The following is an 84692-nucleotide window of genomic DNA, read 5'->3' on the forward strand; positions in this document are numbered from 1 at the left end:
CAACAGACCCGAAGGCGGCCGCATGCTCAATGCGCTTGCTGGCCTCGTGAAGCGCTATTCGTCGCCGGAATTCTCCGTCGTGCACGGTGGCCATGTCCAGACGATCGCCGCCGGCAACTATACGGTGAGCGGCCTGTCGCGCCATGTACGGCTCGGCGAATTCGTGGCGCATCGCAGCCCCACCGGCATCCATCTCGGCGAGGTGGTGCGTGTCGAGCCGGATTCAGTCGTGGTCTGCCCGATCGAGCCGGGCGAGCCGATCAGCATCCATGACACGGTCATCCGCAAGGGCGCCTTCCGTGTCGCGCCGACAGCCTCCTGGTGCGGCCGCACGATCAATGCGCTTGGCGAGCCGATCGACGGGCTCGGACCCCTAGTACAGGGGGACGATCGCCGCTCCATCCACAATTCCGCGCCGCCGTCGATGACGCGCAAGCGTGTCGAAAAGGGTTTCAGCACGGGCGTTCGGGCGATCGATATCTTTGCACCGCTCTGCCTCGGCCAGCGTCTCGGCATCTTCGCCGGTTCGGGTGTCGGCAAATCGACGCTGCTGTCGATGCTGGCGCGCGCCGATGCCTTTGACAAGGTCGTCATCGCGCTTGTCGGCGAACGCGGCCGTGAAGTGCGAGAATTCATCGAAGATACGCTCGGCGACAATCTTTCCAAGTCGGTCGCGGTTGTCGCGACCAGCGACGAAAGTCCGATGCTACGCAAGATGGCGCCGCTGACCGCCGTCACCATCGCCGAACATTACCGCGACCAGGGCGACAATGTGCTGCTCATCATCGACAGCGTGACGCGCTTTGCCCATGCGATCCGCGAGGTGGCGACGGCTTCCGGCGAGCCGCCGATCGCGCGCGGTTATCCGGCCTCGGTTTTCACCGAACTGCCCCGCCTGCTCGAACGTGCCGGTCCCGGCGCGGAAGGATCCGGCTCGATCACCGCGATCATCTCGATCCTCGTCGACGGCGACAACCACAACGACCCGATCGCCGACTCGACGCGCGGCATTCTGGACGGGCACATCGTGATGGAGCGCAGCCTTGCGGAGGAGGGGCGCTACCCGCCGATCAATCCACTTGCCTCGATCTCGCGCCTCGCTCGCAAGGCCTGGACGCCGGACCAGGAAAAGCTGGTCTCGCGCCTGAAGGCGCTGATCCATCGCTTCGAGGAAACGCGGGACCTGCGCCTCATCGGCGGCTATCGCCCGGGCGGCGATCCCGATCTCGACATGGCGATCAAGCAGGTGCCGATCATCTATGAGGTTCTGAAACAGACGCCGAGCGAACGGCCTGCGGCCGATTCGTTTTCCGATCTTGCCACGGCGCTGAAGAATGCAGCCGGGCAGGGCGGTGCACCGGCACGAGGAAGGGGATGACAGTGACGGATTTCGACGCGGACGAGAGGGTTCAGCCGATCAAGCGGTCGGAAGGCGGGCGCTACAGTACCGGCGACAAGGTGCTTGCCGGCGTCGGCGTGCTGCTTGCTGCCGGGGCCGCCTTCTTCCCCTGGTATGTCTTCCTCAATCCGGGGAAGTTCTCCGTGCCGGCGCTGTGGGAGGGCAAGACCCGGGACCTGCCGGAGACGGCGGCCAGGGAGGTGATGAGCGTTTCGCCCGCCGCCATGATCGACAACGACGACACCCCGCCGCTCGAGAGCGTCGACCCCGTCGCGACCGCCACCACCGCTGGCGGCAGCACGGAAAAGACGCTGGGTGCGCCGCTGGATACCGGCCTCGACCAGCCGCTGCCAGCAAATTCCGGCTTCCGCCTCATGCATGTGGCGAACGGCCGGGCGCTGATCGAAGACGCGCGCGGCATGTATATCGTGCGCGTCGGCTCCATCCTGCCGGACAACAGTCGCCTGGCGACCCTCGAACAGCGCGACGGCGCCTGGGTCATCGTCACTTCGAACGGCGAGATCGTCAAACGCAACTGAGGCAAACGGGCCTCAGTTCACCTCTGATTCGGCCGGTCCGCCATGTCGCGACCGGTCGTCCGCTCGCGGTCGAAAAGGTCGCTGGAGCACTTTATTTTACCGGAAATTCAGGCACTTGCAGACGCCCCGCCACGGGAGCAAGTCCCACGCAAGATTGGCTCCGTAGGTTCATCTCGAACAAGGATGGAGCTTGTCATGCAACCGATACAACTGTTTGAACTGGCATCGAAGCAAGCCGATTGGCTCTCAGTCCGCCAGAGTGTGGTTGCAGGCAACATCGCCAACGCCAACACCCCCGGGTTCAAGGCGAAGGACGTCACCCCCTTTCAGGCGGTGCTCGAAACCACGGGCATCCGCATGGCGGCAACGCAGCCGGGCCATTTCACCGAAAGCGAAATGGCAAGCCGCGTGATCGAAACCAAACCCACCGAAGAGATCGGCGTGCAGGAGTCCGGCAACACTGTCGGTATTGCCGAGGAACTCATGAAAGAGGGCCAGGTCAAGCGTGATTTCGAGTTGAATGCCGGCCTCGTAAAGGCCTTTCATCGCATGATGCTGATGACAGTCAGAAGGTAAAAAATGGATCCGCTCGTAGCTTCAATGAAAGTCGCGGCCTCGGGAATTGAGGCGCAATCTACCCGCATTCGCATCGTTTCGGAAAACCTGGCAAATGCCCGTTCCACCGGCGACACGCCTGGCGCGGACCCGTTCCGCCGCAAGACCGTGACCTTCGCCTCCGAGCTCGACCGGGCGACCGGTGCCTCGCTGGTTCAGGTCGAGCGTCTCGGCGTCGACGAGGGCGAGTTCTCGACCGAATACGACCCCGGCAACCCGGCGGCAAACGAACAGGGCGTCGTCAAGATGCCGAATGTCAACATGCTGATCGAAATGGCCGACATGCGGGAAGCCAACCGCTCCTATGAAGCCAACCTGCAGAGCATCAAACAGTCACGCGATCTGATCAGCGCGACCATCGACCTCCTGAGGGCATCGCAATGATCGAGAGCATCAAGGGCGTCAATTCGCTCTTCTCCACCGGCGCCCTTTCGAGCGTCACCAACGACACGTCCAGCACCGTATCCTCTGCCGCCGCGCAGGGCACCGGTACGGGCATGAGCTTCGCCCAGGTGATGGGCGACATGGCGACGGAAGCGACCAATTCGCTCAGACTGAGCGAAACCAAGTCCTTCGAAGCCATCCAGGGCAAGGCGACGACCCGCGAAGTGGTCGACGCCGTCATGAACGCCGAGCAGACGCTGCAGACCGCCATCGCCATCCGCGACAAGGTCGTCACCGCCTATCTCGAAATAGCCAGAATGCAGATCTGAGGACCGGACATGAAAGCCCTTGCCATCGCCGCCACCGGCATGAACGCCCAGCAGACCAACCTTGAAGTCATCGCGAACAACATCGCGAACATCAACACGACCGGCTTCAAGCGCGCCCGCGCCGAGTTTTCCGACCTGCTCTACCAGACGGAGCGCGCCGCAGGCGTGCCGAACCGTGCCAACCAGTCCGTCGTGCCGGAAGGTGCGATCATCGGTCTTGGCGTGAAGACCGCCGCCATTCGCAACCTGCACCTCCAGGGCGGCCTGACGAGCACCGGCAACTCCTTCGACCTCGCCCTGATCGGCCGCGGCTGGTTCCAGATCGAGGCGGCGGACGGCACCACGCTATATACGCGCGCCGGCGCCTTCAACACCAATGCCGATGGCCAGCTCGTCACCCTCGACGGCTATACGGTCGTGCCCGGCATCACCGTGCCGCAGGATGCGACGGAAGTGACCGTCAGCAAGTCCGGCCAGGTCTTCGCGACGGTCGGCGGCGATCAGCAGGACCTCGGCCAGATCACGCTGGCAAACTTCGTCAACGAAGCCGGCCTCGAGCCGCTCGGCGAAAACCTGTTCCGCGAAACTGCCGCTTCCGGTGCAGCCAATGTCGGCGCTCCGGATGAAGCGGGCTTCGCCTACATCCAGCAGAATTACCTCGAAGCCTCCAACGTTGATCCGGTCAAGGAAATCACCGATCTCATCTCGGCACAGCGTGCCTATGAGATGAACTCGAAGATCATCCAGGCAGCGGACGAAATGGCGGCCGTGGTCAGCAAGAACCTGAGATAACAACGGACATACGGGGAACATGATGTTTCGCCTGACAGCAGCTCTTCGCAGAGGAAAGATCGTCTCGGCCCACGGCCGTGCAGCCTTGCTCGCGCTCCTCGGCCTATTCGTGGCCGATGCCGCGCTTGCGGACATGCGCACCGCCGTCGTGCCGAAGCGCATCATCTATCCCGGCGAGGAGATCCAGGCGGGACAGCTCGAGGAGGTCGAGGTCACCAACCCGAACCTCGTCAACGGTTATGCCGAAAACATCAATGCCGTCAGTGGCTTGATTTCCAAGCGCACGCTGTTGCCGGGGCGGGTCATCCTCACCTCGGCGCTGCGCGAGCCTTTCGCGGTTTCCCGCGGCACCACCGTCCAGCTCGTCTTCGACAACGGTTCGCTGATTCTGCGCGCCTCCGGCACGCCGCTACAGGACGCCGCGGTCGGTGAACTCATCAAGGTTCGCAACAAGGATTCCGGTGTGATCGTTTCCGGCACGGTCATGGGCGATGGAACCGTGCACGTGGTGGCGAAATGATGCGTTCCCTCTTCCTCCGCGCTCTCGCCGTCGTTACCTGCCTCGCCCTTGCGGTCGGTCCGGCCCTGTCGGCCGCCCGCATCAAGGACATCGCCTCGCTTCAATCCGGGCGCGAAAACCAGCTCATCGGCTACGGCCTCGTCGTCGGCCTCCAGGGCACGGGCGACAGCATGCGTTCGTCGCCGTTTACCGAACAATCCATGCGCGCGATGTTGCAAAACCTCGGCATCTCGATGGTCGGTACGCAGAGCCGCGCGAAGAATATCGCGGCCGTGCTCGTCACCGCCAATCTGCCGCCCTTCTCCAGCCCCGGCAGCCGTATCGACGTGACCGTCGGTTCGCTCGGTGATTCGACGTCGCTGCGCGGCGGCACGCTCGTCATGACGTCGCTGACCGGCGCTGACGGTCAGATCTATGCGGTCGCGCAGGGCTCGATCGTCGTCACGGGCGTCAGCGCCTCGGGCGACGCCGCGTCCGTCCAGCAGGGTGTTACGACCGCCGGCCGCGTACCGAACGGCGCGATCATCGAACGCGAGCTGCCCTCGCGCTTCAAGGATTCGTCCGACCTCGTCCTGCAGCTTCGCAATCCGGACTTCTCGACGGCGGTCGGCATGGCGGATGCGATCAATCGTTATGCAGCCGCCCAATACGGTTCGCCGATCGCCGAATCGCGCGATTCACAGTCCGTCCACGTCGCCAAGCCGAAGATGGCCGACCTTGCCCGTCTAATGGCGGATATCGAAAACCTTGTCGTCGAAACGGATGTGCCGGCGCGTGTCGTCATCAACGAACGCACGGGAACGATCGTCATCGGCCAGGACGTGCGAATTTCGCCGGTCGCCGTCAGCTACGGCACGCTCACCGTGCAGGTCAACGAGATGCCGCAGGTCGTGCAACCCGAACCCTTTTCCGACGGCGTGACGGCAGTCGAGCCGAACACCGACATTCTCGTCCAGCAGGACGGCGGCCAGGTCGCCCTGCTCGACGGCTCCAGCCTGCGCTCGCTCGTCTCCGGGTTGAACAGCATTGGCGTCAAACCCGACGGCATCATCTCGATCCTGCAGAGCATCAAGACTGCAGGCGCCCTCCAGGCAGAACTGGTGCTGCAATGAAGACCGAGCCCACCCTTTCCGCGGCGGCAAAGACCCTGGCCCGCAAGCTTGCCTTGCCGGTCGCCGGCTTTGTCCTGATGGCCATTCCCGGCGCCTTTGCCGAAGAGCGCCCCGTCATCTCCACCACCAGTGCGAGTGCCGACGAAATCCGTGCGTTCTGCACCAATATTGCGGATGCCGCGCGCGACCAGCGCTACCTCATTCAGAAGCAGGAACTCGAAACCCTCCAGAAGGATGTCGACGAACGCATCAAAGTGCTGGAAACCCGACGTGCCGAATACGAGGACTGGCTCAAGCGCCGCAACGATTTCCTGAAGATGGCCGAAGGGGGCTTGGTCGAAATCTACCGGAAGATGAAACCGGATGCCGCCGCCGCACAGCTTGCGGAGATCAATCCGGAGATCGCTTCGGCGATCGTGATGAAGCTGCCGCCGCGCCAGTCGAGCACCATTCTCGGTGAAATGCCGGCCGACAAGGCAGCCCTCCTCACCCGCATTATCGCCATTGCCGGCAATGCGAACACGCCAAAGGATCCGTCATGAAGAAGACCGCCTCTGCTCTGGCCGTCGTGCTGGCTTTGACGAGCTGCTCCAGCCAGGCTCTGAACGAGATCGGCAAAGCGCCGGCGATGAGCCCTATCGGGAGCGGCCTCAACTATGCCGAAACGCCGCAATTGGCGGCCTATCCGAAGCAGCCGCGCACGGCCGCCGCCGGGTATTCTATCTGGAGCGACCAGCAGTCGGCGCTCTTCAAGGATTCGCGCGCCTTCAAGGTGGGCGACATCCTGACCGTCAATATCCGCGTCAACGACCGCGCGACCTTCGACAACAAGACCGACCGCTCGCGCACCAACAAGAGCGGCATGAACATTGGCATCGGCGCCAGCGGCGATCTCCCCGATGTCGAGGGGAAAGGCGACCTGACCTACGGCTCGTCGACCAGCACCAAGGGCGACGGCACGACGGAACGCTCCGAGCGGCTGAACCTGCTCGTCGCGGCCGTCGTGACCGGCGTCATCGAGAACGGCAACCTTCTGATCAGCGGCTCGCAGGAAGTGCGAGTCAACCATGAGTTGCGCATCCTCAACGTGGCCGGCATCGTGCGGCCTCAGGATGTCGATTCCGACAACATGATCGCCTACGAGCGTGTCGCGGAAGCCCGCATCTCCTACGGTGGCCGCGGCCGCCTGACCGAAGTGCAGCAGCCGCCGTGGGGCCAGCAGGCCGTCGATCTGTTCTCGCCGCTCTGACGCGGACGAGCCCAACAACCCGGGAAGAAGCACATGGCGGAAGAAGAACAGGGCGACGGCCCGGCGAAGAAGAAGCCGACGCTGATCATCACCATCGCGGCCATCGCCGTGCTGACGCTGCTTGCCGGCGGCGGCGGCTGGCTCGTCGGCAACATGCTGGCACCGCCTCCCGCCGAAAAGCCGGCGGAAGAGGTGGCGAAGGCTGAACCCGAGGGCGGTGCTGCAGAAGGCGAGGCGGGGCAGGAAGTGCCCCACATCTCCACCGAAGCGAACGGCATCGTGCTGCTCGATCCGATCACCAGCAACCTTGCCTACCCGTCCGACAACCGCGTCCGTCTCGAAGTCGCGCTCATGTTCAAGGGCGCGCCGAACGTCGCGCTTGCCGAGGAAATCCACCAGGATATCCTGGCCTACATGCGCACGGTCTCGCTTCAGCAGGTGCAGGGACCGCGCGGTTTCCAATATCTCAGGGAAGACCTGCAGGAGCGGGTTGACCTCAGGTCGGAAGGGCGCGTAACCAACGTCATGTTCCGAACCTTTGTGATCGAATGATTCGTGCCCTTCTGACCTTCGTCGCCATGATGGCGATGACCGGTATGGCCTACGCCCAGCAGCAGTTGCAGCTGCCGGAGGGGCTTCTCAACGGGCAAATCGACGGCTCGGCCGCCTCCTGGATCATCCGCACCTTCGGACTGCTGACCATCCTTTCGGTCGCGCCCGGCATCCTCATCATGGTGACGAGCTTTCCGCGCTTCGTCATCGCGTTCTCGATCCTGCGCTCCGGCATGGGGCTTGCCACCACGCCGTCCAACATGATTCTCGTGTCGCTCGCGCTGTTCATGACCTTCTACGTCATGGCGCCGACCTTCGACCGCGCCTGGCAGAACGGCGTCGAGCCGCTGATCGCCAACCAGATCGACGAAACGGAAGCCGCCAAGCGTATCGCCGAGCCGTTCCGCGAATTCATGGTGGCCAATACCCGCGACAAGGATATCGAGCTCTTCATCTCGCTTGCCGAAGAGCGCGGCCAGACGGTCGTGCAGGACAACGTTGCGGACCTGCGCGTCGTCATCCCGGCCTTCATGATTTCTGAAATCCGCCGCGGCTTCGAAATCGGCTTCCTGGTCGTTTTGCCCTTCCTCGTCATCGACATGATCGTCGCCACCATCACCATGGCCATGGGCATGATGATGCTGCCGCCCACATCGATTTCGCTGCCCTTCAAGATCCTGTTCTTCGTGCTCATCGATGGCTGGAATCTGCTCGTCGGCAGCCTCGTGCGGTCCTTCAGTTAGACCCTCTTAACCATACAGATTTACCCGTCGTTCACCCTGTTTCCCAGTGGTTTGCGCCCCCTTGCCCGATTTAAGAAGTTGGCAAGGATTGGCTGCGAGGTTTGGGCTCACACGACGGGTTTGGTATCCCTTCAGGTCTCTGGAGAAACCGAGTTGGCATGACGCCGAACCGCCGTAACCGGTAAGTCTTTTAGTCCGGTATGTCCCCCATCAGTATTTAGTTCAAAGGGACAACTAGAATGTCGAGCATTCTCACCAACACCTCTGCCATGGCAGCTCTCCAGACGCTGCGCACGATCAACAACGACATGGAAACGACGCAGGGCCGCATTTCGTCCGGCCAGCGCGTTGGCGCGGCCAAGGACAACGCTGCCTACTGGTCGATCGCGACCACCATGCGTTCCGACAATGCAGCCCTTTCCGCTGTTCAGGACGCTCTCGGCCTCGGCGCCGCCAAGGTTGACGTCGCTTACGGCGGTGTCGAAGCTGCCATCGACGTCGTCAAGACGCTGAAGCAGAAGCTCGTCACCGCAACCGAGCAGGGCGTTGACAAGGTCAAGGTCCAGGAAGAAATCACCCAGCTTCAGGACCAGCTCAAGAGCATCGGCGCATCCGCCACGTTCAACGGCGAAAACTGGCTGGCCGGCGGCTCCGCCGAAACCACGGTTGTCACCGGCTTCGTGCGCGGCGACGACGGTACGGTCAAGGTCACGACGGCAACCTACGACTCGGCTGCAAACGCCCTGTTCGGTGCCTATGACCCGTCCACCGGCGAAGTCGACGACAGCACGGGCTACCTGGCCGACACGCTCGCTATCGAGCTGACCGACGCCACGACCGACGCTGAAGTTGCAGGCCACCTCGACACGATCGAAACGGCTCTGACCAACCTCGCCAAGGCTGGTTCGAACCTCGGCTCGCTCTCCATGCGTATCGGCCTGCAGGAAGACTTCGCTTCGAAGCTGACTTCGGCCCTCGACAAGGGTATCGGCCGCCTGGTCGACGCCGACATGAACGAGGAATCGACCCGCCTGAAGGCTCTGCAGACCCAGCAGCAGCTCGCCATCCAGTCGCTGTCGATCGCGAACTCCAACTCGCAGAACATCCTCTCGCTCTTCCGTTAATAAACGGACGGGAAACGGCGCGGAGGCTGACCCGCGCCAGACCCCAAAAAAAAGGCCGCACCCGGCGACGGGTGCGGCCTTTTTTTATTTTTATTCGGCGAGAAAGAATTCCTTAACTTTATTGCGGTCTTCTTGGGTCATCGAAACGGTGGGTTAACCAAACAACTTAACCGGTTGGCAGGCATGATGCTGACCACCGTTCCCCGGTAACATCCGGAATGCCCTTCCTCAGTCAGCCATTCAAGGGGCACTTTTAACATGACCAGCATTCTGACCAACGTCGCGGCAATGTCCGCGCTCAATACCCTGCGCTCTATCGGCAGCGCCATGGAAACCACGCAGGGCCGCGTATCGTCCGGCATGCGCGTCGGTGAAGCCGCCGACAACGCCGCCTATTGGTCGATCGCTACCACCATGCGCTCCGATAACATGGCGCTTTCCGCCGTTCAGGACGCCCTCGGCCTCGGTGCTGCCAAGGTAGATACCGCCTATGCCGGTATGGAAGCCGCCATCGACGTCGTGAAGGAAATGAAGAAGAAGGTTACGGCGGCGACCGAACAGGGCGTCGACAAGGCCAAGGTTCAGGAAGAAATCACGCAGCTTCAGCAGCAGCTGGTTTCCATCGCCTCCGGCGCAGCTTTCAACGGCCAGAACTGGCTCGTCTTCGACAGCACCGCTGCCGACGTCGTTGCCGACAAGACGATCGTTTCGGGCTTCGTTCGTGATGCTTCCGGTACGGTCAAGGTCAACACCACGGTCTACACGCTGGACGAACTGACCGCCGATGGCCAGAACGTCCTGTTCGGCACGGTCGACACGGCCGATCACCTCCAGAGCGCCGGCGGTATCCTCGGCACGTCTGGTGACGACATCGACCCGACCGCCAACACCTACTCCATCACCGACACCGTCGTGACGCTCGACATCACCGACTTCACCGACGCTGAGATGGCCGAAGCCCTCAACCTGACGGAAGCCGCCATCCAGCTGATGACCAAGGCTGCTTCGCAGCTCGGCTCGATATCCATGCGCATCGACCTGCAGGAAGACTTCGCTTCCAAGCTCATCGACGCCATCGACAGCGGTATCGGCCGCCTCGTCGACGCCGACATGAACGAAGAATCGACCCGCCTCAAGGCCCTGCAGACCCAGCAGCAGCTCGGCATCCAGGCCCTGTCGATCGCCAACTCCTCGGCCGAAGGCATCCTCACGCTCTTCCGTTAATCGGAAGACGAGGCCTAAACCCTTCGCATTATTCAGGAGGCCCCGGTTTTGCCGGGGCCTTCGTCGTTCATCGGCAGACGCCTTAAAGCGGCGCGTGCAGGAAGGTCGACATTCTAGCATTCTCTGCCTTCCGGGCGAGATAGAGCCTGGCCGTATCGAGTGCCTCGCGGATGGTCACGTCCATGTCGAGATAGCGATATGTGCCGAGCCGCCCGACGAAGGTGACGCCGCTTTCCTGTTCGGCGCGGGCGACATACTCGGTGAGCTGCGCCTTCTCCTCGACCAGTCGGATCGGGTAGTAGGGAATGTCCTGCGGTTCGCAGGCGCGTGAGAACTCGCGGTAACAGACGGAACCGGCATGTTCTTCCCACGGCGAGAAATGCTTATGCTCGGTAATCCGGGTGTACGGCACCGAGACGTCGCCGTAGTTCATCACCGCACAGCCCTGATAGTCGCCGTCATAGGTGAAGCGCTCGAAATCGAGCGTGCGATAGCCGAGCCGGCCGAGCTCGTAGTCGAAATAGCCGTCGAGCGGTCCGGAATAGAAGACGTGGGCGAAGCTCTCCACGTCGTCCCGGTTGAACACGGTGTCCAGCGTCACCTTGATGTTGGGATGATCGAGGATACGCTCGATCATGTCCGTATAGCCGTTTTCCGGCATGCCCTGGTATTTATGGAAGAAGTAGTTGTCGTCGTAGTTGAAGCGCACCGGCAGCCGCTTGAGGATCGAGGCCGGAAGTGCCGTCGGCGAGCAGCCCCATTGCTTCTGGGTATAGCCCTTGAAGAAGGCCTCGTAGAGGTCGTTTCCGACGAAGCGCAACGCCTGCTCCTCGAAGGTCTGCGGATCCGTGATCGTCCTGTCCGCCTGATCTTCGAGGAAGGTGCGGGCCTCGTCCGGTCGGAAGGTCTTACCGAAGAACTGGTTGATCGTGTGCAGGTTGACCGGCAGAGAATAGACCTGACCACCGCTCGTCGTCTTCACGCGGTTCTTGTAGGGCATGAAGGTCGTAAAGCCGTTCACATAGTCCCAGACCTCGGTGTCGTCGGTATGGAAGATGTGCGGGCCGTAGATGTGCACCATCACGCCGGTCGCTTCGTCCCGCTCGGTGTGGCAGTTGCCGGCGATGTGGCTGCGCGAATCGATGATCTCGACCTTGTAGCCCTCCTGTGCGAGCTCGCGGCCGATGACGGCGCCGGAAAGCCCGGCGCCCACGATGAGGATTTTCTCTTTCACACCCATGCCAATCTGTCCTGAATTGAACCTGTCGCGTCAGCCTGCAGCCCGCAGCCGTGGTGCATCCGCCGGAAACAGCCGGTCGCGCATCAAAACCTCATAGGCTTCGATCAGTGCGGTCGGTTCCCAGCCGCGCTCCTGCGGGCCAAAGCTCAGATGGCTCACCATGAAGTCGGAATAGATCGCGGACGGCCGGTCCAGGAAGGTCGGCACGCCGATGGTGAGGGCGTGCTCGTCGTCGCCCTGCGGCAGCGCCATGTGACGCAGGTCGCGCCCGAGCCAGGCGATGAAGTTGATCGACTGCCGTTCGGTCCAGTCGACGACGGGTTCGGGGAGGGGAAGGGCCGCGCCGCCGGTGCCGAGGAAGAAAGCGTGCAGCTGGGTGGCGCGTTCCGCACTCTCCCAGAGGGTTCCGCCAAAACCGCCCGGCGGGCGCTCGAAATCGCCGACGCTTGCCGGAAGGGAGCCCGCCTGCTGCTGGAAGTAGGCGCAGACGCCATTGTTCACGACGTTTGCCGAGACGATGAAATAGTGCGGGTTGGCGCGGCGGAACTGGATGAAGCCGTCCAGCTTGTCGATGTCGAGATAGACGATGTCATCATCGCACTTCAGGAAGACCGCGTCGGAGAAGGCGTCGATTCGCGTTGCGTAATATTCGTAGGCCTGGAAGTACGGCAACTGCTCCCGCGGATTGCCGATATAGCGCCGGGTCCGGGCGTTGACGTCGCAGAGTTCGAGATCGGCGCCCCAGCCGCCGCGAATGAGAACCGAGGCGCCGGCGCCGAGGTTCAGCTCCGGCCAGGTGCCGATCGTCGCACCGTTGATTCGCAGCGTCGGCACGCCGGCCGAATCGATCATCAGCGCGACCTCATTGGGTTGTCCCGGGGAGAGCGCGCCCGGCGTCGGCTTGGTCCAGAGATTGGCCTGGTTGTCCCGGTCGAAATTCTGGAGTTGGTCGCGCGTGATCTTGCGAAGCGCGGAATGGGTGTTCTTCCAGCCGCCGACCACGATTTCGTAGCACTCCTGCGACCGATCGTTCGGAACGATCGCGATGTGCAGATCGTGACGAATCCGTGCGCTCGTGCGGAAGGAGGCCTGGGGTGTCACGGTCCCGGCCGCCTGATACGGCACCTTCGAGCCCATGTAGCGGGCGGGGCCGAACTCCCGGGTCACCCAGGCGTGGTCTTCGTCCGCGCGGGTGAAATCCCAGATGTGCCACTCGTCGATGATCCCGAGATCCAACGCCCGCCGGACGTACTGGGTCAGGATTTCCATCCGTTTCTGCCGTCCGGCAAAGGTCACCAGGATAACTGGGGTCATGCTGTCCTCGTCATTCAGAATTGTCGATCGCTGCAAGGCTGTCGTCTGCCGGGTGATTATCCGGCGGAGGTCCAGAGGCGGGCATCGGGTGAAAGCGGTGCGAAGTCGTTCAGGATGGCAAGCTGCGCGCGATAGCGCTGCCGGTAGGCCTGGTCGTCTTCGAAGTCGATGTTCGCGGCTGCAAGTTCAGCGCCCACGTCGTAGTAGAGGTCAAGGTTGCGTAGGTCAGGAACGGGCGTCTCGCCACGCTCCGCCTCGCCCTGCATCTGCCAGAACAGCTCCTCGAGCCGGCGGGCAAGGGCGGGCATGTCGCGCAGCGCGCAGGTTTCCCGCTGCTGCTGGAGGGATTCCTTGACGGCGGCAAGACGGGTCGGATCCTTGGCGAAAGCGACGGCCTGGCGCACATAATCGTCCGGGCTCTTGCAGACGAGTTCGGGAATGCCCGCCGCCACGACGATGCTGGCGCAGAAACGCGAGGCGAAACTCTTGCCGGCGACGGTCAGTACCGGCAGGCCCTGCGTGATGGCGTCGGCCGCGGTGGAATGCGCGCCGTAGGGGAACGTATCGAGGAACAGGTCGGCAAGGCCGATGCGGGCGAGGTGATCCGGGTTCTGGGTCTTGCCGGCGAAGATCAGTCGCTCCGGCGCGACGCCAGCCTGTTCGGCCATCTGCTTGACGCGCTCGTTGACGCTGTCATCGCCAACCAGCAGCCACAGCACGCTGCCTGGCGTCGCGGTGAGGATGGCCATCCAGCGGGCAAAGCAGTTGGCGGTGATCTTCTGCATGCCGTTGAAGCTTGCGAAGACGAAGGCATCTTCCGGCAGGCCGACCGCCGCTCGCGTCGGGCGCGGATTGACGGTGCGCTTGCGGTCCACCGGCTGGTTGCAGGGGATGCGAAGCACCTTCTCGGTATAATACAGCTCGTTTTCCGGCGGCACGATCTGTTCGTCGGCGATCATGTACTGGTGATACGGGCTCGCCATCGTGCCGGGATAACCGCAGAAATTTACGATGACCGGTGCCGGCCGATAGGCGAAAATTTTCGTGCGGGCGTGCTTGGTATACCCGTTGACGTCGATCAGTACGTCGATCTCGTCGGCGACGATCTGGCGGGCCGCGTCGACGTCGCTCAACTTGGTGATGTCGCACCAATTGTCGACCGCCAGCTTGATTCGCGCCTGCGTCTGGTCGATGAGAACCGGCTCGCCGCAATAGTAGGCGAAGATCTCGACATTGGACTTGTCGTGCAGTTCGAGCAGTTCGCTCAGTGCAAAACCGACGGCGTGCTGGCGCAGGTCCGAGGAGACGTAGCCGACGCGCAGACGCTGCCCGGTTCCGCTCTTGTGGCGCACCGGCTTGCGCACGAAGCCCTTGAAATCGGCCGGCCGGCCGACGGTCGCCTGGCAGTAGCGGTGCGCCTTTGCCATGTGGAAGAGGGGATCGTCGGTGTAGCAGGCGATCGTCATGGACGACATCGCGTCCATGAACTGGCGCGACGTGATGTGGGTCGACGGTGCGACGACCGGCCACTTGCACTGGCGCATGCGGAGCGAAATCCAGTGCTGGGCCGCTTCAGTGCGCGTGGGTTGCAGTTCCATCGCCTGCCAGAGGGCGGCTTCCGCCTCTTCGAGCTTGCCGGTCGCTTCCAGAACGCGGCCGATATGCTGGAGGCTCAGCAGGCGGTTGTTGATCTTGTCGGGTGTTACGTCCGCTGTCGCATCCGCAAAGGTGCGCCATTGCTGGACGGCTTGTCCCGTCAGGCCGCAATCCTCCAGCGTCCGCCCGAGATTGATATGGGCCTGGCCGAATTGCGGGCTGATCCGGATCGCTGCGCGCAAGGCGTGGATCGTGGCTGCCGTGTCACCGGCCTTCGAAAGCGAAACCGCGAAGTTGAAATAGGCAAGGTGCAGCAGCGGATTGGTGTCGTTGAAGGCGATCCAGGTCTTGTAGAGCTCGATCGCCGGCAGGGTGGCGCCGCCAGCAGCCAGCGCTTCCGCGGTCTGGAACAGCTCGGCAAGCGAGAGCTGCTGGTTGCGGGCGCGTCCGAGCAGGTTGAGGAGCGGTGCGTTCGGATCGGGAACGATGGGGGTGCTGACAGTCATGGACATCCTGCGGCAAGAGGCCTGCTGGCCGGGCTGTTGAACGACTCGAAAAGGAGCTCGTTTGCCTTGCTATCGGAGTTGTCTTGCGTCGGGCTGATCGTTTTTCGCGGCAGGATGGCGTGTGGCGCGGGTTTGCAAGCCCCATCCCCAAAGAAAAAGCGGCGCGGTGTGAACCGCGCCGCCTGTTTTCGGGATCGACCGTCTGGATCAGACGTCGTTGTAGGCTGCGATGATCGCTTCGACCTGCGCGCTGTTCAGGGCGCCGATCTGCTGGCTCGTGAAGGCGCGAGCCTGTTCCGAGCTCAGGGCGCCGATGTCCTCGGTGGAGAGGCCCGGCAGTGCCTTGACGTTGATCGCGGCGATCTCGTCCGACGTGAAGGTCGCGATCTCATCCGAAGCCAGCGCGTCGAGTGCAGCGGAGCTGAGGGCTGCGATCTGCGTGCTCGTCAGGGCGTCGACCTGGTCGGAAGTGAGCGTCGTGATCTGAGCCGTGCTGAGGGCTGCGATCTGGGTGCTCGTCAGGGCTGCCATCTGGTCGCTGTCGAGCGACGAGATTGCGTCGGTCGTGAGCGCTTCGATCTGCTTGGCCGTCAGGGCGACGATGTTGTCGCTCGACAGACCGTCAACCTGGTCGGAGGAGAGAACGCCGATCTGTGCCGTTGTCAGGGAGGCAAGCTGAGCGGTGTTCAGTGCACCGATCTGCTCGCTGCTGAGGAAGGACACGATGTCGGTCGACAGGCCGGCCAGAACCTTGGTGCTGATGGCGGCGATTTCGTCGGACGAGAAGGTACCGATCTCGTCAGAGCTCATCGTGCCGAGCGCTGCGGCGCTGAGGGCTGCGATCTGCGTGCTCGTCAGGGCGTCGACCTGGTCTGAAGTCAGGGTTGCGACCTGTGCGGTGGTCAGGGCGGCAACCTGCTTGGAGGTCAGGGCTGCGACCTGGTCACTTTCCAGCGATGCGATCGCATCGGTGGTCAGAACTGCGACCTGGTTGGCCGTGAGGGCCTTGACCTGGTCGGAGCTGAGGCCGTCGAGCTGATCGGAGGTCAGGGTAGCGACCTGTGCGGTGGTGAGCGCGGCTACCTGGGCAGAGCTCAGGGCTGCGATCTGATCGCTTGCGAAGTTCCCGATGGCAGCGGTGGACAGGGCAGCCAGGACCTTGGTGCTGATGGCGGCGATTTCATCCGATGTGAACTTACCCAGTTCTTCGGAGGTCATCGTGCCCAGTGCCGAGGCGCTGAGGGCTGCGATCTGTGCGCTGTCGAGGGCTTCGACCTGGTCGGAAGTCAGCGAGTCGATCTGAGCAGAGGTGAAGGATGCGACCTGCTTGGACGAGAGGGCGGCGATCTGGTCACTGTCGAGCGATGAGATGGCATCGGTCGTAAGCGCTTCGATCTGCTTGGCCGTCAGGGCGACGATGTTGGTGCTGGTCAGACCATCGACCTGATCGGACGTCAGGACGCCGATCTGGGCTGCGGTCAGGGCTGCTACCTGCTTGCTGCTGAGAGCGGCAATCTTGTCGCTGTCGAGGTTGGCGATGGCAGCGGTCGAGAGGGCAGACAGAACCTTGGTGGAGATGGCTGCGACTTCATCGGACGTGAACGTCGTGATCTCGTCGGAGGACATCGTGTTCAGCGCGGCGGCGCTGAGGGCTGCGATCTGCGTGCTCGTCAGAGCCTGGACCTGGTCAGAGGTCAGGGCGTCGACCTGGGCAGTGGTGAGGGCTGCGACCTGCTTGGACGTCAGGGCGGCAACCTGGTCGCTTTCGAGCGATGCGACGGCATCGGTCGTGAGCGCCGTGATCTGCTTGGCGGTCAGGGCAACGATGTTGTCGGTCGACAGGCCGTCCAGCTGATCGGAGGTCAGAACACCGAGCTGAGCGTTGGTAAGGGCAGCAACCTGCTTGGAGGTCAGGGCTGCGATCTTGTCGCTGTCGAAGTTGGCGATCGTGTCCGTGGAGAGGCTGGACAGAACCTTGGTGGAGATAGCGGCGACTTCGTCAGACGTGAACGTTGCGATCTCGTCGGAGGACATCGTGTCGAGCGCCACGGCACCGAGGGCCGCGATCTGCGTGCTGGTCAGAGCCTGGACCTGATCCGAAGTCAGGGCGTCGACCTGGCCGGTCGTCATTGCAGCAACCTGCTTGGCCGACAGGGCAGCAACCTGGTCGCTTTCGAGCGAAGCGACAGCCTCGGTCGTCAGCGCCGTGATCTGCTTGGCAGTCAGGGCAGTGATGTTGTCGGAGGACAGGCCGTCCAGCTGGTCGGAGGTCAGAACGCCGATCTGGGCGGTGGTGAGCGCTGCGAGCTGCTTGCTGTTCAGGGCACCGATCTGTGCGCTGTCGAAGTTTGCGATCGTTGCGGTGGACAGGCTCGACAGAACCTTGGTGGAGATTGCGGCAACTTCGTCAGACGTGAAGGTTGCGATCTCGTCGGAGGACATCGTGCCGAGCGCTGCTGCGCTGAGGGCTGCGATCTGGACGCTGTCGAGGGCGTCGATCTGGTCGGAGGTCAGGACGTCGACCTGGGCAGAGGAGAGGGCGGCGACCTGCTTGGCCGTCAGAGCAGCGATCTGGTCGCTGTCGAACGAGGTAAGCGCGTCGGTCGTGAGTGCCGTGATCTGCTTGGCGGTCAGGGCGGCGACGTTGTCGGAGGACAGGCCGTCGATCTGGTCGGACGTCAGGACACCGATCTGGGCGTTGGTGAGAGCAGCAACCTGCTTGGAGGTCAGGGCAGCAATCTTGTCGCTGTCGAGGTTGGCAATGGTTGCCGTCGAGAGGCTCGAGAGAACCTTGGTGGAGATGGCGGCAATTTCATCGGAGGAGAAGGTTGCGATCTCTTCCGAGGTCATCGTGCCGAGTGCGTCGGCGCTCAGTGCTGCGATCTGGGTGCTGCTCAGAGCGGCAACCTGATCGGAGTCGAGGATGGCGACCTGCGCGGTCGAGAAGGCTGCGATCTGCTTGGCGTTCAGGGCGCCGATCTGGTCGCTGTCGAGTGATGCGATGGCATCGGTCGTGAGCGCCGTGATCTGCTTGGCGGTGAGGGCAGCAACCTGGTCGCTCTTGAGGCCATCGACCTGGTCGGAGGTCAGAACGGCGATCTGGGCGTTGGTCAGCGAAGAAACCTGCTTGGCGCTGAGGGCACCGATCTGGTCGCTGTTGAAGTTTGCGATGGCGGCGGTGGAGAGGCTTGCCAGAACCTTGGAAGAGATGGCAGCGACTTCATCCGAGGTGAAGGTCCCGATTTCGTCCGAGGTCATCGTGCCGAGTGCGGCAGCGCTGAGGGCTGCGATCTGCGTGCTCGACAGAGCCTCGACCTGATCGGAATTCAGCTGGCTGATCTGCGCCGTGCTGAGCGCGTTCATCTGCGACGAGGTGAGGCCGGCGATGTTAGTGGAGCCCAGCGCATCCATCTGCGAAAGGGTGAGGCCGGTGATGGCGGCGGCCGTGACGGCGCTGATCTGGGTCGAGGAGAAGGCCGCAAGGTCTTCGGTCTCGAAAGCAGAGATCTGCGTGGAGCTCAGCGCCTTGATCTGCGTGCTAGTGAGAGCTGCGACGTCGGTTGTGGTGAGGTTTGCGATCGCGGTCGACGAGAGCGCCCGGATCTGGTTGATCGAAAGAGATGTGACGATTGAAGTCATGAACGCGCCCTTGATGGTTGGCTGACCACAAACGTCATTGCCCTGCGAGTCGCAGCGCAAAGGGCCGGTTCGGCGCCTCTACGGCATACTCAGCATGTCCTGCGCTTGCTGCAGCGTTGGACGTCCCCCGGACCCCTCATTGACTTCGCAATTCGGGTGTCCTTGCGGACGATAACTTGTTTTCATGGAACATGACTCGAACGAGCCAGCGTATCGGAAGGGCATCATGCTTACAGAGCCAGAAGGCGGCTCCGATCCCCACGCCAGTGGTTGCAAGCTCTACACATGTAGAATTCTTACAACTAAGCAAAGTTCTAAGCAGGAACTTCTAATAATGAGTTAATGAGATGCAACACATCCTTGCAATTCCAAATTCGGCCTGACTCGAAACGGAACGCTTGTTTTCCAAAATCGCACGGTATCGTGCCACTTGCAGGCAGTGCTCGTCGCATTTTTGGCGCGGAAAGGTTGAAAACCGTAAAAACCTGCCATCGCCCGTTTACGCTTTTTTCATTTTCCTTTCCAAATCCTTAACGGCGTTAACCATTTGTTAACCATTGGCCGTTAACCAATCATTAAGAACGATGGACTGACGCCCAGGGCAAACGAGCGGCGTCGGTTGCATGAAGCCTCCCATCGTTACCGGTCCCCCGCCTTTACTCCGGCATGTCCCCGACAATCACTTATTCAGGGCAAATGCCAATGACCAGCATCTTGACCAACTCCGCCGCTATGGCCGCGTTGCAGACTCTCCGTTCGATCGACAACAGCCTCGAGACGACGCAGGCGCGCGTCTCCTCCGGCATGCGCGTCGAAACTGCCGCCGACAACGCAGCCTACTGGTCGATCGCGACCACCATGCGCTCCGACAACCGCGCCATCTCCACCGTCGCCGACGCACTTGGCCTCGGTGCCGCCAAGGTCGATACCGCCTATACCTCCTTGGAAAGCGTCATCGACGTGATGAGCGAGATCAAGGCGAAGCTGGTCGCCGCGCGTGAGCCGGGCGTCGACAAGACCAAGATCAATGATGAAATCAAGGAGCTGAAGAACCAGCTCATCTCGGCTGCCCAGTCGGCCTCGTTCTCCGGCGAGAACTGGCTTTACAATACGGGCGACGAAGCACTCGGCATAAAATCCGTCGTCGCCTCCTTCGTGCGCAGCGCCGACGGCAACGTCAAGGTGACCACGCTCGACTTCAATACAGAGAACTCCGTCTTGATCGACATTGAGACGCCGGAGCAGGGTTACCTCACCAAGCCTATCGATCTTGCCGACGTCATGCCGGATCCGCCGGCCTTTGGTCCGTACTCCATCATCGACATGGACGATCCCGAAGCCGATGGCGTCGTCCAGCTCAAGGCGGATACGACCTACGAAGAAATCGACGGCATGATCAGCGTCACGGATTTCATCCTCAAGGACCTGACGAACGCCGCCTCCACGCTCGGCGCCATCACCAAGCGCATCGAGATGCAGGAGAGCTTCGTCGCATCGCTTGGCGACGTGATCGACAAGGGCATCGGGCGTCTCGTCGATGCCGACATGAACGAGGAATCGACGCGGTTGAAGGCGCTGCAGACCCAGCAGCAACTGGGCATCCAGTCGCTCTCGATCGCCAATTCGAGCGCAGAAAACATCCTCCAGCTCTTCCGTCAGTAAGGGCAGGACGATCTTGCTTCCGCCCGGCCGGGGTCATCGGCCGAGGCGGGCGGTTGGGCCGCGCGATTTGCCCTGGCGCGGCCCAACACCCTTCATCTTCATCCTCGCACAAGTTTGAACCCCTAGGCTCAATGGCACGATCAGGAAGATTGTGTGCCTTTCGCCTTCCGGAAGGCTCGGTGTCGAGGAGACAGGTCAGCGGTGTTGTCAGCTTCCAGTGTTTACGAGAGCGAGCGTCGAAACGGTCCGCGGGGTTCCCGACGGGCGCTGTTTGCGTTTGTCGGGCACGCGGCAGGGCTGGAGGGCATGGCATGAGCGTGCAACTCGCCCGCTACCTCAAGGATTTCGGCGCGCCGCCGCGCGCGAAGACGCCGACCTTCGCCTCCCCGTCGTTCATGCAGAATGACGGCGGCGCCAAGGCCGAACCCTTCGCAATGCCGCTCGCAGAGCCGCAAGTCGATGTTGCGGCGGAGCGGGCCGAGGCGTTTGCCGATGGCCGCGCCGAAGCCGAGGCGGAGCTTGCCGCAAAACACGAAGCGGACATGGCCGCTTTGAAGGAAGCGCATCAGGCCGAGCTTGACGGGCTCAAGGCGCGATACGAGCAGGACTACGCGGACGCACTGGCCAAACGGTTCTCCGGGCTGACCGCCGAGGTTGCCGATCTCGTCGCAGCCCAGGCCGCGCAGGTGCTGGCGCCCATCATGAGCCTTGTGCTCACCAAGGGCGCAGTTGCCGATCTCGCGCGCATGATCACGGAAGGTCTTGCGGGTGGCGAAGGTATTACGGTTACGGTGAAGGGGCCGGCAAACCTCTTCGAACAGTTAAAATCGCATTTCGAGGATAACATGCCGGTCTTCAAGCATGTCGAAATGCAGGATGTCGATTTGACGGTGGAGTTCAGCGAAACCGTCCTGGTAACGCGGATGGCGGCCTGGGCTGACACCGTACGCAAGGTGCTTGCATGAGCGAAGGCGAAAATCATCACCACGGCAAGAACGAGATCATCATCGTCAAGCGACATGCCGATCATGAGGGGGACCATCATTCGGCCGCCTGGAAGATCGCCTATGCCGACTTCATGACAGCCATGATGGCGTTCTTCCTCGTGATGTGGCTTGTCAATGCCGCCAACGAGAAGACGCAGGCTTCCGTCGCGTCCTACTTCAACCCGATCAAGCTGACCGACGACAAGCCGGCCGACAAATCGGTGAAGAAGCCGGCCAACAGTGCCGAAGGTGAGGCGACGCAGGACAAATCCAAGGAACAGGGCCAGCAGCAGGCGAGCGGCAACGGCGCGGAAAGCGGCAAGGACGAGAAGACCACGGCCGGCGAGGAAACCCAGTATTCCGAGGCCAATTTCTTCGAGAACCCCTATTCCGTGCTTTCTGAAATTGCGCAGGAAGTCGGCCAGCAGGCGAATGTGAGCGCCAAGGGCGAGGGCGGTGCTGCCAATTCCGGCCCGTCCACCGGTGCCAGCGGCGGCGAAGCCTATCGCGATCCGTTCGACCCCGACTTCTGGACGCAGCAGGTTGATATCTCGCAGGCGACGAGCGCCGGCAGCGAGGGCAAGACCGTTCAAGAGGCGCTTGCCAAGGACGAGGCGGAAAAGGCCGAAGCCGCAAAGGCCGAAGCGGAGCAGGCTGCGACCGAGGACGCCAAGGCCAAGGAAGACAAGGAAGCCGACGAGCTGAAGAAGCAGATTAACAAGGAAATCGGTACCCTCGGCAAGCTCGCGGAAGGCCTGACGGTCACGCCGGCCGAAGGCGGCTTGCTCGTCAGCCTGACCGACCAGCTCGATACGCCCATGTTCAACATCGGTTCGGCTGTGCCCCAGCGCGACATGGTGCTGGCGATGGAGAAGATCGGCAAGATCCTCGGAAGCCGTCCGGGCGCCATCGCGATCCGTGGCCATACGGACGCCCGTCCATTCGCCGGTGGCAAGAACGACAACTGGCGGCTCTCGATGGACCGTGCGCAGAGCGCCTATTACATGCTGGTGCGCGGCGGCCTTGAAGAAAAGCGCGTGAGCCAGGTAACGGGCTTTGCTGACCGGCGCCTCAAGGTCCAGGACGATCCGATGGCCGACGCCAACCGTCGCATCGAAATCCTCATTCAGACGGAAGGTGGCTGACGCCATGGGTCTGTTGCGGCGCCTGCTTATGATGGGTACGGTCTTTTGCGGCATCGCGTCTGCCGTGGTGCCCGCCTGCGCGGAGAATCTCGACGATCTCGCGCCCTACAAGATGATCCGTTCGCTGCAATATGTGCAGGACACGGTGGCGCTCGGCGACCATTCCGCAATGGAGATGCAGCGCTTTCTGCTGTCCACCATCGACGAGCGGTTTCGTACAGCGGACGCCGCGATTTTCGATGACCCGCGCAATGTCGATGCAGCACTCATCTATGCCATGAGCGGCGGCAATCCGGAGACGCTGGAACTCCTCATAAAAAGGGATGTCGGCGGCCATTTCGATTCCCGCATCACCGACGCCCTGCGCAGCTATCTGGGTGGCCGCGGCAGCCAGAGCGTGAAGTCGCTGGCCGAAATCTTTCCGGAATACAAGCGTGCGCGCGTTGGTCCCTACCTGGCGCTGGTTTCCGCCAATTCGGTCATCCGCAAGGATCCCGCCTTGGCGCTGACCTATTTCGACTGGGCGCGGCTGGTGGCGCCCGGCACGATCGTCGAAGAGGCGGCGCTGCGCCGCTCCGTCTATGTGACGAGTGAGGCCGGCTGGATCGACAAGAGCATGGTCTATGCGAACCGCTACGCGCGGCGCTACCTGCGCTCGCCCTATGCCAGCCAGTTCGCCGACCTCTTCGTCAAGCTCGCCGTCGATCATTTCGAGGCGATCAAGGAAGAGGATATTCTCGAGGTCCTGTCCTTCATGGATGTGCCGCGGCAGCGGGAAGTCTATCTGCGCATGGCGCGGCTCGCCGCGATCTCGGGCAAGAACAAGCTCGCTTCGCTTGCCGCCGAACGCGCCCAGATGCTGTCCGAGGACGGCGAAAGCGTGCCGCGGGTGCTGGCCGATCTCTATTCCGGACTGGCCTCGGTTCCTTCAGGCGATGTCTCGTCTGCGATGGAATCCATCATCGCCATTCCGGATGACAAGCTTTCGGAGAAGGATCGCGCCTTGAAGGCTGCGGCCAAGGCGGTGGCTGAGGAAGTCCTGCGCGCACCACAGGCGTCGCTGGCCGAAACGGAGGCCGTTGCCGTACCGGAACAGCCCGAGGATGCGTCCTATGCAGGCCTGAATGAGGCGGAAACGACGGAGCGGTCGATGGATCCGCAGGCAGGCGCGGAGGAGACCCCGGTCGCTACCGCCGCCGAGCCGGACAAGAAGAAGAAAGAGCAGGCGGCAGAAGCGGGCATCGATCCGACGTTCGATACATTCGTATCGAGTGGTCGGTCCAAGCTCGACGAGATCGACGCGCTCTTGAAAGGAGAAGGCAGTTGAGCAACACCGCGAACGGAATTTTGGGCGCCGCGCCGCACCTGGCGTCGGCAAAGAACAAGGCAGGACACGCGAAGACCGCGGAAACCGCCCCCAAAAGTGGCGATTTCGCCAGCACCGTGGCAAACCTTGCCGGACGGGGAGGCGAGGGCGGCCGCAAGGGCGCAAACCTCTCGATCCCCGTCAGTGCCACTGCGGCGCGCTCCATATCGACCGAGCAGGCCGGCGACACGCGGATCAGGACGTCGAATTCGAGCCTGCCGGCTATTGCCGAAGTGCTGCGCCGGGCCGGCGCCGAAAAGGCTGCCGATAAGGCTGCTGCCACGTCCGATGAGCTGGCCGGCTTAAAGGCCGAACCCGGTGAGACCGTGCGTGGGAATGCTGTACCCGGCGAAAAGGCTGTGGCCGAAAACGGCGGGAAAGCAACCGGTGGTCAAGCGGATGCAGACAGCGGGACGAAGACCGCCGCGCAGGTTTCCGCGAGACCTGATGCCGACCCAATCGCGAAAACGGACAGGGCCTTTGACGAGAAGCCTGTCGCATTCCACGATCTTGCGGACAAGCCGGGTGAGAAACCGCGTACCGAGACACAGGGCAGGACCAAGGCCGAGTCCACTGACCTCAAATCCGACAAGGTACCCGATGCCGATGCCGAAGCCGGCGCTGTACCAAGCACCGGCAGCACGGCCGACGTCGGCAATCTGTTGGCACTTCTAACCGCTCCGAATGCCGTCGCGCAGGTCATGGCCAACGGCCAGGCGGCCGCGGCAGCGGTTGCGGCAGGTGAGCAGAATGGCGACGAGCAGCCGGATGGCGACGTGAAGGGCGGGATCAATGCCCACGCCGATGCCTCCTCGGCATTGGCGGATGGAGCGCATGCCGATGCTGCCGCCGTCGAGACGGCCGCAGCCAAGTCAGAATCCGATACCGATCAGCTCTTCCGGCTTATCCGGGCCGACGGCAAGGGCCGCGACGTCGACATGAGCATTTCCGCCGATGGTGAACGCGCGGCCGTTCGTGACGCCAATCCGACCGGCGCGAAGGGCGAGACGGTCACGGTGGTCGATGCACGCCGGTATATCGGCCTTGCGTCGACGGGCAACTCGGCGGCCGTGACGACGGCGCTCACGCAGGATCCGTCCTGGGCGGCGTCGCTCAGCTCGACCGGCAGCCTCCTCCAACCGCATGAGGCCATGACCGGCAAGGTCGTCAACACGCTGAAGATCCAGATGCACCCGATCGAGCTTGGCCTCGTCACGGCGACGCTGAGACTGCATGGCGACGAACTGACCGTCTCGCTGCAGGTGCAAACGGCTGAGGCCTACCGCCAGCTCAGCGACGATCAGGATGCCATGGTCAAGGCGCTGCGCGACCAGGGCTTCGCCGTCGACCAGGTCAGCGTTCAGTTTACCCCGGCCGACAGAAACTCAGGCACGCAGCAGGGCGACGGGCAGAGCCAGCAACAGCAACAACAGCCGCAGTTCTCTAGCCAGCCGCAGGCTCGCGAAGGCGGCAATGGCCGCCAGAGCGCCGAGGGGCAGGCAGCACGCAGTTTCGCACGCGAGGAAGCATCCCATGAAGGCACCACGTCCGACAACGCTGCTGGCCTCGCTGGCGGCCAGTCTCTGCGTTCTGGCGGCGTCTACCTCTGACGCGAAAGCCGCCGTCGGCAGCTGCGAGCGGGAGATTCTCGCTGCCGCGGCCAAATACGATATCCCCGCCGGGATCCTCTATTCGGTCGGTCTCACCGAGACCGGCCGCAAGGGCTCGTTGCAGCCCTATGCCATGAATATCGAGGGCAAGGCCTTCTTCGGCCAGGACCGGCAGGATGCCCTGCAGGCCTTCGAGGCGGCGCGTGCCCGCGGTGCCAAGCTGATCGATCTCGGCTGCATGCAGATCAATCACCACTTCCACGGCGACCAGTTCACCTCGCCGGCGGAGATGTTCGACCCCCGCAAGAACGTCGAATATGCGGCGGCGTTCCTGGCGCGCCTTCATGCCCGGCACGAGACCTGGACGATGGCTGTTGCAAGGTATCATGCCGGGCCAAATAACGATCCGGCGCAAAAGCGATATGTCTGCCGGGTGATCGCCAACCTGGTCGCAACCGGCTATGGAAGCTGGACTCAGAACGCGAAGCAGTTCTGTCAATAATTCGACTAAAAGTTGAATTTTTTCCTTCCGGAATCTGTGCCGCAATGTGGCAAAAATGCGCCATGTTTCGGAACGGCAAGGCGGGTCGTTAACCTTTGTTAACTTTTCCACCATAAAATTGTGGCCGAAGTCGATAAGTCCTACTATATGTAGACCAAATCGGCACGCAATTCTTAATCAATTATTAAATTCCCCCAGTCACTTCCTCTAGTTGCCCGGGAATCGCCCGATTCGTACCACTGCCCGAACGAAGCACCACACTGATTCGGAGGCGGACGAATGATCGTAGTGGTTGATGAGCGCGAGCTCGTGAAAGACGGCTATACTTCTCTTTTTGGTCGCGAGGGCGTGCCCTCGACGGGGTTCGATCCCCGTGAATTCGGCGAGTGGGTCAACACCGCTGCCGATTCGGACATCGATGCGGTCGAGGCGTTCCTGATCGGTCAGGGCCAGCTCGGCATGGAGCTGCCCCGGGCCATCCGGGATCGCTCCCAGGCCCCGGTGATCGCGGTCAGCGATACACATTCTCTCGAAAACACCCTTGCGCTGTTTGACAGCGGCGTCGATGACGTCGTGCGCAAGCCGGTGCATCCCCGGGAAATTCTGGCCCGTGCGGCGGCCATCCGGCGGCGCCTGAAAGCGCTCACCAATTTCACCGAAATCGGCCCGATCCGCGTCTTCTCGGATGGTCGTGATCCGGAAATCAACGACGACGTCTTCCCGCTGCCGCGCCGCGAGCGACGCATCCTGGAATACTTGGTCGCCAACCGCGGCCGCCGGCTTTCCAAGACCCAGATCTTCAACGCGATCTACGGAATCTTCGACGAGGACGTCGAGGAAAACGTCGTCGAAAGCCACATCAGCAAGCTGCGCAAGAAACTGCGCAAGAAGCTCGGTTTCGATCCGATCGATTCCAAGCGTTTCCTTGGCTACTGCATCGACTGGCAGAACTGAGATCAGGATCGCCGGCTGGCGGGGAAGGCGGACCCCGGCAGCCAGCTTCACGCAAGGCCCGTCCCATAGGGTCGAAGTACGAGACGAACGGGGATATGACATGAGTCTTTACGGCACGATGAGAACGGGTGTTTCCGGCATGAACGCACAGGCAAATCGCCTGAGCACCGTTGCCGACAACATCGCCAACGCGAATACGACGGGCTACAAGAAGGCCTCGACCCAGTTCTCCTCCCTGATTCTGCCTTCGACGGGCGGCGCCTACAATTCGGGTGGCGTCACCACGGATGTGCGTTACTCCATCTCGGCGCAGGGCACCTTCACCTACACGACCTCTTCGACCGATCTTGCCATCAACGGCAAGGGCTTCTTCATTGTCGAAGGCACGGACGGCCAGGAATACATGACCCGCGCCGGCGCCTTCACCATGATGGATGACGGCTCGCTGCAGAACTCCGCCGGCTACACGCTGATGGGCTACGAATATTCCTCGACCGAGGACCCGACGATCGTCGTCAACGGCTTCGACGGCCTGCAGCAGATCAACCTGTCGTCCAGCGCGCTGAACGCCAAGGGTTCGACCGCCGGTGCGCTCGACGTCAACCTGCCGTCCAACGAACCGGATGGCTACGAGAAGAAGACCTCGCTCGTCGCCTATGACAGCCAAGGCAACAAGCGCCTGATCGAATTCACCTACACGAAAACCGGCGACAATGCCTGGTCGGTCGACGCGACCTATGACGGCACCTCGGTGTTGGCAGGTGGCACCCCCATTGCAATGACCTTCGATTCGCAGGGCAAGCTTCTGACGCCGTCACCGGCGACGATCACCACGACGGCGCAAACCCTCGATGGGGCAAACCTCAATGCACTCTCCATCAGCATTGGTGGTTCGAGCCAGCTCGCCTCCGCCTTCGACGTGTCCAACGGTAAGATCGACGGCAACGGCGCCAGCAAGGTAACCGGCTACGAAATCAGCGACGACGGCGTCGTCTCGCTGAAGTACAGCAACGGTGAACTGACGCCGAAGTACCGCATCGCCATGGCTTCGGTACAGAGCCCCGACAACCTGAAGCCGCTGCCCGGCAACGTCTATTCGCAGAGCAACGAATCCGGCGTCGTCGTCATGGGTTATGCCGGCACCAACGGTTACGGCAGCATCATCTCCGGCGCGCTGGAAGACTCCAATGTCGACATCGCCGAAGAGCTGACAAGCATGATCGAGTCGCAGCGTAACTACACGGCGAACTCGAAGGTCTTCCAGACCGGCTCGGAACTCATGGAAGTCCTCGTCAACCTCAAGAGATAAGGCGGTTTAAACCCGCGCGCATTCCAGAGTTAGGTAGCAACGATGTCGCTTTCAGCAGCAATGAAGACTGCTCAGTCCAGTTTCTCCAACGTCGGCTTGCAATCCGCCGTCGCGTCGAAGAACATTGCCAATGCAAGCGACACGGCCTACGCCCGCCGCTCGGCGATCCTCGCCACGGCGGCGACCGGCGCCTCGGTTGTCGAAACGCAGCGTGCCCAGAACGAGGCGTTGCTGAAGCAGAATCTGCTCAGCATCTCCAAGTCCGCCGGGCAGGATACGCTGCTTTCCGGCCTGACGCGAATGAAGACGATGCTCGGCGGCGAGGATTACGAACTCGCCCCGTCCACCTATCTCGCTAAGCTGCGCGACAATCTCCAGACCTTCGCCGACAAGCCGAACGAAGTCTCGCTCGCCGAGACGGTGGTGGCGGATGCGATCGACGTCGCCAATGCGCTGAACACCACGTCTCAGGCGTTGCAGAAGCTGCGCGCCGAGGCGGATTCGGACATCGCGACTTCGGTCACGGAGCTCAACCGCCTGCTCGGGGAATTCAAGACCTACAACGATCAGGTCAAGCAGGGCACCGCTGCCGGTACGGACGTCAACGATGCGCTCGACCAGCGCGACAAGCTGCTGACCCAGATCTCATCGATCGTCGGCGTCAGCACCATGAGGCGGTCGAACAACGATCTCGCGCTCTACACGAGCGACGGCACCGTGCTCTTCGAAACCGTTGCACGCACGGTGACCTTCGCACCGACGCCGACTTATACGGCGGCCGTGACGGGCAACCAGGTCTATATCGACGGCGTCGCCGTCCAGGCGGGTACTGGCGGCAACACAAGCGCCCAGGGCTCGATAGCGGCACTCCTGCAGATCCGCGACCACGCAGCACCGACCTTCCAGAAGCAGCTCGATGAAATCGCCCGCGGCGTCATCACGATGTTCTCCGAGGGCACTGACGAAGGCCTGTTCATCAGCAACGGCCTGCCGGCGCTGACGGATCCGGGCCTCTCGACCGTCATCCGCGTGAACCCCGATGTCATTTCGAACGAGGGCGGCAATCCGATGCTGCTCCGCGACGGCATCAACACCAACTACAACGTCGACAACAATGCGAGCTTTTCGGAGCTGCTGAACGGGTATGCCTCCGCCTTCGAGGCGCCGATGACCTTCGATCCGGCGGCCGCGATCGACGCGTCGGCAACCATCCTCGCCTTCGGCACGTCGTCGGTCGGCTGGGTGGAGCAGCTTCGCAGTGCGGCGACGACGGCGGGCGACGACAAGTCGGCGCTTCTCGGCCGCACCCAGGAAGCCCTCCTCAATGTGACCGCCGTCAGCCTCGACGAGGAGCTGGCGCTGCTTCTCGACCTCGAGCAGTCCTACAAAGCGTCAGCGAAACTCGTGGCAGCGGTCGATGAGATGATCGCGGCGCTTCTCCAAGCGGCGGGCTAAGGTATGAAGGCTTCTTTCGTTTCGAACATGTCCCTTCAGAATGCGATGCGGCTCACCGTGGCCACAGCGCAGAAGGAGATGCTGAAAGTCCAGGAGGAAAGCGTCACCGGGCGTCATTCGGACGTCGGTGCTGTCCTCGGCGCCAAGACCGCACGCACGCTCAACCTGCACCGCGATCTCCAGCGCATGGAATCGCTGAAAAGCACGAACGCGCTTACCACGCAGCGCCTCTCCGCCTCGCAGGAATCCCTGGGCACGATGTCGACGGCGGCGAACGACGCCATGGGCGTGTTGATCGCGCTCTCCGGCATCACCTCCGCCGATCAGCTGCAGTTGGCGCAGAAGAACCTCGGCAGCGCCCTCCAGACGTTCACTGCTGCTGCAAACACCTCCTTCAGCGGCGAATATCTCTTCGCCGGCATCAATTCCGACGTGATGCCGCTCAACGACTATTTCCAGGAATCGCCGGTTTCCGACGCCAAGGCTGAATTCGACGCGGCCTTCCTCGCGCATTTCGGCTTCGACCAGGATGACAACGCCGTCGCCACCATCGATCCGGCGGACATGCAGTCCTTCATCGACACCCTCGAAGCGAGCTTCACGAGCGTGGATTGGCAGAACGACTGGTCGAACGCTTCCAGCGAGAACATGGAAAGCCGCGTCAGCACATCGGAGACCGTGCAGAGTTCGACCAACACCAACGCGGACGGCATGCGCTACATGGCACTCGGCCTCGTGCTGGGGCAGGAACTGCTGGCGCTCAACATCAGCGAAAGCGCGCGCAAGGTCGTCAGCGACGCGTCGATCGATTACATGGGCCGGGCGATTTCCGGCATTGACGGCGAGCGCAGCAAGCTCGGCATCTCCGAAGCGCGCGTTGCGCAGGCCAACACCTCGCTCAGTGCTCAGATCACCATTCTGAGCAACAGCATCAAGGACATGGAAGGTATCGATACCTACGAGGCGGCCACGCGTGTCACCACGCTCGAATCGCAGCTTTCGCTCGCCTACACGCTGACGTCGAGGATCCAGAACCTGAGCCTGCTGAATTACCTCTGATGAACCAGAGGGTACGGACACACATGAAGGATGTCTGAATGTACCAGTTTTCATATGCCGAGATCATGGAGGAGGGCGTCGCCGTCTCGAAAGATCGGGAACGACAGGTTCTCGACCGTTCGATCGCGCTCCTCAAGACGGCAATGGCGTCCGATGGCGGCAACTACGGCAAGGAGGCGGTGGAGGCCATTTACTTCACACGCCGCGTCTGGATCCGCTTCATCGAAGACCTCGGAAACCCGGAGAACCAGCTCGAAGACGAGCTGAGGGCCAATCTTATCTCCATTGCAATCTGGATTCTCAAGGAAATCGAAAAGATCCGCAAACGCGAATCGACGAACTTCCAGGGCATCATCGACATCACCACCATCATCAAGGATGGCATCAAATGAAAAGTACCCTGCGTATATCCCTGAAGTCCGGTGAGCGCATTTTCGTCAACGGCGCTGTTTTGAGGGTCGACCGCAAGGTAGCGGTCGAGTTCCTGAACGATGTCACATTCCTCCTGGAGAACCACGTTCTCCAGCCGGAACAGGCGACGACGCCGCTTCGCCAGCTCTACTTCATCGCGCAGATGGCATTGATCAACCCGGAGGGCGCCGAACAGTCGATCGCCATGTTCCGCAAGTCGGTCATCATGCTGCTCTCCTGCTTCAAGAACGAAGAGGTTCTGGCCGAACTGAAGCGCGTCGATGCGCTCGTCACCCAGGACCGCGTCTTCGAAGCGCTGAAGGCTATCCGCGGGCTCTACCCGCTCGAGGATCGCATCCTTAACAACCACGAAATGGCGCCGGCCACGATCGAGCAGATCCGCAGGGAGATCGCACCATGGTAACGCCCGTCGGCGCCGCATCGAGCGCCAACACGCCCTATACGCCCTCGGTCTCCGGCGCCGATTCCGGCACGGACGAGAAGACCGCGACGCTGAACTACGAGAGCTTCCTGAAGCTGCTCGTCGCGCAGATGAAGAACCAGGATCCGACGGAGCCGATGGACGCGACCCAGCAGATGGCGCAGCTTGCGACCTTCTCGCAGGTCGAGCAGACCATCAAGACGAACAAGAACCTGGAAAGCCTGCTCCAGCGCACGTCGCTGCAGGAAGCCAACTCCGTGATCGGCCGCACCGTGACCAGCGAAGACGGCAAGATCACTGGTGTGGTGAAGGAAGTCACACTATACAATGACGGCATTGTCGCGAAGCTTGATTCGGGCAAGACGCTCGTCATCGGGCCGGGCGTGAAGATCAGCGACGGAAAAAGCGATACCAAGACGTGAATGAGGCAGACGCCCTCGATATAGCGCAGGCAGCCATCTGGACGGTCATCGCGGCCTCCGGCCCGGCCGTGCTCGCCGCCATGATCGTGGGCGTCGCCATTGCCTTTGTGCAGGCGCTGACCCAGGTGCAGGAAATGACCCTCACCTTCGTGCCGAAAATCCTCGCGATCTTCGTGACGATCGCCATCTCGGCCCCCTTCATCGGCGCCCAGATCTCCATTTTTACCGATCTCGTCTTTTCCCGGATAGAAAGCGGCTTCTAGCCGGTTTTCCCAACCTTCGCGCAAGCTTCGGCCTGTAGGTCATGGGGTGAAATGGGCGGTGCGTGTGACGCGCCGCAGCCTCTCATGACGAGACGGGAAGCATTCAGATGGCGCAAGTACCGGCAATCAATATTCCGAAGGTCAGCCCAAATGGCCGCGATATCGCGTTCGCCATCGGCATCCTGACGATCCTGTCGATCCTCTTCCTGCCGATTCCGCCCTTCCTGATCGATATCGGCCTGGCGTTTTCCATTGCTTTCTCCGTGCTGATCCTGATGGTTTCGCTGTGGATCCAGCGACCGCTCGAATTCTCGTCCTTCCCGACCGTGTTGCTGATCGCGACCATGATACGCCTCGCGCTCAACATCGCGACGACGCGCGTCATCCTTTCGCACGGCAACGAGGGGCATGACGCGGCGGGTGGCGTGATCGCCGGTTTTGCCAGCCTCGTCATGTCCGGTGACTTCGTCATCGGTATCATCGTCTTCATGATCCTCATCGTGGTGAACTTCATCGTCATCACCAAGGGTGCGACGCGTATCGCGGAAGTCGGCGCGCGTTTCACCCTTGACGCCATCCCCGGCAAGCAGATGTCGATCGACGCCGACCTCTCCGCCGGCCTCATCGACGAGAAGCAGGCGCAGCTGCGCCGCCGCGAGCTGGAAGAGGAAAGCTCCTTCTTCGGTTCGATGGACGGTGCGTCGAAGTTCGTGCGCGGCGATGCGATCGCCGGCCTGCTCATCACCGCCATCAACGTCTTCGGCGGCATCATCATCGGTTATTTCCGCCACGGCATGGAGCTCGGCGAGGCGGCTGACGTCTTCGTCAAGCTGTCCGTCGGCGACGGTCTGGTTTCGCAGATTCCGGCCCTCATCGTTTCGCTTGCCGCCGGCCTTATCGTTTCGCGCGGCGGCACCGCCGGCTCCACAGACCAGGCCGTCGTCAACCAGCTCTCTGGCTACCCGCGCGCGCTGTTCGTTGCGTCCGGCCTGATGATGCTGCTGGCCGTCATTCCAGGTCTGCCGTTCTTCCCCTTCATGGCGCTGGGCGGCCTCATGGCCTTCGGCGCCTGGGTCATCCCGCGCCGTATCGAAGCGGAAAACCGCATCAAGCGTGATCAGGAGGCCCAGCAGGTCCAGCAGACGCGCGATCAGGAGAAGGATTCGGTCAAGTCGGTGCTGAAGACCGCTGAAATAGAGCTCCTGCTCGGCAAGCAGGTCTCCACGCGCCTGCTCGGCGCCCACCAGGAGCTTGCCTTCCGCGTCGGCAAGATGCGCAAGAAGTTCGCCGGGCAATACGGCTTCGTCGTGCCGGAAATCAAGGTCTCCGACGACATCTCGATCCCCGACAAGTCTTACCAGATCCGCATTCACGGCACGACGATCGCATCGAACATCGTGCGTGTCGGTGAAGTGCTGGTCGTCACCGGCGGCGGCCGCAAGCCGAGCGTACCGGGCGACGATATCCGCGAACCCGCTTTCGGCATGCCGGCCGTCTCGATCCTCGAAACCTTTGCCGACGACCTGCGCCGCGAAGGCTTCCACCCGATCGACAACGTGTCGGTGGTGCTGACGCATCTGTCCGAAGTCATCCGCAACAACCTGCCGCAGCTTCTGTCCTACAAGGACGTCAAGGTGCTGATCGAGCGTCTCGATCCGGAATACCGCAAGCTTGCCGACGAGATCTGCTCGTCGCACATGTCCTATTCCGGCCTGCAGGCCGTGCTGAAGCTGCTGCTCGCCGAGCGCGTCTCCATCCGCAACCTGCATCTCATTCTGGAAGCGGTTGCCGAACTGGCGCCGCATGTCCGCAAGACCGAGCAGATCGTCGAACATGTCCGTATCCGCATGGCGCAGCAGATCTGCGGCGACCTCACGGACAATGGCGTGCTGCCTGTGCTGCGCCTCGGCAACAAGTGGGACATGGTCTTCCACCAGGCGCTGAAGCGCGATTCGAAGGGCGAAATCGTCGAGTTCGATATCGATCCGCGCCAACTCGAAGAGTTTTCCGAGCAGGCGACCCGGGTTATCCGCGAGTTTCTCGACCGCGGCACCCCGTTTGTACTGGTCACGTCGCCCGAATCCCGCTCTTATGTACGCATGATCATCGAGCGCCTCTTCGCCACATTGCCGGTTCTCTCGCATGTCGAGCTCGCCAAGGGCATCGAGATCAAGATCCTCGGCTCCATTTCATGATAACGGATCCGCAGGGCACGGTATTGGCGCTGTTCGCCGCCTTTTGCCGTGTCGGCGGGTGTTTCATGCTGCTGCCGGGTTTTTCCTCGGCGCGCCTTTCCGTGCAGATCCGGCTTCTCCTGGCGGTGGCGATCTCCATGGGCGTGCTGCCGATCCTGTGGGATACGATCTATCCGCGTGCATCATCGGGCTCGATTGCCAGCTACCTGACGCTGATCGTCTTCGAGACGCTGACCGGCGCGGTCATCGGCCTCATCGCCCGCTACTACGTGCTCGGCCTGCAATTCGCCGGCACGGTGCTGACCATGATGATGGGCTTCAACGCGCCGCCGACGCCGGACGTGCTGGAAGACACCGCCGAAAACCAGCTGACGAACCTGCTGTCTTTTGCCGGCCTGCTGGTGCTCTTCATGCTGGATTTCCACCACGTCGTTCTCAGGGCGCTGATCGAATCCTACAACGTCATGCCGCTCGGTGCGGGCTTCAATCCGCAGAGCGCGCTGATCACACTCACCGATACGCTGAGCCAGACCTTCATGATCATGCTCAGGCTGGCGAGCCCCTTCATTCTCTACGGTCTGGTGTTCAACGTCTCCGTTGGCCTCGTCAACAAGCTGGCGCCGCAGATCCCGATCTACTTCGTCTCGCTGCCCTTCATCATCATGGGCGGCCTGTTCCTGCTCTATTTCGGCGTTTCCTCGCTGCTCGAGATTTTCGCGGCAGGCTTCATTCCGGTCTTCAGGGGAGAGTGACGATGGCGCAAAGCCGTTCCGAAAAGCTGAAACGCCTCGTCAACGTGCAGCGCCATCTCGAGAAGATGGCGGAGATTGATCTGGCCAGCACCACCCGCCAGCGCGAGGAGGTGGCCCAGACCATGGATGCCGTCGCCGAGGCGATCAATTCGCTCAATCCGGTGCACAGAAGCTTTTCCAAGCACTATTCCAGCCAGCACAGCAAACTGCAGCAACAGGACCAGATGCTGGCCAACGTGCAGCAGATGCACGAGATGCGCGTGGTGCGTGAACGCACCAAGGGCGACCGCATGGACGAGCACAGGAAAGAAGCCCGCAGCGCCGAGGATCGCGAGGCTGCGGACGACGCGATCTACGATCTCATCGATCAGCACATCGCTTACAAGGGCAACGCTGAATAAGGTTTTCTGCAAGCTCCTGTAAGACAAGGCGATTTACCGACGCCTTATCAAGCTTGCGTCAAAATGGATTTCGCTGCTGCCCTCGTCACGGCATCGTCATTTGCCACCAGCCTCCCGTAAGGTTGAGCAGCGATAGTCGCATCCGGACGATGAAGAGGTTTACCGAAGCGGCCGCTTGTGTGGCGCGGGCAAACCGGATGTCCAAACAGTCAGAAGCCGGCGAACCGCCATGAGGACGGGTCCGGCGCGCAGGATTCACCTGAAAGGCTCTAGACGTGGCAATTTCTCCCCCCAGTGATCTGGTGCTCGATGTCGTGCGCGCTGCCGATCCGACCCTGGTTCAGGAAGCGCAGGCGAAGCTGAAATCGAACAAGGCCGCCTTCGAGGCGACGAGCCTTGCCGAAGCGGGCGCCGGTTTCCAGGCCGCCGTCGGCATTCTCAACCGGGATTCGGCGAGTAGCCATGCGTCTGCCGGCGTTTCCGCCGTGGGCGGCAAGGTCGTGCCGGAACATATGCGCAAGTTCGAAACCATGGTTTTGCAGAATTTCGTGAAATCCATGATGCCGGCCGAAAGCGAAGAGATTTACGGCAAGGGCACAGCCGGCGAGATGTGGCGCGGCATGATGGCCGACCAGCTCGGCGAAGCGCTATCCAAGGGCGGCGGCATCGGCATTGCCGAAAGCCTTGCCAAGAGCAGCGGCCTCGGCGCCGCTTCTCCCGAAAAGGACAAGAATACCGACCGTGTCGCCACCGGCATGGTTGATGCTCTGCAGCGCAAGGTCTTCGCCGATCTGACGCCGGGCATCAACGAACAAGACACCAAAGCGTAAGCGGAGAACAACAAAATGGAACAGGCTAGCAACGAAATCCGAATCCGCACCGTCCTTGGCCGGCTTGAGACGATCATCGACAACGAGAACGACAATATAGGCAACGATCCCGAATTCGACCTGCCGACCTCGAACGCCCACAAGAGCCGCTGCCTCTATGAACTCTCCATGCTGACGCGCGACGTGCGTCCTGACGAGGTTCCGGCCAGCTTCTCGCCGCAGCTCGGCCGCGTGCGTGAAAAGCTCGCCACCAATGCGCAGCGCGTGTCCGCCCATCTGGACGCCGTGCGTGAAGTGGTCACCATCCTGAAGAATGCGGTGCAGGACCTCGAGGCTGACGGCACCTACTCGCAGGAACAGTTCCGGCTGGGCTACGGCACATGATCAAGCTCATCGGCACCGGCGTCTGGATCCTCGTCATCACGCTTGCCTCGGTCTATTTCTCATTGAAGATGGCCTCGGCACCCAAGGTGGATACGGAAGCCGCCGCGCGCGAGGCCGCGATGGAGTTCGTGACGGGCTATACGACGACCGTGCCGGTGATCGGCGAGGGTGGCGTCCATGGCTACCTGCTGACCAAACTCGCCTACAAGGCCAACAAGGAGCTTGCCGCAAAGCAGGTCGTGCCTTTGCCACAGATGATCACCGACGAGCTTTACACGCTGCTCGTCGGCAAGAAGATGATCGACGTGGCGGACACCGGAAGTTTCGATCTCGACGCTTTTCGCGGCGTTGTGAAAGAAGGGTTGAACCGTCGGTTTGGCGCCGAAGTCATCGCCGAGGTCTATGTCGAGCAGATCGACTACATTACCACCGCTTCGGTGCAGGATCCGGCGCCCAAGAAAGGCGTGAACCTCCTCAAGGGCGAGGTTCCGGCCGGCCAGCAGACGGAAAAAAGCGGCGGGCACTGAAGCCCGCCGTTCTTATGACGCATGACTATCTTCGGGAAAGCCGGCTGCTTCAGAGCAGGCCGGCTTTTGCCGTATCGTCCTGGCGACGCTTCACCACCATCCCCGACAGTTTGTAGCGCATGACGTGATACAGGAAGACCGGGTTGCCGAGAATGTAGCGCCGCCACAGCCGTGTCGGCTCCTGGAGGAGCCGGTAGAGCCATTCGAGCCGGAGCCGGCGGATGCCGAGCGGTGCCCGCCGTACGTCGCCGGCAACGAAATCGAAAAGCGCGCCGACGCTGAGAACCAGCCGTGCATGGCCGGGGCCGACATGCCGGTCGATCCATTTTTCCTGCGCAGGACTGCCCATGGCAACCAGCAGGATGTCTACCTTGGCGTCGCGAACCTGCTCCATGATCTCGTCGGACTTTTCCCGGTCGAAGAAGCCGTCGGAAATCGGGATGAATTCGTGCCAGGGGGCGTGTTGGCGGAAGTTTTCTGCAGCGCGCATCAACGTCGACTTGCGGGTGCCGATCAGGGCGACGCGCATCGGGCGGGTGATATAGGTCAGCAGTGCCGGCACGAAATCCGTGCCGTTGAGGTTTGCCGGAAACTTGCGGCCATGGAACACCATGGAGGCGATGTCGACGCCGTGGCCGTCCGGGAAGACGACCTGCCGTTCGAGCACGGCGCGGTAGTCCGGGTCGCGCATCATCAGGTTGGCATTGTTGGCGTTGATGAAGGCGATGACGGTCTGGCCGAAGGGCATGGTCGCGACCTCTTCGGCAAAGGCGAAGGCGTCGGCCCAATCCAGTTCGCAGACCGGCAGACCCAGAATGTCACGCTGCGAGGCGACGATGTTACCTGACGCGAGGTTCATGGCAGAGTTCCTTGTACCGCGACCGCAAGCGCAGGAAGGCCAGCCCCGACGACCATCATGGTCTGCCGGGCAGTGCATTCGATGAATAGAGTGGGAAAGGGCTTCATGCTGCTCCCGCAATGCTTGTGCTGCTGTCAGCGGATTTAGCAATTCCCCCTGAAAGGGCTTTTAAGGAATTCTTTAAAAGGTCGGCGACCCCATTCACGGTGTGCTAACCATGCGGGTTTTCAGATATGTAAACCATTGATATATATTGAAATTATAGGGGCGCCATGGACGTCAATCACCTATCTAGGCGCGAAAATATTTGCACGCCGTGCTTCAAAAAAGGACTCTTTCTTCGCCTTGAAAGGTTCCTTCATGCCACCGCAGTGCCCTGTCATGGCTGACAGGAAAGCGGGTGTTAATAAATTGGGCAGGTTGTTTCCGGCGGGAGGCGCTTGAAATTATCCGTTTTGGACAGCATAGGGCGTTAAAAGGCCATTCCGTCGCGCGGCCGCTCCGATAGAGTGGTCGCACCGCATTCAGGGAGAGAAATGTGACCACCATTATCGATGGGAAGCAGGTTGCCGCTTCCGTGATTGACACTGTGAAGTCCGCAACCGCCACCCTGGAGAAGGAGACGGGGGTAAAACCCGGTCTCGCCGTCGTCATCGTCGGTGATGATCCGGCAAGCCACGCCTATGTCTCTTCCAAGAGCCGCATGGCCAAGGAATGCGGCTTCACCTCCATCCAGCACACGCTGCCGGAGGAGACGACACAGGAAGAACTCGCCCAACTCGTCGAGACGCTGAATGCCGACGAGACCGTTCACGGCATCCTCGTTCAGCTGCCTTTGCCGAAACATCTGAATTCCGATCCGATCATCCAGTCGATCAAGCCGGAGAAGGACGTCGACGGCCTGCATGTCGTCAATGCCGGCAAGCTGGCGACTGGTGATCTCGATGGCGGCCTCGTCTCCTGCACGCCGGCCGGTGCCATGGTCTTCGTGCGCCGCACACACGGCAACGATCTTTCCGGCCTGAATGCCGTGGTGGTCGGCCGTTCCAATCTCTTCGGCAAGCCGATGTCTGCATTGCTGCTTGCGGCGAACGCGACCGTCACGACCGCCCATTCGCGCACCAAGGACCTCGCCGCCGTCTGCCGCACTGCCGATATCCTGGTCGCTGCCGTCGGTCGCCCGGAAATGGTGAAGGTCGATTGGGTAAAGCCAGGCGCGACCGTTATCGACGTCGGCATCAACCGCATTCCGGCACCGGAGAAGGGCGAGGGCAAGTCGCGCATGGTGGGCGACGTCGCCTTCGACGAATGCGCCAAGGTTGCCGGTGCCATCACGCCCGTCCCTGGTGGTGTCGGCCCGATGACCATCGCCATGCTGATGGCCAACACCGTGATCGCCGCTTACCGCAAGGCCGGCAACGCGCCGCCGAAGTTCTGAGGAGAACAGGTCCCGCTAGAGGTTTGCAAACCTCGAATGCAGTTCCGAGGCGCCCGACGGGCACCTTTTTCATTTCCCGGCCGGCGCTGGCCCGGTCGAGGCGCGCACGATCAGGTCGGTCTTCCACAATTCCTGCTGCGGCAGCGTCTCGATCTGGAGGATGCCGGCGATCAGGCGGCGGGCGATGCGCTGGCCGGCGGCGCGTAGCGACGAGCGGGTCGTCGTCAGCGGCACCATGAAGTTCTCCGGCTTCAGCATCGGCAGGACGTCGTCGTGGGCGATCAGGGAAATGTCCTCGCCGAGCTTCAGCCCCGCCTGGTTGATTGCCCGCACGGCGCCGAGCGCCAGAACCGTACTGGAACAGAGCACGGCCGTCGGCGGTGTTTCGAGCCGCAGAAAGCGCTCCATGGCGTGAAAACCGTGTTCGTCCGTCATCTGCGAATGCTGTACGCAGTCCTCGCGCAGCACGAGGCCCTGCTCGGCAAGCGCCAGCGCGGTGCCTTTCTTGCGGCGGATCGAGAAGGCGAGATAGTCCGGGCCGTTGAGCAGCGCGAAATGCCGGTGGCCGAGTTGCACGAGCAGACGCGCGGCATCGTAGAAGGCGCCGGTATTGTCGATGTCGAGGAACGGATAGTCGTTCGGCACGCCGATCGAGCGGCCATGCACGACGAACGGTGTCTTCAGCGTCTTCATCATCGCGATGCGCGGATCCTTCTCGCGCATATAGGCGAGGAAGAGGGCGTCCACATTGCCGCTTGCGACCAGCCGCCGGCAGGTCGCCACCTCTTCGTCCGGATGGCTCGGATTGATGACGAAATGAAAGTCGTGCTTGACCGCCTCGTCGCCGAGGCCCGCCAGGAATTCACCGAAATGCACGTCTGACTCGATGCCATCCGCTGTCGGCATGACGAGGCCGATCGAGCCCGCACGACCCGTTGCAAGCCTCTGGGCAGCACGGTTCGGCCGGTATCCGGTCTCCCGGACGGCATCGAGCACGCGCTGGCGCGTTTCCGCGTTGACTTCCGGATATCCGTTCAGTGCCCTGCTCACGGTTGTCTGAGACAGGCCCAGCAACTGCGATAATTGCTTGAGATTCACATGCTTAGCTTTCTTGAAACAGCCGAAGCGCTTTGAATGTCGAGGTTTATTTTTGTCCAAAGCGTTTTGGCATCTAGCATCAGCAAATCCTTGAGGAAAAGCGGATTTGACCGTTTTGCGCCGCAAAACTACGCTGCACCGCGTCATGATTGGCGATTTCGCACCGAATCGATTCGGGGGACTTGACGAGGGCGAGGGGGAAATGGGATGAAAGGAAATCCAAAGCGCTTTGAATTTTGGGGTATTTTAGAGAATGCCTGCCCCGGGAGAGGGCGGGTTTGCTATGGGAGGCAAATCAGGTGAAAAAGACGTTTTTGATGACGGCTGCCCTCGCACTTTTGATGGCGGGTGGCGCTGCTGCGGCTGATCTGAAGTTCAAGCCCGGCGAAGATTCCAAGTTCAACTGGCAAAGTTTTGAAGATTTCAAGAAGGGCCATGACCTCAAGGGCCAGACGCTGACCATTTTCGGCCCCTGGCGCGGTGAGGACGAGGCGCTCTTCAAGATCGTCTACGCCTATTTCACCGAGGCGACGGGCGTCGAGATCAAGTACTCCTCCTCGGAAAACTACGAACAGCAGATCGTCATCGACACGCAGGCCGGCAGCCCGCCGGATGTCGCCATCCTCCCGCAGCCCGGCCTGATCGCCGACCTCGCCTCCAAGGGTTATCTCTCGCCGCTCGGTGACGAGACCCAGAAATGGCTGCTCGACAATTACGCCGCCGGCCAGTCCTGGGTCGATCTTTCGACCTACAAGGGCAAGGACGGCAACGCAGCGCTTTTCGCCTTCCCCTACAAGATCGACGTAAAGTCGCTCGTCTGGTACGTGCCGGAAAACTTTGAAGACGCCGGCTACGAAGTGCCGAAGACCATGGAAGACCTGAAGGCGCTGACCGAGCAGATCGTCGCCGATGGCGGCACGCCCTGGTGTATTGGCCTGGGCTCCGGCGGTGCCACCGGCTGGCCGGCGACCGACTGGGTCGAAGACCTGATGTTGCGCACGGCAACACCGGAAACCTACGACAAGTGGGTCACCAACCAGATCCCGTTCACCGATGCCGCCGTGACCGGTGCACTCGATGAATTCGGCTGGTTCGCCAAGAACGACAAGTTTGTCGATGGCGGGGCGGCGGCCGTTGCCTCCACGGACTTCCGCGACAGCCCGAAGGGTCTCTTCGCTTCTCCGCCGAAGTGCTACCTGCACCACCAGGCGTCGTTCATCCCGTCCTTCTTCCCGGAAGGCACGGTCGTCGGCGAGGATGCGGACTTCTTCTACATGCCGCCCTATGCCAGCAAGCCGGAACTCGGCAACCCGGTTCTCGGTGCCGGCACGCTCGCCATGATCACCAAGGACACGCCGGCCGCCCGCGCCTTCATCGAGTTCCTCAAGACGCCGATCGCGCATGAGGTCTGGATGGCGCAGACGAGCTTCCTGACGCCGTACAAGAGCGCCAATCCGGAAGCCTATGCCAACGCGCCGATGAAGAAGCAGGGCGAAATCCTGCTCAATTCAACGACGTTCCGCTTCGACGGTTCGGACCTGATGCCGGGCAAGATCGGTGCGGGCGCGTTCTGGACCGGCATGATCGACTTCGTTGGCGGCAAGTCCGCGGCCGATGTCGCAGCCGGTGTCCAGAAGTCTTGGGACGCAATCAAGTAAAATCTGGCGAACCGGCCGGTATTTGCCGGCCGGTTTTCCTGAAGCATGCCGAAGTGCAGCCGGACCACGCGGTGCAACGCCGCGTGAATGATCGACTGACCCCTGAAGGTCCATCGGGGGAAGCATTCCTGGGGAGGAACTTCCGTGCAGCAACTGTTATTCGCCATTTTCACGATGGTGGGCGGCGTACTCGCCTGCGTCGTCTATTTCTTCGGAACGAACTGGCTGCTCGACAAGCTGTTCCCCTCCAAGGGGCTGACCGGCGCCAAGGCCTCGAAGAACCTGCGCATCACCAATGCGATCCGGCCCTGGCTGTTCATGGCGCCTGCGCTTTTCGCGCTGACGATCTATCTCGTCTACCCCGTCTTCGAATCCGTGCGGCTCGCCTTCCATGACCGCACCGGCCAGCAATTTGTCGGTTTCAGCAACTTTGCCTGGATGATCAACGACGGCGAATTCCGCCAGTCGATCTTCAACAACTTCCTCTGGCTGCTCGTCGTGCCGGCGCTCGCCACCTTCTTCGGTCTCGTCATCGCAGCGCTGACGGACCGTATCTGGTGGGGCAATATTGCGAAAACCCTGATCTTCATGCCGATGGCGATCTCCTTCGTCGGCGCCGCCGTCATCTGGAAATTCGTCTATGACTACCGCGCCGAAGGGTCCGAGCAGATCGGCATCCTGAACGCCATCGTCGTCGCCTTCGGCGGTGCGCCGGAAGCCTGGATGACCATTCCGTTCTGGAACAACTTCTTCCTCATGGTCATCCTGATCTGGATCCAGACCGGTTTCGCCATGGTGATCCTCTCGGCCGCACTGCGCGGCATTCCGGAGGAGACCATCGAGGCCGCCGTCATCGATGGTGCCAACGGCTTCCAGATATTCTTCAAGATCATGGTGCCGCAGATCTGGGGCACGATCGCCGTGGTCTGGACGACGATCACCATTCTGGTGCTCAAGGTCTTCGACATCGTGCTCGCCATGACGAACGGACAGTGGCAGACGCAGGTTCTGGCGAACCTGATGTTCGACTGGATGTTCCGCGGCGGCGGTGATTTCGGGCGCGGCGCGGCCATTGCCGTGGTCATCATGATCCTCGTCATCCCGATCATGATCTGGAACATCCGCAACGCCACCAAGGAAATGGAGGGCCATTGAGATGATTGCTTCGTCCCGTTCGCCGCTCATCTTCGTCGTCCATCTTTCCGTCCTCCTTCTGGTGGCGCTCTGGACGCTGCCCACGGCCGGCCTGCTGATCTCGTCGCTGCGCGACAAGGACCAGCTCGCCGTCTCCGGCTGGTGGACAGCGCTCTCCACCTCCTCGCAGAACATGACTGGCCGCGCTGCCTCGCCGGAGGCGCAGGTCGAGCGTGACGGCAAGTTCGTCATCAGCGGCAATCTGGTGGAAGGCGACACGGCGAAAGTCTCCGCCTTCGGCTTCCGTCCGATGCAGCCGGCAGCCTTCGAGCCCGGCAAGCCGGCCGATATCGGCGACGGCCAGACTTTGACCGTCAACGAGGACGGCAGCTATGAAATCGTCTCGCCGACGAAGATGGAAGGCACGCGCGGCCAGCGTATCTTCTATACGGCCTCCGTGCCGCCGCGCTTCACGCTCGACAACTACCGTGAAGTGCTGAACGCCGAAGGCATCGGCGCCTCCTTCATCAACTCGCTGACGGTGGCGATCCCCGCCACGATCATCCCGATCCTCGTCGCCGCCTTCTGCGCCTATGCGCTCGCCTGGATGCCGTTCCCGGGCCGGGCGATCCTGATCGCGGTCATCGTCGGCCTGCTCGTCGTGCCGTTGCAAATGTCGCTGATCCCGCTGCTCCGGCTCTATAACGGTGTCGGCGCCTTCTTCGGCGTACCCGCAAAAACCTATGTCGGCATCTGGCTCGCCCATATGGGCTTCGGCCTGCCGCTCGCCGTCTACCTGCTGCGCAACTACATGGCCGGCCTGCCGCGCGAAATCATGGAATCCGCCCGCGTCGATGGCGCCAGCGATTTCGACATCTTCGTGAAGATCATCCTGCCGTTGTCCTTCCCGGCACTCGCCTCCTTCGCCATCTTCCAGTTCCTGTGGACCTGGAACGACCTGCTCGTCGCCATGGTCTTCCTGGGTGCCGGCAATGAGGAACTGGTGCTGACCGGGCGTCTCGTGAACCTGCTCGGCTCGCGTGGTGGCAATTGGGAAATCCTCACGGCCTCCGCCTTCATCACCATTATCGTCCCCCTCATCGTCTTCTTCAGCCTGCAGCGCTTCCTCGTGCGCGGCCTGCTGGCGGGGTCGGTCAAGGGTGGCTGACAAAGCAATTCCAGCAAAAGTGCGAAGCGGTTTTGCGTCCGGGATTGTGCAAAGAAAAGACTTTCGCAACAGGAAAATCGAGAATGACGACGTTGGATTCCACTCTTCTCCAGCCGGACAAGGACTGGTGGCGCGGCGCGGTGATCTACCAGATCTACCCACGCTCCTTCCAGGACACCAACGGCGACGGGATCGGCGATCTGCGGGGCATCACCGAGCGCCTCGCCCATGTCGCCTCCCTCGGGGCGGATGCGATCTGGATCTCGCCGTTCTTCACATCGCCGATGAAGGATTTCGGCTACGACGTCTCGGACTATCAGGACGTCGACCCGATCTTCGGCGTGCTGGCCGATTTCGACGCGCTGATTGCCGAGGCCCATCGCCTCAACATCCGCGTGATGATCGACCTCGTCCTGTCGCACACGTCCGACAAACACCCCTGGTTCGTGGAAAGTCGCTCCCGGCGCACCAACCCGCGGGCGGAGTGGTATGTCTGGGCGGATTCCAAGCCGGATGGCACGCCGCCGAACAACTGGCTGTCGATCTTCGGCGGCTCCGCCTGGCAGTGGGATCCGACCCGCCTGCAATATTACATGCACAATTTCCTGACCTCCCAGCCGGACCTCAACCTGCACAATCCGGAGGTTCAGGACGCGCTGCTCTCGGTCGCCCGCTTCTGGCTGGAGCGCGGCGTCGATGGCTTCCGCCTCGACACGATCAATTTCTACTTCCACGACAAGGAACTGCGCGACAACCCGTCGCTCGCTCCCGAGCGCCGCAATGCGCAGACCGCACCGGCCGTGAACCCCTATAACTACCAGGAACATCTCTACGACAAGAACCAGCCGGAGAACCTCGACTTCCTCAAGCGTTTCCGCGCGGTCATGGAAGAGTTCCCGGCGATTGCCGCCGTCGGCGAAGTCGGCGACAGCCAGCGTGGCCTGGAGATCGCCGGCGAGTACACTTCCGGCGGCGACAAGATGCACATGTGTTATGCCTTCGAATTCCTCGCGCCCGATCCGCTGACGCCGGCCTTCGTCGCCGAAACGCAGCATGCGCTGGAAAAGGCGGCACCCGAGGGCTGGGTCTGCTGGGCTTTCTCGAACCACGACGTGATGCGCCATGTCAGCCGTTGGGGCAACGCGGTTACCGATCATGAAGCCCATGCCAAGCTGCTCGCCAGCCTGCTCATGTCATTGCGCGGCTCGGTCTGCATCTACCAGGGTGAGGAACTTGCCCTGCCGGAAGCCGAGCTCGCCTATGAGGATCTTCAGGATCCCTACGGAATCCAGTTCTGGCCGGACTTCAAGGGACGCGACGGCTGCCGCACGCCAATGGTCTGGGACGGTCGCCAGCAATCCGGCGGTTTCAGCCTTGGTAAGCCTTGGCTTCCGGTTTCGCCGGCCCATCTGGAGCGTGCCGTCAACGTGCAGGACGGCGATGACGCCTCGGTGCTGGCGCATTACCGGCGTTTCCTCGCCTTCCGCAAGGAGCACGTGGCGCTCGTCAAGGGCGAGATCCAGTTCCATTCGGCAGAGGGCGCGATCCTCTCCTTCGTGCGCACGCACGGCAATGAAAAGGTGTTCTGCGCCTTCAACATGAGCCCGATCGCCCGCCTCGCCGATCTGCCTGCCGGCACGTTGGAAGCGCTGGAAGGTCATGGCTTCGACAGCATCATGCATGAGGAAAATATAGAACTTCCGGCCTGGAGCGGGTTTTTCGCCCGCTTCGCTTGATCGGTCAAAACGTAAAAAGGGGAGAGAGACATGACAGGGCTGGTGCTCAAGGATATCCGCAAATCCTACGGCGCAGTGGACGTGATCCACGGCATCGATCTCGATATCAAGCAGGGTGAGTTCATCGTCTTCGTCGGCCCGTCCGGCTGCGGCAAGTCGACTCTCCTGCGCATGATCGCCGGTCTGGAGGAGATCAGCGGCGGTGACATGATGATCGATGGCGAGCGCGTCAACGACGTGCCGCCGTCGAAGCGCGGCATCGCCATGGTGTTCCAGTCCTATGCGCTCTACCCGCACATGACCGTCTACGACAACATGGCCTTCGGCATGCGCATCGCGGGAGAAGCCAAGGAAGAGATCGACCGGCGCGTGCGCGCGGCGGGCGAGGTCCTCCAGCTCACCAAATATCTCGACCGCCTGCCCAAGGCGCTTTCCGGTGGCCAGCGCCAGCGCGTGGCGATCGGCCGTGCCATCTGCCGCGATCCCAAGGTCTTCCTGTTCGACGAGCCGTTGTCGAACCTCGACGCGGCGCTGCGCGTCGCGACCCGTATCGAGATCGCCAAGCTTTCCGAGCAGATGGCAGACACGACGATGATCTACGTGACGCACGACCAAGTGGAGGCGATGACGCTTGCCGACCGCATCGTCGTGCTGTCGGCCGGCCATATCGAGCAGGTCGGCCCGCCGCTCGAACTCTATGAGCGTCCGGCAAACCTCTTCGTCGCCCGCTTCATCGGCTCGCCGGCCATGAACATCATTCCAGCCAAGATCACTGCGGCAGGGACAACGACCACGCTGGAACTGACCGGTGGGCGGACTTCGAGCGTCGATATCGCGACGAGCGCCTCCGAGGTGGGCAAGCCGGCAAGTTTTGGCGTGCGCCCGGAGGATCTCCAGATCTCGACCGGCGACGACTTCCTCTTCGAGGGCACGGTGGCGATCGTCGAGGCGCTCGGCGAAGTGACGCTTCTCTATATCGAGGGCCTCGTGCAGGGCGAGCCGATCATCGCCAAGATCCCCGGCATCCTCGACGTCAAGCGTGGCGCCAAGGTCCGCTTCACGGCGGACAGGGCGAAGCTGCATCTCTTCGATGCCGCCGGCCAGAGCTATCGCGCGTCCTGAAGCAAATCGGCTGAGCGGCAGGATTTTGCCTTGCCGCTCAACCCGATGTTAAGCGTTGCTCGCCTAGGTTTTCCTAGAAAGAGGCAGCGCCGGGGACAGCAGGCAGATGGGCATTCAGGGATCGGTACCGCGTAACAACTACCTGAGCAAGGAAGAGTCTTTCATGTACGATCGGGAGAAGAGTTTCCCGATGGAGGACACCTGCAACGAGGCCCGTATCGAGTTCACCGAGAATGGCGGCCTCGTCAATCTTGTCTCCCGTCGCGGCCTGATCATTAAGTTGTCGAGGAGCGGCGCCGTCATCACCATGACGACGAAGTTCCAGCTGCCGCGCAACTTCTACCTCGACATCGTCAGCGCCCGCCTGCCGATGATCGGCTGCCTGACGCAGCGCGTCTATCCCAACGACGTCGTCGAAGCCCGCTTCCTGCGCCTGCTCTCCGACAAGGACCTGCAACGGATCTTCGTCTACTCATCGCACCGCAACCATCAGGGCCGGACGCTGGATATCTATAGCTGAGACGAAAAGAGGGGCTTGCAACAGCGCCGCCTGATCTGGCGACCCTAAATCACCAACGTTCGTCCCCGGGCTTGACCCGAGGATCCATCAGCACCCGTGGCGTGGATGGTCGGGTCAAGCCCGACCATGACGATGGAGATGCTTGAGAGCCGATGGCATTGAAAGGGTTCGGCCCTCTCTTAGCCCTCACGCAAACAGCACGCTCGCGCCGTGATCCGCCGGTCCCGCGATCGCGCGGAACGGCGCGAAGAGCTCGCGGCCCATGCCGAATTCGTTGCCGGAGAGATCGGCCGTTGCCTGCGGGCGGGCGGCGAATTCGGCGGCATTCACCAGAACCTCGATCGTACCATGCGTGGCATCGAGCCGGATGATGTCACCGTTCTTGATGCGGCCGATCGGGCCGTTGTCGACAGCCTCTGGCGTGATGTGGATTGCCGCCGGGACCTTGCCGGAAGCGCCGGACATGCGGCCGTCAGTGAGCAGTGCCACGCGCTGGCCACGGTCCTGAAGGATGCCGAGCACGGTGGTCAGCTTGTGCAGTTCCGGCATGCCGTTCGCCTTGGGGCCCTGGAAGCGCACGACGGCGATGAAATCGCCCGTCAGTTCGCCAGCTTTGAAGGCGACGTTGAGTTCCTGCTGGTCGTGGAACACCTTTGCCGGTGCTTCGATGACATGACGCTCCGGCTTGACGGCGGAAATCTTGATGACGGCATTGCCGATATTGCCGGTCAGCATCTTCAACCCGCCCGACGCCTGGAAGGGCGTTTCGATATTGGCGAGCACCTTCGGATCATGGCTGACCTTCGGCGACGGTTCGCGCACCACGACGCCCCGGTCGCCAAGCTTCGGGTCGATCGCATAGGCGCTGAGGCCCTGGCCGAAGACGGTGCGCACGTCGTCGTGCAGCATGCCCTGCTTCAGCAGTTCCTGGATCAGGAAGCCCATGCCGCCCGCCGCGTGGAAATGGTTCACGTCGGCAAGGCCGTTCGGATAGACGCGGGCGAGCAGCGGCACGGTGTCGGACAGGTCGGAAATATCCTTCCAGGTCAGCAGGATGCCGGCCGCGCGCGCCATGGCGATCAGATGCAGCGTGTGGTTCGTCGAACCACCGGTGGCGTGCAGGCCGACCACGCCGTTGACGATCGAGCGTTCGTCGATCATTTCGCCGGCCGGGGTGAATTCGTTGCCCTGCGCCGTGATGGCGAGCGCCCGCTTGGTGGCTTCCTTGGTCAAGGCGTCGCGCAGCGGCGTGCCTGGATTGATGAAGGAAGCGCCGGGCATATGGAAGCCCATGATCTCCATCAGCATCTGGTTGGAGTTCGCGGTGCCGTAGAACGTACAGGTGCCGGGGCCGTGGTAGGATTTCGACTCGGCTTCGAGCAGTTCCGCACGGCCGGCCTTGCCTTCGGCAAAGAGCTGGCGCACGCGGGCCTTCTCGTCGTTCGGCAGGCCGGAGGTCATCGGGCCGGCTGGAATGAAGACGGCGGGAAGGTGACCGAAGGTCAGCGCCGCGATCGTCAGGCCCGGCACGATCTTGTCGCAGACGCCGAGATAGACGACCGAATCGAACATGTTGTGCGACAGGCCGATGCCGGCGGCCATGGCGATCAGGTCGCGCGAAAACAGCGACAGTTCCATGCCCGGCTGGCCCTGCGTGACGCCGTCACACATGGCCGGAACGCCGCCGGCGACCTGCGCCACGCCGCCGGCTTCCCGGGCCGCCTGGCGGATCAGCTCCGGGTAGGTCTCGAACGGCTGGTGGGCCGAGAGCATGTCGTTGTAGGAGGTGATGATGCCGAGGTTTTGGATGCGGTCGCCGGCGAGCGCGTCCTTCTCGGCGGGGGAACAGACGGCAAAGCCGTGCGCGAGGTTGCCGCAGGAAAGCACGCCGCGATGCACGCCCTTGGACATGGCCGCGCGCACGCGGTCGAGATAGGGTCCGCGATGCGGCTTCGAGCGTTCGACGATGCGGGCTGTAATGGCTTCGATGCGTTTGTCGGCGGACATGGGAGCTATCCTGACTTCTCTCGATTGCATTTTCGCGCGGCAAAGCGGGCGGGAACGCTGCGCTGTCCGCTGTTCATTGGCGCCATGCGCCGGGCATGTTCGGCTTCAGCCGGCTGAACGCGCTATGGCGCCCAGTAGATATCGACCGGCGTTGCTGCGCGCCGGAGAACGGCACGGATCGGCATGTCGGTCTCCGGGCCGTCGCTTTCCGCGGCGGCCAGAACGTCCTTCTTGCCCTGGCCTTCGATATGCAGCACCAGCAGGCGTGCATCCTGAAGGCTGGTGAAGGTGAAGGTGAGGCGGGTCTCGCCGGCACCTTCCGCTTCCATGGTGATTACGCCGCGCGGCGTGTCGGGCGAAATCGCCTCGGCAAGCTTGCTGCCGCCTGGAAAGAACGAGGCCGTGTGGCCGTCCGTTCCCATGCCGAGAATGGCAACATCGAAGGGATTTCCGAGCGCAGCGGCATCGGCCGTCACAATTACTGCGGCTTCTTCCGCGCTGCCGGCATCCTTGTAGAGCGGCAGGAAGTTCGCGGCTTTCGCCTTGCCCTGAAGCAGGTTTTCCGCAACGAGCAGATGGTTCGAGCGCGGGTTGTCAGCCGGCACGAAACGCTCGTCGATCAGCGTGACGGTCACCTTTGCCCAGTCGATGTCGCGGGTCGACAGCGCCTTGAAGAAAGCCTTCGGCGTGGAGCCGCCGGAAACTGCGATGGTCGCCTTGCCGCGGGCTACGATGGCATCCGCAAGCGCGGCGGACACCCGGTCTGCCAAGCCTTCGGCCAGCGCCGCACCATCCTTGAATTCATGCAGTCTCGCGCTCATCGGTCTTCCTTACGTCTCATGCCAGGTGCGGCCGTCACGCTCGATGAGGGCGATGGCCTGGCTCGGCCCCCAGGTGCCGGCGGTGTAGCCCTGGACCTGCTGGCCGGTCGCTTCCCAGGCCTTGAGGATCGGGTCGACCCAGCGCCATGCCGCCTCGACTTCGTCGCGGCGCATGAAAAGCGTCTGGTTGTTGCGCACGACGTCGAGCAGCAGGCGTTCGTAGGCGTCCGCATTGCGCGCGTCGAACGCTTCGGCGAAGCTCATGTCGAGCGAGACGTTGCGCAGTCGCATGCCGCCCGGACCGGGGTCCTTGATCATCAGAGACTGCTTGACGCCTTCGTCCGGCTGGAGACGGATGATCAGCTGGTTGGCTTCGATGCGGCCCGCGGAGGGGTCGAAGATCGAATGCGGGATCGGCTTGAAGGTGATGACGATTTCCGACATGCGCGCGGCAAGGCGTTTGCCGGTGCGGATGTAGAAGGGCACGCCCGCCCAGCGCCAGTTGCCGATTTCGGCCTTGATGCCGACGAAGGTTTCGGTGCTGGAAACACCGCCTTCGAGTTCTTCGAGGTAACCCTTGACCGGGCCGCCGGACGAGGCACCCGCGCGGTACTGGCCGCGCACGGTGAGACGTTCGACATTGTACTGGTCGATCGGCTTCAGGGCGCGCAGCACCTTGAGCTTTTCGTCGCGCACGGCCTCGGCGTCCATGGAGGAGGGCACTTCCATCGCGACAAGGCAGAGCAGCTGGAGAATGTGGTTCTGCACCATGTCGCGCAGCGCGCCGGCCTTGTCGTAGTAGCCGGCACGGCTTTCGAGGCCGACGGATTCGGCCACCGTGATCTGCACATGGTCGATATGGGCGGAATTCCACAGCGGCTCGTAGAGCGCATTGGCAAAGCGCAGCGCCATCAGGTTCTGCACCGTCTCCTTGCCGAGATAGTGGTCGATGCGGAAGATCTGCTCTTCGCGGAAAACCTTACCGATCGTGTTGTTGAGCTCGTTGGCGGACGCGAGGTCCCGGCCGATCGGCTTTTCGACGACGATGCGGGTATGCTTGGTGATCAGCTTGTGATCGCGGATTTTCTCCGAAATGTCGCCGAAGATCCCCGGCGCTACGGCGAGGTAGAAGGCGCGCACGCGCTCCTTGCCCTCGTCGAGCAGGTCCTTCAGCTTGTCCCAGCCCTGATCGGACTTGGCATCGACGGCGACGTAGAACAGACGGTCGCAGAAGGTCTTGATCTGCGCGTCGTCGAATTCGCCCGGCTTCAGGTGCTCCTTCAGCGCGTCGACGGCGAACTTGCGGTATTCGGCGTCCGTCAGTGCTGTGCGCGACGCGCCGATGATGCGCGTCGGATCGGAGAGCTGGCCGGCAAGCTGCCGGTGGTAAAGGGCCGGAAGGAGCTTGCGTTCCGCAAGATCGCCGGTTCCGCCGAACACGACATAGTCGAAAGGCTCAACGGGAATGATCTGGCTGCTCATCGGATATCTCGATCTCGTTCTGTTGGCGGATGTTATAATCTAATCGATTTAAAAACACCAGCGTGCAACGCAACAAAATCGGTGTTTCCGACTCGATCAGAGCTTGTCGCGTAGCGCGTACCACGTCATGGCGAGGAACAGAAGCGGCGAGCGGAACCGCGGGCCACCGGGAAAGGCCGGGATTTTCAGGGCCTTCAGGTGGTGGAGTTCAGCACTGCCGCCGATCACGTCCTCGGCATAGAGCTTGCCACAGTAGTTTGACAGCATGACGCCATGGCCGGAATAGCCGCCGATCGTCGTGATGCCGGGCATGACCTCGCGCACATAGGGCTTGCGCGGCATGGTGATGCCTACCGAGCCGCCCCAGGCATGGGTGATCTCGATGCCCTTCAGTTCCGGATAGACTTCCTCGATCTGCCGGCGGATCGGCGGGGTGATGTCATCAGGATTGTCGGATGTGTAGGCTTCGCGCCCGCCGAAGAGCAGCCGCCCGTCGCGGGTCTTGCGGAAGTAGCGCACGACGAAGCGTGTGTCGGCGATCGCCTCGCCGCCGGGAATGACCGACGGAAACTTGTCGAGCGGCGGTGTTGCGCCGATGAAGGAGCGGATCGGCATGACGTGCGCCGCCGTCTTCGGCTCCAGATTGCCGATATAGGCGTTGCAGGCGATCAGCGCCTTGTCCGCGCGGATGGTGCCTCTCGCAGTGGTGATGACGGCCTTGCCGCCGGTCCGCTCGATCTTGAGGGCAGGGGTCTTTTCATGCAGGCTGGCACCCGCCGCTTGTGCTGCCCGGGCGATGCCGACCAAAAGCTTCATCGGATGAATATGACCGGTGCCGGTGTCGCGCAGGCCGAAGAAGAAGCGCTTGGAGCCGACGCGTTCTTCCGTCTCCGCCCGGTCCATATAGCTCATATGCTTGTAGCCGAATCGGGTCGCGGCGATCTCGATGTGATCGCGAAACTCCTTCTCGTAGCTCGCCTTGTGGCTCACATTGAGCTGGCCCGGCATATATTCGATGTCGAGGTTCTGGGCGCTCGCAAAATCGTGGATATGCTGCTTGGCGTTTTCGGCAAGGTCGAACAGCGCCTTGGCGCGCTCGAAGCCGAGTTCCGCCTCGAGGCTTTCCGCCTCGGCGCGCTGGCCGGTGCCGAGCTGGCCGCCGTTGCGGCCGGAGGCGCCGTCGCCGAAGCGGTGTGCTTCGATCAGCACGACGCGAACACCTTTTTGAGCAAGATTGTAGGCGGCCTGCAGGCCGGTGAAGCCGCCGCCGACAATGGCGACATCAGCATCGACGGAGCCGTCGAGGGGGGCATATTCGGGGCGGTCTCCGACGGTCGCCTCATACCAGGAGATGCCGGGAGAAATCGGGCTTTGCCAGGGCATTGCACACACTCATAGGTCAAGAGGGTGCGGCGGCGCTCCGGGACGCCGGCCGCTCTGGTTTGACCCGAAGGGGTCTGATCCTTTTAGGCGGCCCGGACCGCCGGGCCACTCAGACGTTGAGCAGCAGGAACTCGCGTTCCCAGGGGCTGATCACCTGCATGAAGGTCTCGAACTCGCCGCGCTTGACGCCGGCATAGAGCCCGATGAACTCCGCGCTCAACACCTCGGCAAGGGCGGGATCCGATTCAAGCAGCGACACTGCTTCGAGAAGCCCGCGCGGCAGGTCGATCGACCCTTCGTTGGCGGTGTCTTCCGTCGGTGCACTCGGCTCGACCTGGTTCCTTATGCCGAGCAGGCCGCAGCCGAGCGAGGCGGCGAGCGCCAGATACGGATTGGCGTCCGAGCCGGGTAGGCGGTTTTCGATACGCCGCGCATTGGCGTCCGACACCGGTACGCGGAAGGCCGTCGTGCGGTTGTCGTAGCCCCAGGCATTGTTCACCGGCGCCGACATTTCTGGCATCAGCCGGCGATAGGAATTCACATAGGGCGCCATCATCACCAGCGTCTTCGGCACATAGGTCTGCATGCCGCCGATGAAATGGAAGAACTCCTTCGACGCCGATCCATCGGGATTGGAGAAGACGTTCCTGCCGGTGTCGATCTCCACGACTGACTGGTGGATATGCATGGCCGATCCCGCCTGGCCCTGCATGGGCTTTGCCATGAAGGTGGCATAGATGCCGTGTTTCAGCGCTGCCTCGCGGATCGTGCGCTTGAACATGAACACCTGGTCGGCAAGCTCGACCGGATCGCCATGGCGCAGGTTGATTTCGAGCTGCGCCGGACCATCCTCGTGGATCAGGGTGTCGATCTCGAGACCCTGCTTTTCGGAGAAGTGGTAGATATCGTCGATCAGTTCGTCGAACTCGTTGATGCCGGCGATGGAGTAGCCCTGGCCACCCTGGATGGAGCGACCGGAACGGCCCTTCGGCGGATGCAGCGGATAGTCCGGATCTTCGTTCATCGCGACGAGATAGAACTCGATTTCCGGTGCGACGACCGGTTTCCAGCCGCGCTCGTTATACATCCTGACGACGTTCTTGAGAACGTTGCGCGGCGTATAGGGCACGTTCTCGCCGGTCGAGCCGACGATGTCGCAGATGACCTGCGCGGTCGGGTCGGTTTCCCACGGCACGACGGAGAGTGTGGAGAGATCCGGAACCAGCTTCAGGTCGCTGTCGCGCGGCTCATAGCGGAAGTTGCCGGTTTCCTCCGGGTATTCACCGGAAATCGTGTGGCGGTAGAGGGCGGAGGGCAACGCCAGCGAGGTGTTCGAGGTGAACTTCGACGACGGCATCATTTTCCCGCGCGGTACCCCTGCGAGGTCCGGCGTGATGCATTCGATATCCTCGATACCGCGGGCCCGAAGCCAGTCTGCGGCGTCCTTCCAGGTCTTTACCCCACGTGGCACGCTGATGGAGGGAGGTACTTTTCCAGAGCGTACGGCTTTCTCGATTGTAGGGGTAACGACTTTCTTTTTGGACGGCATGACACACCGGGGTTGTTGACGATGGCGCCATCATAGCCGGAGTTAAACCCTTTACTAGCTCCCCCCCGGGGGTAGAAATGCCGAATTCTTCGGGAAAATCTGTTTTTCTTGCCCGATTGACTTTCCGCCCCGATGGCCGAAAGGAGAACGCGAACAAGGATCGAAGACGTGGCAGAGCGGCGGGACGTCGTCATTATCGGGGCAGGCGCAGCGGGCATGATGTGCGCCATCGAGGCGGGCAGGCGTGGCCGCCGCGTGCTCGTGCTCGACCATGCGCGTGCGCCGGGCGAAAAAATCCGCATCTCCGGCGGCGGCCGCTGCAACTTCACCAATATCCATGCCGGGCCGAAGAATTTCCTCTCCGCCAATCCGCATTTCGCAAAGTCGGCGCTTGCGCGCTACACGCCGCGCGATTTTCTCGACCTTGTCGAACGCCATCGTATTGCCTGGCACGAGAAGACGCTCGGCCAGCTGTTTTGCGACAACTCGGCGAAAGACATCATCGCCATGCTGCTCGCGGAAATGAAGGCGGTCGGCGCGGAGCTTCGCCTGTCCACGACGATCAGTGCCGTCGAACATGACGGCCACTCCTTCCGCGTCGTGACGGAGAACGGTGTGGTGGAAGCGGCGTCGTTGGTAATTGCCACCGGCGGCAAGTCGATCCCGAAGATGGGCGCGACCGGCTTCGCCTACCGCATCGCTGAACAGTTCGGCCTGCCGCTCGTTGAAACCCGCGCCGGCCTCGTGCCGTTGACGCTCGACCCGACGACGCTTGCTGCGCATGACGGCCTCCCCGGCGTTGCCGTGGATGTCATCGCCCGGCACGGCAAGACCGAGTTCCGCGAAGCTGCGCTCTTCACGCACCGAGGCCTGAGCGGCCCCGCCATCCTGCAAATCTCCTCCTACTGGCGCGAGGGAGAAGAGATCGCCTTGCATATCTGCCCCGACGTGGATTTTGCCTCAGTGATTGCCACCGCCCGGCGCCAGAACGGTCGTCAGGCGGTGCAGACCGTGCTTGCGGAGCACATGCCGAAAAAGCTCGCCCAGCTTGTCGTTACCGATCTCGGCATCGATGGCTCGCTGGCGGAACAGTCGGGCCGCAGCATCGAGGCGCTTGTCCAGAAGCTGCGCGACTGGCGCATGCGCCCACCGGGCTCCGAGGGTTATCGCACGGCGGAAGTCACGCTCGGCGGCGTCGATACCGCGGCGCTCGATTCCCGCAGCATGGCGGCGAAGGCGGTGCCGGGCCTCTATTTCATCGGCGAGGCGGTCGACGTGACCGGCTGGCTCGGCGGCTATAACTTCCAGTGGGCCTGGGCCTCCGGCCATGCGGCAGGCCAGGACGCCTGATCGCGAAGTCTGCGCGCCGCTGTTTACCGTCCGTTAAGACCTCGGGGCGGATGCTCTCGGAATGTCGGCATGCCCCCATTCTGCCGCGTGGCAAGCGTGTGGGGACAACATGATGTGGGCCGGCTGGCCGGATCATCCGGGTTGTCTGTATCTCGTAACGGAGTATTGCCGCATGCCTGCAAAAGACCGCCCCGCCCGCGCCATCGCCATCGCTGCTGCCGAAGAAAGCCGTCGCCGCCTCATCGCTGTCGGCATTAACTGCGCGCTTGCCGCCCTGCTCGTCGCCGGCCTTGCCATTGTCGCCCTTTGAGGCTTTTTGAACCGTCATAAATCGGTTTAAAAAGTGATGGAATTTTAAAGATTGCCGCTGATGATCGCCGGATAGGGTTCCGGAAGTCGCGTCCCGTGACGGATGCATGCGGCTGGCAATGACTGCTCCCCCGGATGCGCGGCATTGCTGCCGCATGAAGGTCGGTAATCCGGCGTCCGAATCCTGGGGAGGCTCTTAAAAAGGGCAGGGGTGGAGCACGCCGACAACGGATGTTCCGCTATGTTCATTGACAAGATTCTTGCCCGCTTCAAGATCCAGACGAAGGTTCTGGTCTTCATTTTACCCTTCGTGCTTTCGATCTGCGCCGTGGGCTTTACCGGGCTGTACGCCTCCGGCCTGTTGCAGGGCCGCATGGAGATTTCCAACAGCGTTCTCCAGTCGCTGAGCGGCTTCAAGGATGTCTATGCCGGCATGAACCGCTTCCTCCAGAACACCAGCGAGGAAAGCCGCAACGCCGTGCAGGAGCGCCTGACGGCACAGGGTGCCGTCCTTCAGGACACGATGGATGGCCTGGCACCAGACGCCGACAAGTCCAAGCTCCTGGACGCGCAGGCCCAGACCAAGGACATCGAGACGCGCATGGAGGGGCTCTGGTCGCTCTACGTGAACGAGCTTGCCTTGCACGACACGATGTCCAAGAACCTCAACACGCTGTCCAGCGAGCAGATGAAGATCCTCGACGAGGCGACAAAGCTCCAGCGCGAGGTACGGCAGAACGAGAATGCGGCCAAGAGCATGCTGCGTGAGGCCGAGCGCCTGACCGCGGCCAGCAAGTTTTTTGGCGACCTGCTCTCCGAATTCAGCCGCGGTGCGACGCCTGACGATCAGCTGAAGCTCGTCAAGGAACGCTATCCGTTCATTTCCAAGACCGAACGCTCGATCGCGATGATCCTGCCGAAGAACCAGAAGGTCGTCTCGATCACCATTCGCAACACGATCGACGAACTCGGAGGTTTCCTCTCCTCGACGGATCCGGCGAGCGTCACGGTGCCGGAGATCGGGCGCCGGGTGAACCGATTCCGCCAGGTCACCATCCAGCTCCAGGGCGCTGCATCCGAAAAGATGCGCGAAGCAACCCGGATCTTCAGCGAGCTCGACGCGCCGATCATCAAGTCCGAGGCAGTGCTCGGCTCGACGCGCAAGCTGGTGTCGTCGATCGACGATATCGAAGTCGCCGCGGCGCGCTTCCTCGGCCAGACGTCGCAGGAAAACCGTGTCAAATTGCTCGGCAACATGTCCATCCTGCGCATCGACATGAACAGCCTGCGCGGCAGTGCCAGTGGCCTGCCTTTCTTCGACAAGGTCGATGAAACGCTGAAGCCGGTTCTCGAGCGGATCGAGGCGGACAGTGCCGCGCTCGTCAAGATCAGCACCGAGCGCGCCGCCGATTTCGAGGCCGCCGGCCAGTCGATCGACACGATCTGGAACCTCTTGAGCCAGTTCGCCGAAGAGCAGAAGGTCAGCGCCGGCACCGAACGCGAAAAGGCCAACCAGGTCTCTGTCCTCGCGACCGTCGGCGGTGCCGCCATCGCCATCCTCGCCGGCATCGCGCTGGTGCTGACGCTGAAGGGCCCGATCGGCCAGATCACCGGCGCCATGCGCCGCCTGGCGGATGGTTTCCTCGACACCGGCATTTCCGGCGAAGGCCGTCGTGACGAGATTGGCGACATGGCCCGTGCACTCGGCGTCTTTAAGGAAAATGCCCTGTCGAAGATCCGCGTGGAAGCCGAAAGCGAACAGCAGCGTGCCGCGGCGGAAGCCGACCGTGCCCGCAACGACGCGGAAAAACAGGCCTTTGACCGGCAGATCGACTTTGCCGTCAACGCGCTCGCTGCCGGCCTCGGCCGTCTGGCGCAGGGCGACCTGTCGCGCCAGATCGACACGCCTTTCACCGGCCGCCTCGAACAGCTTCGCCAGGACTTCAATGTCTCGCTCGAACGTCTTCAGGACACGCTTGGCCAGATCCGCAGCAACGCGCTGTCGATCCAGCGCAGCGGCGCGGAAATGCTGGATTCCGGCGATGCTTTGGCCAAGCGCACGGAATCCCAGGCCTCGTCGCTGGAGGAAACCGCTGCCGCCGTCGAGCAGATCACCGCGACCGTCCGCTCCTCCGCCGAGCGGGCACATGAAGCGAACCTCGTCGTCGGTGCCACGAAGCGCAGCGCCGATAGTTCTGCCGCGGTCGTCAGCAATGCAATCGCCGCGATGGGCCGCATCGAGGGCGCTTCGCGCCAGATCGAGCAGATCATCGAAGTTATCGACGATATCGCCTTCCAGACCAACCTGCTGGCGCTGAACGCCGGCATCGAGGCCGCCCGCGCCGGCGACGCCGGCAAGGGCTTTGCCGTCGTGGCGCAGGAAGTTCGCGAACTTGCCCAGCGTTCGGCCAGTGCCGCCCGCGAGATCAAGGGCCTCATCGAGAAGTCGACGAGCGAGGTCAGTGCCGGTTCGCATCTCGTTCAGGAAACCGGTTCGGTGCTTGCCTCGATCAGCCAGCAGATCGTCACCGTCAGCCAGCATGTCGACATGATGGCGACGGCGAGCCGCGACCAGGCGGCAGCACTCGCCGAGGTCAACGGCTCCGTCAACCAGATGGACCAGATGACCCAGCAGAACGCCTCGATGGTGGACCTGACGACGGCCGCCAGCCGCAAGCTTGCGGGCGACGCCGACACGCTGATGATGCTGGTCGAGCAGTTCCGCCTGGAGGCGGACGAGCCGGCGATCTATCGCGCAGCCTGACAGACGCTATCGCATTTCGGCCGCGGCAGCTCTGGCAGCCGCGGCCGAAATGCGTAATCTGACCTGCCGCGACTTTGATGTTGCGACAGGTCAAGACAGCCGGGAGGAATGCAGGTGCTGAAGCGTGGTACATATGTCGCCTTTCCAGAGGCTCATCCGACCGCGATCGAAACGATCCAGAGGATCGAGGTTCCGCTGGGGCAGCCCGTAGAGGTAACGGGCCGGATCAAGGCCGCGGACACTGTGAACTACCTCTTCCAGGCGCAATCCTATGATATATTGGCCGTTTCGCTCTCGGCCAGCAGCAAGTGCTGCGCCTTCAATGTCTATAGCCCGAATGAGAGCGATCCCATCTATGATGGCTGGGCGGACGGGCCGGATTGGGGTGACACCCTTCATCGCGACGGCGAATTTCGCATTGAGCTCTATATGGGGTTCAAGGCTGAGCGCGGAGAAGAAGCATCTTTCACCTTGCGGATCGAACGGCCGATTGATTGAGCGGATGCCGGGTTTGGTCATGCAAAACCGCGCTATGCCGGCCCGGTGGTTGAAATGACGCACAACACGATATTGGCCAGGCTGCGACGCTGCGCGAGCCGGCACAGCCGCGTCGATCACGAAGCAGACGATCTGGTGCAGGACGTGCTGTTACAGGCGGTTGCAGGCGGGCGGAGGATCACGGATCCGGGTTTCGTGGCCTGGGCGAAGGGTGCCATCCGCAACCATGCGCGTTTCGTCGCGCGAACCGCGGCACGGCGGCGGGCGCGCGAAACCGCCTGGGACACCCCGAACGTGGTGCCGAATGCGCCGCCCCGATTCTCTCAGGCATTCACGTCGTCGCTGCCACCTGCGCAGCGTGTCGTGGCGCTTCTGGTCAACCTTGGCCTTGATCGGGCGGAAATCACGCACCTGCTCGGCCTAAGCGATGTGGCGTTCCGTCAGCGTCTCAGCGGGTTGCGCAAGGCCTTCGATGTCTTTGGTGGGGAGGCCGCTCTTTTTGAGGAGTTTCTGCCGGCGGCGGGAGATGGTCCCGCGCGCCGCTCCCTGAAATCGGTGCTTCATCCCCACGCGTCGCGTGCCTTTGCCATTCGCGATCCGGACGGCATTCCGATTTTCTTTTCAAAGCGCGATCACGTTTTGCCCGGCGACGGCAACTAGCCTGTGCAACAGAAGGAGAATTTCATGAACCTGAACTTCAACGGCGTAACGATCATCTTCAACGTCGCCGATATCGAGCGCACACGCGCATTCTACCGCGACCATCTCGGCATCCAGTTCGAACGCTACGATGAGGAGGACGGCAGCGCCTATCTCATGACCAAGATCGGCCAGGAGGTCGACCTTATGGTCTTCAAGGGCGACCCGAAACCCGGCAACACGCCCAACGTGGTCTTCGGCCTGGCCGATGGCGGCATCGACACGCTGATCGAGCGGCTGGCTTCCGCCGGCGTCGAAATCGTCACGCCAGTCTCGGAGGCGCCGGGCGGCTGGTTCGCCGACTTTCGCGATCCCGACGGCCAGATCGTTTCATTCTACCAGGCCGGGGAAATGCCGAGAGCGCTGAAATAGGCTGCCGGCGATCCTGAATGCTTACCAAGGGTCCGGTCATTCCGGGCCCTTGGCTGTTTTCGATAGGCGCAAGGTCCGCAGGAGCCGGAAGAAACGTGTCCGCAGCGACGGTATTTCGCGCAGATGATCGAATTCGTGTTTGTTCCGGCCGTCTTTTTGAGAAAGCTCGAAAAGGATGGCAAGGCCGTACATGTCCTGCATCTCTGTCTCCTTTGATCAGCCAACAGCAAACCGTGGCGCCGGGAGGGCGCTTCATGGCTGCGGTTTGGGTTGGACGGCATCGTTTGCGCCGTGTTGGACGCCGTAAAGCTACCCTTCAAATGTGCATTCACGAACAGCAAAAACCGGGTTATGTTTTTCATTGATGAAAGACATGTCGTGGGATTCCTATCGCATCTTCCTGGAGGTTGCCCGCCACGGCGGGCTGACCGGTGCCGCGCAGGTTTCGGGCCTCAGCCCCGCGACGGTGGGCCGGCGCGTGCTGCAATTGGAAGAGGCGATGGGGCGGCCGCTCTTTTTGCGCAGCCAGACCGGCTACCGGCTGACAGGCGAAGGGCAGGCATTGTTCGAGCGATTGCAAGCGATGGAGTCCATCGCCCGTGGCGTGGAGAGCTGGCGGCAGGAGGGGCAGGGCGCGAGCACCGTGCGGCTGATGGCCGGCACCTGGGTGACCTGGCTTATCTGCGAGAACATCTCGGCGATCTGCACCGAGCGCGATCCCTTCCGCCTCGACCTGTCGGTTTCCGAGCGCCGGGCGACGCTCGCGCACCGCGAGGTGGATGTCGGCATCCGGGCCGTCGAACCGACGGAGCCGACGCTGATCAGCCGGCCCGCCGGCGATGTCGCCTATGCGGCTTACCAGCGGAAGAATTCAGGCGAAACCCTTGCCGGCCGCTGGCTCGCGGTGTCGGAAGACGATGCGGTCTCCGCCTATCTGCGCTGGCCGCATGACCGCATGTGCGGCGCGATCGCCGTGCTCGTCAGCCGCCCGCGCTCGCTGCTCGATCTCGTGCGTGCCGGGGCAGGGCAGGCGGTGCTGCCGTGTTTCGTCGGTGATTTGGATCCAGGCCTGGAAAGGGCAGGGGAGGAAATCCGGGAGTTGCGCCACCAGCAATGGGTCGTCGCCAACAGCGAGGACCGGCACCGGCGCGATATCCGTACGGTCTCCGACCGGCTGTTTCGGCTCCTGAAAAGCCACGCTGACCTCTTCGCCGGCAAGCGGCCGAGCCGCACATAAGAGAAATCCTCAGCGTTGAAGGAGGTCCTCGTGGTGGTCGGATTTGTCTTTGCCAACCGCGACCGGGCCTATTCCAAGTCACGAATATGACATTTGCTAACCCCTCCACCGAGTGCAATAAAATTGGCTTGGGATGGTGCGACGATCACTCGGTGGAATGCCGCGCGTCTCGGAGAAAAATGCAATCGAGACAGCAATTTAGGAGGTCTCAGCAATGAGTGCTAAACCAACGGTCGTTCTCGTTCATGGATTCTGGGGCGGGGCAGCGCATTGGAGCAAGGTGATCATTGAGCTTTCACGCAAGGGATATGACAAGGTTCGTGCAGTCGAGATGCCGCTGACCTCGCTCAAGGACGATGCCGAGCGCACGCGCAAGATGGTCAAACAGCAGGAGGGGCCTGTTCTTCTGGTTGGTCATTCCTACGGTGGCGCCGTCATCACCGAGGCCGGCGATCTGCCGAATGTCGTGGGCCTCGTCTACATTGCAGCTTTCGCGCCCGATGCTGGCGAAAGCCCCGGCGCGATCAGCCAGGTGTTTCCGCCGGCCGCGATCGCCAATCTCGCACCGGACAGCGACGGATATCTCTGGATCAAATACGACAAGTTTCACGAGAGCTTCTGCCAGGATTTGACGGCAGATGAGAGCCTCGTGATGGCGGCGTCCCAAAAGGCGCCGATCGCCAACACTTTCGGTGACACCGTGACGGATCCTGCCTGGAAAAAGAAGCCGGTCTGGTACCAGCTTTCCAGCGAGGACCGCATGATCAATCCCGAGAACCAGAAGCGCATGGCCGAGCGGATGAACCCGCGCAAGATCATCACATTGCAGGCCAGCCACGCCTCGCTTGCCTCGCATCCGGCCGAAGTCGCAGCCCTGATCGACGAAGCGGCGGCGGCTGCCGTGTAACGTCGAATACACGCCTCCTTGTGGCTCACGGCACGGAGGGCTTGGACACGAAAAATCCCCGGCGCAGGGAACGCCGGGGATTTTCTTTGACTGGATATGCCTTGTCAGCCGCGACCCTGCGTCACGATGACCGGGATCAGCAGGTCGCCCCAGTTGCCTTCGCCACCATGGTGGCGGGCGGAGCGGACGAGCTCCACCGAAACACCGGCCTCGACCGCCTTCATGACGGACTGGTTGAGGCGGTGCAGGTCGTTGGCGACCATGCGGATCATGGCCTGCTGGTCGGAGGTCATGGCGGAAGCCTGCTCTTCGGCTCGTTCCTTGACGCGGGTCTGGACTGTCATGGCATTTCTCCTCTTATACGGGGTTCTTGAAGGTTGACGTTCGGGGTTATTCGGCGGCCGGGCGGAACTGTTCGTGCTCGGTCGATTCATGCATGGCGGTGGTCGAGGACTGGCCGCCGGTGATGGCCATGGAGACGGCATCGAAATAGCCGGTGCCGACTTCGCGCTGGTGCTTGGTCGCGGTGTAGCCGTTGACCTCGGCGGCGAATTCCGCCTCCTGCAGCTCCGAATAGGCCGCCATCTGGCGATCCTTGTAGCCGCGGGCCAGTTCGAACATGCCGAAGTTCAGCTGGTGGAAGCCGGCGAGCGTGATGAACTGGAACTTGTAGCCCATCGCGCCCAGCTCGCGCTGGAACTTGGCGATCGTCGCGTCGTCCAGGTTCTTCTTCCAGTTGAACGAGGGCGAGCAATTGTAGGCGAGCAGCTTGCCCGGATGGGCCTTGTGCACCGCTTCGGCGAATTTGCGGGCCTGTTCGAGGTCGGGCTTGCCGGTTTCCATCCAGATCAGGTCGCAATGCGGTGCATAGGCGATGGCACGGGCAATGCACGGCTCGATGCCGTTCTTGACCTGGTAGAAACCCTCGACCGTGCGGCCCTTGTCCCTGTCGACGAAGGGCTGGTCGCGCTCGTCGATGTCGGAGGTGAGCAGTTTTGCGGCCTCGGCATCGGTGCGGGCGACGACCAGCGTGGAGGTGCCCATGACGTCGGCGGCAAGGCGCGCGGCATCAAGGTTGCGGATATGCGCCGCGGTCGGGATCAGAACCTTGCCGCCGAGATGGCCGCACTTCTTTTCCGATGCGAGCTGGTCCTCGAAGTGGACGCCGGCAACGCCTGCCTCGATGAAGGCCTTCATGATCTCGAAGGCGTTGAGCGGACCACCGAAGCCGGCTTCCGCATCGGCAACGATCGGCGCGAACCAGGTGTCGACCGAAAGGCCGTTGCCTTCCGCCGTCTCGATCTGGTCGGCGCGCTGGAGCGTGCGGTTGATGCGCTTGGCAAGCTCCGGCGCGGCATTGGCCGGATAGAGCGATTGGTCAGGATACATGGCGGACGCCGTGTTGGCGTCGGCGGCAACCTGCCAGCCGGAGAGGTAGATCGCCTTCAGGCCGGCGCGGACCATCTGCATGGCCTGGTTGCCGGAGAGCGCGCCGAGCGCGTTGACGAAGTCTTCCTCGTGAATGAGCTTCCACAGCCGGTTCGCGCCGTTTTCGGCCAGCGTGTGCCGGATCTGGACAGAGCCGCGCAGCTTTTCGACCGTCTCGGCCGTATAGGGGCGCTCAATGCCATCGAACCGGCCTTTTGGCGCGCTCGGAACGAGATTGTAAAAATCAGTCATAATGTCCTCCGGTATGGTGTCTCAGGATCGGGTGTCCGTTTCTTTTTCGCCCGATTTCATGTGACAGTATTTACATCGCACCGCACAATTCGGCGAGAGAAAACCGGAAAATCAAGGCGATAATCGAGTAACGATGTCTTGCCTTTGACAAGTGCACTCTGTAAAAAAGTAAATCTTGTAAATTCTCTCGGTGGCTCGCCGGTGTAAAGGATTTGACATATGGCGGAGAACAAGATTTTTGCCGGCCCGAAAGTCCGGCGCATCCGCAACACGCTCGGCCTGACCCAGACGGCCATGGCCGAGGGCCTGTCGATCTCGCCGTCCTACCTGAACCTCATCGAACGCAACCAGCGACCGCTGACGGTGCAGCTGCTGCTGCGGCTTGCCTCCGTCTACAAGGTGGACCTCGACGAGCTTCAGGGCGAAAGCGCCGGCAATGCCCGCCAGCTGCGCGAGGTCTTTGCCGATCCACTGCTCGCCGGCGAGCTGCCGGGCGACCATGAGCTGGTGGAAATCGCCGATGCCGCGCCGAATGTCGCGAGCGGCATTTTAAAACTCTACCGCGCCTATCGCGAGCAGGCCGCGCGCCTCACCGATCTCGCCGACCTGCTTGCCCGCGAAGGCCATGCAACGACGCTGTCCGGCACTCTGCTGCCGATGGACGAGGTGCGTGACAAGCTGGAGGGGCGCCCCAACTATTTCGGCGCGATCGACGAGGCGGCCGAGCGGTTTCATGCTGCCCTTGCGCCGGGCGACGATCTGGCATCGGCGTTGAAGGGGTGGCTGCGCAAGGAGCACGGCGTCGTGGTGCGCCTGCTGCCGGTCCACACCATGCCGAACCTGCGCCGCCGCTTCGACCGGCACTCCATGCGCCTCTTCCTGTCGGAGCGCCTGTCGCCCTTCGACCAGATGCGCGAGATCGCCATGGAGACCGTGCAGCTCGCCCTGCAGGACGAGATTTTCGCCGAACTCAATCTTCTCGCCTTCTCGACAGCGGAGGCCAAGCGCATCGCCCGCTTCGAGCTGGCGCGCTACGCCGCGCATGCGCTGATGATGCCCTACGAGGCCTTTCATACGGCGGCGCAGCGTGCCCGTTATGATGTCGACGTGCTGCGGTCGCGTTTCGGCGTCTCCTATGAGCAGGCGGCGAACCGGCTCACCATGCTGCAAAGGCCCGGCAAGGCGGGTGTGCCCTTCTTCATGCTGGAGATCGACAATGCCGGCCATCGGTTTCGCCGCGCCGGCGCGCAAGGGTTTCCGCAGGCCCGCTTCGGCGGTGGCTGTCCGAAGCTCGGCGTGCATTCCGCCTTTTCCCAGCCGGGCCAGATCCTCGTCGATCGCGTCGAGATGCCGGACGGCGGCGCCTTCCTGACGGTGTCGCGGACGCTGGAAGGACCGCAGGGCGCCTTTGCTGAGCGGGTGCGCCGTACCGCACTTCTTCTCGGCTGCGACGCGGCCCATGCGGAGGAGACGGTCTATGCCGAGGCGGTGCGGCGGGACGGTGCCGTCGCGGTCGGTACGGCCTGTCGGCTATGCGAGCGTCAGGGCTGTCTCGCCCGTGCCGAACCGCCAGTCACACGGCCGGTGGGGCTTGATGAAATGGTCGCGGGCCTGAGCCTTTTCGACTTCCAGTAAATTTCTACTTGCTTTCCTTCGCCGATAGGGCTTCAAATATGATAGGAATGGGAACAATGTGATATCAAAATTCAGCCTTTGTTTGAGTAGAATGCAGCTTGTCGCCTCTCGAAAAACATCCATAATCGGTGACTGTTCTTCATACGAACTTATAGGCCCGCGAAAAAACTGGGAGATAAATCAATGATAAGGCGTACTCTTTTAGCGACTGCCGCCGTTGTCGCACTGTTTGGTGCCGGCGGTGCGCTGGCGCAGGAAAAAGTCGTTAACGTCTACAACTGGTCGGATTATATCGACTCCTCGATTATTGACGATTTCACCAAGGAAACCGGCATCAAGGTCGTCTACGACGTCTATGATTCGAACGAGATCCTTGAAACGAAGCTTCTCGCCGGCGGTACGGGCTACGACGTCGTGGTGCCGACCAACACCTTCCTGCAGCGCCAGATTTCGGCCGGCGTCTACCAGAAGCTCGACAAGTCGAAGCTGCCGAACCTCAAGAACATGTGGGACATGGTTGCGACCCGCATGCAGCCGTTCGACCCCGGCAATGAATATTCGATCAACTACATGTGGGGCACGATCGGCATCGGCTATAACAAGGCCAAGATCAAGGAAGCCCTCGGCACGGACACGATCGACAGCTGGAACGTCATCTTCGATCCGGCAAACGCCGAAAAGCTCAAGGATTGCGGCATCAACCTGCTTGATTCGCCGACAGATATTATCCCGGTCACGCTCGCCTATCTGGGCCTGAACCCGGACAGCCATGACCCGGCCGATCTCGCCAAGGCCGAGGAAGCACTCCAGAAGATCAGACCCTTCGTGCGCAAGTTCCACTCCTCCGAGTTCATCAACGGTCTCGCGAACGGCGACATCTGCATCGCCGTCGGCTGGTCTGGTGATATCTTCCAGGGCCGCGACCGTGCCGAAGAAGCCAAGAATGGCGTCGAGGTCGGCTACGTGATCCCGAAGGAAGGCACACAGATGTGGTTCGACCAGATGGCGATCCCTGCTGATGCACCGCATGTCGATGAGGCCCACGCCTTCCTCGACTACATCATGCGCCCGGAAGTCATCGCCAAGGCATCGACCTACATCCACTATGCCAACGGCAACAAGGCTGCTCAGGCCGTCATGCCGGAAGAGATCATCAAGGACACGACGATCTATCCGGATGAGGCGACGCTGGCGAAGCTCTTCACCAACACCACGCTGGATGCCAAAACGCAGCGCCTGTTCACACGGGCGTGGACCAAAATCGTGACCGGCCAATAACCGGTCTAGGATGAATTGCCCGGAAGATGCTTCCGGGCAATTTCATTTTGACTGCCAATAAAAGAGATGGGGACAGGCAATGAAATCTCTCGGCAATATCCGTCGTTCCTTCGCACCGTGGACGGATCCGGACGCAAAACCATACATCACGTTCCGCAATGTCACGAAGAGGTTCGGCGATTTCACTGCCGTCGATGATCTCACCCTCAACATCTATCACCGCGAGTTCTTTGCGCTCCTCGGTGCCTCCGGCTGCGGCAAGTCTACGCTTCTGCGCATGCTCGCCGGCTTCGAGCGGCCGACGTCGGGCGAAATCATCCTCGACGGCCAGGACATTGCCGGCATTCCGCCCTACAAGCGGCCGGTCAACATGATGTTCCAGTCCTACGCGCTCTTCCCGCACATGACGGTGGAAAGCAATATCGGCTTCGGCCTGCGCCAGGACGGCATGCCGAAGAACGAGATTGCCGAACGCGTCACGCAGATGCTGAAGCTGGTGAAACTCGAGCAGTTCGCCAAGCGCAAGCCGCACCAGCTCTCCGGCGGCCAGCGCCAGCGCGTGGCGCTCGCCCGCTCGCTTGCCAAGCGCCCCAAAGTGCTGCTGCTCGACGAGCCGCTCGGCGCGCTCGACAAGAAGCTGCGTGAGGAAACCCAGTTCGAGCTGATGGACCTGCAGCAGGAACTCGGCCTTACCTTCGTCGTCGTGACACACGACCAGGAGGAGGCGATGACCATGGCCGACCGTATCGCGGTGATGAGCCACGGCAAGGTCGTTCAGGTGGCGACGCCGGCGGAAATCTACGAGGCGCCGAATTCGCGCTTCGTCGCGGACTTCATCGGCGACGTCAACATCCTCGACGGCAAGGTCTCTGCCAACGGCAATGGCAAGGTCGAGCTTGCCGTCAACGAGGGCTTCACCATCCGCACCGCAACGGCGAACGGTCCGACGACGGGCAGTGCCGCAGGCTTTGCCATCCGGCCGGAAAAGATGAAGGTCACGCGGGCAGCCCCGGCCGACGCTTCCGTCAATGCGGCCCAGGGCGAGATCTGGGACATCGGCTATCTCGGCGATATGACGGTCTTCTACGTCAAGCTCGGCAGCGGCAAGGTGGTGAAGGCCTCCATGCTGAATGCCCAGCGCGAGGTGGAGGATCCGATCGCCTATGACGAGAAGGTCTGGGTTTCCTTCGGCGAAACCGCCGGCGTCGTCTTGAAGGATTGACCGATGAACAAGCTCGGCTCCGCCATCTTCAGCCGCCTTGTCATTATCCTTCCCTATGCGTGGCTGCTGTTCTTCTTCCTCATTCCGTTCTTCATCGTCTTCCGCATCTCGCTCTCGACCACCGCAATCGCCCAGCCACCGTATGAGCCGGTCTTCGCGCTGGCGGATGGTCTTTCCGGCTTCTTCGGCAAGATCGGGCAGTTCAGTTTCGCAAACTACGTCTGGCTGACCGAAGATGCGCTCTATATGAACGCCTATCTGTCGAGCCTGTGGATTGCGGGTGTCTCGACCCTCATCACGCTGCTCATCGGCTACCCCATCGCTTACGGCATGGCACAGGCGCCGCGCACCTTGCGCCCGACGCTGTTGATGCTCGTCATCCTGCCGTTCTGGACGAGCTTCCTGATCCGCGTGTATGCCTGGATTGCGATCCTGAAACCCGAAGGCTTGCTCAACCAGTTCCTGCTGAGCATCGGCGTCATCGACCAGCCGCTGATCATTCTCGGCACCAACTGGGCGATCTATATCGGCATCGTCTATTCCTACCTGCCCTTCATGGTGTTGCCGCTCTATTCCGCGCTGGAAAAGATGGACAACACGCTGATCGAGGCTGCGCAGGATCTCGGGTGCCCGCAGATCTCGGCGTTCTGGAAGATAACCTTCCCGCTCTCCATTCCGGGTGTCGTCGCGGGCTGCATGCTCGTCTTCATCCCGGCCGTCGGCGAGTTCGTTATCCCCGACCTGCTCGGCGGGTCACAGACGCTGATGATCGGCAAGACGCTGTGGAACGAATTCAACGCAAACCGTGACTGGCCGGTCTCGGCCGCCGTTGCCACCATCCTGCTCCTCATTCTGGTCGTGCCCATCGTGTTCTTCCAGAATGCGCAGGCCAAGGCCGAAGAGCAGGGGAGGTAGAACCATGAACAGCTGGTCCCGTTTCAACATCGTTTCCGTCGTTCTCGGCTTTGCCTTCCTCTACCTGCCGATCGTGCTTCTGGTCGTCTTCTCGTTCAACGAATCGAAGCTCGTGACGGTCTGGGGCGGTTTCTCGACAAAATGGTATGTTGCACTCTTCCATAACCAGGGCCTCATGGATGCGGCCTGGGTGACCATCCGCGTGGCGTTGCTGTCCGCCACCATCGCGACGGCCCTTGGAACCATGGCGGCGCTGGCGCTCACCCGCTACACGCGCTTTCGCGGTCGTCTGCTGTTCTCCGGCATGGTCTATGCGCCGCTCGTCATGCCGGAAGTGATCACCGGCCTGTCACTGCTGCTGCTTTTCGTCGCCATCGGCTTCGACCGCGGCTTCGTGACGGTGACGCTCGCGCATATCACCTTCTCGATGTGTTTCGTGACGGTCGTGGTGCAGTCGCGCCTGCTCTCCTTCGATCGCTCGGTCGAGGAGGCGGCGATGGATCTCGGTGCTACGCCGGTGAAGACGTTCCTCGAGGTGACGCTGCCGATCATCGCGCCGGCCGTGCTGTCGGGCTGGATGCTGGCACTGACGCTGTCGCTCGACGACCTCGTCATCTCGAGCTTCACCTCCGGCCCCGGTGCCACGACGCTGCCCATGAAGATCTACAGCCAGGTGCGCCTCGGTGTGACGCCGGAGATCAACGCGGCCTGCACGCTGCTCATCGGCTTCGTCGCCATCGGCGTCATCATTGCTTCGATCATGACGAAGCGGCGCGAAGTCCAGCGCGTCAGGGATGAGCAGGCGGCCTTCGCCGGCCGCTGATATCTGTCAAAGAATTACTGGCGGGGCTGCTGCCCCGTCAGGATGGAAATCGGCGAGATCACCGGTTCCGGCCAGGAGCCGCCGACGAAGAAGCTGATCGTCGGATTGACGACGGCGGTCGCATCCGCCTGCGGCCGGTCGGCGAGCGAGCCTGCCAGCGCCACGCTGCCGCTGCGATAGGGGATCATGCCCGAGAGCGCCAGTATCTTCTCGTTGCCCTCGATCTCCGCTTTCGTCAGTTCCGCAAGACCGCGATCGAGCTTGGCCTCGACATCGGCCCGCACAAAATCGAACGATCCGTCCGCCGCTTCGGAGAAGTTGAAGAAGGCATTTTGCCCCGCGCGTTCCTCGAAGGCCTGCCGGTTGAAATGGGTGAGCGTGCCCGCTCCCATGCGCAGGCGGAACTGGCCGGACACATCCGAGAGCGTCGTCGCCCAGAGCGGCCGTTCCGTCGAAAGCTCGAAATCCGCCGAACCGCGTCCTGACGGCAGGGGCCCCGGCAAGGCGAGCGTGCTGACGATCGCGCCGATATCCACATCGCCGAGCGACATCTGCAAGCGGCCACCGCCACGGATGCCCTGTTCGGAAAGCGAGATTCGCCCGGTTGCGCGCCCGCCCAGCAATGTGCTGTCGCCGACATCGAAGGAGGCGCGGCCGTTCTCGATGCGCATGCCGGCCGCAAGGTCCTGCAGGGAGAAGGGCGCAAAATCCGCCGTCTTGGCCGATAGCCTGAGATCCATGCCGAACTGGTGAACGAAGGCGGTGTCGATGCTTGCGGTATTCTGCTCGGCACCCGGTGCGAAGGCGGTCAGGACGGCGCGCAGATCGATGTGATCGAAGGCGAGGGTGCCGCCCAGCTGCGGCACGCCATCGGGCGGCATGTTGATGTCGAGCACGCCGGTCGCCTGCGCGTTGGCAAGTGTCAGCTTGAGCTGTTCGAGCTTTGCCGAATACCCGGCCGTCGCCACTTTCGCCTCTACCGTCACCTGGCCCATGCTGCCGACCGAGGGGATCTCCTTGCCCTGCCAGGCCAGTAGGTGGCCGAGCGATGGCGTGGAGAGCAACAGGTTGCCGGAGACGAAGGCGTTCCTGGAAAGGTTGGCGAGGCCTTCGAAATTCACGGTGGTCGGATCGGCGGACAGATTGGTGCGCACCGTGGCATTGCGCCCGGCAAGGAGCGCCAGCGGCTGGTCGCAATAGAAGGTCCAGCGCGTCATTTCGCCATTGATGATGCCGGACAGCGTCAGGTCGAGCGGCCGCCGGAGGGCTGCCCAGTCGATATCGCCATTGATGTCGGAAATCCGGAACGGCGCGCTGCCGTTTTCGTGCTGCACTTCGATCGTGCCGTCGGTCACGTTGATCGTGCCGATGCGTTCTGCGGGCAGTTCGGGTGTCGCCTGCCCCTCGGCCACCGCGGCGGTAGCATCGATCGCCTGCATCAGCCAGCCGCTGTGGCGCCAGTTGAACGTGCCGTCGGCTTTCCAGCCGACGTGGATCGTCGGGCGCACGAGATCGAAATCGCCGAAGACGGGCTTGCCGCGCACCGCACCGAAGAGATCGAAGCTTGCCGAAAGGCTCTCGATGGAGGCGAGCTCCCGGTTGCCGGCTTGCGCCTGCGGATCGATGACGCGCACGTTGCCGATCGTCACCTGCGGATAGGGCCAGAAGGAAAACTCCGCCTCGCGCCCGATCTCGACATCGGCACCCGTCCAGGCTTCCAGCGTCTCCCCGATTTCCCGGCGCACCGTATCCGTCTGGACGAGGAACGGAAAACCGACGCGCACCGCCGCGACGAGGACGACGATCGCAAGGAAGCCCAGCACCAGATGCCGTGATTGGAAAAAACGGGAAAGGATCATTCGGATGCAGGTCCTTGGCCGGCAGCGTTCACATTTCGACAGGCGAACGGGGATAGGCGCTTGGGACCAAGAAATCAAATGGTGCCATGGCGGAATTGCGGTCGGCAACGGCGCGAACCGGCGTTCGCCGCTTTATACTGCGGCGCAACATGCTATACGAAGTGCGATGGAGTGGAGGACAGCATGACGTCAGAAACCCCCCTGTGGGAACCTTCGGCCGAAATCCTGACAAAAAGCCCGATGGCCCAATTCATGAAGACCGCCGGCCAGGCCGCCGGACGCGACTTCAGAACCTTTGACGATCTTCACGCCTGGTCGGTGGAAGATCGCGCTGCCTTCTGGACTGCGGTCTGGGACGAGTGTGGCGTCATCGGCGCAAAGGGGAATGTGGCGCTCGAAAACGGCGACCGCATGCTGGAAGCGCGCTTCTTCCCCGACGGCCAGCTGAATTTTGCCGAGAACCTCCTGAAAGCGACCGGCCCTGGCGATGCGATCGTTTTCCGCGGCGAAGACAAGGTCTCCTATCGCTGGTCCTGGGACGAGCTCCGCGCCCGCGTCTCGAAGCTGCAGCAGGCCTTTGCAGCACTCGGCATAGGCGAGGGCGACCGCGTTGCCGCGATGATGCCGAACATGCCGGAGACCATCGCCTGCATGCTCGCCACCGCCTCGCTGGGGGCTATCTGGTCCTCCTGTTCGCCCGATTTCGGCGAGCAGGGCGTGCTTGACCGCTTCGGCCAGATCGAGCCCAAGCTCTTTATCACCTGCGATGCCTACTGGTATGCCGGCAAGCTCCAGGATGTGTCCGCCAAGGTGCAGGCGGTGGCCGGCAAGCTCGGTGTGCCGGTTCTTGTGGTGCATTATGCCGGCGATGCCGAAGCGCTTGCCGCGTCGCTTGCCGATGGCCGCTCGCTCGAAGCGCTGACGGCGCCGTACGAGGCGAAGCCACTGACCTTCGCGCAGCTCCCCTTCCGTCATCCGCTCTATATCCTGTTCTCCTCCGGCACGACCGGCGTGCCGAAATGCATCGTGCATTCGGCCGGCGGCACGCTGCTGCAGCACCTGAAGGAGCACCGCCTGCATTGCGGGCTAGTCGAAGGTGATCGGCTGTTCTATTTCACCACCTGCGGCTGGATGATGTGGAACTGGCTGGTCTCCGGTCTTGCGGTCGGCGCCACGCTCTGCCTGTTCGATGGGTCTCCGTTCCATCCCGACGGCAATGTGCTGTTCGACTACGCGCAGGCCGAAAAATTCGCGGTCTTCGGCACGTCGGCCAAATATATCGACGCCGTGCGCAAGGGCGGCTTCACGCCGCACACGACGCACGACCTCTCCAGCCTGCGCCTGCTTACCTCGACAGGCTCGCCGCTCTCGCCGGAGGGCTTCACCTTCGTCTATGAGGGCATCAAGCCGGACGTGCAGCTCGCTTCCATCTCCGGTGGCACGGACATCGTCTCCTGCTTCGTGCTTGGCATTCCGCTCCGGCCGGTCTGGCGTGGCGAAATCCAGGGGCCGGGCCTTGGCCTTGCGATGGACGTCTGGGATGAGGACGGCTACACCGTGCGTGGTGAAAAGGGGGAACTCGTCTGCACCAGGGCCTTCCCTTCCATGCCGGTCATGTTCTGGAACGACCCGGACGGCGAAAAATATCGCGCCGCCTATTTCGAGCGCTTCGACAATATCTGGTGCCATGGCGATTTCGCCGAATGGACGAGCCATGACGGCATCATCATCCATGGCCGCTCGGACGCAACGCTGAATCCCGGCGGCGTGCGCATCGGTACCGCGGAAATCTACAACCAGGTCGAACAGCTGGACGAGGTCCTCGAGGCCCTCTGCATCGGCCAGGACTGGGACGACGACGTGCGTGTCGTGCTCTTCGTGCGCCTTGCGCCCGGCACGGTGCTGGACGCGGCGCTGGAAAAGACGATCAAGACCAAAATCCGCACCGGCGCCTCGCCGCGCCATGTGCCGGCCAAAATCATCCAGGTCGCGGATATACCCCGTACCAAATCCGGCAAGATCGTCGAGCTCGCGGTGCGCGAGGTCGTGCACGGCCGACCGGTCAAGAACAAGGAGGCGCTCGCCAATCCCGAGGCGCTGGACCTCTTCGCCGATCTGGAGGCGCTGAAATCGTGAACGCCACCGGCGTTAACGTCTCTCTAACCGACTGCATTAACCAAGCTCGCGAAGTTGTGAACAAAAGGTTTGTGCCGAAACCGGTCGGGTAAGGTTTTGTTAAGTCGGAACGGGGCAAAGTCGTATCAACTTGAGCACGCCCGATGGAGGGCTTCCGGTCGCACCCGACCCGATGGCATGAAGCCGTTCACCTTCGCTTTTGTTGGACAGCATTCACCTATCGGGGCGGCTTTTGCCGCCCTCTTTTTTTAACCGTTCTTCCGCTCGAGGGAGCGCGAGACGAGGAAGACGGGAATAAGCCCGACCGCCACGATGATGATGGCGGGCACACCCGCATCCTCCACCTTCGCCCGCGAAGCGTCCTCGTAGACGAGGGTGGCGAGCGTGTTGAAATTGAACGGCCGCAGCATGATCGTCGCCGACAGTTCCTTCATCGTCTCGATGAAGACGAGGAGAGCGGCCGTCAGCGTCGCCGGCCGCATCATCGGCAGCAGCACGCTCCAGAGCGTTTGTCCGCTGGTGCGCCCCAGGGTGCGGGCAGCCATGTCGAGATGCGGCGAGAGCTTGTGGAAGCCCGCATCGATCGTGCCCTCCGCCATCGTCAGGAAACGGACCGTGCAGGCATAGATGATGGCGAAGCCGGTGCCGGAAAGCAGCAGGCCGGTCGAGATGCCGACATGTGCGCGCAAAAAGCCGTCGAACGCATTGTCGAACGTGGCGAGGGGAATGAGCACCCCCATGGCCAGCACCGTGCCCGGAACACCGTAGCCGAAGGATGCGAAGCGCCCAGCGGCAGCGATCAGCCGGGAGCGCGTCGAGCGGGCGGCATAGGCAAGCAGGAAGGCGAGCAACACCGCGGCGAGGGCCGTCGAGCCCGAGACGAGCAGGCTTTGCCAGAGCGCGGAAAGCAGCCGCGTCGAGGCGAACTGGTCCAGCCGGCGCACGGCATAGCCGCCGAGGACGAAGACGGGAATGGCAAAGCCGATGACGGGCGGCAGCAGGCAGGCGACGCTTGCCGCCCATTTCTTCCAACCGTGAAGTCTGAGGCGTATGGAATCGTGCACCGCCGCCGTCGTCTTCTGGCTGGTGAAACGCTGCCGGCGGCGCGCGGCGCGCTCGATCACCATCAGGCAGATGACGAAAAGCAGCATAACGCAGGCGATTTGTGCTGCACCGGCCAGGCTGCCGCGGTTGAGCCAGGTATCGAAAATCGAGAAGGTCAGCGTCTGCACGCCGAGATATTCGACCGCGCCGATATCGTTCAGCGTTTCCATGGCGACGAGCGTCAATCCCACCATGATCGCCGGCCGCGCCATGGGGATCTGGATTCTTGCGAAGACCTTCAGCGGTCCGGCGCCCAGCGTGCGCGCTACATCCGCCGCCGCCCGGCCCTGCATCAGGAACATCGAGCGGGCGGCGAGGTAGATATAGGGATAGAGCACGCTGGACAGGACCAGCATGGCGCCGCCGGTGGTGCGCACCTCCGGAAACCAGTAGTCGCGGCTCGTCTGGAAACCCAAAAGCGCGCGATAGGCCGTCTGCACCGGCCCGGTGAAGGAAAAGAATTCCGCAAAGGCATAGGCGCCGAGATAGGCGGGAATGGCGAGCGGCAGCACGAGCAGGCCGGAGAGCAGCCGGCGGCCGGGAAAGTCGCAACTCGCCACCAGCCAGGCCGTCACGACGCCGACGATCGCCGTGATCGTGCCGACGCCGGCCAGCAGAATGAGTGTGCGCAGCGTGGCGCGCGGTATGACGTTGCTGAGGAGATGCGGCCATGTATCGGTGCCGCCTGTTGCCGCGATCACGACGATGGCGATGGCCGGCATCAGCACGATGACAGCCGCCAGCACGGCCGCGGCAGACAGCAGCGGGTGGCGGGCTGCACCAGAACGGCGCTGGACGCGCACCGGTGCGCTTTCGGACGAGACCTGCAAGGCATTACCTCGGCGATGCGGCAACCCCGCGCAAGGTCAGGGCACCGTAGGGCGTTTCGCCCGGTCTAGAACAATCGGCTCAGTCTGCCAACACGCGGGGCGAAGGAAAGATCACTTCCACAAGCGTGCCCTCGTTCGGCGTGGAGCTGATTGAGAAATTCGCCCGATTGGCATCGACCATCGCCTTGGTGAGCGGCAGGCCAAGGCCGGTGCCGTCGCCGCGCTTGCGCGACCCCGTCGTCACCTGCCGGAAAGGCTTCATCGCCTGCTCCAGCTCGCTGCGCGTCATGCCGACGCCGGTATCGCGAATGCGCAGCACGACGCTGCCGTTCGCCTCATAGGCGGTGGACACCACGATCTGTCCGCCGGCCGGCGTGAAGCGAATGGCATTCGACAGGATGTTGAGGGCGATCTGCTTGATCGAACGCAGGTCGGCCACGATCTGCGGCACGTTGTTCGACAGCGAGGTGCGGATGATGACGCGCTGCCCGTTCGCCTGCGGCTGGACCAGCGAGACGGCTTCCGCGATCGTCTCGTTGAGGCCGACGGCGGTGAACTCCAGATCCATCTCGCCCGCCTCGATCTTGGAAATGTCGAGCAGGTCGTTGACGATATCGAGAACATGACGGCCGGAACGGCCGATGTCATTGGCATATTCGATGTAGCGCGGATGGCCGATCGGCCCGAAGCGCTCCGTCGCCATCATGTCGGAAAAACCGATGATGGCATTGAGCGGCGTGCGGATCTCGTGGCTGACGCGCGCAAGAAAGTCGCTCTTGTGGGCGTTTGCCGTCTCGGCCGCCCGCTTGGCGTTGCGCAGTTCCTCTTCGGTGCGCTTCCACTGGGTGATGTCTCGGATGACCGCGCAATAGCCGGAGGACGAGGAGAGGCTGCCCATGGTCATGAACAGCGGGATGAAGCCGCCGCCGGCCTCGCGGCCGATGACCTCGCGCCCATCATTCAGCACGCTTGCAACGCCATGGCCGGCGAGGCCAGCGAGATAATCGAGCACCGCCTTCTGGCTTTCATGGGCGAACAGCATGGCAAACGGCCGGCCGCGCGTCTCATCTTCGTCATAGTTGAAGAGGGCGCTCGCCGAGCGGTTCATCGAGCGAATGTCGCCGTCATGGCCGACGACCACGACGCCGTCCGTCGCGGTTTCGAGGATGGAACGCAGCTCGCTGACCTCGACGCGAAGCGCGGCGGCTGCCGCCTGATCGGCCGAGCGCTCGTCGCTTTGAGCCGGAACCGGTGCCGTCTCGACCAGCGAAAGGGCAGGTTTTTCCTGAGCCGGTGTCAGCGCCAGCATCAGCGCCGTGCCATCCTCCCAGCGGATCGACTGGAGGCGGGCACGCACCCCGCTCGTGCTCTCGCCGTCGGCATGGCGCAGCGCCATCATGCCGTCACCGTCTTCCGCGTCCGGGCCGGCCAGGAGGATATCGAGGCCGCCCGAGGCTTCGAGGTCCTCGAGATTGCTGTAGCCGGTAAGGCGGAAGAATTCCGGATTGGCATGGATAAGCCGTTCGCCGACATGCACGAGCAGCGCAACCGGCAGCGCGTCGACCACGGCGGCGGTGAGGCCGTAGTCCATCTGCCGGCGCGATGGGGCAAATCCCGTGCGTTCGACAGCATGGTCGTTCGGCAGGAGGTCGTCGGCATGCGGGCCGACTTCGAGGCCCGGCACTTCCGTCTCGGAAACGCCAGCCACGGGTGCCGCGATCGGCTCTTCCGCGTTTTGGCCTTGCTCTTCGGTGACGCTGGTTGCAGCGTCTGTCTGTTCGTTTGAAGGTGTCTCCGGCACATCGCCGGACGGGAGGTCTTCCGCCTTGCGTTTGCCAAAGGTCTCGCCAAGCTGGCGGGCGATTTCGCGGAATGCCGCTTGTTCCCCGGTCGACAGGCCATCGAAAAGACCGCCGCGATTGCGCCGGGTTTCGAGCTGCACGACCTTGTCCGACTGGCGGCGGGTCGGGGTTTCGACAAGGCGCAGCGCCGGGCGTTCGCCGCGGAAGGCGTCCTGTTCGTCGCTCGTCGGCAATGTTGTATCGTCCGCCTCTGCGGCCGGAGCGGTGTCTTCCGTCTCCGCTGCCTCTTCCGATGGGCGTGCTTCGCCGGCTTCGACAACCGGTTCATCCGGCAGTGCGGAAACATCGTCTGCGGTGATCACCGCATCTTCATCCAGTTCGTCCGCAGCACTTTCCAGCAGAGTACCGGTTTCCTCGGCGAGGGTTTCTTCAACCTCTGCCTCTGCTGCGGCGACGGACCGGTCCAGCGTCAGCCCCCGCGCGTGAGTATCCTCAACCGCGTCGGCGATGCGCACGATGCCGAAGCCGCGGAAACCGTCGAATTCCCGATTGCGCGAATAGGTCGGCAGGGCGGCGAGATCCACCGGCACGACAAGGCTGGTGCCTTCAACAGGCCAGCGGATCGTCTTGCCCGACCAGGTGTCGCGGCGGCGCAGGAGGTCGCCGATCTTGCCTTCCGGATCGAGATCGAAGCGGGCGGCGACATCGGTGAAGCGTTCACCGGAAATCGTTGCGGCCTTTGGGCCGACGGCGGCGGCGAATTCTTCCGAAATCTCGCTGAACCGGCCCTCGGCATCGATCTTCCAGACAAAACGGATGGGCCGGCCTTGCGGATTGAAGGTAAAACCGGATTTTGCCTCGACAGCCTCGACAGCCTCGACAGCCTCGACAGCCTCGACAGCCTCGACAGCCTCGACAGCCTCGACAGCCTCGCTGGCGTCAGTGGCAGCTTCTTCCACTGCGGCGGCGTTTGCATCTTCCACAGATTCTGCGATGGGGTCTTCCTGCACCGCTTGTGACGTCTCGGCGGTCGGCTGTTCGCTTTCCGGCTGCACGTCCAGGACCGGCTCCGCGACCTCCTCCGGCAGAGGTTCCGTATCTTCGGCTGCGGTCTCCTCGGCAACGGATTCGTCTGCCGCAGGTTCTTCGGCCGAATCCATCACTGGCTCGTCGGAAACAGGGTCGACCGGATCAGCCCGTTCTTCTTCGACCAGCGGCTCGCTCTCCGGCGAGGGGACGATGGCGTCGACCGGCTCGGCCTCTGCCGCAATCCCGATGGCGGCGGCAGGCTGTGCCTCGTCCTCATCCGGGTCGAGGTGGCCGAGAATGGTTTCGACGGCAAAGAGCAAGTGAAGTGCCGGGTCGCTGGAAATGCGGCCGATGGCGGCGGGCAGGTGGCCGCGGCCGGTGGCGATGGGGCGCTTCACCAGATGCTCGGCGCCGCGTCCGGCGGCATCGACGAGGGCGCGGCGCGTCTCCGGGCTGACGGCAATCCGGTCAAAGCCCTCCGATGCAGCGATGACAGTGCCCTCGCCGTCGAGCACGGCCATATGCGTGTCCGGGTCGTCGAAACCGGTAAGCATGGCGGCCGCGGCGTCTTCCTGGCTCTGGCGGCCGAGGGCAACGGGTGCGCTGAACAGGATCGCCTCTTCGCCGGGGCGGATGGTGACACCCTCGACGACCGCATTTACCGGTACGCTGCGAAAGCCGCTGCCGATGCGCATGACGAAGCCGCGTCGCTCGCCCGGTGCCTGCACCTGCCGGGCCGTCGCCGCGAGCTGGCGGTAGGCGACATCCGCGCGATCCGGGCCGATATCGAGAAAATCGTAGATATTGTCCTGGCCGAACAGGGTCGCACCCCGACCGTTCGACCAGAGCACCCGGGCCATATCCCTGGAAAACAGCACGACGGCCTCGCCGCGGGAAAACGGCAGGCGCACCCGCTCGTGGACGGCGACGTCGATGAAGGGATACTGCTTTGCGGACATATTCAGGCCTGTATCTGACTCCGGCGTCCCGGTTTTCAATTAACGCTTTATTAATAGCCGTGCATAGGCGGAGGGTCCAGCGGCGAGGCCGGGGAGCCCCGGGCTTTCAGGCGAAAGGGTTAACGGCGCCACGATTTATTGTGCAGCGCACAATTTTGTTGCAATGCGAAATGAGATCGGCTATATAAAGCTCATCCAAAAACATGGCGCCTCTAGAGAGGGCCAAACCAAGGAGCGCAGACAATGGCTACCAAGAAGATCGACGACGTATTCTCCATCGCTTCCATCGACCCGAGCAAGCTTTCCGAAAGCTTCCGCGATTTCGCCGAAAAGGGCGCCGCGCAGTCCAAGGAAGCCTATGCCAAGATGAAGGAAGCCGCCGAAGACGCGACCAAGACCGTCGAAGCGACGCTTGAGAGCGCGCAGGCCGGCTCCGTCGAACTCGGCCTCAAGGCCATCGACGCGCTTCGCACCAATGCTGAAAACTCGCTTTCGCACCTGGAAGCCCTGCTCGGCGTAAAGTCGGTTTCCGAACTTTTCGAACTGCAGACCGCCTTCCTGCGCAAGCAGGCCGAAGTTGCCGTCGAACAGGCCAAGACCCTGCAGGAAACCTCCAAGAAGGTTGCCGAAAAGGTTTCGGCTCCGGGCAAGTCGGCTGCTGAAAAGGCCATGAAGTCCTTCAAGGCCGTCTGAAGCGCCACATAGCGCGGGTTTACGCGCCATGTTACAATGGCCGGGCAATCGTCCGGCCGTTTTCGTTTACGGGCTCTTGCAAAAAAACGCTTGAAAAATAGTGCGGTTGCCCGTATGTGACGCACCAAGCGCGCCAAAACGCGCCCGTGTGCGGTTGTAGCTCAGTTGGTTAGAGCGCAGGTTTGTGGCACCTGAGGTCGGTGGTTCGACCCCACTCAACCGTACCATTCCTCTCTCCCAGAAAGTCCAAAAGTCACAAGGACTTACTGGGAGAGAGCGAATTCTCTCTTCCCATCGGATAAGTCAATTTTAAATCTCGACTTGCCGCTGAAGTTTCCTCGGCGGTTTTGGATACGCCAAATGGCGCGATTTAAGCAATCGACGGAAACGTGAAGCTTCCACCTTCCGCAGCGTTGGAGCCGGTTGCGGCGATGATCCCGGCAGCATCTGCCGGAGTCTGATATCCGATCGATGAATGCGGCCGGAAATGGTTGTAGTCGTTGACCCATTCGGCGATAGCGCTGCGCGTATGATCGAGGCCGAAGAACAGGCTTTCGTTCAAAAGCTCATTGCCATCCAGACCAGGATCGCGTTCGACGTGAACTCCCTGCCGTGGTCCGAAACGATCATGCCGGGTTTGCCTCGTCGTTCGATCAGCGTCGTCAGGTCGCGAGCAACGCGACGTCGAGAGATCGGTGTGTCAGGGATCGCAGTCAGGGACCGGCGTGTGACGTCGTCCACGATATTGAGCACGCGGATGCGCCTGCCGCAGGCGAATTGGTCATGAACGAAATCCAGTGACCGTCGCGCATTGGCCTTCGCCTCCACCAGGATCAGTGCACGGGTGCCCAGGCACGCCGCTTCGCTTTGCGTTTGCGGACCGAAGGCCTTCCTCGCGACAAAGTCGGTAGATGCGGTTGACGCTGGACGGCTCTCCCACCCGCCGAAGCAGTATGGACAGCCGCCGATAGCCGAAGCGTCGTCGCTCGTTGGCAAGATCGCGCAGCTTCGTCCGCAGCTCGACCTCCCGCGGTCGGCAGGGACCATAGCGGATCGTCTTTCGCTCTGCGGATATGATCTGGCACGGCCGCCGTACCTAAAGGCCCATAACGGCCTTTAGGTACGCAACGGCGTCACGTTTGGCGGCAGGCCCTAGCATTTTTTGAAAGAAGCTCGCGAAGTGCGGCCCCATACAGCATCTGTTCGGCAGGCAGCTTCTTCATCTGGGCGTTCTCCTCCTCCAACGCTTCAGACGTTTCGCCTCGGACACGTCCATACCGCCGTATTCGGCCTTCCAGTTGTAAAAGGCCGCCCAGAAAATCCCTTGCTTACGGCAAAGATCGGCCGCTTTCGTTCCGGCCTCCTGCTCCTTCATACGTCCGTCCTCAGTGGGCCGGACTCGAATCCATTCTGGAGGAAATTCTCAGCGGCAGGTCAATGCGTAAAAGGTGTCATCATTCTTGTCGGTTGCTGTTATCTTTCCGCTTGTTTCAGATGCTGCGTTTCGGCAGCAGGCCGCGCCCCGCTGTATTGCTGCCCTCTTGAGAGATCACGCACTTTAATGCCCTCAACCTGTTTCATTGCATGCGCGACCTCATTGAGGCACAGCTGGTCAAAATACCAATTCTCACGCGAGTTCGGAGTGAACCTAGATTTAACATAATTTGCCAGAAGGCTGGCAAATTTTCGACCGTGTTTGGTGTTGTTGATGAAGACAGAGCCCGCGTTTGGCCCGAGCCATGGTAGCCATTCGCTCCAACCGTTGTGTCGGACGGCGAAATCGCGACGTAGGAGGTCATTTTGGGATTCCGGAGGATAGACCATCCTGTTGTCCATGTCTGTCAAATACATGGGCCGTTCAAATTTCTCGACTATCTGAATTGCCCTCAAGAAACGGCATGTAGCAAAATACGTATAGTCCTTGGAGAAGGGGTATACTTCGTGGCTAATTATGATGTTTCTAGAACTCATAGCTCGAAGTTTTGCGAGCGTATCCTCGCATCCCTCACCCCAATTAATGACATGAAAATGCATGTCAGCTAAACTGCCAGATGCATCTAAAGACGAGAGAAGATATTCTGCTAGGTTGATAAAATATAATCCGTCGCACGTTGCTGAAACGATCACCGGTCCTTGCGCAACAGTGTTTTCAAAGGTGATTGGCCCAAAGTAATGGGGTGATGGGATATCGCTCATCCATTCAGGGTGATCATTGTAAGGCCTGATCGAACGGGCTCCGGAGAATTTTTTCGGGCACGAAGTGACGTCCCCAACGCCAATTGAAGCGGCTATAAAAGAATCGTATGCGGGCTTCCTACTGTTCTTGAGCATCAGGCGGGCGCCATTAATCAGACTGTATGCCGGCAAATTGCTATAGCGAGCGCTCAAGCCTTCACGGAGGGTATCCAACGATGTGATAGCTGCTTCCTGCGTTGATCCTTTGCTCAAACCAAAAGTGGCCGTCAGCATAGAGAAAATGATGTAGTTCTTCTGGTCTTCATCAGCAAAGCTGCCCGCTTGAAGGATGTCGGTTGCAGCCGTAAGGAATTTTTGCGGGTCTGAATCGGCGACTTTGCCGGCGATCGCTCTGAATGCGGCGCCCTGTGCGGCCAGTTCCTGGCGAACGGCGTCATTGAATTTTAAAACGGAAGCCGAATTGAAGTTAGCTTTCATCTCGGCCGTTAGCGCCTTGGAATTCATTTTTGCCATACCTAATGGAATGTTCTGGACCGTTTCTGGCATACGCATCTCGCTGGCGGTTGCGCAAGAAATTCTCCTATCGTATCGATAGCGAGCAGCGCAACCAGATTTAGAAATGCGCGGAGATTATTGCTTGCCTCCGTGTGGGCCCGGAAGAGGGGAAGAGCGGAAGGGATACTAAATTATTGGACGCATAGGGTCCGTCAACGGAGTTGGGTCGAGTAATTTCGGAACCGCTGAGCTACGACCGCATCGGAAAGATCGGCGGTAAACAATGTGAAATAATATGGTAATCCTCCCGCGCACTAATCGGGTTCAAAAGTAGAATTTTCTCGGCAATATGCATGAGGAGATTTTGATGAAG

At 62.0% G+C, this 84692-nt stretch carries 74 protein-coding genes, 1 tRNA gene and 1 pseudogene (1 of these 76 only partly in view); 57 read left to right on the plus strand and 19 right to left on the minus strand.

All coding sequences use genetic code 11. The features are described 5' to 3' along the window. From fliI to AC1RT2_RS23625, 14 genes are all read left to right on the plus strand, one after another. On the plus strand, nt 1-1378 hold the 3' portion of the coding sequence (fliI, locus tag AC1RT2_RS23560) for a flagellar protein export ATPase FliI (protein WP_493105818.1). Its footprint begins 26 nt before the window's first position; 1378 of the gene's 1404 nt are visible here — the last part of the coding sequence; its start codon lies beyond the left edge, outside the window; the stop codon is at nt 1376-1378. Then, nucleotides 1375-1938, plus strand: coding sequence for a flagellar protein (locus AC1RT2_RS23565; RefSeq protein ID WP_493105820.1), 564 nt, complete (start codon nt 1375-1377; stop codon nt 1936-1938). The genes fliI and AC1RT2_RS23565 overlap by 4 nt, the downstream gene beginning before the upstream one ends. A 195-nt stretch (nt 1939-2133) precedes the next feature. Further along, nucleotides 2134-2514: a flagellar basal body rod protein FlgB gene (gene flgB / locus AC1RT2_RS23570; protein WP_069061516.1), complete on the plus strand. Its 381-nt coding sequence runs from the start codon at nt 2134-2136 to the stop codon at nt 2512-2514. A gap of 3 nt (nt 2515-2517) precedes the next feature. Continuing rightward, nucleotides 2518-2937, plus strand: coding sequence for a flagellar basal body rod protein FlgC (gene flgC / locus AC1RT2_RS23575; protein WP_493105822.1), 420 nt, complete (start codon nt 2518-2520; stop codon nt 2935-2937). After that, nucleotides 2934-3266, plus strand: a complete 333-nt coding sequence (fliE, locus tag AC1RT2_RS23580; protein WP_069059964.1) for a flagellar hook-basal body complex protein FliE — start codon at nt 2934-2936, stop codon at nt 3264-3266. The genes flgC and fliE overlap by 4 nt, the downstream gene beginning before the upstream one ends. A 9-nt stretch (nt 3267-3275) precedes the next feature. Next, nucleotides 3276-4058, plus strand: a complete 783-nt coding sequence (gene flgG / locus AC1RT2_RS23585; protein WP_069059963.1) for a flagellar basal-body rod protein FlgG — start codon at nt 3276-3278, stop codon at nt 4056-4058. A gap of 19 nt (nt 4059-4077) precedes the next feature. Then, a complete protein-coding gene (flgA, locus tag AC1RT2_RS23590; RefSeq protein ID WP_493105825.1) occupies nt 4078-4578 on the plus strand; it encodes a flagellar basal body P-ring formation chaperone FlgA in 501 nt (166 codons plus the stop codon). After that, entirely contained in the window at nt 4578-5690 is a 1113-nt protein-coding gene (locus AC1RT2_RS23595) for a flagellar basal body P-ring protein FlgI (protein WP_493105896.1), read from the plus strand. The genes flgA and AC1RT2_RS23595 overlap by 1 nt, the downstream gene beginning before the upstream one ends. After that, nucleotides 5687-6232, plus strand: a complete 546-nt coding sequence (locus AC1RT2_RS23600; RefSeq protein WP_069059960.1) for a MotE family protein — start codon at nt 5687-5689, stop codon at nt 6230-6232. Before AC1RT2_RS23595 ends, AC1RT2_RS23600 begins: the two co-directional genes overlap by 4 nt. After that, entirely contained in the window at nt 6229-6939 is a 711-nt protein-coding gene (gene flgH, locus AC1RT2_RS23605) for a flagellar basal body L-ring protein FlgH (protein ID WP_069059959.1), read from the plus strand. Before AC1RT2_RS23600 ends, flgH begins: the two co-directional genes overlap by 4 nt. A gap of 33 nt (nt 6940-6972) precedes the next feature. Continuing rightward, nucleotides 6973-7491, plus strand: coding sequence for a flagellar basal body-associated FliL family protein (locus AC1RT2_RS23610; RefSeq protein WP_069059958.1), 519 nt, complete (start codon nt 6973-6975; stop codon nt 7489-7491). After that, nucleotides 7488-8234, plus strand: a complete 747-nt coding sequence (fliP, locus tag AC1RT2_RS23615; protein WP_069059957.1) for a flagellar type III secretion system pore protein FliP — start codon at nt 7488-7490, stop codon at nt 8232-8234. Before AC1RT2_RS23610 ends, fliP begins: the two co-directional genes overlap by 4 nt. 239 nt (nt 8235-8473) lie before the next feature. After that, nucleotides 8474-9358 carry a flagellin N-terminal helical domain-containing protein gene (locus AC1RT2_RS23620; protein WP_069059956.1) on the plus strand — a complete coding sequence of 295 codons (885 nt, stop codon included), beginning with the start codon at nt 8474-8476 and terminating at the stop codon, nt 9356-9358. A gap of 258 nt (nt 9359-9616) precedes the next feature. Continuing rightward, the gene (locus AC1RT2_RS23625) at nt 9617-10582 is read left to right on the plus strand and encodes a flagellin N-terminal helical domain-containing protein (protein ID WP_069059955.1); all 966 of its coding nucleotides are present in this window, start codon (nt 9617-9619) and stop codon (nt 10580-10582) included. Between the two features lie 82 nt (nt 10583-10664). Here AC1RT2_RS23625 and glf read toward each other — a convergent pair whose 3' ends face one another. From glf to AC1RT2_RS23645, 4 genes are all read right to left on the minus strand, one after another. Beyond that, a complete protein-coding gene (gene glf, locus AC1RT2_RS23630) occupies nt 10665-11822 on the minus strand; it encodes a UDP-galactopyranose mutase (RefSeq protein ID WP_493105829.1) in 1158 nt (385 codons plus the stop codon). A 30-nt stretch (nt 11823-11852) separates the two neighbouring features. Further along, nucleotides 11853-13136 (minus strand): DUF6250 domain-containing protein, encoded by a 1284-nt coding sequence (locus AC1RT2_RS23635; protein WP_493105831.1) that lies wholly within the window; start codon nt 13134-13136, stop codon nt 11853-11855. 56 nt (nt 13137-13192) lie between these two features. After that, nucleotides 13193-15238 carry an O-linked N-acetylglucosamine transferase, SPINDLY family protein gene (locus AC1RT2_RS23640; protein ID WP_493105833.1) on the minus strand — a complete coding sequence of 682 codons (2046 nt, stop codon included), beginning with the start codon at nt 15236-15238 and terminating at the stop codon, nt 13193-13195. Between the two features lie 207 nt (nt 15239-15445). Next, the gene (locus AC1RT2_RS23645) at nt 15446-18877 is read right to left on the minus strand and encodes a beta strand repeat-containing protein (RefSeq protein ID WP_493105835.1); all 3432 of its coding nucleotides are present in this window, start codon (nt 18875-18877) and stop codon (nt 15446-15448) included. A gap of 702 nt (nt 18878-19579) precedes the next feature. Here AC1RT2_RS23645 and AC1RT2_RS23650 point away from each other — a divergent pair. From AC1RT2_RS23650 to AC1RT2_RS23745, 20 genes are all read left to right on the plus strand, one after another. Further along, nucleotides 19580-20539, plus strand: a complete 960-nt coding sequence (locus AC1RT2_RS23650; protein ID WP_069059950.1) for a flagellin N-terminal helical domain-containing protein — start codon at nt 19580-19582, stop codon at nt 20537-20539. A gap of 311 nt (nt 20540-20850) precedes the next feature. Then, nucleotides 20851-21504, plus strand: a complete 654-nt coding sequence (locus AC1RT2_RS23655) for a hypothetical protein (RefSeq protein WP_493105837.1) — start codon at nt 20851-20853, stop codon at nt 21502-21504. Beyond that, nucleotides 21501-22670, plus strand: coding sequence for a flagellar motor protein MotB (locus tag AC1RT2_RS23660; protein ID WP_493105839.1), 1170 nt, complete (start codon nt 21501-21503; stop codon nt 22668-22670). Before AC1RT2_RS23655 ends, AC1RT2_RS23660 begins: the two co-directional genes overlap by 4 nt. Before the next feature lie 10 nt (nt 22671-22680). After that, nucleotides 22681-23997 carry a chemotaxis protein MotC gene (gene motC, locus AC1RT2_RS23665; RefSeq protein WP_493105898.1) on the plus strand — a complete coding sequence of 439 codons (1317 nt, stop codon included), beginning with the start codon at nt 22681-22683 and terminating at the stop codon, nt 23995-23997. After that, nucleotides 23994-25646 (plus strand): flagellar hook-length control protein FliK, encoded by a 1653-nt coding sequence (gene fliK, locus AC1RT2_RS23670; RefSeq protein WP_493105841.1) that lies wholly within the window; start codon nt 23994-23996, stop codon nt 25644-25646. The genes motC and fliK overlap by 4 nt, the downstream gene beginning before the upstream one ends. Continuing rightward, nucleotides 25570-26148, plus strand: coding sequence for a transglycosylase SLT domain-containing protein (locus tag AC1RT2_RS23675; protein WP_493105843.1), 579 nt, complete (start codon nt 25570-25572; stop codon nt 26146-26148). Before fliK ends, AC1RT2_RS23675 begins: the two co-directional genes overlap by 77 nt. Before the next feature lie 279 nt (nt 26149-26427). Next, nucleotides 26428-27102, plus strand: coding sequence for a transcriptional activator Rem (gene rem / locus AC1RT2_RS23680; RefSeq protein ID WP_069059944.1), 675 nt, complete (start codon nt 26428-26430; stop codon nt 27100-27102). 100 nt (nt 27103-27202) lie between these two features. Beyond that, nucleotides 27203-28411 (plus strand): flagellar hook protein FlgE, encoded by a 1209-nt coding sequence (locus AC1RT2_RS23685; protein ID WP_493105845.1) that lies wholly within the window; start codon nt 27203-27205, stop codon nt 28409-28411. A 42-nt stretch (nt 28412-28453) separates the two neighbouring features. Beyond that, on the plus strand, nt 28454-29866 hold the full coding sequence (flgK, locus tag AC1RT2_RS23690) for a flagellar hook-associated protein FlgK (RefSeq protein ID WP_493105847.1): 1413 nt from the start codon (nt 28454-28456) through the stop codon (nt 29864-29866). Between the two features lie 3 nt (nt 29867-29869). Then, the gene (locus tag AC1RT2_RS23695; RefSeq protein WP_069059941.1) at nt 29870-30925 is read left to right on the plus strand and encodes a flagellar hook-associated family protein; all 1056 of its coding nucleotides are present in this window, start codon (nt 29870-29872) and stop codon (nt 30923-30925) included. Nucleotides 30926-30963: 38 nt separating this feature from the next. Next, complete coding sequence (gene flaF, locus AC1RT2_RS23700; RefSeq protein ID WP_069059940.1) at nt 30964-31317, plus strand: flagellar biosynthesis regulator FlaF; 354 nt, start codon at nt 30964-30966, stop codon at nt 31315-31317. Further along, entirely contained in the window at nt 31314-31760 is a 447-nt protein-coding gene (flbT, locus tag AC1RT2_RS23705) for a flagellar biosynthesis repressor FlbT (protein ID WP_069059939.1), read from the plus strand. Before flaF ends, flbT begins: the two co-directional genes overlap by 4 nt. Further along, nucleotides 31754-32200 carry a flagellar hook assembly protein FlgD gene (flgD, locus tag AC1RT2_RS23710; protein ID WP_493105850.1) on the plus strand — a complete coding sequence of 149 codons (447 nt, stop codon included), beginning with the start codon at nt 31754-31756 and terminating at the stop codon, nt 32198-32200. Before flbT ends, flgD begins: the two co-directional genes overlap by 7 nt. Next, nucleotides 32197-32463: a flagellar biosynthesis protein FliQ gene (fliQ, locus tag AC1RT2_RS23715; protein ID WP_069059937.1), complete on the plus strand. Its 267-nt coding sequence runs from the start codon at nt 32197-32199 to the stop codon at nt 32461-32463. Before flgD ends, fliQ begins: the two co-directional genes overlap by 4 nt. Nucleotides 32464-32570: 107 nt before the next feature. Continuing rightward, nucleotides 32571-34658: a flagellar biosynthesis protein FlhA gene (gene flhA, locus AC1RT2_RS23720; protein ID WP_069059936.1), complete on the plus strand. Its 2088-nt coding sequence runs from the start codon at nt 32571-32573 to the stop codon at nt 34656-34658. Beyond that, nucleotides 34655-35410, plus strand: a complete 756-nt coding sequence (gene fliR / locus AC1RT2_RS23725) for a flagellar biosynthetic protein FliR (protein ID WP_069059935.1) — start codon at nt 34655-34657, stop codon at nt 35408-35410. Before flhA ends, fliR begins: the two co-directional genes overlap by 4 nt. A gap of 2 nt (nt 35411-35412) precedes the next feature. Continuing rightward, entirely contained in the window at nt 35413-35811 is a 399-nt protein-coding gene (locus AC1RT2_RS23730; RefSeq protein ID WP_069059934.1) for a hypothetical protein, read from the plus strand. A 275-nt stretch (nt 35812-36086) separates the two neighbouring features. Continuing rightward, nucleotides 36087-36641, plus strand: a complete 555-nt coding sequence (locus AC1RT2_RS23735; RefSeq protein WP_493105853.1) for a rod-binding protein — start codon at nt 36087-36089, stop codon at nt 36639-36641. Between the two features lie 15 nt (nt 36642-36656). After that, complete coding sequence (locus tag AC1RT2_RS23740; RefSeq protein ID WP_160857498.1) at nt 36657-37025, plus strand: hypothetical protein; 369 nt, start codon at nt 36657-36659, stop codon at nt 37023-37025. Then, nucleotides 37022-37552, plus strand: coding sequence for a hypothetical protein (locus AC1RT2_RS23745; protein ID WP_493105855.1), 531 nt, complete (start codon nt 37022-37024; stop codon nt 37550-37552). The genes AC1RT2_RS23740 and AC1RT2_RS23745 overlap by 4 nt, the downstream gene beginning before the upstream one ends. A gap of 49 nt (nt 37553-37601) precedes the next feature. Here AC1RT2_RS23745 and AC1RT2_RS23750 read toward each other — a convergent pair whose 3' ends face one another. After that, nucleotides 37602-38411 carry a WecB/TagA/CpsF family glycosyltransferase gene (locus tag AC1RT2_RS23750; protein ID WP_069059930.1) on the minus strand — a complete coding sequence of 270 codons (810 nt, stop codon included), beginning with the start codon at nt 38409-38411 and terminating at the stop codon, nt 37602-37604. Nucleotides 38412-38949: 538 nt separating this feature from the next. On the opposite strand from AC1RT2_RS23750, the gene folD reads away from it, so the two are divergent. Continuing rightward, nucleotides 38950-39849 carry a bifunctional methylenetetrahydrofolate dehydrogenase/methenyltetrahydrofolate cyclohydrolase FolD gene (gene folD, locus AC1RT2_RS23755; protein ID WP_493105857.1) on the plus strand — a complete coding sequence of 300 codons (900 nt, stop codon included), beginning with the start codon at nt 38950-38952 and terminating at the stop codon, nt 39847-39849. A gap of 69 nt (nt 39850-39918) precedes the next feature. On the opposite strand, the gene AC1RT2_RS23760 is transcribed toward folD, so the two are convergent. Further along, nucleotides 39919-40947 (minus strand): LacI family DNA-binding transcriptional regulator, encoded by a 1029-nt coding sequence (locus AC1RT2_RS23760; RefSeq protein ID WP_493105859.1) that lies wholly within the window; start codon nt 40945-40947, stop codon nt 39919-39921. A gap of 317 nt (nt 40948-41264) precedes the next feature. Between AC1RT2_RS23760 and AC1RT2_RS23765 the strand changes: the two genes are divergently transcribed. From AC1RT2_RS23765 to AC1RT2_RS23790, 6 genes are all read left to right on the plus strand, one after another. Beyond that, entirely contained in the window at nt 41265-42605 is a 1341-nt protein-coding gene (locus AC1RT2_RS23765; protein WP_493105900.1) for an ABC transporter substrate-binding protein, read from the plus strand. A 144-nt stretch (nt 42606-42749) separates the two neighbouring features. Continuing rightward, nucleotides 42750-43760, plus strand: coding sequence for a carbohydrate ABC transporter permease (locus AC1RT2_RS23770; protein ID WP_493105861.1), 1011 nt, complete (start codon nt 42750-42752; stop codon nt 43758-43760). Nucleotide 43761: 1 nt separating this feature from the next. Then, nucleotides 43762-44907: a carbohydrate ABC transporter permease gene (locus AC1RT2_RS23775; protein ID WP_493105863.1), complete on the plus strand. Its 1146-nt coding sequence runs from the start codon at nt 43762-43764 to the stop codon at nt 44905-44907. Between the two features lie 83 nt (nt 44908-44990). Continuing rightward, nucleotides 44991-46643, plus strand: a complete 1653-nt coding sequence (bglA, locus tag AC1RT2_RS23780) for a beta-galactosidase BglA (RefSeq protein ID WP_493105865.1) — start codon at nt 44991-44993, stop codon at nt 46641-46643. A 30-nt stretch (nt 46644-46673) separates the two neighbouring features. Further along, nucleotides 46674-47765 carry an ABC transporter ATP-binding protein gene (locus tag AC1RT2_RS23785; RefSeq protein ID WP_493105867.1) on the plus strand — a complete coding sequence of 364 codons (1092 nt, stop codon included), beginning with the start codon at nt 46674-46676 and terminating at the stop codon, nt 47763-47765. Between the two features lie 106 nt (nt 47766-47871). Further along, complete coding sequence (locus AC1RT2_RS23790) at nt 47872-48285, plus strand: hypothetical protein (RefSeq protein ID WP_083242900.1); 414 nt, start codon at nt 47872-47874, stop codon at nt 48283-48285. 186 nt (nt 48286-48471) lie between these two features. Here the strand turns inward: AC1RT2_RS23790 and edd are convergent, their stop codons facing one another. The 5 genes from edd to AC1RT2_RS23815 form a co-directional block, all read right to left on the minus strand. Continuing rightward, complete coding sequence (gene edd / locus AC1RT2_RS23795; RefSeq protein WP_069059922.1) at nt 48472-50292, minus strand: phosphogluconate dehydratase; 1821 nt, start codon at nt 50290-50292, stop codon at nt 48472-48474. Between the two features lie 122 nt (nt 50293-50414). Further along, nucleotides 50415-51113: a 6-phosphogluconolactonase gene (gene pgl, locus AC1RT2_RS23800; protein WP_493105870.1), complete on the minus strand. Its 699-nt coding sequence runs from the start codon at nt 51111-51113 to the stop codon at nt 50415-50417. Nucleotides 51114-51122: 9 nt separating this feature from the next. Then, on the minus strand, nt 51123-52595 hold the full coding sequence (gene zwf / locus AC1RT2_RS23805) for a glucose-6-phosphate dehydrogenase (RefSeq protein ID WP_069059920.1): 1473 nt from the start codon (nt 52593-52595) through the stop codon (nt 51123-51125). A gap of 96 nt (nt 52596-52691) precedes the next feature. Further along, nucleotides 52692-53978, minus strand: coding sequence for an NAD(P)/FAD-dependent oxidoreductase (locus tag AC1RT2_RS23810; RefSeq protein WP_493105872.1), 1287 nt, complete (start codon nt 53976-53978; stop codon nt 52692-52694). Nucleotides 53979-54087: 109 nt separating this feature from the next. Further along, nucleotides 54088-55527, minus strand: coding sequence for a glutamine synthetase family protein (locus tag AC1RT2_RS23815; protein ID WP_083242899.1), 1440 nt, complete (start codon nt 55525-55527; stop codon nt 54088-54090). Between the two features lie 168 nt (nt 55528-55695). On the opposite strand from AC1RT2_RS23815, the gene AC1RT2_RS23820 reads away from it, so the two are divergent. The 6 genes from AC1RT2_RS23820 (at nt 55696) to AC1RT2_RS23845 (ending at nt 61519) form a co-directional block, all read left to right on the plus strand. After that, a complete protein-coding gene (locus AC1RT2_RS23820; protein ID WP_493105874.1) occupies nt 55696-56877 on the plus strand; it encodes a BaiN/RdsA family NAD(P)/FAD-dependent oxidoreductase in 1182 nt (393 codons plus the stop codon). 172 nt (nt 56878-57049) lie between these two features. Further along, complete coding sequence (locus tag AC1RT2_RS23825; RefSeq protein ID WP_493105875.1) at nt 57050-57187, plus strand: hypothetical protein; 138 nt, start codon at nt 57050-57052, stop codon at nt 57185-57187. A gap of 240 nt (nt 57188-57427) precedes the next feature. After that, complete coding sequence (locus AC1RT2_RS23830) at nt 57428-59950, plus strand: methyl-accepting chemotaxis protein (protein WP_493105876.1); 2523 nt, start codon at nt 57428-57430, stop codon at nt 59948-59950. Nucleotides 59951-60058: 108 nt separating this feature from the next. Beyond that, the gene (locus AC1RT2_RS23835) at nt 60059-60448 is read left to right on the plus strand and encodes a hypothetical protein (protein ID WP_493105878.1); all 390 of its coding nucleotides are present in this window, start codon (nt 60059-60061) and stop codon (nt 60446-60448) included. Nucleotides 60449-60502: 54 nt separating this feature from the next. Next, a complete protein-coding gene (locus AC1RT2_RS23840) occupies nt 60503-61108 on the plus strand; it encodes a sigma-70 family RNA polymerase sigma factor (RefSeq protein WP_493105879.1) in 606 nt (201 codons plus the stop codon). Between the two features lie 24 nt (nt 61109-61132). Further along, nucleotides 61133-61519 carry a VOC family protein gene (locus AC1RT2_RS23845; RefSeq protein ID WP_069059914.1) on the plus strand — a complete coding sequence of 129 codons (387 nt, stop codon included), beginning with the start codon at nt 61133-61135 and terminating at the stop codon, nt 61517-61519. A 36-nt stretch (nt 61520-61555) separates the two neighbouring features. On the opposite strand, the gene AC1RT2_RS23850 is transcribed toward AC1RT2_RS23845, so the two are convergent. Then, entirely contained in the window at nt 61556-61711 is a 156-nt protein-coding gene (locus AC1RT2_RS23850) for a hypothetical protein (RefSeq protein WP_493105880.1), read from the minus strand. A gap of 172 nt (nt 61712-61883) precedes the next feature. On the opposite strand from AC1RT2_RS23850, the gene AC1RT2_RS23855 reads away from it, so the two are divergent. Both AC1RT2_RS23855 and AC1RT2_RS23860 read left to right on the plus strand, forming a co-directional pair. After that, entirely contained in the window at nt 61884-62756 is an 873-nt protein-coding gene (locus AC1RT2_RS23855) for a LysR family transcriptional regulator (RefSeq protein ID WP_493105881.1), read from the plus strand. A gap of 214 nt (nt 62757-62970) precedes the next feature. After that, nucleotides 62971-63663, plus strand: coding sequence for an alpha/beta hydrolase (locus AC1RT2_RS23860; protein ID WP_444800618.1), 693 nt, complete (start codon nt 62971-62973; stop codon nt 63661-63663). A 104-nt stretch (nt 63664-63767) separates the two neighbouring features. Here AC1RT2_RS23860 and AC1RT2_RS23865 read toward each other — a convergent pair whose 3' ends face one another. Beyond that, a complete protein-coding gene (locus AC1RT2_RS23865; RefSeq protein WP_069059911.1) occupies nt 63768-64007 on the minus strand; it encodes an SMc00767 family acetate metabolism repressor in 240 nt (79 codons plus the stop codon). Nucleotides 64008-64053: 46 nt separating this feature from the next. Then, nucleotides 64054-65343: an isocitrate lyase gene (gene aceA, locus AC1RT2_RS23870; protein WP_493105882.1), complete on the minus strand. Its 1290-nt coding sequence runs from the start codon at nt 65341-65343 to the stop codon at nt 64054-64056. 219 nt (nt 65344-65562) lie between these two features. Here aceA and AC1RT2_RS23875 point away from each other — a divergent pair, with 219 nt between their 5' ends. From AC1RT2_RS23875 to AC1RT2_RS23895, 5 genes are all read left to right on the plus strand, one after another. Next, nucleotides 65563-66978 (plus strand): helix-turn-helix domain-containing protein, encoded by a 1416-nt coding sequence (locus AC1RT2_RS23875; RefSeq protein ID WP_493105883.1) that lies wholly within the window; start codon nt 65563-65565, stop codon nt 66976-66978. Between the two features lie 168 nt (nt 66979-67146). Then, a complete protein-coding gene (locus tag AC1RT2_RS23880; protein ID WP_171902449.1) occupies nt 67147-68256 on the plus strand; it encodes a polyamine ABC transporter substrate-binding protein in 1110 nt (369 codons plus the stop codon). A gap of 79 nt (nt 68257-68335) precedes the next feature. Continuing rightward, nucleotides 68336-69478, plus strand: a complete 1143-nt coding sequence (locus AC1RT2_RS23885) for an ABC transporter ATP-binding protein (protein WP_493105884.1) — start codon at nt 68336-68338, stop codon at nt 69476-69478. Between the two features lie 3 nt (nt 69479-69481). Then, complete coding sequence (locus AC1RT2_RS23890) at nt 69482-70393, plus strand: ABC transporter permease subunit (protein WP_069059906.1); 912 nt, start codon at nt 69482-69484, stop codon at nt 70391-70393. Between the two features lie 4 nt (nt 70394-70397). Continuing rightward, nucleotides 70398-71216 carry an ABC transporter permease gene (locus AC1RT2_RS23895; RefSeq protein WP_069059905.1) on the plus strand — a complete coding sequence of 273 codons (819 nt, stop codon included), beginning with the start codon at nt 70398-70400 and terminating at the stop codon, nt 71214-71216. 14 nt (nt 71217-71230) lie between these two features. Here the strand turns inward: AC1RT2_RS23895 and AC1RT2_RS23900 are convergent, their stop codons facing one another. Continuing rightward, nucleotides 71231-73075 (minus strand): AsmA family protein, encoded by a 1845-nt coding sequence (locus tag AC1RT2_RS23900; protein ID WP_493105885.1) that lies wholly within the window; start codon nt 73073-73075, stop codon nt 71231-71233. 183 nt (nt 73076-73258) lie between these two features. Between AC1RT2_RS23900 and AC1RT2_RS23905 the strand changes: the two genes are divergently transcribed. Further along, nucleotides 73259-75211 (plus strand): acetoacetate--CoA ligase, encoded by a 1953-nt coding sequence (locus tag AC1RT2_RS23905; RefSeq protein ID WP_493105886.1) that lies wholly within the window; start codon nt 73259-73261, stop codon nt 75209-75211. Nucleotides 75212-75459: 248 nt separating this feature from the next. Here AC1RT2_RS23905 and AC1RT2_RS23910 read toward each other — a convergent pair whose 3' ends face one another. Together AC1RT2_RS23910 and AC1RT2_RS23915 are read right to left on the minus strand one after the other, a co-directional pair. Beyond that, nucleotides 75460-77037: an ABC transporter permease gene (locus AC1RT2_RS23910; RefSeq protein WP_493105903.1), complete on the minus strand. Its 1578-nt coding sequence runs from the start codon at nt 77035-77037 to the stop codon at nt 75460-75462. Nucleotides 77038-77224: 187 nt separating this feature from the next. Beyond that, nucleotides 77225-80935, minus strand: a complete 3711-nt coding sequence (locus AC1RT2_RS23915) for an ATP-binding protein (protein ID WP_493105887.1) — start codon at nt 80933-80935, stop codon at nt 77225-77227. 243 nt (nt 80936-81178) lie between these two features. Here AC1RT2_RS23915 and AC1RT2_RS23920 point away from each other — a divergent pair, with 243 nt between their 5' ends. Together AC1RT2_RS23920 and AC1RT2_RS23925 are read left to right on the plus strand one after the other, a co-directional pair. Then, nucleotides 81179-81628 (plus strand): phasin, encoded by a 450-nt coding sequence (locus AC1RT2_RS23920; RefSeq protein ID WP_069059900.1) that lies wholly within the window; start codon nt 81179-81181, stop codon nt 81626-81628. A 150-nt stretch (nt 81629-81778) separates the two neighbouring features. After that, nucleotides 81779-81855: transfer RNA gene (locus AC1RT2_RS23925), tRNA-His, on the plus strand. Nucleotides 81856-81998: 143 nt separating this feature from the next. On the opposite strand, the pseudogene AC1RT2_RS23930 reads toward AC1RT2_RS23925, so the two are convergent. Both AC1RT2_RS23930 and AC1RT2_RS23935 read right to left on the minus strand, forming a co-directional pair. Next, nucleotides 81999-83003 (minus strand): annotated as a pseudogene (locus tag AC1RT2_RS23930) (integrase core domain-containing protein). Between the two features lie 98 nt (nt 83004-83101). Next, entirely contained in the window at nt 83102-84370 is a 1269-nt protein-coding gene (locus AC1RT2_RS23935; protein WP_493105888.1) for a hypothetical protein, read from the minus strand. Nucleotides 84371-84692: the final 322 nt, after the last annotated feature.

This window comes from Shinella sp. GW821-FHT11G07, from assembly GCF_058808115.1.

What these genes read in the sequence shown, in the direction of transcription:
- fliP (WP_069059957.1), top strand. Translation starts at nt 7,488, where the DNA reads ATGATTCGTGCCCTTCTGACCTTCGTCGCCATGATGGCGATGACCGGT.
- flgK (WP_493105847.1), top strand. Translation starts at nt 28,454, where the DNA reads ATGTCGCTTTCAGCAGCAATGAAGACTGCTCAGTCCAGTTTCTCCAAC.
- pgl (WP_493105870.1), bottom strand. Translation starts at nt 51,113, where the DNA reads ATGAGCGCGAGACTGCATGAATTCAAGGATGGTGCGGCGCTGGCCGAA.
- flgH (WP_069059959.1), top strand. Translation starts at nt 6,229, where the DNA reads ATGAAGAAGACCGCCTCTGCTCTGGCCGTCGTGCTGGCTTTGACGAGC.
- flbT (WP_069059939.1), top strand. Translation starts at nt 31,314, where the DNA reads ATGAAAAGTACCCTGCGTATATCCCTGAAGTCCGGTGAGCGCATTTTC.
- AC1RT2_RS23750 (WP_069059930.1), bottom strand. Translation starts at nt 38,411, where the DNA reads ATGAACCTCGCGTCAGGTAACATCGTCGCCTCGCAGCGTGACATTCTG.
- AC1RT2_RS23850 (WP_493105880.1), bottom strand. Translation starts at nt 61,711, where the DNA reads ATGTACGGCCTTGCCATCCTTTTCGAGCTTTCTCAAAAAGACGGCCGG.
- AC1RT2_RS23565 (WP_493105820.1), top strand. Translation starts at nt 1,375, where the DNA reads ATGACAGTGACGGATTTCGACGCGGACGAGAGGGTTCAGCCGATCAAG.
- flgC (WP_493105822.1), top strand. Translation starts at nt 2,518, where the DNA reads ATGGATCCGCTCGTAGCTTCAATGAAAGTCGCGGCCTCGGGAATTGAG.
- rem (WP_069059944.1), top strand. Translation starts at nt 26,428, where the DNA reads ATGATCGTAGTGGTTGATGAGCGCGAGCTCGTGAAAGACGGCTATACT.
- glf (WP_493105829.1), bottom strand. Translation starts at nt 11,822, where the DNA reads ATGGGTGTGAAAGAGAAAATCCTCATCGTGGGCGCCGGGCTTTCCGGC.
- AC1RT2_RS23830 (WP_493105876.1), top strand. Translation starts at nt 57,428, where the DNA reads ATGTTCATTGACAAGATTCTTGCCCGCTTCAAGATCCAGACGAAGGTT.
- AC1RT2_RS23840 (WP_493105879.1), top strand. Translation starts at nt 60,503, where the DNA reads ATGACGCACAACACGATATTGGCCAGGCTGCGACGCTGCGCGAGCCGG.
- AC1RT2_RS23910 (WP_493105903.1), bottom strand. Translation starts at nt 77,037, where the DNA reads ATGCCGGCCATCGCCATCGTCGTGATCGCGGCAACAGGCGGCACCGAT.
- AC1RT2_RS23905 (WP_493105886.1), top strand. Translation starts at nt 73,259, where the DNA reads ATGACGTCAGAAACCCCCCTGTGGGAACCTTCGGCCGAAATCCTGACA.
- AC1RT2_RS23645 (WP_493105835.1), bottom strand. Translation starts at nt 18,877, where the DNA reads ATGACTTCAATCGTCACATCTCTTTCGATCAACCAGATCCGGGCGCTC.
- AC1RT2_RS23890 (WP_069059906.1), top strand. Translation starts at nt 69,482, where the DNA reads ATGAACAAGCTCGGCTCCGCCATCTTCAGCCGCCTTGTCATTATCCTT.
- AC1RT2_RS23935 (WP_493105888.1), bottom strand. Translation starts at nt 84,370, where the DNA reads ATGCCAGAAACGGTCCAGAACATTCCATTAGGTATGGCAAAAATGAAT.
- AC1RT2_RS23660 (WP_493105839.1), top strand. Translation starts at nt 21,501, where the DNA reads ATGAGCGAAGGCGAAAATCATCACCACGGCAAGAACGAGATCATCATC.
- AC1RT2_RS23600 (WP_069059960.1), top strand. Translation starts at nt 5,687, where the DNA reads ATGAAGACCGAGCCCACCCTTTCCGCGGCGGCAAAGACCCTGGCCCGC.
- AC1RT2_RS23595 (WP_493105896.1), top strand. Translation starts at nt 4,578, where the DNA reads ATGCGTTCCCTCTTCCTCCGCGCTCTCGCCGTCGTTACCTGCCTCGCC.
- AC1RT2_RS23740 (WP_160857498.1), top strand. Translation starts at nt 36,657, where the DNA reads ATGGAACAGGCTAGCAACGAAATCCGAATCCGCACCGTCCTTGGCCGG.
- AC1RT2_RS23900 (WP_493105885.1), bottom strand. Translation starts at nt 73,075, where the DNA reads ATGATCCTTTCCCGTTTTTTCCAATCACGGCATCTGGTGCTGGGCTTC.
- AC1RT2_RS23815 (WP_083242899.1), bottom strand. Translation starts at nt 55,527, where the DNA reads ATGCCGTCCAAAAAGAAAGTCGTTACCCCTACAATCGAGAAAGCCGTA.
- AC1RT2_RS23875 (WP_493105883.1), top strand. Translation starts at nt 65,563, where the DNA reads ATGGCGGAGAACAAGATTTTTGCCGGCCCGAAAGTCCGGCGCATCCGC.
- AC1RT2_RS23860 (WP_444800618.1), top strand. Translation starts at nt 62,971, where the DNA reads ATGAGTGCTAAACCAACGGTCGTTCTCGTTCATGGATTCTGGGGCGGG.
- flgA (WP_493105825.1), top strand. Translation starts at nt 4,078, where the DNA reads ATGATGTTTCGCCTGACAGCAGCTCTTCGCAGAGGAAAGATCGTCTCG.
- aceA (WP_493105882.1), bottom strand. Translation starts at nt 65,343, where the DNA reads ATGACTGATTTTTACAATCTCGTTCCGAGCGCGCCAAAAGGCCGGTTC.
- AC1RT2_RS23895 (WP_069059905.1), top strand. Translation starts at nt 70,398, where the DNA reads ATGAACAGCTGGTCCCGTTTCAACATCGTTTCCGTCGTTCTCGGCTTT.
- AC1RT2_RS23640 (WP_493105833.1), bottom strand. Translation starts at nt 15,238, where the DNA reads ATGACTGTCAGCACCCCCATCGTTCCCGATCCGAACGCACCGCTCCTC.
- flgD (WP_493105850.1), top strand. Translation starts at nt 31,754, where the DNA reads ATGGTAACGCCCGTCGGCGCCGCATCGAGCGCCAACACGCCCTATACG.
- fliR (WP_069059935.1), top strand. Translation starts at nt 34,655, where the DNA reads ATGATAACGGATCCGCAGGGCACGGTATTGGCGCTGTTCGCCGCCTTT.
- AC1RT2_RS23695 (WP_069059941.1), top strand. Translation starts at nt 29,870, where the DNA reads ATGAAGGCTTCTTTCGTTTCGAACATGTCCCTTCAGAATGCGATGCGG.
- flgG (WP_069059963.1), top strand. Translation starts at nt 3,276, where the DNA reads ATGAAAGCCCTTGCCATCGCCGCCACCGGCATGAACGCCCAGCAGACC.
- AC1RT2_RS23620 (WP_069059956.1), top strand. Translation starts at nt 8,474, where the DNA reads ATGTCGAGCATTCTCACCAACACCTCTGCCATGGCAGCTCTCCAGACG.
- AC1RT2_RS23865 (WP_069059911.1), bottom strand. Translation starts at nt 64,007, where the DNA reads ATGACAGTCCAGACCCGCGTCAAGGAACGAGCCGAAGAGCAGGCTTCC.
- AC1RT2_RS23920 (WP_069059900.1), top strand. Translation starts at nt 81,179, where the DNA reads ATGGCTACCAAGAAGATCGACGACGTATTCTCCATCGCTTCCATCGAC.
- AC1RT2_RS23845 (WP_069059914.1), top strand. Translation starts at nt 61,133, where the DNA reads ATGAACCTGAACTTCAACGGCGTAACGATCATCTTCAACGTCGCCGAT.
- AC1RT2_RS23730 (WP_069059934.1), top strand. Translation starts at nt 35,413, where the DNA reads ATGGCGCAAAGCCGTTCCGAAAAGCTGAAACGCCTCGTCAACGTGCAG.
- AC1RT2_RS23855 (WP_493105881.1), top strand. Translation starts at nt 61,884, where the DNA reads ATGAAAGACATGTCGTGGGATTCCTATCGCATCTTCCTGGAGGTTGCC.
- AC1RT2_RS23835 (WP_493105878.1), top strand. Translation starts at nt 60,059, where the DNA reads ATGCAGGTGCTGAAGCGTGGTACATATGTCGCCTTTCCAGAGGCTCAT.
- fliE (WP_069059964.1), top strand. Translation starts at nt 2,934, where the DNA reads ATGATCGAGAGCATCAAGGGCGTCAATTCGCTCTTCTCCACCGGCGCC.
- AC1RT2_RS23675 (WP_493105843.1), top strand. Translation starts at nt 25,570, where the DNA reads ATGAAGGCACCACGTCCGACAACGCTGCTGGCCTCGCTGGCGGCCAGT.
- AC1RT2_RS23915 (WP_493105887.1), bottom strand. Translation starts at nt 80,935, where the DNA reads ATGTCCGCAAAGCAGTATCCCTTCATCGACGTCGCCGTCCACGAGCGG.
- AC1RT2_RS23785 (WP_493105867.1), top strand. Translation starts at nt 46,674, where the DNA reads ATGACAGGGCTGGTGCTCAAGGATATCCGCAAATCCTACGGCGCAGTG.
- AC1RT2_RS23810 (WP_493105872.1), bottom strand. Translation starts at nt 53,978, where the DNA reads ATGCCCTGGCAAAGCCCGATTTCTCCCGGCATCTCCTGGTATGAGGCG.
- AC1RT2_RS23885 (WP_493105884.1), top strand. Translation starts at nt 68,336, where the DNA reads ATGAAATCTCTCGGCAATATCCGTCGTTCCTTCGCACCGTGGACGGAT.
- AC1RT2_RS23775 (WP_493105863.1), top strand. Translation starts at nt 43,762, where the DNA reads ATGATTGCTTCGTCCCGTTCGCCGCTCATCTTCGTCGTCCATCTTTCC.
- AC1RT2_RS23635 (WP_493105831.1), bottom strand. Translation starts at nt 13,136, where the DNA reads ATGACCCCAGTTATCCTGGTGACCTTTGCCGGACGGCAGAAACGGATG.
- AC1RT2_RS23745 (WP_493105855.1), top strand. Translation starts at nt 37,022, where the DNA reads ATGATCAAGCTCATCGGCACCGGCGTCTGGATCCTCGTCATCACGCTT.
- AC1RT2_RS23625 (WP_069059955.1), top strand. Translation starts at nt 9,617, where the DNA reads ATGACCAGCATTCTGACCAACGTCGCGGCAATGTCCGCGCTCAATACC.
- flgB (WP_069061516.1), top strand. Translation starts at nt 2,134, where the DNA reads ATGCAACCGATACAACTGTTTGAACTGGCATCGAAGCAAGCCGATTGG.
- edd (WP_069059922.1), bottom strand. Translation starts at nt 50,292, where the DNA reads ATGTCCGCCGACAAACGCATCGAAGCCATTACAGCCCGCATCGTCGAA.
- bglA (WP_493105865.1), top strand. Translation starts at nt 44,991, where the DNA reads ATGACGACGTTGGATTCCACTCTTCTCCAGCCGGACAAGGACTGGTGG.
- zwf (WP_069059920.1), bottom strand. Translation starts at nt 52,595, where the DNA reads ATGAGCAGCCAGATCATTCCCGTTGAGCCTTTCGACTATGTCGTGTTC.
- AC1RT2_RS23655 (WP_493105837.1), top strand. Translation starts at nt 20,851, where the DNA reads ATGAGCGTGCAACTCGCCCGCTACCTCAAGGATTTCGGCGCGCCGCCG.
- AC1RT2_RS23825 (WP_493105875.1), top strand. Translation starts at nt 57,050, where the DNA reads ATGCCTGCAAAAGACCGCCCCGCCCGCGCCATCGCCATCGCTGCTGCC.
- flhA (WP_069059936.1), top strand. Translation starts at nt 32,571, where the DNA reads ATGGCGCAAGTACCGGCAATCAATATTCCGAAGGTCAGCCCAAATGGC.
- AC1RT2_RS23650 (WP_069059950.1), top strand. Translation starts at nt 19,580, where the DNA reads ATGACCAGCATCTTGACCAACTCCGCCGCTATGGCCGCGTTGCAGACT.
- flaF (WP_069059940.1), top strand. Translation starts at nt 30,964, where the DNA reads ATGTACCAGTTTTCATATGCCGAGATCATGGAGGAGGGCGTCGCCGTC.
- AC1RT2_RS23790 (WP_083242900.1), top strand. Translation starts at nt 47,872, where the DNA reads ATGGGCATTCAGGGATCGGTACCGCGTAACAACTACCTGAGCAAGGAA.
- AC1RT2_RS23685 (WP_493105845.1), top strand. Translation starts at nt 27,203, where the DNA reads ATGAGTCTTTACGGCACGATGAGAACGGGTGTTTCCGGCATGAACGCA.
- AC1RT2_RS23765 (WP_493105900.1), top strand. Translation starts at nt 41,265, where the DNA reads ATGACGGCTGCCCTCGCACTTTTGATGGCGGGTGGCGCTGCTGCGGCT.
- AC1RT2_RS23610 (WP_069059958.1), top strand. Translation starts at nt 6,973, where the DNA reads ATGGCGGAAGAAGAACAGGGCGACGGCCCGGCGAAGAAGAAGCCGACG.